105 protein-coding genes (1 of these 105 running past the window's edge) are annotated in these 115343 nt (G+C 68.4%); 68 read left to right on the forward strand and 37 right to left on the reverse strand.

The window, feature by feature from the left end; translation table 11 throughout:
- The first annotated feature begins 825 nt into the window (after nucleotides 1-825).
- The 14 genes from secY to PUT80_RS09425 all read left to right on the forward strand — a co-directional run bounded on the left by secY (nucleotide 826) and on the right by PUT80_RS09425 (nucleotide 9248).
- Nucleotides 826-2133, forward strand: a complete 1308-nt coding sequence (gene secY, locus PUT80_RS09360) for a preprotein translocase subunit SecY (RefSeq protein ID WP_037816259.1) — start codon at nucleotides 826-828, stop codon at nucleotides 2131-2133.
- Nucleotides 2130-2684: an adenylate kinase gene (locus PUT80_RS09365; protein WP_037816258.1), complete on the forward strand. Its 555-nt coding sequence runs from the start codon at nucleotides 2130-2132 to the stop codon at nucleotides 2682-2684. The genes secY and PUT80_RS09365 overlap by 4 nt, the downstream gene beginning before the upstream one ends.
- 44 nt (nucleotides 2685-2728) lie before the next feature.
- Complete coding sequence (gene map / locus PUT80_RS09370; RefSeq protein WP_043835297.1) at nucleotides 2729-3505, forward strand: type I methionyl aminopeptidase; 777 nt, start codon at nucleotides 2729-2731, stop codon at nucleotides 3503-3505.
- A 229-nt stretch (nucleotides 3506-3734) separates the two neighbouring features.
- Nucleotides 3735-3956, forward strand: coding sequence for a translation initiation factor IF-1 (gene infA, locus PUT80_RS09375; RefSeq protein WP_004558881.1), 222 nt, complete (start codon nucleotides 3735-3737; stop codon nucleotides 3954-3956).
- A gap of 37 nt (nucleotides 3957-3993) precedes the next feature.
- Entirely contained in the window at nucleotides 3994-4107 is a 114-nt protein-coding gene (gene rpmJ / locus PUT80_RS09380; RefSeq protein WP_004558882.1) for a 50S ribosomal protein L36, read from the forward strand.
- A gap of 198 nt (nucleotides 4108-4305) precedes the next feature.
- Complete coding sequence (gene rpsM, locus PUT80_RS09385; protein WP_009072337.1) at nucleotides 4306-4686, forward strand: 30S ribosomal protein S13; 381 nt, start codon at nucleotides 4306-4308, stop codon at nucleotides 4684-4686.
- On the forward strand, nucleotides 4683-4868 hold the full coding sequence (locus PUT80_RS09390) for a hypothetical protein (RefSeq protein WP_009072338.1): 186 nt from the start codon (nucleotides 4683-4685) through the stop codon (nucleotides 4866-4868). Before rpsM ends, PUT80_RS09390 begins: the two co-directional genes overlap by 4 nt.
- A gap of 18 nt (nucleotides 4869-4886) precedes the next feature.
- Nucleotides 4887-5291: a 30S ribosomal protein S11 gene (gene rpsK / locus PUT80_RS09395; protein ID WP_009072340.1), complete on the forward strand. Its 405-nt coding sequence runs from the start codon at nucleotides 4887-4889 to the stop codon at nucleotides 5289-5291.
- A 23-nt stretch (nucleotides 5292-5314) separates the two neighbouring features.
- Nucleotides 5315-5920, forward strand: a complete 606-nt coding sequence (gene rpsD, locus PUT80_RS09400) for a 30S ribosomal protein S4 (RefSeq protein WP_037816256.1) — start codon at nucleotides 5315-5317, stop codon at nucleotides 5918-5920.
- A 105-nt stretch (nucleotides 5921-6025) separates the two neighbouring features.
- Nucleotides 6026-7099, forward strand: a complete 1074-nt coding sequence (locus tag PUT80_RS09405; RefSeq protein ID WP_009072342.1) for a DNA-directed RNA polymerase subunit alpha — start codon at nucleotides 6026-6028, stop codon at nucleotides 7097-7099.
- Between the two features lie 42 nt (nucleotides 7100-7141).
- Nucleotides 7142-7690 carry a 50S ribosomal protein L17 gene (rplQ, locus tag PUT80_RS09410; RefSeq protein ID WP_275291631.1) on the forward strand — a complete coding sequence of 183 codons (549 nt, stop codon included), beginning with the start codon at nucleotides 7142-7144 and terminating at the stop codon, nucleotides 7688-7690.
- A gap of 72 nt (nucleotides 7691-7762) precedes the next feature.
- On the forward strand, nucleotides 7763-8599 hold the full coding sequence (gene truA, locus PUT80_RS09415) for a tRNA pseudouridine(38-40) synthase TruA (RefSeq protein ID WP_107051119.1): 837 nt from the start codon (nucleotides 7763-7765) through the stop codon (nucleotides 8597-8599).
- Nucleotides 8600-8658: 59 nt separating this feature from the next.
- Nucleotides 8659-8862 carry a CopG family transcriptional regulator gene (locus PUT80_RS09420; protein WP_067587897.1) on the forward strand — a complete coding sequence of 68 codons (204 nt, stop codon included), beginning with the start codon at nucleotides 8659-8661 and terminating at the stop codon, nucleotides 8860-8862.
- A complete protein-coding gene (locus tag PUT80_RS09425) occupies nucleotides 8859-9248 on the forward strand; it encodes a type II toxin-antitoxin system death-on-curing family toxin (protein ID WP_134663745.1) in 390 nt (129 codons plus the stop codon). The genes PUT80_RS09420 and PUT80_RS09425 overlap by 4 nt, the downstream gene beginning before the upstream one ends.
- 61 nt (nucleotides 9249-9309) lie before the next feature.
- Here the strand turns inward: PUT80_RS09425 and PUT80_RS09430 are convergent, their stop codons facing one another.
- The gene (locus PUT80_RS09430; RefSeq protein ID WP_037816254.1) at nucleotides 9310-10029 is read right to left on the reverse strand and encodes a hypothetical protein; all 720 of its coding nucleotides are present in this window, start codon (nucleotides 10027-10029) and stop codon (nucleotides 9310-9312) included.
- Entirely contained in the window at nucleotides 10026-11258 is a 1233-nt protein-coding gene (eccE, locus tag PUT80_RS09435) for a type VII secretion protein EccE (protein ID WP_037816253.1), read from the reverse strand. Before eccE ends, PUT80_RS09430 begins: the two co-directional genes overlap by 4 nt.
- A gap of 801 nt (nucleotides 11259-12059) precedes the next feature.
- Here eccE and eccB point away from each other — a divergent pair.
- From eccB to PUT80_RS09450, 3 genes are read left to right on the forward strand one after another with little or no spacing between them, the layout of a single operon-like run.
- Nucleotides 12060-13688, forward strand: coding sequence for a type VII secretion protein EccB (gene eccB, locus PUT80_RS09440; RefSeq protein ID WP_134663746.1), 1629 nt, complete (start codon nucleotides 12060-12062; stop codon nucleotides 13686-13688).
- Nucleotides 13689-13742: 54 nt separating this feature from the next.
- Nucleotides 13743-14087: a hypothetical protein gene (locus PUT80_RS09445; RefSeq protein ID WP_275291633.1), complete on the forward strand. Its 345-nt coding sequence runs from the start codon at nucleotides 13743-13745 to the stop codon at nucleotides 14085-14087.
- The gene (locus PUT80_RS09450) at nucleotides 14084-15109 is read left to right on the forward strand and encodes a WXG100 family type VII secretion target (protein WP_275291635.1); all 1026 of its coding nucleotides are present in this window, start codon (nucleotides 14084-14086) and stop codon (nucleotides 15107-15109) included. Before PUT80_RS09445 ends, PUT80_RS09450 begins: the two co-directional genes overlap by 4 nt.
- 132 nt (nucleotides 15110-15241) lie before the next feature.
- Here the strand turns inward: PUT80_RS09450 and PUT80_RS09455 are convergent, their stop codons facing one another.
- Together PUT80_RS09455 and eccD are read right to left on the reverse strand one after the other, a co-directional pair.
- Nucleotides 15242-16900, reverse strand: a complete 1659-nt coding sequence (locus PUT80_RS09455) for a S8 family serine peptidase (RefSeq protein ID WP_275291636.1) — start codon at nucleotides 16898-16900, stop codon at nucleotides 15242-15244.
- An 8-nt stretch (nucleotides 16901-16908) separates the two neighbouring features.
- Nucleotides 16909-18309: a type VII secretion integral membrane protein EccD gene (eccD, locus tag PUT80_RS09460; RefSeq protein ID WP_037816249.1), complete on the reverse strand. Its 1401-nt coding sequence runs from the start codon at nucleotides 18307-18309 to the stop codon at nucleotides 16909-16911.
- A gap of 328 nt (nucleotides 18310-18637) precedes the next feature.
- Between eccD and eccCa the strand changes: the two genes are divergently transcribed.
- The 5 genes from eccCa (at nucleotide 18638) to PUT80_RS09485 (ending at nucleotide 26018) form a co-directional block, all read left to right on the forward strand.
- Nucleotides 18638-22654: a type VII secretion protein EccCa gene (gene eccCa, locus PUT80_RS09465; protein ID WP_275291637.1), complete on the forward strand. Its 4017-nt coding sequence runs from the start codon at nucleotides 18638-18640 to the stop codon at nucleotides 22652-22654.
- A gap of 40 nt (nucleotides 22655-22694) precedes the next feature.
- Nucleotides 22695-24728 (forward strand): type VII secretion-associated protein, encoded by a 2034-nt coding sequence (locus tag PUT80_RS09470; protein ID WP_275291638.1) that lies wholly within the window; start codon nucleotides 22695-22697, stop codon nucleotides 24726-24728.
- Nucleotides 24729-24738: 10 nt separating this feature from the next.
- On the forward strand, nucleotides 24739-25098 hold the full coding sequence (locus PUT80_RS09475) for a hypothetical protein (protein WP_275291639.1): 360 nt from the start codon (nucleotides 24739-24741) through the stop codon (nucleotides 25096-25098).
- Between the two features lie 241 nt (nucleotides 25099-25339).
- Nucleotides 25340-25663 carry a WXG100 family type VII secretion target gene (locus tag PUT80_RS09480; RefSeq protein WP_009072357.1) on the forward strand — a complete coding sequence of 108 codons (324 nt, stop codon included), beginning with the start codon at nucleotides 25340-25342 and terminating at the stop codon, nucleotides 25661-25663.
- Between the two features lie 64 nt (nucleotides 25664-25727).
- Nucleotides 25728-26018 carry a WXG100 family type VII secretion target gene (locus tag PUT80_RS09485; RefSeq protein WP_037816245.1) on the forward strand — a complete coding sequence of 97 codons (291 nt, stop codon included), beginning with the start codon at nucleotides 25728-25730 and terminating at the stop codon, nucleotides 26016-26018.
- Nucleotides 26019-26177: 159 nt separating this feature from the next.
- Here the strand turns inward: PUT80_RS09485 and PUT80_RS09490 are convergent, their stop codons facing one another.
- The gene (locus tag PUT80_RS09490) at nucleotides 26178-26825 is read right to left on the reverse strand and encodes a DUF4333 domain-containing protein (protein ID WP_275291640.1); all 648 of its coding nucleotides are present in this window, start codon (nucleotides 26823-26825) and stop codon (nucleotides 26178-26180) included.
- A 40-nt stretch (nucleotides 26826-26865) separates the two neighbouring features.
- Complete coding sequence (locus tag PUT80_RS09495) at nucleotides 26866-27714, reverse strand: hypothetical protein (RefSeq protein ID WP_275291641.1); 849 nt, start codon at nucleotides 27712-27714, stop codon at nucleotides 26866-26868.
- Nucleotides 27715-28023: 309 nt separating this feature from the next.
- On the opposite strand from PUT80_RS09495, the gene rplM reads away from it, so the two are divergent.
- The 6 genes from rplM (at nucleotide 28024) to PUT80_RS09525 (ending at nucleotide 34124) form a co-directional block, all read left to right on the forward strand.
- The gene (gene rplM / locus PUT80_RS09500) at nucleotides 28024-28476 is read left to right on the forward strand and encodes a 50S ribosomal protein L13 (RefSeq protein WP_009072361.1); all 453 of its coding nucleotides are present in this window, start codon (nucleotides 28024-28026) and stop codon (nucleotides 28474-28476) included.
- Nucleotides 28477-28487: 11 nt separating this feature from the next.
- On the forward strand, nucleotides 28488-28976 hold the full coding sequence (rpsI, locus tag PUT80_RS09505; protein WP_037816243.1) for a 30S ribosomal protein S9: 489 nt from the start codon (nucleotides 28488-28490) through the stop codon (nucleotides 28974-28976).
- Nucleotides 28977-29220: 244 nt separating this feature from the next.
- On the forward strand, nucleotides 29221-30558 hold the full coding sequence (glmM, locus tag PUT80_RS09510; RefSeq protein ID WP_037816242.1) for a phosphoglucosamine mutase: 1338 nt from the start codon (nucleotides 29221-29223) through the stop codon (nucleotides 30556-30558).
- A gap of 128 nt (nucleotides 30559-30686) precedes the next feature.
- Nucleotides 30687-31001, forward strand: a complete 315-nt coding sequence (locus tag PUT80_RS09515; protein ID WP_235146890.1) for a hypothetical protein — start codon at nucleotides 30687-30689, stop codon at nucleotides 30999-31001.
- Nucleotides 31001-33658, forward strand: a complete 2658-nt coding sequence (locus PUT80_RS09520; protein WP_275291642.1) for a hypothetical protein — start codon at nucleotides 31001-31003, stop codon at nucleotides 33656-33658. Before PUT80_RS09515 ends, PUT80_RS09520 begins: the two co-directional genes overlap by 1 nt.
- 16 nt (nucleotides 33659-33674) lie before the next feature.
- Nucleotides 33675-34124, forward strand: coding sequence for a hypothetical protein (locus tag PUT80_RS09525; protein WP_275291643.1), 450 nt, complete (start codon nucleotides 33675-33677; stop codon nucleotides 34122-34124).
- On the opposite strand, the gene PUT80_RS09530 is transcribed toward PUT80_RS09525, so the two are convergent.
- Complete coding sequence (locus PUT80_RS09530; protein ID WP_275291644.1) at nucleotides 34125-34961, reverse strand: alpha/beta hydrolase; 837 nt, start codon at nucleotides 34959-34961, stop codon at nucleotides 34125-34127.
- Nucleotides 34962-35155: 194 nt separating this feature from the next.
- On the opposite strand from PUT80_RS09530, the gene glmS reads away from it, so the two are divergent.
- From glmS to tsaE, 8 genes are all read left to right on the forward strand, one after another.
- Nucleotides 35156-37018, forward strand: a complete 1863-nt coding sequence (glmS, locus tag PUT80_RS09535) for a glutamine--fructose-6-phosphate transaminase (isomerizing) (protein ID WP_037816238.1) — start codon at nucleotides 35156-35158, stop codon at nucleotides 37016-37018.
- Nucleotides 37019-37030: 12 nt separating this feature from the next.
- On the forward strand, nucleotides 37031-38476 hold the full coding sequence (locus PUT80_RS09540; RefSeq protein ID WP_275291646.1) for an NAD(P)H-hydrate dehydratase: 1446 nt from the start codon (nucleotides 37031-37033) through the stop codon (nucleotides 38474-38476).
- A 343-nt stretch (nucleotides 38477-38819) separates the two neighbouring features.
- Entirely contained in the window at nucleotides 38820-39644 is an 825-nt protein-coding gene (locus PUT80_RS09545) for a DeoR/GlpR family DNA-binding transcription regulator (protein WP_275291647.1), read from the forward strand.
- Nucleotides 39634-41067 (forward strand): xylulokinase, encoded by a 1434-nt coding sequence (gene xylB / locus PUT80_RS09550; protein WP_043835269.1) that lies wholly within the window; start codon nucleotides 39634-39636, stop codon nucleotides 41065-41067. The genes PUT80_RS09545 and xylB overlap by 11 nt, the downstream gene beginning before the upstream one ends.
- A gap of 3 nt (nucleotides 41068-41070) precedes the next feature.
- On the forward strand, nucleotides 41071-42171 hold the full coding sequence (gene ugpC, locus PUT80_RS09555; RefSeq protein ID WP_037816234.1) for a sn-glycerol-3-phosphate ABC transporter ATP-binding protein UgpC: 1101 nt from the start codon (nucleotides 41071-41073) through the stop codon (nucleotides 42169-42171).
- Nucleotides 42172-42200: 29 nt separating this feature from the next.
- Nucleotides 42201-43322, forward strand: coding sequence for an alanine racemase (gene alr, locus PUT80_RS09560; protein ID WP_134731500.1), 1122 nt, complete (start codon nucleotides 42201-42203; stop codon nucleotides 43320-43322).
- Nucleotides 43319-44407: an alpha/beta hydrolase gene (locus PUT80_RS09565; RefSeq protein ID WP_037816232.1), complete on the forward strand. Its 1089-nt coding sequence runs from the start codon at nucleotides 43319-43321 to the stop codon at nucleotides 44405-44407. The genes alr and PUT80_RS09565 overlap by 4 nt, the downstream gene beginning before the upstream one ends.
- Nucleotides 44404-44859: a tRNA (adenosine(37)-N6)-threonylcarbamoyltransferase complex ATPase subunit type 1 TsaE gene (gene tsaE, locus PUT80_RS09570; protein WP_275291651.1), complete on the forward strand. Its 456-nt coding sequence runs from the start codon at nucleotides 44404-44406 to the stop codon at nucleotides 44857-44859. The genes PUT80_RS09565 and tsaE overlap by 4 nt, the downstream gene beginning before the upstream one ends.
- A gap of 21 nt (nucleotides 44860-44880) precedes the next feature.
- Here the strand turns inward: tsaE and PUT80_RS09575 are convergent, their stop codons facing one another.
- Nucleotides 44881-46539: a DUF2207 domain-containing protein gene (locus PUT80_RS09575; RefSeq protein ID WP_275291652.1), complete on the reverse strand. Its 1659-nt coding sequence runs from the start codon at nucleotides 46537-46539 to the stop codon at nucleotides 44881-44883.
- Nucleotides 46540-46630: 91 nt separating this feature from the next.
- Between PUT80_RS09575 and PUT80_RS09580 the strand changes: the two genes are divergently transcribed.
- The gene (locus tag PUT80_RS09580; protein WP_275291653.1) at nucleotides 46631-48004 is read left to right on the forward strand and encodes a neutral zinc metallopeptidase; all 1374 of its coding nucleotides are present in this window, start codon (nucleotides 46631-46633) and stop codon (nucleotides 48002-48004) included.
- 82 nt (nucleotides 48005-48086) lie between these two features.
- Here PUT80_RS09580 and PUT80_RS09585 read toward each other — a convergent pair whose 3' ends face one another.
- The 8 genes from PUT80_RS09585 to PUT80_RS09620 all read right to left on the reverse strand — a co-directional run bounded on the left by PUT80_RS09585 (nucleotide 48087) and on the right by PUT80_RS09620 (nucleotide 56507).
- Nucleotides 48087-49496 carry an MFS transporter gene (locus tag PUT80_RS09585; protein WP_275291654.1) on the reverse strand — a complete coding sequence of 470 codons (1410 nt, stop codon included), beginning with the start codon at nucleotides 49494-49496 and terminating at the stop codon, nucleotides 48087-48089.
- Nucleotides 49497-49861: 365 nt separating this feature from the next.
- Nucleotides 49862-51178 (reverse strand): carboxyl transferase domain-containing protein, encoded by a 1317-nt coding sequence (locus PUT80_RS09590; protein WP_275291655.1) that lies wholly within the window; start codon nucleotides 51176-51178, stop codon nucleotides 49862-49864.
- Nucleotides 51175-52596: an acyl-CoA synthetase gene (locus tag PUT80_RS09595; protein WP_275291656.1), complete on the reverse strand. Its 1422-nt coding sequence runs from the start codon at nucleotides 52594-52596 to the stop codon at nucleotides 51175-51177. The genes PUT80_RS09590 and PUT80_RS09595 overlap by 4 nt, the downstream gene beginning before the upstream one ends.
- A 109-nt stretch (nucleotides 52597-52705) precedes the next feature.
- Nucleotides 52706-53452 (reverse strand): ESX secretion-associated protein EspG, encoded by a 747-nt coding sequence (locus PUT80_RS09600; RefSeq protein ID WP_037816227.1) that lies wholly within the window; start codon nucleotides 53450-53452, stop codon nucleotides 52706-52708.
- Between the two features lie 2 nt (nucleotides 53453-53454).
- A complete protein-coding gene (locus PUT80_RS09605) occupies nucleotides 53455-54750 on the reverse strand; it encodes a hypothetical protein (RefSeq protein WP_275291657.1) in 1296 nt (431 codons plus the stop codon).
- Nucleotides 54750-55352: a DUF3558 domain-containing protein gene (locus PUT80_RS09610; RefSeq protein ID WP_275291658.1), complete on the reverse strand. Its 603-nt coding sequence runs from the start codon at nucleotides 55350-55352 to the stop codon at nucleotides 54750-54752. Before PUT80_RS09610 ends, PUT80_RS09605 begins: the two co-directional genes overlap by 1 nt.
- Nucleotides 55349-55840 (reverse strand): hypothetical protein, encoded by a 492-nt coding sequence (locus PUT80_RS09615; protein ID WP_275291659.1) that lies wholly within the window; start codon nucleotides 55838-55840, stop codon nucleotides 55349-55351. The genes PUT80_RS09610 and PUT80_RS09615 overlap by 4 nt, the downstream gene beginning before the upstream one ends.
- A 112-nt stretch (nucleotides 55841-55952) precedes the next feature.
- Nucleotides 55953-56507 carry a DUF3558 domain-containing protein gene (locus PUT80_RS09620; protein WP_275291660.1) on the reverse strand — a complete coding sequence of 185 codons (555 nt, stop codon included), beginning with the start codon at nucleotides 56505-56507 and terminating at the stop codon, nucleotides 55953-55955.
- 70 nt (nucleotides 56508-56577) lie between these two features.
- Here PUT80_RS09620 and tsaB point away from each other — a divergent pair, with 70 nt between their 5' ends.
- The 3 genes from tsaB to tsaD are packed head-to-tail and all read left to right on the forward strand — an operon-like array spanning nucleotide 56578 to nucleotide 58768.
- The gene (gene tsaB, locus PUT80_RS09625) at nucleotides 56578-57243 is read left to right on the forward strand and encodes a tRNA (adenosine(37)-N6)-threonylcarbamoyltransferase complex dimerization subunit type 1 TsaB (protein WP_134731479.1); all 666 of its coding nucleotides are present in this window, start codon (nucleotides 56578-56580) and stop codon (nucleotides 57241-57243) included.
- A complete protein-coding gene (rimI, locus tag PUT80_RS09630; protein WP_037816223.1) occupies nucleotides 57240-57722 on the forward strand; it encodes a ribosomal protein S18-alanine N-acetyltransferase in 483 nt (160 codons plus the stop codon). Before tsaB ends, rimI begins: the two co-directional genes overlap by 4 nt.
- The gene (tsaD, locus tag PUT80_RS09635; protein WP_043835247.1) at nucleotides 57722-58768 is read left to right on the forward strand and encodes a tRNA (adenosine(37)-N6)-threonylcarbamoyltransferase complex transferase subunit TsaD; all 1047 of its coding nucleotides are present in this window, start codon (nucleotides 57722-57724) and stop codon (nucleotides 58766-58768) included. The genes rimI and tsaD overlap by 1 nt, the downstream gene beginning before the upstream one ends.
- Here the strand turns inward: tsaD and wecB are convergent.
- From wecB to PUT80_RS09650, 3 genes are all read right to left on the reverse strand, one after another.
- On the reverse strand, nucleotides 58749-59912 hold the full coding sequence (wecB, locus tag PUT80_RS09640; protein WP_275291738.1) for a UDP-N-acetylglucosamine 2-epimerase (non-hydrolyzing): 1164 nt from the start codon (nucleotides 59910-59912) through the stop codon (nucleotides 58749-58751). The genes tsaD and wecB overlap by 20 nt on opposite strands.
- A gap of 69 nt (nucleotides 59913-59981) precedes the next feature.
- Nucleotides 59982-60161: an LPXTG cell wall anchor domain-containing protein gene (locus PUT80_RS09645; RefSeq protein ID WP_037816221.1), complete on the reverse strand. Its 180-nt coding sequence runs from the start codon at nucleotides 60159-60161 to the stop codon at nucleotides 59982-59984.
- A 20-nt stretch (nucleotides 60162-60181) separates the two neighbouring features.
- Nucleotides 60182-60949: a choice-of-anchor P family protein gene (locus tag PUT80_RS09650; RefSeq protein WP_275291661.1), complete on the reverse strand. Its 768-nt coding sequence runs from the start codon at nucleotides 60947-60949 to the stop codon at nucleotides 60182-60184.
- Nucleotides 60950-61325: 376 nt separating this feature from the next.
- Here PUT80_RS09650 and xrtP point away from each other — a divergent pair, with 376 nt between their 5' ends.
- Together xrtP and PUT80_RS09660 are read left to right on the forward strand one after the other, a co-directional pair.
- Entirely contained in the window at nucleotides 61326-61832 is a 507-nt protein-coding gene (gene xrtP, locus PUT80_RS09655) for an exosortase P (RefSeq protein WP_037816219.1), read from the forward strand.
- 53 nt (nucleotides 61833-61885) lie between these two features.
- Entirely contained in the window at nucleotides 61886-63214 is a 1329-nt protein-coding gene (locus PUT80_RS09660; RefSeq protein WP_275291739.1) for a glycosyltransferase, read from the forward strand.
- A gap of 45 nt (nucleotides 63215-63259) precedes the next feature.
- Here the strand turns inward: PUT80_RS09660 and PUT80_RS09665 are convergent, their stop codons facing one another.
- Complete coding sequence (locus tag PUT80_RS09665; protein ID WP_275291662.1) at nucleotides 63260-65176, reverse strand: peptidoglycan recognition family protein; 1917 nt, start codon at nucleotides 65174-65176, stop codon at nucleotides 63260-63262.
- Nucleotides 65177-65487: 311 nt separating this feature from the next.
- On the opposite strand from PUT80_RS09665, the gene groES reads away from it, so the two are divergent.
- On the forward strand, nucleotides 65488-65817 hold the full coding sequence (gene groES / locus PUT80_RS09670) for a co-chaperone GroES (RefSeq protein ID WP_020662728.1): 330 nt from the start codon (nucleotides 65488-65490) through the stop codon (nucleotides 65815-65817).
- 98 nt (nucleotides 65818-65915) lie between these two features.
- A complete protein-coding gene (groL, locus tag PUT80_RS09675; protein WP_037816216.1) occupies nucleotides 65916-67529 on the forward strand; it encodes a chaperonin GroEL in 1614 nt (537 codons plus the stop codon).
- Between the two features lie 137 nt (nucleotides 67530-67666).
- Here the strand turns inward: groL and PUT80_RS09680 are convergent, their stop codons facing one another.
- On the reverse strand, nucleotides 67667-68407 hold the full coding sequence (locus PUT80_RS09680; RefSeq protein WP_275291663.1) for an SDR family oxidoreductase: 741 nt from the start codon (nucleotides 68405-68407) through the stop codon (nucleotides 67667-67669).
- A gap of 93 nt (nucleotides 68408-68500) precedes the next feature.
- Here PUT80_RS09680 and PUT80_RS09685 point away from each other — a divergent pair, with 93 nt between their 5' ends.
- Complete coding sequence (locus PUT80_RS09685; RefSeq protein WP_275291664.1) at nucleotides 68501-69142, forward strand: TetR/AcrR family transcriptional regulator; 642 nt, start codon at nucleotides 68501-68503, stop codon at nucleotides 69140-69142.
- A 6-nt stretch (nucleotides 69143-69148) separates the two neighbouring features.
- On the opposite strand, the gene PUT80_RS09690 is transcribed toward PUT80_RS09685, so the two are convergent.
- Nucleotides 69149-69451: a WhiB family transcriptional regulator gene (locus tag PUT80_RS09690; protein WP_037816439.1), complete on the reverse strand. Its 303-nt coding sequence runs from the start codon at nucleotides 69449-69451 to the stop codon at nucleotides 69149-69151.
- A gap of 247 nt (nucleotides 69452-69698) precedes the next feature.
- Between PUT80_RS09690 and PUT80_RS09695 the strand changes: the two genes are divergently transcribed.
- The 6 genes from PUT80_RS09695 to PUT80_RS09720 all read left to right on the forward strand — a co-directional run bounded on the left by PUT80_RS09695 (nucleotide 69699) and on the right by PUT80_RS09720 (nucleotide 74507).
- Entirely contained in the window at nucleotides 69699-70604 is a 906-nt protein-coding gene (locus PUT80_RS09695) for a MerR family transcriptional regulator (RefSeq protein WP_200864397.1), read from the forward strand.
- 9 nt (nucleotides 70605-70613) lie between these two features.
- Nucleotides 70614-71588 carry a hypothetical protein gene (locus PUT80_RS09700; protein WP_275291665.1) on the forward strand — a complete coding sequence of 325 codons (975 nt, stop codon included), beginning with the start codon at nucleotides 70614-70616 and terminating at the stop codon, nucleotides 71586-71588.
- A gap of 131 nt (nucleotides 71589-71719) precedes the next feature.
- Nucleotides 71720-72316 carry a response regulator transcription factor gene (locus tag PUT80_RS09705; RefSeq protein WP_020662719.1) on the forward strand — a complete coding sequence of 199 codons (597 nt, stop codon included), beginning with the start codon at nucleotides 71720-71722 and terminating at the stop codon, nucleotides 72314-72316.
- A gap of 323 nt (nucleotides 72317-72639) precedes the next feature.
- Nucleotides 72640-73212: a sigma-70 family RNA polymerase sigma factor gene (locus PUT80_RS09710; RefSeq protein WP_037816212.1), complete on the forward strand. Its 573-nt coding sequence runs from the start codon at nucleotides 72640-72642 to the stop codon at nucleotides 73210-73212.
- On the forward strand, nucleotides 73213-74151 hold the full coding sequence (locus PUT80_RS09715; RefSeq protein ID WP_275291669.1) for an anti-sigma-D factor RsdA: 939 nt from the start codon (nucleotides 73213-73215) through the stop codon (nucleotides 74149-74151). It abuts the gene before it with no gap.
- 62 nt (nucleotides 74152-74213) lie between these two features.
- Nucleotides 74214-74507 (forward strand): hypothetical protein, encoded by a 294-nt coding sequence (locus PUT80_RS09720; RefSeq protein ID WP_275291670.1) that lies wholly within the window; start codon nucleotides 74214-74216, stop codon nucleotides 74505-74507.
- 118 nt (nucleotides 74508-74625) lie between these two features.
- Here PUT80_RS09720 and PUT80_RS09725 read toward each other — a convergent pair whose 3' ends face one another.
- Complete coding sequence (locus PUT80_RS09725) at nucleotides 74626-75021, reverse strand: DUF5319 domain-containing protein (RefSeq protein ID WP_009072430.1); 396 nt, start codon at nucleotides 75019-75021, stop codon at nucleotides 74626-74628.
- 139 nt (nucleotides 75022-75160) lie between these two features.
- Between PUT80_RS09725 and guaB the strand changes: the two genes are divergently transcribed.
- Nucleotides 75161-76672: an IMP dehydrogenase gene (gene guaB, locus PUT80_RS09730; protein WP_037816209.1), complete on the forward strand. Its 1512-nt coding sequence runs from the start codon at nucleotides 75161-75163 to the stop codon at nucleotides 76670-76672.
- Between the two features lie 68 nt (nucleotides 76673-76740).
- Nucleotides 76741-77160 (forward strand): DUF3574 domain-containing protein, encoded by a 420-nt coding sequence (locus tag PUT80_RS09735; protein ID WP_275291671.1) that lies wholly within the window; start codon nucleotides 76741-76743, stop codon nucleotides 77158-77160.
- On the opposite strand, the gene PUT80_RS09740 is transcribed toward PUT80_RS09735, so the two are convergent.
- Complete coding sequence (locus PUT80_RS09740) at nucleotides 77112-78347, reverse strand: MFS transporter (RefSeq protein ID WP_275291672.1); 1236 nt, start codon at nucleotides 78345-78347, stop codon at nucleotides 77112-77114. The genes PUT80_RS09735 and PUT80_RS09740 overlap by 49 nt on opposite strands.
- Nucleotides 78348-78518: 171 nt before the next feature.
- Here PUT80_RS09740 and PUT80_RS09745 point away from each other — a divergent pair, with 171 nt between their 5' ends.
- From PUT80_RS09745 to PUT80_RS09765, 5 genes are all read left to right on the forward strand, one after another.
- Nucleotides 78519-79658 (forward strand): GuaB3 family IMP dehydrogenase-related protein, encoded by a 1140-nt coding sequence (locus tag PUT80_RS09745; protein WP_043835321.1) that lies wholly within the window; start codon nucleotides 78519-78521, stop codon nucleotides 79656-79658.
- Nucleotides 79659-80034: 376 nt separating this feature from the next.
- Nucleotides 80035-84699: a DEAD/DEAH box helicase gene (locus tag PUT80_RS09750; RefSeq protein WP_275291673.1), complete on the forward strand. Its 4665-nt coding sequence runs from the start codon at nucleotides 80035-80037 to the stop codon at nucleotides 84697-84699.
- Nucleotides 84696-86537 (forward strand): UvrD-helicase domain-containing protein, encoded by a 1842-nt coding sequence (locus PUT80_RS09755; protein ID WP_275291675.1) that lies wholly within the window; start codon nucleotides 84696-84698, stop codon nucleotides 86535-86537. Before PUT80_RS09750 ends, PUT80_RS09755 begins: the two co-directional genes overlap by 4 nt.
- Nucleotides 86537-89701: a helicase-related protein gene (locus PUT80_RS09760; protein WP_275291677.1), complete on the forward strand. Its 3165-nt coding sequence runs from the start codon at nucleotides 86537-86539 to the stop codon at nucleotides 89699-89701. Before PUT80_RS09755 ends, PUT80_RS09760 begins: the two co-directional genes overlap by 1 nt.
- Before the next feature lie 2 nt (nucleotides 89702-89703).
- Entirely contained in the window at nucleotides 89704-91572 is a 1869-nt protein-coding gene (locus PUT80_RS09765; RefSeq protein ID WP_275291679.1) for a DUF1998 domain-containing protein, read from the forward strand.
- 23 nt (nucleotides 91573-91595) lie between these two features.
- Here PUT80_RS09765 and PUT80_RS09770 read toward each other — a convergent pair whose 3' ends face one another.
- Together PUT80_RS09770 and PUT80_RS09775 are read right to left on the reverse strand one after the other, a co-directional pair.
- Nucleotides 91596-91889, reverse strand: a complete 294-nt coding sequence (locus PUT80_RS09770; RefSeq protein ID WP_275291681.1) for a hypothetical protein — start codon at nucleotides 91887-91889, stop codon at nucleotides 91596-91598.
- An 89-nt stretch (nucleotides 91890-91978) separates the two neighbouring features.
- A complete protein-coding gene (locus tag PUT80_RS09775) occupies nucleotides 91979-94498 on the reverse strand; it encodes an AAA family ATPase (RefSeq protein ID WP_275291683.1) in 2520 nt (839 codons plus the stop codon).
- 128 nt (nucleotides 94499-94626) lie between these two features.
- Here PUT80_RS09775 and PUT80_RS09780 point away from each other — a divergent pair, with 128 nt between their 5' ends.
- The 3 genes from PUT80_RS09780 (at nucleotide 94627) to PUT80_RS09790 (ending at nucleotide 99284) form a co-directional block, all read left to right on the forward strand.
- Nucleotides 94627-96783 carry a UvrD-helicase domain-containing protein gene (locus tag PUT80_RS09780; RefSeq protein ID WP_275291685.1) on the forward strand — a complete coding sequence of 719 codons (2157 nt, stop codon included), beginning with the start codon at nucleotides 94627-94629 and terminating at the stop codon, nucleotides 96781-96783.
- 90 nt (nucleotides 96784-96873) lie between these two features.
- Nucleotides 96874-98580, forward strand: coding sequence for a GMC family oxidoreductase (locus tag PUT80_RS09785; protein WP_275291687.1), 1707 nt, complete (start codon nucleotides 96874-96876; stop codon nucleotides 98578-98580).
- Nucleotides 98581-98594: 14 nt separating this feature from the next.
- Nucleotides 98595-99284, forward strand: a complete 690-nt coding sequence (locus PUT80_RS09790; protein ID WP_275291689.1) for a maleylpyruvate isomerase family mycothiol-dependent enzyme — start codon at nucleotides 98595-98597, stop codon at nucleotides 99282-99284.
- A 1-nt stretch (nucleotide 99285) separates the two neighbouring features.
- On the opposite strand, the gene PUT80_RS09795 is transcribed toward PUT80_RS09790, so the two are convergent.
- Nucleotides 99286-99732 carry an ester cyclase gene (locus tag PUT80_RS09795; RefSeq protein WP_275291690.1) on the reverse strand — a complete coding sequence of 149 codons (447 nt, stop codon included), beginning with the start codon at nucleotides 99730-99732 and terminating at the stop codon, nucleotides 99286-99288.
- Nucleotides 99733-99806: 74 nt separating this feature from the next.
- On the opposite strand from PUT80_RS09795, the gene PUT80_RS09800 reads away from it, so the two are divergent.
- Nucleotides 99807-100451, forward strand: coding sequence for a TetR/AcrR family transcriptional regulator C-terminal domain-containing protein (locus tag PUT80_RS09800; protein WP_037816204.1), 645 nt, complete (start codon nucleotides 99807-99809; stop codon nucleotides 100449-100451).
- Entirely contained in the window at nucleotides 100448-101911 is a 1464-nt protein-coding gene (locus tag PUT80_RS09805; RefSeq protein WP_275291691.1) for an FAD-binding oxidoreductase, read from the forward strand. The genes PUT80_RS09800 and PUT80_RS09805 overlap by 4 nt, the downstream gene beginning before the upstream one ends.
- On the opposite strand, the gene PUT80_RS09810 is transcribed toward PUT80_RS09805, so the two are convergent.
- Together PUT80_RS09810 and PUT80_RS09815 are read right to left on the reverse strand one after the other, a co-directional pair.
- Entirely contained in the window at nucleotides 101899-102351 is a 453-nt protein-coding gene (locus PUT80_RS09810) for a GNAT family N-acetyltransferase (RefSeq protein ID WP_275291692.1), read from the reverse strand. The genes PUT80_RS09805 and PUT80_RS09810 overlap by 13 nt on opposite strands.
- A gap of 5 nt (nucleotides 102352-102356) precedes the next feature.
- Nucleotides 102357-103802: an aldehyde dehydrogenase family protein gene (locus PUT80_RS09815; RefSeq protein WP_275291693.1), complete on the reverse strand. Its 1446-nt coding sequence runs from the start codon at nucleotides 103800-103802 to the stop codon at nucleotides 102357-102359.
- 129 nt (nucleotides 103803-103931) lie between these two features.
- Between PUT80_RS09815 and PUT80_RS09820 the strand changes: the two genes are divergently transcribed.
- Complete coding sequence (locus tag PUT80_RS09820; RefSeq protein WP_275291694.1) at nucleotides 103932-104579, forward strand: rhomboid family intramembrane serine protease; 648 nt, start codon at nucleotides 103932-103934, stop codon at nucleotides 104577-104579.
- On the opposite strand, the gene PUT80_RS09825 is transcribed toward PUT80_RS09820, so the two are convergent.
- Nucleotides 104512-105057 carry a DinB family protein gene (locus tag PUT80_RS09825; protein WP_037816199.1) on the reverse strand — a complete coding sequence of 182 codons (546 nt, stop codon included), beginning with the start codon at nucleotides 105055-105057 and terminating at the stop codon, nucleotides 104512-104514. The genes PUT80_RS09820 and PUT80_RS09825 overlap by 68 nt on opposite strands.
- 117 nt (nucleotides 105058-105174) lie before the next feature.
- Between PUT80_RS09825 and guaA the strand changes: the two genes are divergently transcribed.
- Nucleotides 105175-106731 carry a glutamine-hydrolyzing GMP synthase gene (gene guaA, locus PUT80_RS09830; protein ID WP_275291695.1) on the forward strand — a complete coding sequence of 519 codons (1557 nt, stop codon included), beginning with the start codon at nucleotides 105175-105177 and terminating at the stop codon, nucleotides 106729-106731.
- Nucleotides 106732-106777: 46 nt separating this feature from the next.
- On the opposite strand, the gene PUT80_RS09835 is transcribed toward guaA, so the two are convergent.
- The 5 genes from PUT80_RS09835 to PUT80_RS09855 all read right to left on the reverse strand — a co-directional run bounded on the left by PUT80_RS09835 (nucleotide 106778) and on the right by PUT80_RS09855 (nucleotide 111123).
- Nucleotides 106778-107008, reverse strand: a complete 231-nt coding sequence (locus PUT80_RS09835) for a hypothetical protein (RefSeq protein WP_037816197.1) — start codon at nucleotides 107006-107008, stop codon at nucleotides 106778-106780.
- Entirely contained in the window at nucleotides 107001-108290 is a 1290-nt protein-coding gene (locus PUT80_RS09840; RefSeq protein WP_275291696.1) for a PspC domain-containing protein, read from the reverse strand. The genes PUT80_RS09835 and PUT80_RS09840 overlap by 8 nt, the downstream gene beginning before the upstream one ends.
- A 251-nt stretch (nucleotides 108291-108541) precedes the next feature.
- A complete protein-coding gene (locus PUT80_RS09845) occupies nucleotides 108542-109108 on the reverse strand; it encodes a DUF3558 family protein (RefSeq protein WP_275291697.1) in 567 nt (188 codons plus the stop codon).
- Nucleotides 109105-109602 (reverse strand): hypothetical protein, encoded by a 498-nt coding sequence (locus PUT80_RS09850; RefSeq protein WP_275291698.1) that lies wholly within the window; start codon nucleotides 109600-109602, stop codon nucleotides 109105-109107. The genes PUT80_RS09845 and PUT80_RS09850 overlap by 4 nt, the downstream gene beginning before the upstream one ends.
- A gap of 66 nt (nucleotides 109603-109668) precedes the next feature.
- Nucleotides 109669-111123 (reverse strand): hypothetical protein, encoded by a 1455-nt coding sequence (locus PUT80_RS09855; protein WP_275291699.1) that lies wholly within the window; start codon nucleotides 111121-111123, stop codon nucleotides 109669-109671.
- A 239-nt stretch (nucleotides 111124-111362) separates the two neighbouring features.
- On the opposite strand from PUT80_RS09855, the gene PUT80_RS09860 reads away from it, so the two are divergent.
- A complete protein-coding gene (locus PUT80_RS09860) occupies nucleotides 111363-112637 on the forward strand; it encodes an ATP-binding protein (protein WP_043835317.1) in 1275 nt (424 codons plus the stop codon).
- A 44-nt stretch (nucleotides 112638-112681) separates the two neighbouring features.
- Nucleotides 112682-113350 carry a response regulator transcription factor gene (locus tag PUT80_RS09865; RefSeq protein ID WP_009072456.1) on the forward strand — a complete coding sequence of 223 codons (669 nt, stop codon included), beginning with the start codon at nucleotides 112682-112684 and terminating at the stop codon, nucleotides 113348-113350.
- On the opposite strand, the gene PUT80_RS09870 is transcribed toward PUT80_RS09865, so the two are convergent.
- The gene (locus tag PUT80_RS09870; protein ID WP_037816193.1) at nucleotides 113347-114255 is read right to left on the reverse strand and encodes a DMT family transporter; all 909 of its coding nucleotides are present in this window, start codon (nucleotides 114253-114255) and stop codon (nucleotides 113347-113349) included. The genes PUT80_RS09865 and PUT80_RS09870 overlap by 4 nt on opposite strands.
- 104 nt (nucleotides 114256-114359) lie before the next feature.
- On the opposite strand from PUT80_RS09870, the gene PUT80_RS09875 reads away from it, so the two are divergent.
- Nucleotides 114360-115262 carry a LysR family transcriptional regulator gene (locus PUT80_RS09875; protein ID WP_037816192.1) on the forward strand — a complete coding sequence of 301 codons (903 nt, stop codon included), beginning with the start codon at nucleotides 114360-114362 and terminating at the stop codon, nucleotides 115260-115262.
- Between the two features lie 7 nt (nucleotides 115263-115269).
- Here PUT80_RS09875 and PUT80_RS09880 read toward each other — a convergent pair whose 3' ends face one another.
- Nucleotides 115270-115343: the 3' portion of a serine/threonine-protein kinase gene (locus PUT80_RS09880; RefSeq protein WP_134667623.1), read on the reverse strand. 1060 nt of this gene lie beyond the right edge of the window; the window shows 74 of its 1134 coding nt (coding positions 1061-1134); its start codon lies off the right edge, out of view; its stop codon occupies nucleotides 115270-115272.

The following is a 115343-nucleotide window of genomic DNA, read 5'->3' on the forward strand; positions in this document are numbered from 1 at the left end:
GCCTGGTGGTTGCGTGGGGCACCCCGAAGCTTGATTGTGCTGACGGTTCGGGGGTGCTTGTCAAGGCGGGAAAGATGCCTTGACAAGCACCCCCGAACCGCAGGGAGGCTTCGTATCGGGGTGCGGGGGAGGTGTGGGTGCCTCGCTCGTTGGGTGCATTGGCTGCGGGGGAGGGGCTGGGTGCCTCGCTCGTTGGGTGCATCGGCTGCGGTTGGGGCCTCGATGCGGTCGGGTGCGTCGGCTGCGGTTTGCCGGTGGTGGGGGTTAGCGCCCCAATGTGGCATTGGGTGCGTTGGATGCACCCAATGTGGCGTTCGGTGCGTCCTATGCACCCAATGCCACATTGGGGCGGCATCCCGGCCGGCGGTTGCGGCTGGCGGCGGGGGCGGTCCGTGAAGGGCTCCTTGAGGGAATCTGGGTCCGTGAAGGAGCCCCTCACGATCGGTGGTGGGTCGTGAGGGGAACCCTGAGGGAATCAGAGTCAAGGAGGGTGGCCCTCACGTACGGCGGCCGGGGGTTGGCGGTGCTGTTTTCCGTGCTGCTGTGGGAAAGCCCGCCGAATGGTGCGGGCCGAACAGGTGATCATCTGTGGTCCGACCGGCCCTACCTGCGGCTCTTCTGCGGCGAAGCGGCCCGGGGTGAGACGTAAAACGCACACGCGCTGCGGGCGGCCCATGCGAAGCTGTTAGAGTCGGCGGCACGCTTCCGGGCCTGTTTGCCCTGAAGCGTTCCTGGCTTGCCAGTGAGTCAGACATCCCGCCGGTCTCGTACCGGCCAAGCCGATCGTCGGTTGGGACGACCGACGACGCCGAGGAGGTCCCCCGCGTGCTCAGCGCATTCCGCTCGGCTCTCGCGACGCCGGATCTACGCAAGAAGATCCTGTTCACGCTAGCCATCGTCGCGGTCTACCGGATCGGTGCAACCATCCCGGCTCCGGGGGTCTCGTTCGCCGCCGTGCAGGCCTGTACCGCACAGGCCGACCAGCAGGGCGTGTACCAGCTGCTCAACCTCTTCAGCGGCGGTGCGCTGCTGCAGTTGTCGCTGTTCGCGACGGGCATCATGCCCTACATCACCGCGAGCATCATCGTCCAGCTGCTCACCGTGGTCATCCCGCGGTTCGAGGAGCTGAAGAAGGAAGGCCAGTCCGGCCAGAACAAGCTGACCCAGTACACCCGGTACCTCACGATCGCGCTGGCGATCCTGCAGGCCACCGGCGTGGTCGCACTGGCTGACCGCGGCACCCTGTTCCAGGGCTGCTCGCAGCCGATCATCCCGGACAACAGCATCTACTCGCTGACGCTGATCGTGGTCACCATGACCGCGGGCACCGCGGTGATGATGTGGCTGGGCGAGCTCATCACCGAGCGCGGCGTCGGCAACGGCATGTCGGTGCTGATCTTCCTGAACATCGCGGCCCGCATCCCGGCCGAGGGCGCCAACATCATCAGCAACGGCGGCGGCGTCGCGCTGGCCGTGGTGTGCGCGTTCGGTCTGGTGATCATCGCCAGCGTCATCTTCGTCGAACAGGGCCAGCGCCGGATCCCGGTGCAGTACGCCAAGCGCATGGTCGGCCGCCGGATGTACGGCGGCACCTCGACCTACCTGCCGATCAAGGTGAACCAGGCCGGTGTCATCCCGGTCATTTTCGCCTCGTCGCTGCTGTACCTGCCGCAGCTGCTCAGCCAGCTGATCGGCGACCCGAACAGCAACGCGGGCTGGCAGTCGTTCATTCAGAACTACCTGGTCAACCAGAGCAGCTGGGTGCACATCCTGCTCTACTTCCTGTTGATCATCTTCTTCACCTACTTCTACATCACGATCACGTTCAACGTGGACGAGCGTGCGGAAGAGATGAAGAAGTTCGGCGGCTTCATCCCGGGCATCCGGCCCGGCCGTCCCACCGCCGAGTACCTCAGCTTCGTGCTGGGCCGGATCACTCTTCCCGGCTCGCTGTACCTGGGCATCATCGCGATCCTCCCGAACTTCTTCCTGTCCCTCACCGGCAGCGGGAACAACCAGAACTTCCCGTTCGGTGGCACGGCTGTGCTGATCATGGTCGGGGTTGGCCTCGACACCGTGAAGCAGATCGAAAGCCAGCTGATGCAGCGCAACTACGAAGGGTTCTTGAAGTGACGCGACTGGTTCTCGTCGGACCGCCCGGCGCGGGCAAAGGCACGCAGGCGGTTGCCCTGTCCGAGCAGCTGCGGATCCCGCACATCTCGACGGGCGACCTCTTCCGGGCGCACGTCGGCCAGGAGACTCCGCTCGGCCAGGAGGCCAAGCGGTACCTGGACTCGGGCGAGCTCGTGCCGGACTCGGTGACCAACGAAATGGTCCGCGAGCGGCTGGCCGAACCGGACGCGAAGGCGGGCTTCCTGCTCGACGGGTTCCCGCGCAACACCAAGCAGGCCGAGGTCCTCGGCGAAATGCTGAGCGAGGCCGACACCAAGCTCGACGCGGTCATCCAGCTCGACGTGGCCGAGGACGTCGTCGTCGGGCGGCTCATGTCGCGCGGCCGCTCGGACGACACCGAGGACGTCATCCGCCGTCGCCAGCAGGTGTACGTGTCGGAGACCGCGCCGCTGCTGGAGTACTACTCCGACATCCTGGTGAAGGTCGACGGCGTCGGCGAAGTGCAGGAGATCTCGGACCGCGTGCTGAAAGCGCTGCGCGACCGCACGTGAATCTCGGAGGATTGCGTGTTCTGCAAGTGCTCCGCCGCGGGCGCATGATCGAGGTCAAGACGCGCGGCGAGCTGGAGGCCATGCGGGCGGCCGGTCTCGTCGTCGCCCGCACCCTGGCCGCCGTGCGCGAACTCGCCCGGCCCGGGGTCAGCACGGCCGACCTCGACGAGCTGGCCGAGCAGACGATCCGGGACGCCGGCGCGGTGCCCTCGTTCAAGGGCTACCACGGGTTCCCGGCGTCGATCTGCGCGTCGGTGAACGAGCAGATCGTGCACGGCATCCCGTCGGCCAAGCAGGTGCTCGCCGAGGGCGACCTGATCTCGGTCGACTGCGGCGCGATCCTCGAAGGCTGGCACGGCGACTCCGCGGTGACGCTGGAGATCGGCGAGGTCAGCGAGAAGGACCGCCAGCTGTCGGCCGCCACCGAGCGCGCCATGTGGGCGGGCATCGAGGCCGTCCGCGCGGGCTCCCGGCTCACCGACATCTCGTTCGCCGTGCAGACCGCCGCCCGCCAAGCCGGCGAGGACGACGGCCGCGAGTACGGCGAGATCCTCGAGTACGGCGGCCACGGCATCGGCCGGCAGATGCACATGGAGCCGTTCCTGCCGAACGTCGGCAAACCCGGCAAGGGCCCCCGGCTCAAACCCGGCATGGCGCTCGCGGTCGAACCCATGCTGACCGGCGGCAGCGGCGAAACCCTCGAACTGGACGACGGCTGGACGGTCGTCACCGTCGACGGTTCGCGCGCCGCGCACTGGGAGCACACCGTCGCCATCACCGAGGACGGTCCCTGGGTGCTCACCCTGCCCGAAGAGTCCTGAGCGACCACTCACACGGGTCTACTTACACCCCGGTCGACGGGGTACTGCACGGGTTGCGTACACTGTCAAGTCGGCGCGCTCATGCGCCGGTTCCAGCATGCTCGTGAATTCTCGCGAACCTCATGGACCCGGGGCCGAGTGTGGCCGAGCACCACCCAGTAAGCAAGGACTCGAGCTCAAAGCCGATCACGCTGTGCACATCAAGCGTGCATCAGGGATTGCGGAGGACATGGCTAAGAAAGACGGGGCCATCGAGGTCGAAGGCCGCGTGGTCGAGCCGCTCCCCAACGCGATGTTCCGTGTCGAGTTGGAGAACGGCCACAAGGTCCTGGCACACATCAGCGGCAAGATGCGGCAGCACTACATCCGCATCCTGCCCGAAGACAGGGTTGTCGTGGAGCTTTCGCCCTACGACCTCTCCCGTGGTCGCATCGTCTACCGCTACAAGTGATCACGCCAGAGCCGAGCAGAGCAGGAAGCAGGAAGACGTGAAGGTCCAGCCGAGCGTCAAGAAGATCTGCGACAAGTGCAAGGTGATCCGCCGTCACGGCCGGATCATGGTGATCTGCGAGAACCTGCGTCACAAGCAGCGTCAGGGCTGAGAACCGCACTGCAGCAGGCCGCTTGACGGCTAACCCACCCTCCCCGTACCTGCCGGGCCGCGCGAGCGGTCCGGTGCACCCCCGGACTTCAGGCCGGGGCCGGGACACCCGGGGCGCAAGCCACGGGCACGACAGGCGAGTCGGTTCCGGAACCGGACGGGGAGCAGACCTGAAGACAAACTCGATAAAGGAGCACCAGTGGCACGACTCGCTGGCGTCGACCTTCCCCGCGAGAAGCGGTTGGAGATCGCGCTGACTTACATCTACGGGATCGGCCGTACCCGCTCGAAGCAGATGATCGCTGCTGCCGAGCTGAACGCCGACACCCGCGTCAAGGACCTCAGCGACGAGGATCTCGTCAAGCTGAAGGACTACATCGACGAAAACTTCAAGGTCGAGGGTGACCTTCGCCGTGAGGTGAACGCCGACATCCGGCGCAAGATCGAGATCGGGACCTACCAGGGTCTGCGCTGGCGTCGCGGTCTGCCGGTGCGCGGTCAGCGCACCAAGACCAACGCCCGCACCCGCAAGGGCCCGAAGAAGACGGTCGCCGGCAAGAAGAAGGCTGGCAAGAAGTGAGCACCCAGGGCAAGAAGGTCGTTCGCATGGGCGGTTCCGTCCGTCGCTCCACGGCTTGTGTCTCGCCCAAGGCGCTCTACGCCCGCCCGATGGCGCTGCGGAACCTCTACACCGACGCCGGATCCATCATCCGCCGCGGGCAGCAGGAAGCCGTCGCCGCTCACCAAGAGAACGCGCGTTAACAGGAGAACCCTCAGACAATGCCACCCAAGTCCCGCACCGCGGGGGCCAAGAAGGTCCGCCGCAAGGAAAAGAAGAATGTCGCGCACGGTCACGCGCACATCAAGAGCACCTTCAACAACACCATCGTCTCGATCACGGACCCGACCGGCGCCGTGATCGCGTGGGCGTCGAGCGGCCACGTGGGCTTCAAGGGCTCGCGCAAGTCGACTCCGTTCGCCGCGCAGATGGCCGCCGAGAACGCCGCCCGCAAGGCTGCCGAGCACGGCATGAAGAAGGTCGACGTTTTCGTGAAGGGCCCGGGTTCGGGCCGCGAGACGGCGATCCGCTCGCTGCAGGCGGCCGGCCTCGAGGTCGGCACCATCCAGGACGTGACCCCGCAGCCTCACAACGGCTGCCGCCCGCCCAAGCGGCGCCGGGTCTGAGGAACGGGGAGGAGTACTAAGAAATGGCTCGTTACACCGGCCCCGCGACGCGTATTTCGCGTCGCCTCAAGGTTGACCTCATCGGCGGCGACCAGGCGTTCGAACGTCGCCCCTACCCGCCGGGCCAGCACGGCCGCGGGCGCATCAAGGAGTCCGAGTACCTCCTGCAGTCGCAGGAGAAGCAGAAGGCTCGCTACACCTACGGCGTTCTCGAGCGCCAGTTCGTCCGGTACTACAAGGAAGCCGTGCGGCGTCCTGGCAAGACCGGTGAGAACCTGCTGCAGATCCTCGAGTCCCGGCTGGACAACGTGATCTACCGCGCCGGCATCGCCCGCACCCGCCGTCAGGCGCGGCAGCTCGTGAGCCACGGCCACTTCCTGGTCAACGGCGTCAAGGTCAACGTGCCGTCCTACCAGGTCACCAAGTGGGACATCATCGACGTCAAGCCGAAGTCGGCGGGCACGCTCCCGTTCGTCGCGGCGAAGGAAGCCTTCGGCGAGCGCCCGGTTCCGGCGTGGCTGCAGGTCGTCCCGTCGAACCTCCGCGTGCTGGTCCACCAGCTGCCGGAGCGCGCGCAGATCGACGTTCCGGTTCAGGAACAGCTGATCGTCGAGCTTTACTCGAAGTAACCGGTCTCTGCGACTGGTTACGGGGCGGCGGCGCCCACAGTGCGCCGCCGTCACGCCATCCCTTCGACGTCATATGGCGGGCGTCGTCTGGAAAGGAACTAAGAAATGCTGATTTCCCAGCGGCCGGCTCTCGGCGAAGAGACGGTCAACGAGACCCGCTCCCGGTTCACCATCGAACCGCTGGAGCCCGGCTTCGGCTACACGCTCGGCAACTCGCTGCGGCGCACGCTGCTGTCGTCCATCCCGGGCGCGGCCGTGACGAGCATCCGCATCGACGGCGTGCTGCACGAATTCACCACCGTTCCCGGGGTGAAGGAAGACGTCACCGACATCATCCTGAACCTGAAGGAACTGGTCGTGTCCTCGGAAGAGGACGAGCCGGTCACCATGTACCTGCGCAAGCAGGGCCCCGGTGAGGTCACGGCTGCCGACATCGTGCCGCCCGCGGGCGTCACCGTGCACAACCCGGATCTGCACATCGCGTCGCTGAACGGCAAGGGCAAGCTCGAGATCGAGCTCGTCGTCGAGCGCGGCCGCGGTTACGTTCCGGCCCTGCAGAACAAGCAGGCGGGCGCGGAGATCGGCCGGATCCCGGTCGACTCGATCTACTCGCCGGTGCTGAAGGTGACCTACAAGGTCGAGGCCACCCGTGTCGAGCAGCGCACCGACTTCGACAAGCTGATCCTGGACGTCGAGACCAAGCCGTCGATCACCGCGCGCGACGCGGTGGCCTCGGCGGGCAAGACGCTGGTGGAGCTGTTCGGTCTCGCTCGCGAGCTGAACGTCGACGCCGAGGGCATCGAGATCGGCCCGTCGCCGCAGGAGGCGGACACCATCGCCGCCTACGCGATGCCGATCGAGGACCTGGACCTCACCGTCCGGTCGTACAACTGCCTGAAGCGCGAAGGCATCCACACCGTTGGCGAGCTGGTCTCGCGCAGCGAGGCGGACCTTCTCGACATCCGCAACTTCGGCGCCAAGTCGATCGACGAGGTCAAGCTGAAGCTCGTCGGCCTCGGCCTCGCGCTGAAGGACAGCCCGCCCGGGTTCGACCCGTCCGCGGCTGCCACCAGCTACGACGGCGAGGGCTGGTCGGAAGGTGTCGCCGGCATCGGCGGCGGGATTTCGGACGACGGCCACGACGATGGCCAGGACTACGCAGAGACCGAGCAGCTCTGAGGCCTCGTGCCCGGACGCTGTGAGCTGAACTAGGAGAAAGTCATGCCCACCCCTACCAAGGGAGCCCGGCTCGGCGGGTCTGCCGCGCACGAGCGGCTGATCCTGGCCAACCTGGCCACTCAGCTGTTCGAGCACGGCAAGATCACGACGACCGAGGCCAAGGCCAAGCGGGTCCGCCCGCTGGCCGAGAAGCTGATCACCAAGGCGAAGCGGGGCGACCTGCACAACCGTCGCCTGGTGCAGAAGGTCGTCCGGGACAAGGACGTCGTGCACAAGCTGTTCGCCGAGATCGGCCCGCACTTCGCTGAGCGCGCCGGCGGCTACACCCGCATCACCAAGACGATGCCGCGCAAGGGCGACAACGCCGCCATGGCCGTCATCGAACTGGTCGCGGAGAAGACCGTGACGTCCGAGGCCGAGCGGGCCCGCAAGACCAAGTTCGCCAAGGACGAGGTCGCCGCCGCTCCGGTCGCCGAGGAAGCCGCTGAGGCTCCCGCCGCGACCGAAGAGGCCCCGGCTGCCGAAGAGGCTCCGGCCGCTGACGAGGCCGCTGCCTCCGACGACGCCGACGCCGACGCCAAGAAGGACTGAGTCCTGCCGGCACTGTCTACACCGGACGAGCCCGCCGCTCCCCACGGGGAGGGCGGGCTCGTTCGTCTGCGCTTGGACGTGAGCTACGACGGCACGGACTTCTCCGGCTGGGCCCGCCAGCCCGGCCGCCGCACCGTGCAGGCCGAACTGGAGCAGGCGCTGCAGCGTCAGCCGCCGGGGGAGTCGGTGCCGAAGTCCGTGGTCGTCGCGGGCCGCACGGACGCCGGGGTGCACGCGACGGGCCAGGTCGTGCACGTCGACGTCGTCCCGTTCGCGCCCGGTGCGCCGGGCCGGATTCCCGTGGATGACCAGGGAATCCCAGACCTGACGCGCATGCGCGGCCGCTGGAACAAACTCTTGCCCGCCGATGCGCGGGTTCTGCAGGCGCGCGTGGCCCCTTCGGGTTTCGATGCCCGGTTCTCCGCCATCCGTCGGCACTACCGTTATCGCGTCTCAGACGCTCCGTGGGGCGTCGATCCGTTGCGCCGCAACGACACCCTGGCTTGGGGCCGTCCACTCTCGACAGAGCGGATGAACGCCGCTGCTCGGGAACTCCTTGGCCTGCAAGACTTCGCGGCGTACTGCAAACAGCGCGAGGGCGGCACGACGATCCGTGAGCTGCAGCGTCTGGAGTGGACTCGGATCGACGAGCACCTGCTGGAAGTCCAGGTGAGCGCGGACGCGTTCTGTCATTCGATGGTCCGCAGCCTGGTCGGTGTCTTGCTGCTCGTGGGGGACGGCCGCCGCGGAACCGGTTGGCCCGGCGAGGTTTTGGCGAGCGGAACGCGGGACAGCGCGGTCGCCCCGGCACACGGGCTGACGCTGACGGCGGTGGATTACCCGCCGGACGAGCTGCTGGCGGCGAGGGCGGAACAGACTCGGAACGTGCGGTCGTCGACCGAGCTCTAGGCCAGGGACGGCCGAAAAGAGCAGGCCAGAGATGATACCACTCTGGTATCATCGGCGTCATGGCGATGACTCTGCGGTTGAACGACGAGGTGGAGCGTGCGCTCGCGCTGCTGTCTGAGGCGGACGGGGTGAGCAAGCACGAAGCGGTGGTGCGGGCGATCACGGACGCCGCGGCCCGCCGGGTCCGGGACGACCGGGTGCACGAGCTTTCCCTCGAAGGCCGCTCCCGCTACGCCGCCCTGCTCGATCGCCTGGCGCAGTGAAAATCGAGTACCTGACGCTGGACGACCTGCTACTGCTGTCGGCTGACCTCCGCGTGCCCGGGGTGCGCGACCTGGGCCTGCTCGACGCGGCGGCGCACCGGCCGCAGTCCTCGCTGATGGGGCAGGACGCTTATCCGGACCTGCACGAGAAAGCCGCGGTGCTGCTGGAATCCATCGTCCGGAATCACCCGCTGATCGACGGGAACAAACGGCTCGGCTGGATGTCGATGTACGTGTTCTACGGGCTCAACGGCTTCGACCTGGACGCGCCGGAGGACGAGGCGTACGACCTGGTGATCGCGACCGCGACCGGGACGTTGCCGTATCAGTCGGTGGCCGAGCGGCTGGCGGAATGGGCTCGCGCCCTGGACACCGCCGATCGCTGAAAACGACGAAGGCCTCCTTGCCGGAATCCCGCAAGGAGGCCTTCACCATTTCTCATCGCTTTTAGTCGCCTCGGCGAACCGGCCCGAGCAGCTGCTGTTCCTTCTGAGTCGTGACCAGCCGCAGCGGACGCCACAGGTTCGTGCCCAGCGCTACGACCTGGTCGTCCTTCAGCGTGGTCAGCTGGCGCATCATCTGCGGCGGCAGCCGCCAGATCCGGGCCGCCAGCTCGGCCTGCCCGGCGGGTAGCCGCTGCATCAGGACGAGGTCCGCGGCGTTCGCCGTCGTGCCCGCCTGCGGGTGCAGGTACGGCAGCACGTACACCGTGGTCTGCCAGGGCGACCGGGGCGGGAACAGGTCCTGCGGGGTCGGCCCGCCGTCGGTCACGACGAGCAGCGGGGCGTCCTCGGACGGGCGCGGCAGTTCGACCGGCGAGAGCCGGCGGATCTGCACCAGCGGCGACGGGCGTCCGTCGCGGCTTCCGGCGGCCTGCTGCAGCACCTGCCACGCCGCGGGGCGTCCGGTGGCCACGACCACCCACGCACCCGTCGCCATGGCGCGCATCGCGACCTGGCGGGCCAGGTAGAGCCCGCCGACGAGCACGATGCGGGTCGGCTGCGAGCGCAGCGCGGAGACGGTCAGCGGTTCGCCCTTGAGGCCGGAGCCGAGGACGACACCGCCGCGGTCGCCGGACGGGCTGATCGCGTCGAGCATGGCCGGGTCGACCGTGAACTCCGGGGCGATGCCGGGGTTTTGCCCGGCATCGCGGACTCGAGTGCTCATGCTGTGCCTCCGATCGGCAGCGTCGCGGAGAACGCCGAGATCTGCATGCCCTTCATCGGGGTCAGGTCGACGTCCAGCCGCTCCGCGATGCTCTGCAGCCGCTGGTCGGCAGCGTCCAGCTCGCGCGGGTTGCGGGCGCTCAGCCGCACCACGCCGCGCAGGCCGATGCGACCCTCGTCCGCCGACGGCGAGATCGCCATGGCGACCGTCGCGGACAGTGCGCGCACGCTGGTCAGCCCGTTGAGGCTGCCGCTGATCTTGCCCTTGGGCCAGCCGGTGATCGCGTAGCTGGAGTGGCCGATGCCCGCCGCGGTGACGCCGGTCCAGCTTTCCTGCAGGCTGACCTTCTCGTTCGAACCGGCGACCGCGGTGAGCTCAGCCGCCGAGATGCTGGCGCGCAGCAGCTCGTCCGGGTCCAGCGGCCGGGTCGGCACGCCCTGGGACTCCAGTGCGTTGCGCACCCGCGACAGCGCACCGATCATCGCGCGGTGCGCGCCGACGACGCCGCCGCCGCGTTCCCGGATCGCCTCCGGGCAGCGCCGCGGGTCGAGCCGGACCGCGATCCACGTGGTCCGCCGAGCGGCCGCGGGCAGCGGGCCGAGCACTTCGAGATACGAGCTGAGCGCCGGGGCGTCCGCGGGCATCGCGGCCGAACCCGGGTAGCTGTGCCAGATCATCTGGATGGAGTCCAGCAGCACGCCGCGGTCTTCCAGGCACGGCGCGAGCGCGGACAGCGGAAGGCTGGGCGCGCCGCCTGCCTGGGAGATCATCGCCGGCATCGGCTCGACGAGCAGGACCGCGGTCCACGTCCCGTCGTTCCAGGCGATGCCGACCTCCTGCCGTTCGTGGTCGACGGCGTGCGCCACCACGAGGTCCGGCACGGCCAGCCGCAGCAGGCTGACGCGCGCGTCCTCCGGGCCGGTGACCGCGCTTTCCTCGGCGAGTTCCTCGATGCTGGTCGGCGGCGGAGGGGTCGCCACACGGCCGTGCGAGCGGAACCGGTACCGCAGCGTCAGCGCGAGCCACTGGGTGAACCAGCGCCCGCCCACGCGCAGGAAGGCGAGGATCAGGCCGAGCGCCGCGACGCCGATCGCGACGTACTTGAGCTGCATGTTGATCGCCAGCAGCACGAGTCCGATCGCGACGCCGACTTCCAGCACGACCAGGTTGACCACCGGCAGCGGGCCGAGCGAGATGCCGCCGGAGCGCCGCCGCGAGGGCGGGGCCATCCGGAGCGCGGTCGCGGTACCGCCGCCCGTCGGTGCGGGTTCGCTGTTTTCCGGGCCGCCGCCGCTGGGCCCGCCGGGGCCGCCAGGTCCACCGGGGCCACCGGGGCCACCGCCGCCGGGACCACCCGGACCGCCGGGGCCACCGCCGCCAGGTCCGCCCGGGCCTCCAGGGCCACCAGGTCCGCCGGGACCTCCGGGACCGCCAGGGCGCGGGCCGTTAGGACCGCCGCCGCCAGGACGTCCCGTCCGAGGGCCAGTGGGACCGCCAGGCCCGCCGGGTCCGCCCGGACCGCCAGGCCCACCAGGACCGCCGGGCTTGGGTCCGCCCGGACCAGGCTTGGGTCCGCCGGGACCACCGGGTCCGCCAGGCTTGGGCCCGCCCGGGCCAGGAGCGCCAGGAACCCCGGGCTTGGGAACGCCGGGCCCGGGAGTGACCGGTCCGCCGGGGCGTCCGGGTCCACCAGGTCCGCCGGGACCGCCCGGGACGCCGGGAGGGGGAGTGCGCGGGGGCATTCCGGGTCCGCCGGGAGCAGCGCCGGGTCCGCCGGTTCTTCCGGGCCGCTGCGGCGGACCCGGGGGACGTCCCCCGGGAGGCGGTGGCGGTCCCTGCGGACCAGGCGGACGTGGAGGCGTGCTGACGGACATCCGCGCGTTCTCTTCCCCTCGTGAGTGCTGCGTACCCGGAAAGCCGGTCCCGGGATGCCTGACCCTAACCGGAGTTGGTAGAAACCCCACACCAGACGGTCCCCGTACGGCTATCCTGCGGAACCGTACCGCGACGGGGAGGACTGTAGGTCGAGAATGCCATCAACACCCACGACTAAGTCTCAGGTTCAGGCATACAAGTTCGTCCTGCGCCGGATGCAGTCCGCGCTGGTCCGCCGTGACGCGGTGATGTTGCACGACCCGATGCGCTCCCACGGGCGCGCGACCGCGGTCGGCGTGATCCTCGGCGTGCTGGGCGCCGTCGTCTTCGTGCTGTGGGGCCTGTTGAGCCCCGCGCCGTCGGTGCCCGCGTCGGACAACATCGTGATCGGCGAGCAGTCCGGCACCGTGTATGTCGTCACGGGGAATCCGGCGCGGCTGATCCCGACGTTCAACCTCGCGTCGGCGCGGCTGATCCTCATGGCGCAGAAGCAGCAGGGCGCACCGGGGCAGCAGGGCGGCGGCCAAGGCGGCCAGCAGGCGGCGGAGGTGAAGAACCCGACCGTCGTCTCGGATGAACAGTTGAAGAACATGCCGCGCGAGAAGCTCACCGGCATCCCGGACGGCCCGCAGCTGCTCCCGTCGATGGACCAGCGGACCACCCCCAACTGGGCGGTGTGCGACGAGGTCGTGCTCGACCAGTCGCTGCCGCAGCCGGACTCGGTCAACAAGACCAACACCGACGTGATCGCCGGCATCGACAAGCTCGGCACCGAGCTGCAGGAGAACCAGGCGCTGCTCGGCGACACGGGCAACGGCAAGACCTACCTCATCTACCGGCTGGCCGCGACGCAGAGCCACCCGAACGCGAACACCGTGCGCGCCGAGGTGCCGTCCGGCAGCGCCGACCCGGTGCGGGCCGCGCTGCATCTGCCGACGAAGGCACGCAAGGTGTCGCAGGCTCTCCTCAACGCGATCCCCGAGGTCACCAAGCTGGTCCCGCCGCTGGTGGCGGGCGAGGGCACGGCGCCGTCGAGCAACTTCGACGGGCTGACCGTCGGCAGCGTCTTCTCGACCCAGCCCTCCGGCGGTGCGCTGGAGTTCTGGCTCATCGCCAAGAGCGGCATCCAGAAGGTGTCGCCCGCCGTCGCGGACATCGTGCGCACGGCCAAGAGCGGCGGTTCGGCCATCACGCCGACCCTGACCCTCGACAAGATCAACAACGTCAAGGTGCTGCAGAACGGCGACCCGGACTACGTGGACGTCGACACCTACCCGAAGGTCGTCCCGACCGTCCTCGACGCCGTGCCGAACCCGGTGGCGTGCCTCGGCTGGTCGCTCAACGCCGGGGGCACCCAGGCGCACACCTCGGTCTACATCAACAAGCAGGTCCCGGTCGAGAAGAACGCCGACGGCAGCTCGAAGATCATCAGCGTCAGCAACACCGGCCCGAACGGCGTGCCGATCACCGGCTTCTACATGCCGACCGGCTACGGCGCGGTGGTGCAGTCGGCCACCGAATCGGAGAAGACCTTCGGCAAGGGCCCGATCCAGCTGATCTCCGACCGCGGCATCCGCTACGGCGTCCCGGACGCGGCGACCGCGGACGGGCTGGGGCTGAACAACCGGCTGCCCGCGCCGGAGTCGATCATCGGGCTCCTGCCGACCGGTGCGTCGCTGAACGTGCAGAACGTGATGAAGCAGTTCGACTCGGTGCCGATCGACCCGAACGCCGGCTCGTACAAGCAGCAGGCGGCCGGACAGCAGCAACCTGCCGGGAACTGACGGCGGGTTCCGTCCGTCACACTCGGACATAGCCGGGTGAGCGGAGGGTTGAACGTGGCAGCGCCGGGAAGCAGTCCGGGAACGAGCGCCGTGCGGATCGACGGCGCGGTCGTCGGCGGCTACGCGGCGAAAGTCGCGCGGGCGGCCGACGAACTGGAGGCCGTCGCGGGCGAGGTGGGCACGAGAGCGACCACCGCCGACGCGTACGGCGAGGTGGCCGGGCAGCTGGGCGTGCCGGAGTCGTACGCACAGGCCTCGCAGGCGTTGCGCGGCCAGCTCACCGCCGGGGTGGCCGCGCTGCGGTCGGTCACCGCGGCGCTGGAGCAGCTCACCACCGGCCACGCCGAGCGGGACGCCGACGCCGCCGAGCGGATCGAGCGCGCCGGGAGGATCTCGTGACGGAGCCGTCTCTGGCGTACGTGACCGAGCTCGCTCGCGAGCTGGGCGTGACCGATCCGGTCGCCGCGTACTACCGGCCGCTCACCGGCCGCTGGGAGGAACTGGACGCGGAGGCCGAGAGCCTGCGCGCCGCGGCCCGCACGGCGGCAAGGGTGTCCACGGACCTCGCGGACGATCTCGGCCGGATCGACGCGTCGTGGTCCGGTCCCGACGCGGACGCGTTTGTCGCCTACCTGGGTGAAATCCGCGCCGCGAGCGAGGGTGCGGAGGACGCGCTCGACGCGCTCGCGGACTCGATCGACCAGCTCACCGAATCGCTGCGCAAGATCACCGGTGCGGCGGAAGAGGTGCTGGTCGACGCGGCTGATCTGCTGTCCGAGTCCGCGATGCTGCCCAAGGGCGGCGCTTCCCGGGCGCGGTCGCAGATGCGGGAGACCGAGCAGTCGCTGAAGTCCTTGCACGAGGCCGCGGAGGACGTCCTGCGCGAGTTCGGCCGGTTGTGCGCCGGAGTGGACGCGCCTGCCGGGAGCCCGTCGAGCATCGAACTGCGGCACCACTATCCGGCGCAGCAGTTCCGGCTGCACGACGCCGACGCGCCCGCGGGAACGTCTCCGGCTTCCGCCGGAGAGTCCACAGTGGCCTCTTCAGCGTCCTCTTCGGACGATTCGGTGAGCCCGTCCGCCGCGGAGAATTCCCACCAGGGCAAGGAAACCGCCGCCGACCCGCGGCTGGAGCAGGGCCAGGCGGGCCTCCCTCCGGTCGAGCCGGTCGCCCCGGCCCCGCAGCCCGCGTCGGCGAACCAGGGCTCGGGCATGTCGATGATGCCGATGATGGGCTTCGCCGGAATGGGCGGCGGAGGCGGTGGCGGCGGCAGTTCGCAGCACAAGCCGCGGCAGCGCACAGCGGCGAAGACGTCCGAGATCTTCGGCGAGCCCGCGCAGGTGACTCCGCCGGTGATCGGCCAGGACCCGCCCGCGCGGCGGCCGGAGAAGGACGGCAAGCCGCCGAAACCCGGAAAGTGACCAGGAAGGCCGCCGCCGCGACATCCGCGGCGAGCGGCCTTTTCCGTGTCCGGAACCGGGTCGCTTCTGACAGCAAAAGCAAAAAGGGCCGCTCCCCGCTGCGATCGCGGAGAAGCGGCCCTTTTCTGATGCCTATTTCGTCGGCGGCGACGACCTGGAGCGGTTCCGCCGGATCGTGTGCACCACGAACAGCGTGATCAGCAGCGCCGCCACCCCGCCGCCGGTGCCGGCGAGCGCGACGATCATCGGGGTCGAGCTGATCCCGTCGGCAGGCGGCAGCTTGGCCTCCTGCACCACCGGCTTCGGCAGCGCGAGGTTGCCGGTGTCGCCCGGCAGGTTCGCGGTGAGCGCGGCCACCGGGTCGATCACGCCGTAGCCGACGAAGTTGTCGCGCCCGCCAGGAGCGGCCGGGTGCTGCGCGGTCGCCTTGAGCCGCTTCACCACGTCGCGCGCCTTCATGTCCGGGAACATCGAGCGGACCAGCGCGGCCACGCCCGCCACGTACGGGGCGGCGAAGCTGGTGCCCTGGATCGGCGACGGGTTGCCGTTCGCGATGGTGAGGTTCGCGAGTCCGGTCGAATGCTCCGCCGGGTCGAGCGACACGATCTTGGTGCCCGGCGCGGCGACGCCGACCCACGGGCCGTGCACGCTGAACGGCGCGACGCCGCCGTCTTCCTGGATGGCCCCGACGGACAGCACGTCGTCGGAGAACCAGGGCGGGGTGACGATCGACTTCGGCTTGTTCGGGTCGGCCTGGTCGTTCTGCGGGCAGTTTTCCGAGACGTTGCCCGCGGCCGCGATGACCACGATGTTGTTGTCGGCCGCGTAACGCACCGCGGCCTGGACCTGGCGCTCGCCGGTCTGGATGTCGCCCGGCGCGGTGCCGGCGCGGCAGTGGTCGACCGACATGTTGATCACGCCGGCGCTGTGGGTGTCGGCGATGCTGCGGATGATCTGCGCGAGCGTGTTCAGCGTGCCCGCGGTGCCTTGCTTCGCCAGATCCCGGTTGTCGCCCTTGTTGTCCTGCTGGGGCGCGGTGCCGCTGCCGCTGCCGGTGCCGCCGCCCGAGGACGGGGGCAGCTGGCTGTTGCTGCTGCCCGCCGGGGGCTGCTGGCTCTCGCCGCCCGAGGGCGGTGCGCCGGTCCCGCCGGACGGGGGAGCCGAGGGCTGCTGCGGGCTGTCGTCCTTGGCGTAGTTCTCGCTCAGCTGCCGGTAGGACACGATGTGCGCGTCCGGGGCCACGCCGATGAAGCCGACCTGCGGATCCTGCGGGTTGCCCGCGATGATCCCGGCGACCTCGGTGCCGTGGCCGTCACAGTCCTGCAGCCCCGGCTGCGCTCCGTTGTCCGGGGTGGCGACGTAGTCCCCGCCGCTCTCCACGCGGCCCTGGAACCACGGATGCGGCGTGACGCCGGTGTCGATCACCGCGACCTTCTGGTTGCCGCCGACCGATCCGGTCGCCGCGCGGACGATCTGCTGCGCCCGGTCCAGCTGCAGGTAGTCCTGGCCCCACGGGCGGAAGTTGATCTTGACGTCCTGCCCGAGACTGCGCTGGACGCATTCGTTCTTCTTCTTGTACGTGGTGTCCGGGTGGCCGGTGGCCGCGGGCGGCGCGTCGCCCGGGCCCAGCGGCGGCGGGGTGGCCCAGGTGCCCGCGGGCGCGTCCGCCGTCTGCGCCGACGCCGGAGCGGCGGCGAACGGCGACATCAGCCCGAGGCCGGCGGCGAACAACGCCACCCCGGTCCGGCCGGGAAGGCCGAGCCTGCGGGGGAAGGAACGTCGGGAGCCCATCGCGCGGCTCACTTGAGGTTGAGGTGGCGCAGCGTCGAGTAGAGGTCCATCACGCCGAGGGCGAGCGGCAGCACCACGGCGATGCAGATCGCCTCGATGATTTCCACGGTGCGCCGCAGCGGCGGCGAGAAGCGCTGGTCCGGGAAGATCACGCCGACCACGAGAGCGGCCGCGGCGATCAGGATCAGCGCGCCGAAGACGTACAGCAGCCGCTGCTCCGCGGTGGCGGAGAAGAACAGCCAGCCGAGCAGGATGCCCGCCGCGGCGACCATGCCGGTGGTGAGCAGCGCGATGGCCTGCGCGCCGTTGGCGTAGGCGCGGGCGCGCAGCAGCAGGACCAGCGTGGCGATGATGCCGAGGATGATGCCGAAGGCGTTCGGCGCGGTGGCCGCGAGGACCGCCGCGACGGCCGTGGTCGCGCCGCAGCCGATCATCAGGCCGGTCATGTAGTCGTGCGCGACCGCGGTGCGCTGCTCGATCGCCTTGTAGTCCGGGAAGCCGGAGTCTTCCTTGAGTTCCTCGGCGGTGCTCGGCACGTACGGCAGCGGCAGCTTGGCGAGCCAGATGGTGGCGCGCGGCAGGAACGAGATGCAGCCCAACGCGACGGCGACCGTGCCCGCCGCGACCGCCGCGGTGTCGGCGCTGGTCACGAGGGTCGCGACGAGGAAGGCGAGCGCGCCGAACACGCCCGCGGTGGCGGTGGCGATGAAGACCCGGATGCCCGCGCCGACGACGAGGATGCAGACCGCCGAGACGATCAGCACCAGCACCGCGCCGAGCAGCAGGTTCGCCCGGACCGACAGGCCGGGCACGATGTAGAACCCGCTCACGAAGGCCAGCGGGAGGCCGCCCGCGGAGGCGATCAGCACGCCGGTGGCCTCGGCCTGGTAGGCCTTGGTGAGCGTGGCGCCGATCGCGACGCAGGCGATCGCGCCGAGTCCGCCCGCGATCGCCGGGCCGAGCGCGGAACCGCCGTAGAGGGAACCGCTGAAGAACAGGGCCAGCGCGGAGAAGAACAGGGCGAGCCCGCCCGCGGTGTGGCCGAACCGGCGCGCGGTTTCCTTCGTCCACGGACGGAAGGTGTCCGGGTCGGCCTCCGCGATGGCGTCGACCACGTCGTCGTACATCGGCGGCGGCGGGTTCTCGTTGCGCTTGCGCAGCTGCAGCAGCTCGCCGTCGACCACGCCGAGGGACGCGAGCGTCCGGCTCGGGTCGAGCGGGGCGTCGCCGAGCTTGGCCAGCGCCCAGCCGCCGTGCCGGGCCCCGCCGTCCGGAGTGACCTCCTTGGCCATCTCCAGAAGCATGGGCAGCAGGTCGGCCACCGCCACGTCGGCCGGAAGCGCGACGTCGATGCGTGTCGTCGGTGCGACCACCGTGACCCTGCTGAATACCGTCGTGCCCGTTGCCACTAGATCCCCCGCTCTGAAGAGTCAGCTCCCGGGGGAACTTATACCGAACCTGGTGACAGGTTTCAGCGCGTCTCCGCAAATCATCGGCGAAAGTACCCGTCCAGGCCTGGTTGGGCCATACCGACCAGCGGGTTCGTCCGCCTGGTCCGATAACTGTCGGTGGCGGTCCTTACACTCGGGCGCACTGGGAGGACGGGTCCCGCCGGGGCCCGAGGAGGGGGTGTGAGATGCCGATCCTGGAGTTGGCCGGATTTCCGGGGCGACGTTCGATAGGTTGTCCCGCGCACCCGGGTGCAGGCGTCGAGCAGGAATAGAGGGGTCCTTCGAGATGAGCACGCTGCAGTTCAAGAAGTCGCCGCGGCTGGCCGCGCCGCGCCCGCCCGGCGGCGAGGTGCATCTCGAGCCGCCGCCCGAGGTGCCCCGGACGATCCCGGGAAGCATCGTCGCCAAGGCGATTCCGGGCGTGATGATCTTCGCGTCGCTCGGGATGATGGTTTTCATGTTCACGGCGGGCGGCGCGAAAAACCCGACCACGATCATGATGAGCGGCATGATGCTGATGGGCACCGTCGGCATGCTCGCGGGCGGCGGCGGCAAGGGCGGCGGCCAGAAGAAAGCCGAGATGGACGAGGACCGCAAGGACTACCTGCGGTATCTCGGCCAGATGCGCGATCGCGCCCGCGAGGCGATGGTCGACCAGCGCGCCGCGCTCGAATGGGTGCACCCGGACCCGCAGTCGCTGTGGTCGCTCGCGGCCAGCCGCCGGATGTGGGAGCGCAGGCAGAACGACCAGGACTTCCTGCACCTGCGCGTCGGCCGGAGCTCGCACCGCCTCGCCACCCGGCTGGTCCCGCCCCAGACCGGCCCGGTGGACGAACTGGAGCCGATCGCCACCCTCGCGCTGCGCCGGTTCGTGCGCGCGCACTCGATCGTGCCGGACCTGCCCACCCAGATCACCCTCCGCGGGTTCGCGGCGGTCAGCATGCAGGGCGAGCGGCACCGCACCCGTGCGCTGACCCGCGCGATGCTGGCCCAGCTGGTCGCTTTCCACAGCCCGGACGACGTCATGATCGCGGTCGCCACCGCGGGCCGGGCGAAGGAAGAGTGGGAGTGGGCGAAGTGGCTCCCGCACGCACAGCACCCCACGCTGTCCGACGGCATCGGCCAGCTGCGCATGATGGCGGGCTCGCTCAAGCAGATCGAAGACTGGCTGGACGAGGAGCTGCGCGACCGGCAGCGGTTCTCCCGCAACGCGACGCCCGCGCCGGACCAGCCGCACGTCGTGATCATCATCGACGACGCCGAGGTCACCCGCGAGGAGCAGATCATCCTCGAGGAGGGCCTGGTCGGCGTCACCCTGGTCGACCTTTCCGACTCGATCGGCAACCTCGCCGCGCGGCGCGGCCTGCGGCTCGTGGTCGAGGAGGAGCGGCTCGGTGCGCGCAGCGCGGGCGGGGTCGAGTGGTTCGGCCGTCCGGACAGCCTCAGCGTGGTCGAGGTCGAGGCGCTGGCCCGGCTCATCGCGCCGTACCGCGTCGGCGGGGGCGGCGGAGCGGACGTCAGCGAGGAAGAGCCGCTGCTGTCCAACCCGTCGCTGCTGGAACTGCTCGGCATTCCGGGCGACCCGATGACGTTCGACGTCCAGCAGGCGTGGCGGCCCCGGCCGATCCGCGACCGCTACCGCGTCCCGTTCGGCGTCGGCGAGTACGGCCAGCCGGTGGAACTGGACATCAAGGAAGCCGCGGCCGAGGGCATGGGCCCGCACGGCCTGTGCATCGGGGCGACCGGTTCCGGTAAGTCGGAGTTCCTCCGCACCCTGGTGCTGGGCATGCTGGCCACGCACTCGTCGAGCACGCTGAACTTCGTCCTCGTCGACTTCAAGGGTGGCGCGACGTTCCTGGGCCTGGACAAGGCCCCGCACGTGTCCGCGGTCATCACCAACCTCGCGGACGAGGTCACGCTGGTCGACCGCATGAAGGACGCGCTGGCGGGCGAGATGAACCGCCGCCAGGAAGCGCTGAAGAACGGCGGCAACTTCAAGAACGTCTGGGAGTACGAGAAGGCCCGCGAGAACGGAGCCGACCTCGACCCGCTGCCCGCGCTGTTCATCGTCTGTGACGAGTTCTCCGAACTGCTGGCGGCGAAGCCGGACTTCATCGACCTGTTCGTCGCCATCGGCCGGCTGGGCCGGTCGCTGCAGATGCACATGCTTCTCGCGTCGCAGCGGCTGGAAGAGGGCAAGCTGCGCGGTCTCGACTCGCACCTGTCCTACCGGATCGGCCTGAAGACGTTCTCCGCGGCGGAATCCCGCGCGGCGATCGGCGTGCCGGACGCGTTCGAGCTGCCGTCGGTCCCCGGTGGCGGTTACCTGAAGTACGACACCTCGACGCTGGTGCGGTTCAAGGCTTCCTACGTCTCGGGCCCGTACCGGCCCGCGGGCATCAAGGCGGCCGGCCCGGCCGCCACGGTGGTGCGCGCGGACAAGCGGCCGCAGCTGTTCGTGCCGGACTTCGTGGAACTGCCGAAGGAACCCGAGCCGGAACCGGTCGTCGAGGAAGAGGCTCCGAAGAAGCAGGAGTCCGAAGAGGCTGTCGAGCCCAGCGAACTGGACGTCATCGTCAGCCGCCTGATCGGGCAGGGCCCGCCGGCGCACGAGGTGTGGCTGCCGCCGCTGAACGAGCCGAACTCGCTCGACACGATGCTGCCGAACCTCAACCCCACCGACGACCGCGGTCTGTCCCCGGTCGGGTTCTTCGGCAACGGCAGGCTGCAGGTGCCGATGGGCATCGTCGACCGGCCGTACGAGCAGCGGCGCGACCTGCTGTGGGCGGACTTCTCCGGTGCGCAGGGCCACGGCGTCATCGCGGGCGGACCGCAGTCGGGCAAGTCGACCATGCTCCGGACGCTGATCATGTCGATGGCGCTCACCCACACCCCCGAGGAAGCGCAGTTCTACTGCCTCGACCTCGGTGGCGGCACCCTCGCCGGCCTCGCGGACCTTCCGCACGTCGGCGGGGTTGCGGTGGCCCGGCGCGAGCCGGACAAGGCGCGCCGGATCGTGGCCGAGCTGACCACGCTGCTGACCGAGCGCGAAGGCCGGTTCGGCGCGCTGGGCGTCGACTCGATGACGGAGTTCCGCAACCGGAAGCGCCGCGGCGAGATCACGCCGGAGCAGGACGCGTTCGGCGACGCGTTCCTGATCGTGGACAACTGGCGGGCGCTGCGCGACGACTTCGAGGAGCTCGAGACGTCGATCACCCGGCTGGCCACGCAGGGTCTGGCCTACGGCGTCCACGTGATCATCTCGGCGAACCGGTGGGCCGACCTCCGGCCCGCGATCAAGGACATGCTCGGCACCCGGTTCGAGCTGCGCCTCGGTGACCCGACCGAGTCCGAAATGGACCGCCGGATCGCGGTCAACGTCCCGGCCGGGCGGCCGGGACGCGGGCTCACCCGCGACAAGCTGCACCTGCTCACCGGCCTGCCGCGGATCGACGGGTCGAGCGATCCGGAGACGGTCGCGGCGGGCGTCGCGGACGCGGTCGCGAAGATCCGCGGGGCGTGGCGCGGCCGGGTGGCTCCGCAGGTGCGCCTGCTGCCGGAGATGATCACCTACGAAGAGGTCCTGCGGATCGACCAGAAGCGGGACACGAAGCTCGTCCCGATCGGCGTCAACGAGGAAGACCTGCAGCCGATCTACCTGGACTTCGACGCGGACCCGCACTTCTTCGCGTTCGCCGACGGCGAGTCCGGCAAGACGAACCTGCTGCGGCAGATCGCGCGCGGCATCACCGAGCGCTACACGCCGCAGGAGGCCGTGATCCTGCTGGTCGACTACCGGCGCACGATGCTCGGGTTCCTCGAGGGCGATTCGCTGCTCGGCTACGCGGTTTCGTCGGCGCAGCTGGACAGCATGGTCCAGGACGTGCACGGGTCGATGACGCGGCGGCTGCCGGGTCCGGACGTCACCCAGGAGCAGCTGAAGACCCGGTCCTGGTGGACCGGTCCGGAGCTGTTCGTCCTGGTCGACGACTACGACCTGGTGGCGACGCAGTCCACCAACCCGCTCAAGCCGCTGTCGGAGTTCCTCGCCCAGGCGAAGGACGTCGGCCTGCACTTGATCGTGGTCCGGCGCACCGGTGGCGCGTCGCGGGCGGCGTACGACCCGGTCATCGGCAAGCTCAAGGAGCTCGCGGCCACCGGCATGGTGATGAACGGTTCCCGCGACGAGGGCAACCTGATCGGCAACATCCGGCCGAGCGCCATGCCGCCGGGCCGGGGCAACATGCTGAGCCGCAAGAACGGGAAGCAGCTCGTGCAGGTGTCGTGGATCCAGCCCGACTGACCGACCGGGGAGCCGTCGCGGTTGACGGAAGGGGTGCCCGGTGACGGTGCGGGTCGCGGTCGACTTCGGGACCTCGAGCACCTGCGTCGTCGTGTCGGTCAACGGCCGCGAGCCGCAGGTCGTGGTGATCGACGGGCAGCCGCTGATGTCCTCGGCGGTGTACGCGGCGTCCGACGGCACCCTGTTCGTCGGCCAGGAGGCCGAGCGGCAGGCGGCCGTCGACCCGTCGCGGTACGAGCCGAATCCGAAGCGGCGGATCGACGAGGGCGATCTGCTGCTCGGCGATTCGGTGCTGCGGGTCATCGACGTCGTGCACGCGGTGCTGGACCGGGCGGTCGCCGAGGCGCGGCGCGTCGCGGGCGACGTCGAGGTGGATCTGCTGGTGCTCACCCACCCGGCGGACTGGGGCGCGATCCGCACCCGGCTGCTGCGCCAGGCCGCGGGCAGGCTGGCGCGCGAGGTGGCGCTGGTGCCGGAACCGGTGGCCGCGGCGGTGTACCACGCGGCCACCTTCGCCCCGGAGGCTTCGCCGGGCGGTCGGACGGTCGAGTTCTCCGGCCGTCCTGGCGACGCGCTGGCGGTGCTCGACCTCGGCGGCGGCACGGTCGACGTCAGCGTCGTCCAGCGGTCGCCGGAGGCCGCGCGCGCGGCCCGGGTGCCGGGTGCGCCGCCGCAGCGGGGCGGGTTCCAGGTGCTGGCCACGCGAGGCGATCCGAGCTTCGGCGGGGCCGACATCGACCAGGCGTTGCTGGAGCACGTCGGGTCGCTGGTGTCCGGCACGGATCCGCAGGCGTGGCAGCAACTCGTCGAAGGCCGCGAGCTGGCTGAGCGCCGGCGGCGCCGGGTGCTGCGCCAGGACGTCCGTGGCGCGAAAGAAACGCTGTCGCGGCACACGTACACCGATGTGCCGTTGCCGCCGCCGTTCGCGGACGCGCACGTGACGCGGGTGGACCTGGAACGGCTGATCGCGGCTCCGCTCGGCCGGGTGGTCGAGCTGACCAGTGCCGCGATCGCGGACTCCGGCCTGCGTCCCAAACAGCTCGCGGCGATCTTCCTCGTCGGCGGTTCGAGCCGGATCCCGATGATCTCCCGGCTCGTGCACGAGCGCACCGGCGTGGTGCCGACGAGTCTGGACCAGCCCGAGACGGTCGTGGCACGCGGCGCGCTCCGGGCGGTGCTGCTGGAACCGGACCGCACCGGCGTGCTGCCCGGTTCGTCGATCCCGGGGCACTCCGAGCACCGCACCGAGATCGTCCGGGGAGACGCGCCGATCCGCCGTGGTCCGCCGCCGGCGCCGAACGCACTGAACGCGCCGCCGCGGAGCGCTCCGGCGCAGCCGTTGCCGCCGCGCGGGTTCTCGCCCGCCGATGCGGCCAGGGGACCGCAAAGCGCGCCGTTCGGCGTCGCGGTGCCCGCCGGTCCGAGTCCATTGCAGACTGGACCGGGCAAGAACTCGTTGGGACAGAACAGTTCCGCGAACGGCGGGTTCACCGCTCCCGGCGCGGACGCCGCGGGCGACTCCGGCGAAAAGGCGAAGAAACGCCGTCGGCTGTGGTTGATCACCGCGGCGGTGGCGGTCGTGGCGCTGATCGCAGGCGGAGTCGTCTACTTCGTCAGCAGCGGAGACAGCTCCGATCAAGGCCGTTCGTTCTCCCAGTACGACTTCAGCCTCGTCGCGCCCAACGACTGGATCCAGACCACCGACGAGGTCGCCGACCGGCAGGTCATCCTGCACCCGCAGGACGCCGCCAAAGGCAACGATCTCGTGCTCGCGCAGGAGTTCGTGATGGACTACGACGCGACGGCCGACCGGCAGAAACTCGTCGACGCCTTGCGGTCCGGGGTCAGCGGAAACGCGAACTACACTGCGTTCCAGCCTGATCTGACTTACGGTGGCCGGAACGTGATCGGCTACGTCGAGAGCAAACCGGAACGGATTACCGTCCGCTGGTATGTGCTCGTGCAGGGCCGGATCCGCGTGCACGTCGGCTGCCAGTACCAATCACCCGCGGTGCAGCAGCGCGTCGACGCCGCGTGCGAGCAAGTCGTGCGCACGCTGAAGATCACCAGCTGAAGGAGCGCACGTGGCCTCCGTTCCGGAATCCGCGCCGGCGGCCTTCACCCGAGCCGGACAGGACGCCGTCACCTTCTCGCGCCGCGTCGCGGGCACCGCGCTCGCGCGCAGCGAACGGCACCGCAATGAGAACCGGGAATTGCTGAAGGAGTTCGGCAGGCGGCGGCTTTCCGGCGCCGCGGAACCCGCGCCGTCCGCGTTGCGCGGGGCGGCCCGCCGGTTCCGCGCGGCCCGCGGATTGCCGATGCCGGCCGAGCCCGTCGCGCCCGAGCCGGTTCCCCTTCGTCCGGAGATTCCGCCCGAACAGACACGGACGAGTGAAGAGGACGAGGACTTTTCGCAGTCGCGAATCATGAGCCGGGACTCCTGAAAGTTTCCGGGAACCGGCTGTGCGTGTGCTAACCACGCTGGTGGACAAGGTTTTTTCGGGGTCGCCGGCACGCCGTTCACCCGGCCGTTGCCGACCGGTTCCCTGATGGCGCGTTCACGCAAGCAACTACTTGCGAAGAAGTCGCGACAAGTGTGAACCGAACTGGCAATGTCTTCGTCGTAGGTGCAGTGCCGGAAACACCAGCCGGCGCGCACAACCACTGACGAAGGGGGTAGCTCCCATGGCTGCTGGCGGTTTCACTGGGGATCCGAAGGAATTCACCGCGGCGGAAGGGCGCGTCGTCGACGCGACCAGCCGGATGAACAAGAACCTGAGCGACCTGCGCTCCAACATCGAAGCGACCCGCGCGGGCTGGGAAGGCGACGCCCAGCGTGCCTTCGACAACGTCATGCGCCGCTTTGACGACTGCGGTCGCGGCCTGAACGACGCGCTGCACCGCATCGGTGAGCTGCTCCAGGAAGCGGGATCCACCTACGCCAAGAGCGAAGCGGCTCAGCACGAGCACATCAACTCGCTCAACAAGGGCTTCGGCGTTCTCGGCTGATCCAGTTCTTTTCCGTTCCAGATTCGCCTCCATCTTTCATTCTTTCTTCTGACAGGAGTTCGACATGCCTGACGGCCGCATTGTTGTTGATCCGGGTACCATCCACCGCGCCGCTGAGGACTGCACCGCCACCGGTGGCGAGCTGCGCACCCTCTTCGACAACCTGCAGAGCGACCTCGCTCCGCTGACCAACAGCTGGACCGGTGAAGCGAAGGACCAGTACCACCAGGCCCAGAACGAGTGGAACCAGAAGTTCGAGGAGTTCGGTCAGCTTCTCGCGCAGATCGCCGCTGTGCTGCCGCAGATCGCGGACGGCTACACGGCGACGGACCGCTCGGTGCAGAACCTGTTCTGAGCCACGCTCCGAAACCACGGCGGGCCAGGCACCTTCGGGTGTCGGCCCGCCGTTTTCGTTTTCGGGAAAGGCTTTCGCCGGGGGGCGATGGAATATTCTGCCCGCCGTCGAGTGCGCTGCCCGGGCTGAAAGCTCCGGTTCCGGAACGACTCTCGCCGCTCAGTGCGGAGCGCCGACGGAATATTCTGGCTTGTCGTTAAGCACGCGCACGGTGACCTTCTTCGGCTGTCCGCCGACCTGCACCGTGCAGTCGAAAGTGGTGCCGTTCTCGATCGTCTGGCCGGAGGGACAAGCGACGTTCTTCACGTCCGGCTCGCCGTAGCTCTCGTTGAGAACTCGGGAAACGCCTTCCTGCAACGACTTCTGGTCAAGGGTGTCCCCGCGGAACACTCCGGTCGCCCACGCGATCCCGCCCGCCGCGGCGAGCACCACGACGACCGCTCCGGCGATCAGGAACGGTTTCTTCGACCGCGGTTTTCCCGGCTTGGCAGCGGAAAACGCGCCGAGCCCGCCGTATTCGGACGGCTGGAACCCGCCGCCGTAAGGGTTTCCTCCCGGCGGCTGCTGCGCCGGGGTCGACTGGCTCTGCGGCTGACCGTAGGGCTGGGCCGGATAACCCTGCTGCGGATACTGTCCCGGCGGGTACTGCCCCTGCGGAAACTGTTGCTGCGCCGGAGGTTGCGCCCACTGCCCTTGCTGGCCGGAACTGTCCACTCCGGACGGATAACCCGGCTGCTGCGGCGCGTTCGTCCCCGGCTGCCACCACTGCGGCTGCCCCTGCGGGTACTGGTCGGGAGGCTGGGTCATCAGTGCTCACCTCGGAGATCGATCGGCGGAAGGGCGCGCATCAGCGACCCTGCAGTTCGCCGAGCCTGCGGTAGAAGTCCTGTTTGGCCGCGTCGTCCGCGAGGACGGTGACCTGCGAGGCGTCCGGCACCGTCGGCAGGTCCGAGGAGGTGGCCTCTCCGGTGAACTTGAACTCGTAGCGCAGTTCGACCTTGTGCCCGTCGCCCTCGAACTTGGCTCCCATGGTGAACGCGGCGAGCGAGCCGTCCGGCTTGAGCGTGATCGTGCTCGGCACGACGGCCTTGCGCAGTTCCGGCCCGACCTGGTTGAGCACCTTGTCCGGGAGCAGTTCGACGCGCCGGTCGAGGAAGATCGGGAACGGCACGTTCACGGTCAGCTGCTCGGTGCCGTCCGCGGAGCTCTTGGCGCCGCGCAGCGCTTTCTTGTCCGCCTTGTACGCGCTGTCGACCGCGTCGCCCATCTTGCACGCGATCTGCACCCCGCCCCACGCGCACGGCTGGACGAGCCCGGCCTCCGGCTTGGGCATCGACACCCACGGTGTCGGCGCGAGCGTTTTGTAGGCCGGGCCGAGGTAGAGGTACTCGACGGCGCCGTCGGCCGGGGTGAACGAGTCGAGGAACTCGTTGGGGTTCTTCTGCGACCGGTTGTGCACGATCCGGCTCTCCGGGCTGCCGGTGCGCGCGGAGGTGACGATGTTGTGCAGGTACTTGTCGTCGAACTTGAAGTACCGGTCCGCGGAGTTGGTCACATTGCGCGGCTCGACGATCGTGTCCGCGAGCTTCGACATGGCCTTCTCGAACTTCGCGCCGACGTACGCGGCGGCCTGGTCGCCGTCGGGCAGCGCGGTGCCGGCGCGGGCCTGCCCGCACGCGGCCGCGAGAGCCAGCACGGCGGCGACGGCTCCCGCTGTCCGTGCGGCTCGGATCGTCCTCGCTCGTGTCTTCAACTGCTGTCCCCAGGTGCTCGTCGTGCTCGCGCGTCCGCGCGTCGGAATCGTCTCATCCTGGTTCGACCCGCGCGGCGGCGTGGTGGTTCCGGGAACCGGTCGGGTACGCTGTGACCGGCCGACGAGGCGCCTTCGCACCCCCGCTGCACAAGAGGCGGGACCACAGGGGTATCTTCATATGTCGTTGTGCGTTGCGGCGCGTCAGCGCTCGGCCCGCACATTACCCACACGCAATGACGACGAGGTAGACCCTTGCCCACGTACAGCCCCAAGCCCGGCGACGTCACTCGTGCCTGGCACGTGATCGACGCCGAGGATGTCGTGCTCGGACGGCTCGCGACCGAGGTCGCCACGCTGCTGCGCGGCAAGCACAAGCCGACCTACGCCCCGCACGTGGACACCGGTGACTTCGTCATCATCGTCAACGCCGAGAAGGTCGCTCTCACCGGTAACAAGCGCGAGCAGAAGTTCGCGTACCGGCACAGCGGTTACCCCGGCGGTCTGCGGAAGCGCTCCTTCGGCGAGCTGCTCGACACCAAGCCTGAGCACCTCGTTGAGAAGGTGGTCAAGGGCATGCTGCCGAAGAACAAGCTCGGCCGCGCCATGGCCAAGAAGCTGAAGGTGTACGCCGGCCCGCAGCACCCGCACGCCGCGCAGCAGCCGCAGGCGCGCGAGATCACCAAGATCGCGCAGGTCGCGCAGTGAGTGAGGAACAGTTGACCAGCACCGAGACCGAGGTCGTCGCTTCGACCGAGACCCCCGCCGAGGCCGTGGCGACCAGCGAGTCCGCCGCCGCCCCGCGCCCGTCGCGTGCCGCCGGTGGCAACGCGCAGACGGTCGGCCGCCGCAAGGAGGCCGTGGTCCGCGTCCGCGTCGTGCCGGGTACCGGTGAGTTCAAGCTCAACGGCAAGTCGCTCGAGCAGTACTTCCCGAACAAGGTGCACCAGCAGCTCATCAAGGAGCCGCTCGTCACCGTCGAGAAGCCGGACTCCTTCGACATCTTCGCCAACCTCAAGGGCGGCGGGATCTCGGGCCAGGCGGGCGCGCTGCGTCTCGCCATCGCCCGTGCGCTGGTCGAGGTCGACGCCGACGACCGCCCGGCCCTGAAGAAGGCCGGCTTCCTGACCCGTGACGCGCGCGCCACGGAGCGGAAGAAGTACGGCCTCAAGAAGGCCCGCAAGGCCCCGCAGTACTCCAAGCGCTGATGCTTCGTTCGTGGGCGAACCCTGCTCGCGCCTGACGGCGCTTCGCCGGGCTCGCTCCGCGATCACATTGGGGGTCGAACCCCCAAGCCCCCGCCAGGGGCAAGCCCCTGGACCCCGGCGGCGCACGTAGGTCTCACCTCGTGTGCCGCCGGTTGCGTTTTCTGCCCCGTCACCCCTGTCTTCAGCTGGGCGGTCGCGTCTCGGGGCTAGACTTCCGGTCTTGCAGTTCGAGGAGAGGGATCAGATGGCTCGACTGTTCGGCACCGACGGGGTACGCGGTCTGGCCAATGCCGACCTGTCCCCGGAGCTGGCCCTGTCGGTCGCGGCGAGCGCCGCCCGAGTGCTGGCGGCGCACGACCGTTCGCACCGTCCGGTGGCCGTGGTCGGCCGCGACCCGCGCGCCAGCGGCGAGATGCTGGAGGCCGCCGTGGTGGCGGGCCTCGCGTCGGCCGGTGCGGACGTCCTGCGGCTCGGCGTGCTGCCGACGCCCGCCGTCGCGTACCTCGTCGGTGCGCTGGAAGCGGACCTCGGCGTGATGATCTCCGCCTCGCACAACCCCATGCCGGACAACGGCATCAAGCTCTTCGCCGCCGGCGGGCACAAACTGCCGGACAGCATCGAGGACGAGATCGAATCCGGCCTCGACGCGACCGGCGTCACCCGCCCGACCGGCGACGGGGTCGGCCGCGTCACCGACGTCCCGGACGCGCTCGACAAGTACATCGAGCACCTGGTCGCCGCGACGCCGCATCCGCTGGCCGGCCTGAAGGTCGTGGTGGACTGCGCGAACGGCGCGTCGTCCGCGGCCGCCCCGGAGGCGTACCGCCGGGCAGGCGCCGAGGTCGTGGCCCTGCACGCGGAGCCGGACGGCATCAACATCAACGACAGCTGTGGCTCAAACCACCCTGACCTGCTGCGCGCGGCAGTCGTCGAACACGGTGCCGACCTCGGGATCGGCCACGACGGAGACGCCGACCGCTGCGTGGCGGTCGACGCCGCGGGCGAACTGGTGGACGGCGACCAGATCATGGCCGTCCTGGCGCTGGCGCTGGCCGAAGAGGGTGCGCTGGTGAAGGACACCCTGGTCGCGACTGTGATGAGCAACCTCGGCCTGCACCTGGCGATGAAGGCACACGGCATCACGGTCGTCACGACCGCGGTGGGTGACCGCTACGTGCTGGAGGAACTGCGCGCCTCGGGCCTGGCCCTCGGCGGCGAACAGTCCGGCCACGTGGTCCTCCCCGCCCACGCCACCACCGGCGACGGCCTCCTGACCGCGATGCGCCTGATGGCCCGGATGGCCGCGACGGGCAAACCGCTCGCAGAACTGGCCGCGGTGATGAACCGGCTGCCGCAGGTCCTGGTCAACGTCCCGGTCGCGGACAAAGCGGCGGTGGCAGGCTCCGCCGAGGTCCGCGACGCGGTCGGCGAGGTCGAAGCGGAACTCGGCGAGGAGGGGCGGGTTCTGCTGCGCCCGTCGGGAACCGAACAGCTGGTGCGGGTCATGGTCGAAGCCCCGGCCCACGCCACGGCCCAGGCCGCGGCGGACCGGCTGGCTGGGGTCGTGTCCGCGGTCTCCTGACCGAACTGCCCGAATCGCTGCGCCCCTCGTCACTCTCCGGGTACATTCCGTAGACGAGTGTCCGGCACCGCCGACGGCTTCCGTGCGTCCAAGGTCCGGAAGAACTCGGCAGTCGAGGAGGGGCGAGCGTGGGGAACCGACAGAACGTCGATCCGCAGATGCTGGAAACGGCGGGCGGATTTGTCCGGGACGCGGCGAAGGACCGTCTGCAGACGACGCTGCCCGCGTTGAAGCAGATGCAGATCACCGAGGCGGACTTCGGGCGCAAGCACCACGGCTCGTTCCAGCTGTACAAGACCGGCATCGAAGCGGTCGGCAAATGCGTCGACAGCTACGTGAAGGCGTCTGAGGACTTCGGGAACAACCTCGGGTCGGCGAGCAAGAAGTACACCGCCAACGAGGCGAGCAGCTCGGACTCCATCACGAAGAGCGGCAAACGCTGATGGCCGAGCGCAACGGGACTATCCCGTCCTTCCAAGAGTTCCAGCAGTTGATGAACGACCCCAGCGTTCCCGATAACACCAAACGGGGTCTGGCGCTTCGCTACTTCGACTACGTCGAGGACGAAGAAGAAGAGGGCGACGCGCAGAGTTACGGCTTCCAAGGGGACGAGGACCGCAACCACTGGCGGGACTTCTACAAGAAACGGTTCAACATCTCCGAAGGGGATATGGACTGGGAGACGTCGAGCGCTGGCGACGTCGACAAGTGGTACAGCATGGCGAAGGGCGACGCCGACAAAGGCGCGAAGGCGGCGCAGGACAAGCAGCAGCAGGCGGTCGACGGCGACAAGCAGAAGCTGAAGGACCAAGGGGCTAAGAACACTGACACCGACCCGGGTGTCGCGAACTCCAACGAGATCCTCGACCTCGGCGTCTCGGGTCTGCAGCCGTTCCGGAACCTGCTGCCGCTCTACAACCGCGCCCGCGGTCTCGTCGCGCAGAACCTGCCGGAGCACCCGTTCCAGCCGCACGTCGGCGACCCGTTCGACGAGCAGCGGGACATCCCGTTCGACAAATTCAAGGCCGCTGCCAAGGAATTGACGGATGTCAACGCGTCCATTGTGGACGCCGCAGCCGACCAGGACAACCGGATGGCGACCGTGTTCGCCAACTGGTCGGGCAACGCGCGGGATTCGGCTCAGCAGTCCTGGAAGGGGATCACCGACGGCACCAAGGCCGTCGAGCAGACCCTGAAGGACGGGGCGGGCCTGATCGACCGCAGCATCGCCTCGATCGCGAAGCTGATCCGGGCGAAATGCCAGTGGCTGCAGGAGTACTACATCACCGAGTACCCCACCAAGGGGCAGTTCTCGCCCGGCGACATCGATCGGTTGATCCGGGTCGCCGAGATGGGCCGCAACGCGAGCGACGACGACTTCAAGCACTTCGTCCGGTTCATGCCCGAAGACTTGAAGAACACCGTCAACGGAGACAAGTGCGACCTCGGCGACGACACCAAGGACGCCGGGCAGGAGTGGGCCAAGAAGTGGCTCGCCGGGTTCTGCGGGTTCATGGACAAGCACGTCACGAACTGGCAGCAGGTCTGCGAGCACACGCGCACGAGCGTCGACCAGGTGTGGAACGAGCTGGGCGCTTCGCTGGGCAAGGCTCGCGAGGATCTCTTCACCACGTCGTCGAAGCCCGCTGACCAGGGCGGCGGCAAGCAGTCCGACGGGGGCGGCCAGCAGACCACGCCGTCGTCCTCCGGCGGCGGTGGCAAGGACTCGGGAATGCCGAGCACCGGCGGCTCCGGGCCGACCCCGGCCGCAGCGCAGACGCCCAAGATGCCGGAGACTCCGCAAACCCAGCCGCAGTCTGCGGAGGGGCTCAACCCGGTCACTCACCAGCCGCTCGAGGTCGATCCGAAGACCGGGCAGCCGTATCCGATCGATCCGAAGACGGGCGCGGCGCTCAAGCCCGAAGAGCCCGAGACGATGACCGTCGAGCACGACGGGCACAAGATCTCCATGTCCGAACCCGGCAAGGACGGGCACATGGGGATCAGCGTCGACGACGGCACGGGCAAGCAGAAGACCTACGACCTCGACTTCGGCGACCAGGCAAAGCCGGACGCGACGCAGCCGCCGGGGACTCCGGTGCCCGGGCAGCAGCACCCGGACCCGGCGACCGGGTTCGGACCGCAGGGCCACGACGGTGCGCAAAGCCACGACGGTGCGCAAGGGACCGGCCAGGGCCACGACGGAGCCCCGGGCCAGGACGCCGCGAAGAACCAGGACGGCGCGCAGAAGTACCAGCCGGGTCCGGACGGCAAGATCCACATCCAGGACGGCAAGCTGTCGATCGTGGCCGAACGGCCGTCTGGAGCCGACGGCCCGACGGTCGTGACGATCGACGACGGCTCGGGCCATCCCACGAAGTACACCCTCGGTGACGACGGTGCGCTCAACCCCAGCGGCCACACCGCCGGCGGTGGAGCCGCGGTCGGGGGGCAGGCCACGCCGGGCGGACCGACGCCTCCCGGAACGCCGGTGCCGGACGCAGCGGCAGCAGCGGGCCAGCCGGTCGCCGCTGCCGCGAACCAGGCTGTCCCGGACCAGGTCGCCGCACAGGGCCACCAGGTCGTTCCCGAGCAGCCCGCTGCGCAGAGCCACCAGGCTGCTCCTGACCAGCCCGCTGCGCAGGAGCACCGGATCGTCCCGGGCGAGCCGCCGTCGCACGAACTGCCGGTGACTCACGAGCCAGCGAGCGCGCCCGCCGCGGCGGCGTCGGGACCGGACGAGTCGACTACCGCCCAATCGGTGCTCGACCCGTTCTCCTCCGACCCCGGCATCGGCACCGTTCCGCACGACGGCCTCGGCGACACCGCCGACCCGATGGCCGCTTCGGCAGGCGACGCTCCGCCGACCGACACCTCGCAGCTCGGCACCGCGCCGGTGCACCACGACGCGACCGGTTCCGGAACTCCGGCCATGATGGGCGGGGGCATGATGGGCGGGCTCGGCAACGCGCCGGGCGGCGGGCAGGAGCAGGAACGTTCGTCGAGCGCGTACCGGGTCGACGGCGGTCTTTTCGGTTCGCAGTCCAACTCGAACCGGATCAGCGGGTCGTTGCTCGACGACGATCAGCCTGGCCGTTAGGACGGGGGAGGACGCGGTGAGCAGCGAAGACCTGGGGGCGGGATTCCGCCACAAGATGGCTCAGATCGAACGCGAGGCGGAGGAACGGCTCGCGTTGATCGGCAGCCGGGTCCGCAAAGACCTCAAGGAAAGCAAAGAGGCCAGCGACAAGCAGTTGCGCACCGTCGGCCAGGTGATCGTCCGCGTGCAGGAGAGCGCTCGTCGCGCGGCGAAGGCCGGCGGTTGGGTGATGGAGTCGACGGTCGGCGACAAGGCCAAGGGCGAGGTCAGCTTCGGTTTCGAAGACGACGAAGCGGAGAAGGAACGTCGCGTGGACTACCCGGCGGCCGAGCCTGCTCCGCAGCGGCCGAGCACGCCTCCGCCGGCTCCCGTTCCGGCGCCGCCCGCGGCTCCGTCGGGGCGGCATCGTCGCGGCGTGCACCACGACGAGGACGACTTCACGAACACCGACTGGTTGGCTACCTGATCAGGCAGCCGGTTCCTCGTCCTCCGGAACCTCGATCGGCGCTCGCTTCACATCCGCGTCCAGCAGCGGCAGGTACTTGTCCGTCCCGGTCAAATGCGTGAGAAAGAACGCAGTGAACAGCGCCTTCGTCAGCTGCTGAGTCGCCCGCTGCGGTTTGCCTTGCAGCAGCAGCTGGCTCCAGTGCCGACCCTCGGTCACCGCGAGGTGGGAGGACTTCGCCAGCGTCCGCAGTTGCACCGGACCGGCCCACGCCTGGGCGATCGCGTCCGCGTGGCCGACTGCCGGGGCGACCAGGTCGCCGTCCACGGCCAGGTGCAGGCCGGGGGCGCTGATCAGCTTCGCGGCATCCGTCGCGGGCGGGAAGGTCTGTGCCGCGGCTACCGTCGCCACTGCGCGGACCTTCGGGCGGGCGTCGTCGCCTGCTCCGGCGGACTGGGCGGCTGCCAGCACTGCCGAACCGCCGCCGGTGGAGTGGCCTGCCAGGCCCAGTTTCTCCGGGTCGACGCTGATGCCGTCCGGGCCGAGGCGGACCGTGGTGACGATGTCGAGCGTCGTCAGCAGGTCGCCGGCCAGCAGGCGGTGCGACGGGAGCGGGCCGAGCTGGGTGGCGGGGGCCGCGGCGACCACGCCCCAGCTCGCGAGGTGGTGCAGGAGTTGCCGGTAGCGGGTGGTCGGCTGCATCCAGCCGTGCCCGAACGCGATGGCGGGCAGGCCAAGGCCTTGGCGCGGGGTGAACACGACGCCGGGCAGTCCGACCAGGGCGAGGTTGCCGCGCACAACCTCGTGGGGTCCCGGGTGGGACAGCTCCGTGAGCAGCTGCTTGGGCTTGCTGGCCATGCGCGTGACCTTACTGCCCGTGCCCCTCCCCGGCCCGGTGCGCCACCCCGATCGGTTTAGGGGTCGGCCGCCACACTGCGCGAAGACCCGGTCAACGGTTGTCCGGGATGTCGCCCGCCCAGCTCAGCGGCATTGAAAACCCCGCTCTAGGGACCGGAGTAGGGGACTGGACTTGTCTCGTTACGCTAGTTCGCGTGTGTGGAATCGTGGGATACGTCGGACACCGCCCGGCTCTGGACGTCGTGCTCGGTGGGCTCCGCCGCATGGAATACCGGGGTTACGACTCGGCGGGCGTGGCGGTGCTGGACGGTGCCGGCGCGCTGACCGTCGAGCGCAAGGCCGGCCGGCTGGCCAACCTGGAGGCCCGGCTCGACGAGGTCGGCCGCGACGCGTTCGAGGGCACCGCGGGCATGGGCCACACCCGCTGGGCCACGCACGGGGCTCCGATCGACCGCAACTCGCATCCGCACCGGGACACCACCGGCCGCGTCGCGGTGGTGCACAACGGGATCATCGAGAACTTCGCCGCGTTGCGCGCCGAGCTCGAGGCCGCGGGCATCGAGATGGCCAGCGACACCGACACCGAAACCGCCGCGCACCTGGTTTCCCTCGCCTACGCGGAGGGCGACACCAAGGGCGACCTGCCGGCCAGCGTCGCCGCGGTGTGCCGACGGCTGGAGGGCGCGTTCACCCTCGTCGTGACGCACGCGGACGAGCCGGACACGATCGTCGCCGCGCGCCGGTCGTCGCCGCTGGTGGTCGGGGTCGGCGAGGGCGAGCACTTCGTCGCGTCCGACGTCGCGGCGTTCATCGAGCACACCCGCGAGGCCGTCGAACTGGGGCAGGACCAGCTGGTCGTCATCACCCGCGACGGCTACCAGGTCACCGACTTCCACGGCGACGCCGCGCAGGCCAAGCCGTTCACCGTCGACTGGGACCTGTCGGCCGCCGAGAAGGGCGGCCACGAGTACTTCATGCTCAAGGAGATCGAGGAGCAGCCGGAGGCGCTGGCGAACACGCTGCGCGGGCACTTCGAGGCCGGCCGGATCATCCTCGACGAGCAGCGCATTTCCGACCAGGACCTGCGCGACGTCGACAAGGTCTTCGTCATCGCCTGCGGTTCGGCGTATCACTCCGGGCTCGTCGCGAAGTACGCCATCGAGCACTGGTGCCGGCTGCCGGTCGAGGTGGAGCTGGCCTCGGAGTTCCGCTACCGCGACCCGGTTCTCGACCGCGACACGCTCGTCGTCGCCGTCTCCCAGTCCGGCGAGACCGCGGACACCCTCGAAGCCGTGCGGCACGCGCGCGAGCAGAAGGCCCGCGTGCTCGCGGTCTGCAACACCAACGGCGCGCAGATTCCGCGCGAGTCCGACGCCGTGCTGTACACGCACGCCGGGCCGGAGATCGGGGTCGCGTCGACCAAGGCGTTCCTCGCGCAGATCGCCGCGAACTACCTCGTCGGCCTCGCGCTGGCGCAGGCACGCGGCACGAAGTACCCGGACGAGGTCGCCCGCGAGTTCGCCGAGCTGGAAGCGATGCCGGCCGCGGTGCAGAAGGTGCTGTCCACTGTGGAGCCGACGCGCGAGATCGCGCGGCGCATCTCCGACTCGCGCGCGGTGCTGTTCCTCGGCCGCCACGTCGGGTTCCCGGTGGCGCTGGAAGGCGCGTTGAAGCTGAAGGAACTCGCGTACATGCACGCGGAGGGTTTCGCGGCGGGCGAGCTGAAGCACGGTCCGATCGCGCTGATCGAGGAGGGCCTGCCGGTCGTCGTCGTGATGCCGTCGCCGAAGGGCCGCGCGGTGCTGCACTCGAAGCTGGTGTCGAACATCAGCGAGATCCAGGCGCGGGGTGCGCGCACGATCGTGATCGCCGAGGAGGGCGACGAGACCGTGCGCCCGTTCGCCGACGAACTCATCGAGGTGCCCGCGGTGCCGACGCTGCTGCAGCCGCTGGTTTCCACCGTTCCGCTGCAGGTGCTGGCCGCGGAGATCGCGAGTTCGCGCGGGTACGACATCGACAAGCCGCGTAACCTGGCGAAGTCCGTCACCGTGGAGTAGGGAGCCGCCGCCGTGCAGGGAATCTGGACTACAGAACGGATTCGCGCGGCGGAGGACCTGCTGCTCGCGCGCACTCCGGACGGCGAGCTGATGCGTCGCGCCTCCTTCGGCCTCGCTGCCGAGGTGGCCGGGTTGCTGGCCGAGGACACCGGCGGTGTCTCCGGTCGGCGGGTGGTGCTGCTGGTCGGCTCGGGCAACAATGGCGGCGATGCGTTGTGGGCTGGCGCTTTCCTGCGTCGGCGCGGGGTTGCGGTGGCCGCGGTATTGCTGAAGCCGGAGAAGGCTCATCCGGCGGGATTGGCCGCGCTGCGGCGATCCGGCGGTCGGGTGGTGTCCATAGCGGACAGTCCACAGTGGATCGAACGGGCGGACGTCGTCGTGGACGGCATCGTCGGCATTTCGGCTCGCGGCCCGTTGCGTCCGGAAGCGGCCGAGCTGGTCGCGCGGATCGAAGCGCCGGTGGTGGCGGTGGATCTGCCGAGCGGCGTCGATCCGGACACCGGTGCGGTCGACGGTCCACACGTCACCGCCGCGCGCACGGTCACTTTCGGGGCGCTCAAGCCCGCGCACGTGCTGGCCCCGGAGGAATGCGGCGAGGTCGTGCTGGTGGACATCGGCCTGCGGCCCTGGCTGGACGAGCCGGATCTGCAGCGCCTTGACCTGGCCGACGTCGCCGAGGCGTGGCCGATCCCCGGTCCGGAGGACGACAAATACACCCAGGGCGTAGTCGGGATCGCGGCCGGATCGGCGACCTACCCCGGCGCGGCGGTGCTCGCGTCCGGTTCCGCGGTGCGCGCGACGGCGGGCATGGTCCGCTACGCCGGACACGCCGCGGACGTCGTGCGCTCGCGCTGGCCGGAGATCGTCGCGACCGGCTCTGTCACCGACGCTGGCCGGGTGCAGGCGTGGGTGGTCGGCCCGGGCATCGGCACCGGCGGCGAGGGTCGCGAGATCCTGCGGCACATCCTCGGCCAGGGCGTCCCGGTTTGTGCGGACGCCGACGCCACCACGATCATCGCGAACACCCCCGAAGTCCTCGACGCCCGCGACCCGGACACTCCGCTCGTGCTCACCCCGCACGCCGGCGAGTACGAACGCCTGATGGGCCGCCGCCCGGGCGCGGATCGGGTCGCCGCGGCGCGGGAAGCGGCGAAGAAGTACGACGCGGTTGTGCTGTTGAAAGGCCACTGCACGGTCGTCGCCGCTCCGAACGGCCGCGTCGCGGTGAACACCCCACGCGGGTCGTGGCTGGCCACCGCTGGTTCCGGCGACGTGCTGACCGGCCTGGTCGGGTCGCTGCTGGCCGCCGGGCTCGATCCGTGGCTGGCCGCCGCGGCCGCCGCGCAGGTGCATTCGCTGGCCGGGGCGCTCGCCGCCGATGACGTGCCGACGTCGGCGTCCGGTCTGGTCGATGCCATTCCCGCCGCGCTGCGGTTGGTTCGCGCGACCGCCCGCTGACCAAAGCTTCCCCCAATGTGGCATTGGGGTCTTCTCAGTAGTGCGGTGTGGTGGCGGGTTCGCGGCAGCGTTGCTGGCCAGGGGATGCGGTGCATCGCCTGGTGAGACAAGCTGCGTGGCTCGGTGCCCGCGAAAGGTACGTGAGGGGAACCCTGAGGGAATCTGATTCCCTCAGGGTTCCCCTCACGTACCTCGACCTCCGCGACCAGCGCGCGCCAGACCTGTCAACGAGGGCGAGCACCCCGCACGCAGCTGAGAAGACCCATGGGGGCGCCGCGAAGGTGACCCAGGAGTTATCGAGTTACGTGTTAACTCGGCTCGCGATATCTGGTAAGAACAAGATGTGAGTCGAGACACGCCAGGACGGCCGAAGACGCGCCCGTCCGACGCCGCGGTGGAGCAGCGGCGCCAGGAGATCCTCGACTACGTCATTGACCAGGGCGAAGTCCGCATCGACGACCTCACCGCGCGGTTCGGCGTGAGCCTCATGACGATGCACCGCGACCTGGACGAGCTCGCCGCCAAGCGGTTGCTCCGGAAGCTGCGCGGCAAGGTCGAGGCGTATCCCGCGCTCACCATGGAGACCGCCAGCCGGTTCACGCTGCACTCGGCCGAGAAGGAAGCCCTCGCGGATCTCGCGATCCAGCAGGTCGAGCCCGGCCAGGCGGTGTTCGTCGACGACTCCACCACGCTGTTTCCGCTGGTCGAGCGGCTGGCCCGGATCGAGCGCCTCACCGTCATCACCAACTCGCTGCAGGCCGCGCGGCTGCTGGGCACCGGCGTCGACGTGGTCCTCGCCGGCGGGCATTACCACCCCGAGTACGACTCCTGCTCCGGTCCCGACGTGCTCGCGCTGCTCGAGCGCATTCGCGTGGACATCGCGTTCGTCTCGGTGAGCGCGGTCGCGGTGGGCAGGCTGTTCCACCCGGTCCGCGACTACGCCGAGCTGAAGAAGGCCGTGCTGCGCGCCGCGAACCGCAATGTGCTGGTGCTCGACCACTCGAAGTTCGGCCGCACCGCGACGTACGCGCACGGCACTGTCGGCGATTACGACCTCCTGATCACCAGCGAAGCCACTCCCACCGAGGAGATCGAGGCGGCGCTGAACGAAGGCACGGCGGTCGAGGCCGCGGAGTACGTCGAGGAGGGGCAGCCCTATGACAGCTGAGCTGGTGGCCGGGGTCGATTCGTCGACCCAGTCGACCAAGGTCGTGGTCTGCGACGCACGCACCGGCGAGGTCGTGCGTACGGGCCGCGCACCGCATCCGGACGGCACCGAGGTCGACCCCGCAGCGTGGGCGCAAGCGTTTGCGGACGCCACTCGCGACGTCCTCGACGGGGTCAAGGCAATCGGCGTCGGCGGGCAGCAGCACGGCATGGTCACGCTCGACGAGGCCGGCGAGGTCGTCCGGCCCGCGTTGCTGTGGAACGACACCCGCTCCGCGCAGGCGGCCAAAGACCTCACCGACGAACTGGGCGGACCCGGTGTCTGGGCGAAGTCGGTCGGGCTGGTGCCGGTCGCGAGCTTCACCGTCACCAAGCTCCGCTGGCTCGCCGAGCACGAACCGGAGAACGCCGACCGCGTCGCGCGCGTCCTGCTGCCGCACGACTGGCTGACCTGGCGGCTGCTCGGTCGCCCGGAAACCGCGGTGACCGACCGCGGCGACGCCTCCGGCACCGGGTATTTCTCGCCGACGGACAACACTTACCGGCACGACGTCCTCGCGCACGCGTTCGGCGGCCGCACCCCGGATCTGCCGACGGTGCTCGGCCCGTCCGACGTCGCCGGGCACACCAGCGACGGCATGCTCGTCTCCGCGGGCACCGGCGACAACATGGCCGCCGCCCTCGCGCTCGAACTGGCTCCGGGCGACGCGGTGATCTCGATCGGCACCAGCGGCACGGTTTTCGGCGTCACCGAGACCGGCGCGGCGGACGCGAGCGGCCTGGTCGCCGGATTCGCCGACGCCACCGGCCGGTTCCTCCCGCTGACCGCCGCCCTCAACGCCGCGCGCGTGCTCACCGCGGGCGCGGCGATGCTCGGCGTCGACCTGGCCGAATTCGACCGGCTCGCGCTGTCCGCCGAACCGGGTGCGGGCGGGCTCACGCTGCTGCCGTACCTCGACGGCGAGCGCACCCCGAACCTGCCCGGCGCGACCGGTTCGCTGCACGGTCTGACCAGGGCGAACATGACGCCGGAGAACGTCGCGCGGGCCACTGTCGAGGGCATGGTCTGCGGGTTGGCCGCCGGGCTCGACGCGGTGCGCGCGCAGGGCATGGCGGTGAAGCGCGTGCTGCTCATCGGCGGCGGCGCGCAGTCCGCCGCGGTGCGGGCGATCGCGCCGATCGTGCTCGGCCTGCCCGTCGTGATCCCCGAGGTCGGCGAGTACGTCGCGCTCGGCGCCGCGCGGCAGGCCGCCTGGGCGCTCGCGGGCACCGCTGAGCCGCCGACCTGGCACGGAACCGAAAACCGGCTCGAACTGGGCGAGCCGACCGGGGCACTACGCGCCGCGGGCATCGAGATCCAGCAACGCCACCTCGAGGCGCGCGAGGCCGCGCACGGGGTTTCCGCGAAATTGGGAGAGGACTGACCGATGGCCAGCATCACCTACGACAAGGCGACCCGGCGCTACTCCGGGACCGAGCGTCCCGCGGTCGACGCGCTGGACCTGGAGATCGCCGACGGCGAGTTCCTCGTGCTGGTCGGGCCGTCGGGCTCGGGCAAGTCCACCGCGCTGCGGATGCTCGCGGGCCTGGAGGACATCGACGACGGCGCGGTCTGGATCGGCGACCGCGACGTCACCCAGCTGCCGCCGCGTTCGCGCGACATCGCGATGGTGTTCCAGAACTACGCGCTGTACCCGCACATGACGGTCGCGCAGAACATGGGCTTCGCGCTGAAGATCGCCGGGCGGCCCGCGTCGGAGATCAAGCAGAAGGTGCTCGACGCGGCGAAGCTGCTGGACATCGAGCAGTACCTGGACCGCAAGCCGAAGGCGCTGTCCGGCGGTCAGCGCCAGCGCGTCGCGATGGGCCGCGCGATCGTGCGCGAGCCGCAGGTCTTCCTCATGGACGAGCCGCTGTCGAACCTCGACGCGAAGCTGCGCGTTTCGACCCGTACGCAGATCGCCGCGCTGCAGCGCCGGCTCGGCGTCACCACCGTGTACGTGACCCACGACCAGGTCGAGGCCATGACGATGGGTGACCGCGTCGCGGTGCTGTCGGACGGTCTGCTGCAGCAGTGCGACACCCCGCGCGCCCTGTACGACCGGCCCGCAAACGTTTTCGTCGCGGGCTTCATCGGCTCCCCGGCGATGAACCTGGTCGCCGCGAAGCTCACCGCGGACGGCGCCGAGGTCGGCGGCGTGCAGGTGCCGCTCAAGCCCGAGGTCCGGTCCGCGGCCGACGGCGACACGGTCACCATCGGTTTCCGCCCGGAGTCGCTGGAGGTCACCACCGACACCGCCGGCTCGCTGCCGATCAAGGTCGAACTGGTCGAGGAGCTGGGCTCGGACGCCTACGTCTACGGCAAGCTCGGCGCCGGCGTCGAGGAGAGCGCCGAGGGTTCGTCACGCAACGTGGTCGCCCGCGTCGACCCGCGTACGCCCCCCGGCATGGGCGACACCCTGCACCTGCGAATCCGTCCGGACGAGCTGCACGTGTTCTCCGGCACGTCCGGGCAGCGTCTCTCCTGAGCCGATAGCGTGGGAAACTGGCAGTCGTTATGACTGCCAGTTCTCCGCACGCCGAGACCGTGGTCGATCTCGGCGCAGTGCGCCACAACGTTTCCTTGCTGGCCGCCCGGGCCCCCGGCGCGGCCGTGATGTGCGTGGTCAAGGCCGACGGGTACGGCCACGGCGCGGTCCCCGTCGGCCGCGCCGCGGTCGAGGCCGGGGCGAGCTGGCTCGGCACCTGCTCGCTGCGCGAAGCCCTCGACCTGCGCGCCGCGGGTCTGTCCGTGCGGCTGTTCAGCTGGCTGGACGTGCCGGAGCTGGATTTCACGCCCGGCATCGAGGCGGACATCGACCTCGGCGTCAGCTCCCTCGGCGAGCTGGCCAGGGTCGACGCCGCCGCGGAGCGGGCCGGGAAGCGCGCCCGCGTGCACCTCAAGATCGACACCGGGCTGAGCCGCAACGGCTGCCCGCCCGCTGCCTGGCCTGAGCTGGTCGAAGCCGCGGCCAAGGCGCGCGGCGTCGAGGTCGTGGCCATCTGGTCGCATCTGGCCTGCGCTGACGAGCTGGGGCACGCGTCGATCGACGCCCAGGCGAAGCTGTTCGCCGAGGCTTACGACGCGGCCCGCGCCGCCGGTCTTGACCCGATCCGGCACCTGGCGAACTCCGCCGCCACGCTCACGAGGCCGGACCTGCACTTCGAAATGGTCCGCCCGGGCATCGCGATGTACGGCCTCAACCCGGTGCCCACCGACGACGACCTGCGTCCGGTGATGACCTTCCGGTCGACCGTGGTGCTCACCAAGCCGCTGGCGGCAGGCGAATCCGTCTCCTACGGACACACCTGGACCGCGCACGAGGACACCACGCTCGCGCTCGTGCCCGCCGGATACGCCGACGGGGTGCCGCGCACGCTGTCCGGCCGGATGGACGTCTGGCTCGGCGGGAAGCGACGGCCGGTCGTCGGGCGGGTCTGCATGGACCAGCTCGTGGTCAACGTCGGCAACGAGGACGTGCCCGCTGTGGGCGACGAGGTCGTGCTGTTCGGACCGGGCCGTTCGGGAGAGCCGACCGCGCGCGAATGGGCGGACAAGATCGGCACCATCGACTACGAAATCGTCACCTCGATGTACCGGCCACGCGTACACCGCCGGTACGTGGGGGAGCGGGCGTGACTCCTTCGGCGCGACTGTGGGCGATCGTCGGCGGAGTCGGAGCGGTAGTGACGGGTGCGGCAGCGGCAGTTGTCGCGTCGCAGCAACGCAAACCGACCGAGGACCCGTTCGCCGACGAGCCGCTAGGCGAGTTGAAGCCGGACCGGACGTCCACTGTCGCGGCTGAAGACGGTACGCCGCTGTCGGTCGAGGAGATCGATCCTGAGGACGGCGAGCAGCCGGAGCTGACTCTCGTCGGCGTACACGGCTTCGCGCTTTCGCGGCGCTCGTGGCACTTCCAACGCCGCGACGTCGCCTCGCTGCGGCTGCCGCGCGTACGGCAGGTCTACTTCGACCATCGCGGTCACGGTCTGTCCGGTGAAGCGTCCACGGAGACCTCGACGATCGAACAGCTCGCGCACGACCTCGACAGCGTGCTGCGCGCGATGGTGCCCGAAGGGCCGATCGTCCTCATGGGACATTCCATGGGCGGCATGGTGATCATGGAGCTGGCGGCGCAACGGCCAGACCTCTTCGAGGACCGCGTATGCGGCGTCGCCTTCATCGCGACCGCGGCGGGCGAAGTCGGCGCGCGCGGGTTGCCGAGGCCGTTGCTGTCCAAGTACAACCCGCTTACGCGCGGCGTCGGCGAGCTGGCTGGATGGCAACCCGGGTTGGTGGAGTTCGTTCGCGCGGCGGGCGGTCAGCTGACCCGGCAGGCAGTGCGCCGCCTCGCGTTCGGCAGCCGCGACGTCTCGCCGCGCCTGGTCGACTTCATGCTCGAAATGCTCGCGGTGACGCCGGTGCGCGGTCTGATCAACTTCGTGGACACCCTCGGCAGCCACAACCGCTACGCGGTGCTGGCCGGGCTGAACCACGCGCAAGTGCTGGTCATCGGCGGCGATTCGGACCGCTTCACGCCGTTCGCGCACGCCGAGCGCATCGCCGCCGAGCTGCCGGACGCCGAGCTGGTGCGCGTGCGCGGAGCCGGGCACATGGTGCAGCTCGAACAGCCCGAGCTCGTGAACAGCCATCTCATCGACCTGCTGCAGCGCTGTGGTGGCAGCGCCGCGCCGAACCGGCGAAACTGGTGGTGGACAAAGTGATTCTGGAAACCCCCGAGGACACGATGGCCTTCGGGCGGACGCTGGGCGCGGCCCTGCGCGCGGGCGACGTGGTGTTGCTGGACGGTCCGCTCGGGGCCGGGAAAACGACACTGACCCGAGGGATCGCGGACGGTCTCGGGGTCGGCGGACGAGTCAGCTCGCCGACCTTCGTGCTGGCGCGGGTGCACGCCGCCGGGGCGGCCGGGGTACCGCTGATCCACGTGGACGCGTACCGGCTCGGCGGCGATCTGTCCCAATTGGACGACCTCGATCTGGACACCGACCTGGAATCGTCCGCCGTGGTCGTCGAATGGGGCGAGGGCAGCGCGGAGCGGCTGTCGGAGGACCACCTGGTCGTCCGCCTGACCCGGCACGACGACGACACCCGGACCGTCGTGCTGGAACCGCACGGCTCCTGGACCACCCGGGTCGACGAGCTGCAAGCCGCCTAGCGCTTCCCGTCCGGCACTCCGCTACGACCCGGTTTTCGACGGTTCCTTCGTCAGCGCGTGGTTGAGCGCGGCCAGGAAGGCCAGCAGCCGGGGGCCGAAGCGACGCAGGTCGTCGTCCTGTTCGACGCCGCCGTACCAGGAGAGGCCGGCTTGGCCGTCGGCGTCCGGGTCCAAGTCGGCGAACGCGCCGAGCCAGCGTTCGGTGTCGCCGAGCACCACCGCGTACGGCAGAGAACGGGAGAACACCATCTCGCGGTCCGCTGGGCGTTCGATGTCTTCCGCGCGCACCCGGTGCAGGTAGCGCAACAGCCCGCGGATCTGGCCGGCGACCGCGCGGCCGCGGGCGGTGCGGGACGGCAGCAGCGCGCGAGCCGCGGCGACACCCAGGCCGGCGAGCGCGACCGCGACGCCCAGCAGCGCGTGCCCGACGGTGAACGAAAGCACCGCCGTCGCGACCAAGCCGAGCACGAACAGCAGGATGCCGGGCAGTGCCAGCACCCCGCGCGAGGTGTCCGGACGACGCGAGAACCATTGGCTGGCAACGACGTCCCGGTACATGGAGTCCTGGATCGGCGCCGCGTCGAGTTCGCTCAGCCGGGACAGCAGGACGGTGTCGGTTCCTTCCGGCAGCAGCGTTTCGTAGACCACCCGCTCGAAATCGCGCAGGTGCTCGTCCGGCGGGTTCCGCCGGGAGATCTGCCAGTCCGGACCGGGAAGCTCGGCCAGCCACAGGTAATTCCGCACCGCCAGATCGACGACGGTGGCCGCGATGTCCACCGGGTCCACCGACTCGTCCATCACGGTGCCGATCTGCCCGGGAAGCACCCCGTCCGGAGAAGCGAACCAAGTTCGGCCGTTTTCCCGCAACAGGACTTCAATTGTGGTATCGCCGGTGCTGGTCGCGAGTTCGTCCTGCTTTCGGCGCCGCCATACGAATAGCGCGGCGGCAATCAGCAAAACGGCAACCACGGCGAAGCCGATGACGGATGGCAAGGTGAGCGAGAATGCCGCCGCCAATGCGCTGGCCGGCACGAAATCGGCATTCGCCGGTGCGGTTCCCGGCGGCAGTCCGACCGACAGTTCCATCCGCGCGCCCGGCGGCAAATCGTTCTGCTGCAGCCGCAGCACGCCGGTGTGGTCGACCTCGGCCAGCGTGCACGGCTGGTTCGCGCCGATCGAACAGGTCACCGGCGCCATCTGCCGGGCAGGGGCGAGGAAGGACGCTTTGATTTCCTTCACCGGCTGGTCGAAGCCGCCCGCGACGAGCGCGTGCACCTGCTGGCCGCCGCCCTGGTCGGCGAGAGCGCCGGCGAGGGTGTAGACGACGGTGGATTCGCCCGCGCCGAAGGTGAGCGTGAGCTGGTCGTCGGCCTGCGCGACGGCGCCGCCGCCGGTGGCCTTCGCGTCCCGCACCGTGTAGCGGAGGTCCTGGCCGTCGTCGGCGGGCAGCCGCAACGGCAAGGTGGACACCAACCGCTGTCCGCCGGGGACAGTCACCTTCTCGGTGACCTGGAAGCCGCCGTCGCGCAACAGTTTAAGTGCGATTTCCGCAGTCGCTTCGGGGGACGCTTGCGCATTCTCGGAATGCCGCCCGGTTCCGGAGAAGGCCGCCGCCGGACTCGCGCTGGATAGCACCGCCAATGCCGCGATCGCCGCCGCGGAAACCCATTTCCTCGCCACGGCAGCAGAGCCTAGAGCACACCGGCTAGGCTGGGTGCCCCGGCAGTGAAAAAAGCCGGATTACGCGAATCACGCAATCGCAGGGGGAACGATGACCTGGCCACCGCAAGGCGGTCCTTATCCGGTGCCGCCGGGAGCCGCCCCGCTCCCGCCGCCGCGGCCGCTGCCGCCCGGGATGCCGCCGGGCGCCGGGATGCCAGGCGGCGGAACGGCGGGACCGGGGATGCCGCCGGGACAGCAGTTTCCGGGCGGGCCGCCGGTTCCGCCGGCACCGCAGTTCCCTCCCGGACCGCCGTTTCCCGCTGCCGGACCGGCAGTTCCGTTGCCGCCGCCTGCCGCGCCGTTGCCGCCGCCGCAGGTCGCTCCGGCGCCGGGGCCCTTCGCCGCGTCCCCTGGTGTGCCCGCGCCGGCATTCGGTGCGGGCGCCCGGCTCGACGGCTACCGCGCTGGGCGACCGCCGAAGAAATCGCACGCCGGGGTGATCGTGCTGGTCTCGGTGCTCGGCGCGATCGTGCTGGTCGTCGGGGGACTGGCAGCGCTCGGTGCGGCCGTGCACAAAGACAAGCGCGTCGACGCGGCGAGCACCCCGCCGCCGACGTATTCCCCGGTCTCCAGGGAAACGTCGCCCACCCGGTACACCACCGAAAGCAGCACTTCGGCCACCACCGCCTCGACAACCAGGGAAACCCGCGAAACCACCAGCGACTCGGAACCGGCGTCCGAGGCCCCGCCGGCGCCCCGCGGCCCGCAACCGGTGAAGGAGACCGCGCGGAACCCGCTGTTCGCCAGCGCCGACGCCGGATTGCAGAACGTGGCGTGCACGCTCAGCCGATGGAGTTCGGACCGGGCAGGCGCGGAACGGTTCTTCCAGTCCGGCATCCGCTGCCTGAACACGGTGTGGGCGCCGGTGCTCGGCGACGCGGGCCTTCCGTTCGAGGGTCCGAACCTGGTGGTCGCGCAGTCCGGCCAGATGCAAAGCCCGTGCACTTCGTCCGGCGACAATTTCGCCGCCTACTACTGCCCGACGAACGAGACCATCTACATGCCGATGGACAAGCTCCAGATCGAGCAGTACGGCGCGCATCCCGGCATCTACCTCGCGGTGCTGGCCCACGAATACGGGCACCACGTGCAGAACCTGTCCGGCGTCGAGGATGCGATGAGCGAACAGCGGTACGACGCGGGCGCCGACTCCGCCGCCGGGCTGGAGCTGTCCCGCCGGCTGGAACTGCAGGCGCAGTGCTTCTCCGGCATGTTCCTCGGTGCGTCGTCGAGCGCGGGCGGGTCGATCGACCGCAACATCTACAACGAGGCCTGGGACTCCGAGGACCGCGGGGACCACGGCGACGGTCCTCGCGACCACGGCACCGACGAGCACTCCATCGCCTGGTGGCGCCAGGGCGCGACGAAGAACCGCACCCAGCAGTGCAACACCTGGACGGCGAACTCCTCCGACGTGGCCTGACCCGCCACGACGAGCTGCAAGCGGCCTGAACGCCAAGAAGGGCCCCTCGAACGCGAGGGGCCCTTCTCAGCTCGTCAGGCGGTTACTGGCCGGCCCTGGCCGCCGCGTCCTCCGAAGCGGACAACGACGGAGAAGACCCCGGCAACGGCTTCTTCGCGGTCTCCTTCAGCTTCAGCAGCGTGATCACACCGACCACGCCGGCGATCATCAGGTAGTACCCGGGCCACTTGAGATCCCCGGTCGCGAGCACCAGCGCGCTCATCACCAGCGACACCGTCCCGGCGAACGCGGACACGAAGATGTTGAACGAGATCGACAGCCCGCCGTAGCGGACCTCGGTCGGGAACAACGCGGGCAGCGTCGACGGGCAGGTCGAGGAGAAGCAGATCAGCAGCAGTCCCATCAGGACCAGGCCGAGCAGCACCGAGATCAGCGACCCGCTCTTGAGCAGCAGCACCATCGGAAGGCCGAGCACGATCAGCCCGCCCGCGCCGACCCACAGGATCGGCTTGCGGCCGACCTTGTCGCTGAGCCTGCCGAGCAGCGGGATGAGCAGCACGCCCAGCCACAGCACGCCGATCTGCAGCCATTCCGCCGCGGTCGCCGAGATCGCCTGCCCGCCGTTCGCGGACATCGTGCGGTCGTCCTTCAGATAGGTCGGCATGTAGCTGGTGAGCATGTAGTTGGTGACGTTCCAGGTCACCACGAGCCCGCCGGCCAGCAGCATCGTCGGCCAGTACTTCGCGAAGATCGTGCGGACCACGTGCTTGGCTTCGGCGTCCTCGCGCTTGCCCGACTCGTCGAGCAGCTGCTGGAAGGCGGGCGTCTCCTCGAGCTTCGTCCGCAGGTAGACCCCGACGATGCCGAGCGGAAGCGCCACCATGAACGGGATCCGCCAGCCCCAGGTGTCCATGAAGGCCGGCGTCGAAACCAGCGGCAGCACCGACGAGACGGTCGCGCCCAGCGCGTACCCGATGAAGGTGCCGAACTCCAGGAAGCTGCCGAAGTAGCCGCGGCGGCGGTCCGGGCTGTACTCGGCGATGAACGTCATCGCGCCGGCGTACTCGCCGCCGGTGGAGAAGCCCTGCAGGACCCGCGCGCACACCAGCAGGATCGGCGCGGCCAGCCCGATCGAGGAGTACGACGGGATCAGTCCGATGAGGAACGTGCCGGTCGCCATCAGGATGACCGTCACCGCGAGCACCTTGGTCCGGCCGATCTTGTCGCCGAGCGGGCCGAAGAACAGGCCGCCGAGCGGACGCACCAGGAACGCCACCGCGAAGGTCGCGAACGTCGCGAGCTGGGCCAGCGCGGGATTGCCGGGCGGGAAGAACTGTGCCTCGATGGTCGTGGAGAGGTAGCCGTAGACCCCGAAATCGAACCACTCGGTGATGTTGCCGACCGCGGCCGCGCCGACCGCCCGGCGCATTGTCGCGTCGTCCGTGACGGTGGCGCCGCCCGACGGCCCCCTCCCGTCTGCTGCCTCTGTCACATCGCTCCCTTCGCGTTTTCGGGACTCACTGCGCAGAGCCCCCGACATCACCTACCGCGAGCGGTCCAAAGCCTAACGTGACACGTCTCACTCCCGCTCGGGGGTAGCGCAGGTAACGCAGACCGGGGAGCATGCGTTATAGCAGGTAGATACCTGTAAAACCCCATCAACTCGCACGCGTCGGCCAGCGGATCATCCGGATTCGCCGACGGCATTTGACGCGCGCAACCCGTGAGGAGGAGCCGCAATGACGGCAGTATTCGTGGCCATCGCAAGCTGTGCAACCGCGGGAGTCGCTGTAGCGGCCACCCTCGCGTCCTACGCGCAGCGCAAGTGGCGGGTCCGCGCCGTCGAGGCGTGACCCGTTAGGACTCGACGATCCCGACTGCCAGGCCGAGGCCGACCAGGTCCTGCGGACGCAACCGCAGCTGGTCGGCCACGGCAGGCACGTCGGTCATCGGGCGTTTCAGGATCGCCGCCGCGGCCTCCGGGGAAGTGACCGAGAAGTAGGCGTCCGGGGCGATCCACGTCGTGCCTTCAGCGGCGAAAGCCAGCGCGCCACCGGAACCGCCCTCGCCGATCACCAGCGTCGTGACCGGCACTGCGGCGGTGGCGATCGCCTCGAACAGCTCCGCGATCGCTGGCCCGATCCCGCCTTCTTCCGCTTCCGCGTCGTTCGCCGCGCCGGGAGTGTCCACCAGAGTCAGCACCGGAATCCCTAGCCGGGACGCCAGCCGCACGAGTCGTGCCGCAGTGCGGAAACCTGCCGGGCGCGTCGCGGTGCCGCACTGTGCTGCGTACGCGATCGCGCGGCCGTCTCGCCAGCCGAAGCCACATTGGACGCCTTCGTCCACGTGACCGGCACGGTCGCCTTGTACGTTCTCTCGCCAGTCGAAGTACGCGTCGAGGTACTCGGGTGCGCGCGCTCGCGAAGAGGCGCGCGCCGCTCGTACAGCGTCCCAGCCGGTTTCGGGCAGCGCGGCGTTGCGAAGGGCTTTTGGCGGGGGAGCGGGCTCTGTCGACGGAGAAGCCAACAGCCGTAGCCATCGCGCGAGTACGTCGCCCAGTTCATCTGTCTCAACGAGACGGTCGACCTGGCCCCACTCAAGCTTCGCTTCGACGGTGTACGCCTCTGCGGGCGACGTCGCAGGCCGTACGCGCGAGCCAGCGAAGCCCACTTGGGCGTCTGGCAGTCCCAACACGACATCGGAACCGGCACCGAGCGTCGCCCAGCCGCCGCCGGTGGACGGATCGCGGAGAACGGAAATCTGCGGGACGCCCGCCGCGCGTGCTTCCGCGGCGGCGCGCGCGATTCGCTGGAGCTGGGAAAGCGCGCGCATGCCGTGCTGCATCCGGCTGCCGCCCGTCGCGACCAGCGAAACCACGGGCAGTCCACGCTCTTTCGCGTGCGCGAAGGCGGTTTCGACGCGGTCGCCGGTCTGCTGTCCGATCGAACCGCCGAGGAAGCCGAACTCCCAGGCGATCAGCACCGTGGGCACGTCGCCGACGCGGGCTTCCCCGACGACCACCGATTCGGTTTCGCCCGTGCGCGCGGCGGCTGCGGCCCGAGCTTCCGGATACCCCGGCCAGCCGAGCGGATCGTCCGCCGGAGTGTCCGCGACGGGCAGATCGGTGAACCCGGTGGAAAGACCGGCCAGCAGCTCGCGCGCGGAGGTACTCATCCCAGCGCTCGCTTCATGACCTTGCCCATGTCGTTGCGCGGCAACGCATCCAGGTATCGCACGACGCGCGGCCGCTTGTGCGGGGCGAGCAGCTTCGACACGTGGTCGGCGAGTTGCTCGACCGTCGGGCGTTCGCCGTCCGGCACGACCCACGCGACGATCCGCTCGCCGAGGTCGTCGTCCGGTTCGCCGGTCACCGCGACCTCGGCGACGTTCGGGTGTTCCAGCAGCGCGTTCTCGATCTCGCCCGCGCCGATCTTGTAGCCGCCGCTCTTGATCAGGTCGGTGGCCTTGCGTCCGACGATCCGGACGTAGCCGTCGGGGTCGAGGGTGGCCATGTCGCCGGTGCGGAACCAGCCGCCGTCGAGCGCGGCGGCGGTCGCGTCCGGGCGGTTGAGGTACTCGGTGAACAGATTCGGCCCGCGGACCTGGATCTCGCCGACCGCGTCGGGCTCCTCGACCGCGGCCCCGGACTCGTCGACCAGCCGCAGGTCGACCCCGGCCAGCGGGACGCCGACCGAACCCGGCTTGCGCTCGCCGTCGGCGCGGACGCTGGTGTTCATCAGGGTTTCGGTCATGCCGTAGCGCTCCACGACCTGTTGTCCGGTCGCGGCGGTGATCCGCTGGTGGTCGTGCACCGGCAGCGCGGCCGAGCCGGAGACCAGCAGCCGCGCGGACTTGAGCGCGTCGGCGAGGGCTTCGTCGGTCGCGACCGCTTCGGCGATCCGGTGGTACATCGTCGGGACGCCGAACAGCATCGTCGCGCCGTTCGCTAGTTCCCCGGTGACGCCTTCGAGGGAGAACCGGCCGAGGTGGCGGACCGAGCCGCCGCGCCGCAGCGGACCGAGGATTCCGAGGATCAGGCCGTGGACGTGGAACAGCGGGAGGCCGTGGACGAGCACGTCGTCGGCCGTCCATTGCCAGGCGTCCTCGAGCGCGTCGAGCGTGGTCGCGATCGCGCGGCGGGGGAGTACGACACCCTTGGGCGGACCGGTCGTGCCGGAGGTGTAGACGATGAACGCGGGCGCTTCGGCATCCGGCTCGCCGGCCGGCGGCTTCCCGTCGCCCTCCAGCGGAGTGTCGCGCCGCGGCAGGTCGAGCGCGGCGGGCAGTTCGACGCCGGGCTCGGCGAGCACCAGCGCGGGCTCGCTGTCGGCGAGGATGTGGCCGAGTTCGCGTTCGCCGATCTTGGGGTTGAGCGGCACCACCGGAACCCCGGCGAGCAACGCGGCGACCACCGCGACGCTGGTGTGCAGCGTCGGCGTCGCCCACACCGCGACCCGGCGGTCTCGCGGCAGCTCGGCGGCCAGCGCCCCGGCGACCGCGCCGAGTTCGGCGTAGGTGAGTTTTCGGTCGCCGAAGCGCAGCGCTTCCTTGCCGGATCCGGCGGCGACTGCGGGGAACAGCGGATCGGGCACTTTCGCGGACCTCCTGCGTCACCGGCACCTGGAACCGCACCGTACCGCCTTGTGGCGCTCGCCACCTGCGACGCGATTCACAGATCCTGATTGTCAGGGGTACCCAGGTTCAGGCGAGATTATCGAGCAGCGCGCGCACCCGCTCGACCATCGTTTCGTACCGGGCCGGCGCGACGTTCACGTACCGCTCGCCGCCGTCGGTTTCGGAGAACGAGAACAGGTAGCGCCCGTGCTCGGTGTCGTAATACGTGCAGATGTCGCGCCCGCTGATCCGCCGCCCGCCGAGCCCGTCGCGAACCGCCGCGGTGATCTGCCCGCCGCCTGCCCTCGGCAACGCGGCGACGTCGAGCAGATGCCGGACGTCCTGCCGCGCCGGACCGCCGTCAATCGCCAGGTTCAACGCCGATTCCGGCACCGACACCGCCTGCCCCTGCGCGGGCTGGACGCGCGGCAACTCCCGGATCAAGTCCTCGGCCAGCGCCTCGGCTCGCGCTGGTCGCAACACCACGGTGCTGGTGGACGGCATGTGGCAGGCGAGCACCGCGTCCTTGTCCGAGGCCGCGACGACCAGCCGGTACCGCCGGTCCCGCCCGCTCTCGACGGTCGCCGACAGTTCGCTGGCCCCACGGCACAACACGGTCATGGTCCGGACGAACGTCTCGTCCAGACCGCCGCGCCCCCACACGCCTTGGTCGGCCATCGCGCTTACCGCGGCTTCGCGGTACGCGCGCATCTCCTCGGGGTCGCGCCAAAGCGGATCGGGCGCGAGCGCCGCCGGGAGCGAAACCCCCGCCAGTTCCGCCGCGAGGGGCAGGCAGTCGGCAGGGAGCACCACCTCGCGGGCGAGCACGAGCATCGTCAGAGCCCGATCACCGGCGGAACCGCCTTCGGAAGGTCCCCGATGAGGGCGGCGTCCGGGTCCTGCTCGACCAGGTAGTCGGCGGTCTCGTGGACGAGGTCTTCTTCGCCTTCGCCCTTCTGACCGCGGCCCATCGCACCCGCGCCCATGCCGGGTGCCCCCGCGCGCCCGTTGGCACCCGCCGCTGCTCCGCCTCGCCCGGCGGCTTCGGCGTTGCCGAACGGTCCTGTGCCGGTTCCCGCACCTCGGCCGACGCTGTTGCCGTTGCCCGTGTTGCCTGTGTTCCCGAGGCTGCCCGCGTTGCCGCCGCCGGTTCCGGGGAGCCCCGGCGTGAACAGACCGCTGCCGCCCCCGCCGGTGGTGTTGGGGTTGCTGCTGTTGACCGACCAGGAGTTGGGATTGCCGGTGCTGGTGGGGTTGTTGACGCTCGTCAGGTCCGGCGGAACGTAACTGGACGTCCGGGTGTCGTCCGGCAGGTTGTTGTGCGGGGGAACGTATTTGCCCGGCGTCTCCGTCGGGTTGGTGTGCGGCGGAGGCCCCGGATCCCACCGATGGGTCTCCGAAGGAGGCAAGGTCCCCGGCGGCCCAGTGCGATCGTTGGTGTGGTCGCGGTGGCTGGTGCCGCTGTCGGTGCCGCCCGTGCTGCCGGTGGTGCCGCCGACGTAGCCGCCCTCGGTGTAGGTCCCAGCGGTGCCGCCGGGGCCACCCGGGGTGTAGTGCGTCGGCAGATGCGCGGTGCCGGTGCCGCCGGGCTGGGTGATGGTGAAATCACCGCCTGCGGAGGGGAGGGCCAGCTCGCCGTATTGCGACGGGTCCGCCCATCGAGCGGAGTTCTCGGTCGATTCCCCGTGATAGGACTCGTAACTGCTGACGACTTCTTGCGCTTTCTTGTTCCACGCGTCGATTTCGTCGGCACGGTTGGAGAGGAAGGACAACGGAGTGTCGCTGACCCAGTCGTCCGACGGTTTGTCCCCGAGATCGCCGACCGACGCGATTTTGTCGCGCAGCCCCTCGAAGGAACCGCCCTGGCCGGAGTAGAGCGCCTCCGCCTGCGCGAGGTGCTGGCCACTGGTCTGGGAAGCCTGGACCAGCGGCCCGGCCCCGACGTAGGCCCGCCCGGCGGCGTCGCCCTTCCAGTACTCGTCCATCGCGCTCTGGAGCTGCCGCATTTCGTTGGCGATGTCCTCGTGCTGAGCGGAGAGCGCCGCCGACTGGTCGGAACCGTGGAACATGCCACCGGAACCCTTGCCGGATTTGACCAGGCGAACGATTTCCTGCGGGGAGAGGTTGCCCATCAAGCACCTGCCTTGAGAGTGGTGACGGCAGCGGCGGCGGTTTTCGCAGCCAATGCGCACGGGTCGGCATAGCCGGGGAACGATTTGTCGAGCAGCACGGACGCGGTGAAGGTCTCGTCGTCCTTGATCCCGACGGCGATTTGGCAGCCGCCGCGTTTCCGGTCGTCGGTGGTGCCCGCGAAGACGGCGGGGTAGCCGTTGACGTCGGGGGCGGCTTCGAAGTAGCCGGAGTCGCTGTCGGCGTTGGTGTAGGCGCCTGCCAGCCCGCCTTGTCCGGGGAGCAGCCCGAGGCCGACGCTGTTGTCCCTGTCGTCGTACCAGCTGCACAGCGGTGCGACGAGGCCTTTGCCCTGCCGGTGGCGAACGGCGTTGATGACCTCGGTCGCCTGGGCTTGGCTGAGCAGGGCGCAGGGGTTCTGCTCGTACTTGGTGGCGTCGAGGGGGTTGCTCACTTTAGGCACGCTGCGCGTGGTGCTCGTCGGTGTGGAAGACGACTCGGGTGTCGCCGGAACCGGAGTGCCGGGGTTTGACGAACAAGCGGTGACCGTGAGAAGGAGGAGGCAACTTGTCGTGGCGAGAGTGATGGGCTTCACGCGGATCATCCTTGCTTGCGCAGGCTGCTGGTGTTGGCGTGGTCCTGCCCTTCGTACTTGGCGATCGCGTCCTTCAGCTTGAGCGCGTAGCCCTTCGCGTACTCCCACTGCTGCTGCAAGCTCGCCACGTAGGCATCGGCATGGCCGTCGGCGGCCTTCTTTTGGAGCTTGCTGGCCGGGTCCTCGGCTGGCGGAGGCACGATTTTCAACTGACCGCCTGCTCGTACCATGTCGCTGAGCTTGTCCGCGATCCCCTGCCACTTGGGCTGCAGCTTCCGCATCGCGTCGACGTCCATGTTGAACCCGCCGCCAGCCGCGGCGGCGTTTACCTTCGCGTCCTCTGCCGCGCGCTGCTGGTAGACGCGTACGCCGTTGGAGTTCATCGCTTCGCCGAACTGCTTGTCCTGGCGGTCGCGTTTGGCCTGCTCTTCCGGGTCGACGTACCCCGCGCGACCGTCCACCGGCTGGCTGTTGCTGGACGACTGCCCATTGCCCACGACGACGCTCCCCCTCGCTCCCGGCGGCACTGTCTGCGACTGCCGATGCTCTGACTGAGCTTAATCGGTCGAGGTTCCCTGTGTGGACAAAATCCCCCAAGCCGGGCAGGCGTCAGGAACCTGTTCGGAGGGTGGCGACGACCGCCGTAGCTGCTTTGAGTGCGACTGCGCAGGGGTCGGCGTAGGAGGGAGACCGTGGGAAGAGGATGACTGAGCTGGTGAACGTCTCGTCGGAGCGGACGCCGACCGCGACTTGGCATCCGCCGTCTGAACGGTTGTCCAGGACGTTGGTGTAGACAGCCGGGTAGCCGTCGATGGAGGGGGCCGGTTCGAAGTAGCCGGTGCTGCTCCGGTTTCCGTAGACGGTGGCGAGGCCGCCCTGCCCAGGGACGAGACCGACGGCCAGCGAGCTGTTTTCGCGGTCGTTCCAGCTGCAGACCGGGGCTACGTTGCCGGTGATCTTGCGGTTGCGGACCGCGCCGAAGACCTCCGCTGCCTGCGGGAGCAGAGCGCACGGGTCCTGTTCGTATTTCCGCACGTTGAGCGGATGGGGCACCTGCGGCACCTCGGGCGGCGCGGACGACTCCGAGAGAGGGGCCGGGGCGGCCGAACAACCGGCCAGAACCAGCACGCTGCCGAGCAAGGCCGCGATAGACAGCTTGGTCACGGAACGTATCCTCCCGCACCCCCAAACCCGCCCCCTCGTCCCCTTCGGACCAGAGCTATCCTGGGAAATCGTGCTGGTATTGGCGATCGACACGGCTACTCCGGCGGTAACGGCGGGCATCGTTGCCGTCGACGAGGCTGAGCTTGTCACCCGGGCGGACCGCGTCACGGTGGATCCTCGGGCGCACGGCGAGCTGATCGCCCCGCATGCGCTGGCGGCCGCGGAGGAGGCTGGCGTCACGCTCCGCGAGCTGGACGCGATCGTGTGCGGCGTCGGGCCGGGTCCGTTCACCGGGTTGCGGGCTGGCATGGCCACGGCGGCTGCGTACGCGCACGCGCTCGGCATCCCGGCGTACCCGGTGTGCAGTCTCGACGCGATCGCGTCTGATGTCGTACGCACGGAGAAGCCGTTTCTCGTCTTCACGGACGCGCGGCGTCGCGAGGTCTACTGGGCTGCGTACGACGCTTCGGGCGCGCGCACCGACGGTCCCCACGTACAGCGGCCCGCGGACATTGAGACTGACATTCGCGTAGCGGCGGGCGACGGTGCGTTGCAGTACGCGGCATCGGTGGGCGTGGTGCCGATCGAGCCGCGGTTTCCGTCGCCGGCTGGGTTGGTGCGCGTGGCGCGTACGGCGCTTCTCGAGCGCGCGGAGCCGGAGCCGTTGACGCCGCTGTACCTGCGTCGTCCGGACGCTGTCGAGCCTGCGGCGCGCAAGAGGGTGACTGCGCTGTGAAGCTCGACCAGCTGCGCCGCGCTGACGTCGGGAAGTGCGCGGAGATCGAGAAGATCCTCTTTCCCGGCGATGATCCGTGGAGTGCGCGCGCCTTCCACTCCGAGCTTGACCAGGGGCATTACTACCTCGCAGCGCGGTCGGACGACGGGGAGACGCTGCTCGGGTACGCGGGGCTTGCGGTGGTCGGGCGGCGCGGTGACTACGAAGCGAGCGTCCACACCATCGGGGTGGTGCCGGAGGCGCAAGGGCAGGGCATCGGCAAGGCGCTCCTTCGCGCGTTGCTGACGCGCGCGGACGAGCTGCACGCGGCGGTCTTCCTCGAGGTGCGCACGGACAACGACCCCGCCGTGAACCTGTATGAGGCGCACGGCTTCCAAAAACTTGGCATCCGGCGGCGCTACTACCAGCCCTCCGGTGCGGACGCGTTCACTATGGCCCGCCCCGCGCAGGCCCCGGCACGAGACGAGGTGGCCGGCTGATGGCGCGCGTCATCATGGGCATCGAAAGCTCCTGCGACGAGACCGGGGTCGGCCTCGTCCGGCTGCACGACGACGGCACGGTGGAACTGCTCGCCGACGAGGTCGCGTCCAGTGTGGACCAGCACGCTCGCTTCGGCGGGGTCGTGCCGGAGGTTGCCAGTCGTGCGCATCTCGAAGCGATGGTGCCGACGGCGGAGCGTGCGTTCGCCACCGCCGGGCTGAAACTGTCCGATGTGGACGCGATCGCGGTGACGGCCGGGCCCGGTCTCGCTGGCGCGTTGCTGGTGGGCGTTTCGGCGGCCAAGGCGTATGCGACCGCGTTGGATGTGCCGCTGTACGGCGTGAATCACCTTGCCGGGCACATCGCGGTGGACACGTTGCAGCACGGCCCGTTGCCGACGCCGGTGTTGGCGTTGCTCGTTTCCGGCGGCCACACGCAACTGTTGCGAGTGGACGACATCGCGTCGAGCATCACCGAACTCGGGTCCACTGTGGACGACGCGGCGGGCGAGGCGTACGACAAGGTCGCGCGGGTGCTGGAGCTGCCGTACCCGGGCGGGCCGCCGATCGACAAGGCGGCCAAGCAGGGCAACCCGAAGGCGATCGCGTTCCCGCGCGGGATGACCGGCCCGCGCGACGCGAAGTTCGACTTTTCCTTCTCCGGCTTGAAAACGGCGGTGGCCCGCTGGGTGGAGAACGCCGAGCGCGCTGGCGATCAGGTGCCGGTGAACGACGTCGCGGCGTCCTTTCAGGAAGCGGTCGCGGACGTGCTCACCGCGAAGGCGATCCGTGCCGCGCGTGAACAAAACATCGGCACGTTGGTGATTTCCGGTGGCGTGGCAGCGAATTCGCGGCTTTCCGAACTGGCCGCGGAGCGATGCGCGGAGGCTGGCATTGAGCTGCGCGTGCCGCGGCCGCGCTTGTGCACGGACAACGGCGCGATGATCGCGGCGTTGGGTGCGCACGTGGTGGCGGCTGGTCGATCCGTGGCACCGCTGGACTTTTCGGCGAACCCGGGCCTGCCGGTCAATGTTGTGTCCCTTTAGGACTCACCAGGGCAGCGGCATCAAGCGACACCCCCAGCAGCGCCTCGATCGCCAACGCTGACCGTGCGGCCGCGGAACCGTTTCCGTACGGATTCGCTGATGCGGCAGCGCTGATCTCCCCGCGGAGAATGCGCGCGGCGGTGTCGGTGATCAGTTCGGTGTCGGTGCCGACCAGCCAAGCGCAACCGGCTTCGACGGCCTCCGGGCGTTCCGTAGTGTCACGCAATACCAGCACCGGCGTACCGAACGTCGGCGCTTCTTCTTGAATACCACCGGAATCCGTCAGCACGAGCGATGCCAACCGCAGCGCGCGCACGAGATCCGGGTACTCCAACGGCTCGGTGACGGTCACCCGCGCGACCCCGCCCAGCACTTCCTCGACCTGTTCCCGCACAGCCGGATTCGGATGCACCGGGAACAGCACCTGCACGCGCGGATGGGCATCGACGATCTGGCGCACGGCAGTCAGCGTGCGCGTCAACGGTTCGCCCCACGACTCGCGGCGGTGCGACGTCACCAGCACCAGTTGCTCGCTCGCTTCGGCAATTCCCATCTCCAGCAAGGCAAGCGCCGGATCGCGGGCGGGCAAATCGCGCGCCGCCACCGCGAGCACCGCGTCGACGACAGTGTTGCCAGTACGCGTGATCCGCTCCGGAGGCACGCCCTCCGCCCGCAGCGCCGCGCCCGCGGCCGCCGTCGGGACCAGGTGCAGCGCGGCGATCCGCGAGATCATCTGCCGCGTTCCCTCCTCGGGGAACGGCGACGCCAGGTCGTGCGTACGCAGCCCGGCTTCGAGGTGCACCACCGGAATGCCGAGCCAGAACGCGGCGAGCGCGCCGGCCAGTCCGGTGGTGGTGTCGCCTTGCACGACGACCGCCGACGGCTGGTACCGGCGCAGCGCGGCGTCGAGCGCGGGCAGCAGGCCGGACACCAGTTCCGCCTGCGTGCCGGACACCCGCGGCGGCACGTCGAGCCACGCGTCGATCCCGACCTCGAACGGGGCCAGTGCCTGTTCGACCATGCCCTGGTGCTGACCGCTGTGCACGACCAGCGGCCGCAGCCCGGGCCGGGCGTCCAGGGCCAGCGCGAGCGGCGCGAGCTTCACCGCCTCCGGGCGCGTCCCGGCCAGCAGCATCACGTCCAACGTTTTCACCCTTTCGAGTGTCCCGGAAAACCGGGCTGCCGGCGGGATCACGCCGGCAGCCCGGATTCTTCAGCCGTCCAGGCGGGCGAACCGCCGATTCCGGCGGCGGACGGCGATCAGCGCGACGATCCCGAGGATCACCAGCGCCACCCCGACCGCGAGCCACCAGCCGACGTCGGCGCCGGTGGCGGCGAGGGTGCCCACCCCGCCACCGGCGACGCCGACCCCGGCGCCAGGCATCTTGTACATCGATCCATCACCTCACCGGGTCAGGCAGCCGAACGACGCCGGGAGAAACGCAGGCCGACCGGCACCGCGATCGCGGCGACCACGCCGAACCCGATCCACATGCCTGCGCCCGACGCGAGCGGCATCGGCGGAGCGGCCGGGCCGCAGGTCGCCGACGACAGGATCACGTCGCCCGAGCCGAGCGCGCCCAGCGCGTCGCCGCCGAGCAGCTTCAGGTGCAGCGCGTTGACGGTGAGGCTGCCGTCGTTGTTCTTGATCTGCTCGTTCAGGATCAGCGTCGCCACGTGCAGCGGGCCGACCTGGACCTTCAGCTGGGTGTTCGCCGCCGGGGTGGCGTCGACCTTGCCGAGGGTGCCGAGGTTCGCGCCGACCAGCGTGGTGCTGCCCTTGACGCCTTCCTGGGTCGCGGTGCAGACGGCTTCGACCGCCTTCACGCCGACATCGCCGGCGGCGGCCTTGAGCAGCGGCAGCCCGACGTCGGCGACGGACGCCTTCGCCGTGACCGCGCCGGAGTTGTCGTCGCGCACGGCGGACGTCTTGATCACGCCGGTGGTCAGCACGCCGGGCACGTTCGCGGAGACCGCGGTGCTTTCCGTCGGGCCGTTGGTGTTCGCGGCCGCGAGCGGGCCGAGATGCACCGCGGGCTGGCCGAGCAGCGTCACGTCGACGTTGACGCCGTAGGCCGACCCGTCGCCGGGAGCGGCGCTGGCCGGAACAGCTCCGGCCAGGGCGATGCTCGCCACGACAGCGGCGAGCAGGCCGCCTCGTCGCACGAGGTGTCTCTTCACTGGTCCTCCGATTTTTCTCAGGGCGAGCCGCTGCGCGGACTAAACCCGCTGAGCAAGAGTCGGCACGCGGATCGGTTATCGGCTGAGGTTTCCGAAATGGCACAGTTTTTTGCCCTCAATCACCACATCGGGTGATAAGAATTCGCTTTTCCCCAGGTTGCGTGAAGCATCACTCTAACGGAGTAGCAAGAGTGCGTAAGAATATGCCGAAAGCTGCTCGGGTGTCCCCGGAATGGGGCTGCCCGGCGCAGGGCGGGAGCCGTCGCGGACACGACCGTGGCCGGGTCCGCCCGGTTCCGCTGGGTTTCTTCTCGAGAGGGTCGTCGTGACAGCAGTCAACGCGCCGGTGTCAGGCGCATCCCGGTTTCCGCTGCGTATGGCAGTGGTCGGGGTGCTCGCCGCGGGGGTGGTGCTGGTGCTCGTGGAACGCGGGTACCGGGAGCTGGAGGTGCGACTGGCCGGGGTCATCCTCCGGATTGTCACCTCATCGGGGGTCTATGTGGCCGGAAACCGGGAATCGGTCTACTTCGGGTTGTCTGGCGATACTCCATTCGGGTTGCGGATGACTCCGGAATGCTCGTCGGTATTCCTTCTGCTGCCGTTGCTATTAGTGACCGCCGCACTTCTGTGGTTCCGGCCACAGAATGCCCGCAGGCTCTTTTTCTCGCTGGGAATTTCCGCGATCACGGTGATCTTGGTTAATCAGTTACGCATTCTCACCATCGTCGGGCTGGTCAACGGGCTCGGCACCGACGAGGGCTACTACTGGGGCCACACGCTGCTCGGCTCGCTGGTCAGCGTCATCGGCGGCGCGATCTCGCTGGTGCTGTTCGTGTGGCTGGCGACGCGGAAGACGAAGGCCGAGAAACGGGCCGCGGCGTGAGCGGTTCCGGCCTGAAGATCCTGCTGTCGGTCACGCAGGCGTTCGCGCTGACCATGAGCGTCGCGTTCCTCGTGTACGTCGTGGTGATCGTCGTGCCGTACCTGCGCCGCAAGCCCGCTCCGGTCGGCGATCCGGCCGACTTCTCCTGGCACTTCTTCGTCCCCTGCCGCGACGAGGAGGTGGTGATCCGCGAGACGGTGAAGTACCTGCGCGGCACCTTCCGCCGCGCGCACGTGTGGGTCGTGGACGACGACTCCGACGACCGCACCGCCCGCGTCGTGCGCTCGGTGTGGCGGCGCAACGGCGGCTACGACCCGAATCTGCACCTCGTCGCCCGTCAGCGCCCGGAAGCGCGTACGGGCAAGGGAGACGCGCTCAACGCCGCCTATCGCGAACTGGACGACTGGCTCGGTCCCGACGCGGACCGGGACCAGGTCGTGGTCGTGGTGGTCGACGCGGACGGCCGTCCCGCGCCGAACTGTCTCGAAGTGTGCGCCGCGGACCACCTGTTCGGCGACGAAACCGTTGGCGCCGTTCAACTCGACGTCCGGATGAGCAACTTCCGCAGCCGTCCGCCCGGCCGCACGTGGTTCTCCCGCGCCTTCGGCCTCAAACTCGCCCAGTTGCAGGACCTGGAGTTCCGCACCGCGATCGCGGCGATCCAGACCTCCCGCGGCTTCACCGGCACGATCTCCATGGGCGGCAACGGGCAGTTCACCCGGCTGTCCGCATTGGACTCGATCGCGGGCGACGAACTGGCCCCGTGGCGCGGTTCGCTGCTGGAGGACTTCGAACTCGGCGTGCACCTGCTCACCGCGGGCTGGCGAACCGGGTTCACGCCGGATTCGCATGTGGCGCAAGAAGGTCTGTACAGCCTCCGCCGGTTCCTGGTGCAGCGCACGCGCTGGGGTCAGGGAACCATGCAGTGCATGCGGTACCTGCGCCGGATCTGGGACTCGCCGCACGTGTCCACTTTGGGCGCCGCGGAGATGATGTATTACCTGGCGCAGCCGTGGATGCAGCTGCTCGGCTCCCTGCTGTACCCGGTGCCGTTCATCCTGCTTCTCGTGAGCACGGCGGGCGATCCCGGTCAGGTGTGGACGTGGTTCACCGGCGGCGCTTGGATCCTGTTCGCGATCTACGGTTCGTTCGGGTTGCTGCCGTTCGTCGTGTGGGGCCCGATCTACCAGATGAAATGCTTGCGCAGCAAGAACATCTTCCGCGGCATCGGCATGGGCCTGTTGTACGCGGCCTACATCTACACCTTCTACATCACGTCCTGGCGCGCGCTGTTCCGCTTGGTGCGCGGACGCAACGGCTGGGCCAAGACCCGGCGCAACACCGAGGCCAGCACGGGCGTGAAAGTGGCGCTGGACGCGTGAATGCCCGGACCGGAAGTTCCGGCCCGGGCATGCAGCGAGCTGCGGTCAGGACGCCGGTTCGAGGTCGACGTCGTCGCGCCTGACGTACGCCACGCGGTGGCCGAGCTGGATTTCCACGTACCTGGACTTGCCCTTCACGACCTTGTTCGTCGCGACGTCGAAGGACGCCGAGTAGTACTCCGAACCGGTCAGCCCGCCCACGGAGTACTTCTGACCCGCGCCGAGCTGATACGGCAGCGGCTTGAGCTCCTGCACCGGAATGTCCTTCGGATACGCACTGGCCTCCGGGTACGCGCTCCCGTAGACGGGCACGGTTGCCTTGCCCGCCTTGGGAATCGCGACGAATCCGTCCGCCGGATACGCGGTGGGCGCGTCGTTCGGGTTGCGGAACCAGCCCTTCTGGCCGAGGTACCAGATCGCGGTCCAGTCGCCGCGGGTATCCGCGACGGCGTACTTCTGGCCGGTGGCCACGCGGCTGCCGATGTCCGAGACGTCCATTGTGGACGGGTCGGGCCCGTGCATGCCCACATCGGACAGCAGCGGTGCGGACTCGCTCGGCTCGGTGTGCAGCACGACCGACCCGGAACTCCGCTCGGGGCACGGGTTTCCGGACCCGATCTTGTCGCATCCGGTGAACGCCGGACGGTTGGCGGAGAACTCCGGATCGATCATGACCAGACCGGAATCCGGTTCGCCGTCGTGCTCCAGCGGAGCGCCGAGCAGATCGAAGTAGTGCGCCCAATCCCAGTACGGACCCGGGTCCCAGTGCATGCTCTTGATCTTGTCCGCGTTCGGGCCGGGCACGTTGTCGTGGCCGAGGATGTGCGCCCGGTCCAGCGGAACGCCGAAGCGGTGCGCGAGGTAACGCACGAGCTTCGCGGACTGCCGGTACATCGCCTCGGTGAACCAGGTGCCCTGCGCGGCGAAGCCCTCGTGCTCGACGCCGAGGGATTTCTCGTTCAGGTACCAGTTCCCGGCGTGCCAGCCGACGTCCTTGGTCGGCACGTGCTGGGCGATCTGGCCGTCCGAGGAGCGGACCGTGTAGTGCCACGCGGTCTGACCGGGGGTTTGCGCCTGCTTCATCACCGAGTCCCACGTGCCCTCGGTGTCGTGGATGACGATGTAGTCAATCTTCTGGTCGCGCGGCCGGTCGGCCTTGTCGTAGTTGCCGTAGCTGTCGCCGATCTTCTGGAACGGCGCGGGCACCGATTCGCAGGACATCGACCGCGGGCACTCCGTGGCCGGCGGCTTTCCGGCCCGCAGACCGAGCCGATCCGCCTGGGCACGGTCCGGGGTGACGCCGGACGTCGCGGCGAGTTTGACGGCCTGGCCGTCGTCGGTCGTGCGCGCGATGCCGCTGTTGATGGTGGCGAAGACCTCGTCGGCGAAGGTGCGCGCGCCAGTGACGTCCTCGGAGCCGCTGTATCGCGCGACAGCTCCGTACCAGTCCTTCGCGCTGTCGCTCTTGACGCCCAGCTCTCGCTGGTACTCGGCCAGCAGCGCCGCGCCGCCGCGGATGTTCGCTACGGCGTCCGTACGGAGCTTCGCCGCGTCGGTGTGCAGCAGTGCGGCGGCCTGGTCGATGGTCTGGCTGCCGGACGGGGGAGCCGGGGCTTCCAGCGGACGCAGACGCAGGGCCGGGCGAGAGTCGTCGCCTCGGGGGTCTTCGTCGGGATTGTCGAATTCGCTGGTCCGCAGCCCGGCGGTGCGGACGTCAGTGAGATGCATCGGGCCGTACCCGGCGGCGGTGCTGGGCGCGCCGGAATGAGTGTCCCAGCGGGACTCCAGGTACGAGACGGCCAGCAGGACGTCCGCCGGGACGCCGAATTCGGAGGCTGCGTCGGCGAAGGCGCGCTGGCGGGCTGCGTTAGCGGGATGGGCGGAGGCGGGCATGGCGACCGCGGCCACTGCCAGCAGCCCGGTGTTGGCAGCGGCCAGGCGCCACGGGAGTGAGCGGGGCATAGAGGGCTCCAGGGGTGAGATGCCTGTCTGTGCGGATCCAACCAGGAGCCGGGGGATTTGGTGAGCTTTATCCACCGGATGCGGCCGAACGGGCACGCGGCGGTGCCCGGGCCGTCCGCCGCCTGGTGGAGGGCCCTCGCGCGCCGCCCGGAGCAAACGGGCCGGTCAGCGGCCTCCGCCTGGGGTTTCACCAGGTCCGGCGGACCCTCCTTGCGAAGCTGGCACTCACATGGCTAGAGTGCTAATCGAACGGCCCGGACACGCCCCGGCACCCGCGACGGCGGGGGTGGTATGAGCCGTAACCAGTCATCATGCCGACGCTTTCGACGACCGTGGAGGTCAACCCGGTGAGCGTGAACATCAAGCCGCTCGAGGACAAGATCGTTGTCCAGACGAGCGAGGCCGAGGAGACGACCGCTTCCGGCCTCGTCATCCCCGACACCGCCAAGGAGAAGCCCCAGGAGGGCAAGGTTCTGGCCGTGGGCCCGGGCCGCATCGACGACAAGGGCAACCGCGTTCCGCTGGACGTGGCTGTCGGCGACGTCGTCATCTACTCCAAGTACGGCGGCACCGAGGTCAAGTACAACGGCGAGGACTACCTGATCCTCTCCGCCCGCGACGTGCTGGCCGTCATCAACTGACGCGTCACTCGCAGCGCAAGGACGCCCCGGGCCCCGCTCATGCCGGGGTGCGGGGCGTTTTGCGTCGCACGACAACCGAAAGGTAAGCGGAAAGCGTTATGCCCAAGCAGATCAGTTTCGACGAGGACGCTCGTCGCGCGCTCGAGCGCGGGGTGAACAAGCTCGCCGACGCGGTCAAGGTCACCCTCGGCCCGCGCGGTCGCCACGTCGTCCTCGACAAGAAGTTCGGCGGCCCGACGATCACCCTCGACGGCGTCACCGTCGCTCGCGAGATCGAGCTCGACGACCCGTTCGAGAACCTCGGCGCGCAGCTCGCGAAGAGCGTCGCCACCAAGACCAACGACGTCGCGGGCGACGGAACCACCACCGCCACGGTGCTGGCCCAGTCGCTGGTGAAGCACGGCCTGCGCAACGTCGCCGCCGGCGCCAACCCGACCGCGGTCGGCAAGGGCATCGAGGCGGCCGCGGAGAAGGTCGTCGAGGTCCTCAAGGCCAAGGCCACCCCGGTCAAGGGCCGCGACAACATCGCCCAGGTCGGCACCGTCACCTCGCGTGACGCGACGATCGGCGCGCTGCTCGGCGAGGCCGTCGAGCGCGTGGGCGAGGACGGCGTGATCACCATCGAGGAGTCGTCCACGCTGGCGACCGACCTCGTGATCACCGAGGGCGTCCAGTTCGACAAGGGCTTCCTGTCGGCGCACTTCGCGACCAACCCGGAGGACCAGAAGGCGACCCTCGAGGACGCCTACATCCTGCTGCACCGCGAGAAGATCTCGGCGCTGGCCGACCTGCTCCCGGTGCTGGAGAAGGTCGTCGAGGCGAAGAAGCCGCTGCTCATCATCGCCGAGGACGTCGACGGCGAGGCGCTGTCCACCCTCGTGGTGAACTCGCTGCGCAAGACGATCACCGCGGTCGCGGTCAAGGCCCCGTTCTTCGGCGACCGCCGCAAGGCGTTCCTGGACGACCTTGCCGTCGTGACCGGCGGCGAGGTGATCTCCGCGGAGATCGGCCGCAAGCTGTCCGAGGTCGACCTCAGCTCGCTGGGCAAGGCCCGCCGGGTCGTCGTCACCAAGGACGACACGACGATCGTCGACGGCGCGGGCACGAAGGACGACATCGCCGCCCGGACCGCGCAGATCCGCAAGGAGATCGAGACCACCGACTCCGACTGGGACCGCGAAAAGCTGCAGGAGCGGCTCGCGAAGCTCGGCGGCGGCGTGGCCGTGATCAAGGTCGGCGCGGCCACCGAGACCGAGCTGAACGAGCGCAAGCACCGCATCGAGGACGCCGTGGCTTCCACCAAGGCGGCCGTCGAGGAGGGCATCCTGCCCGGCGGCGGTTCGGCGCTGGTGCACGCGGTCAAGGAACTCGAGGGCAACCTCGGCCTGACCGGCGACGAGGCGACCGGTGTCGCCATCGTCCGCGACGCGCTCACCGCCCCGCTGTTCTGGATCGCGACGAACGCGGGCCACGAGGGCGCGGTCATCGTGAACAAGGTCCAGGAGCAGGGCTGGGGCCAGGGCTTCAACGCCGCCACCGGCGAACTGACCGACCTGATCGCGGGCGGCATCGTCGACCCGGTCAAGGTGACCCGCTCGGCCGTCGCGAACGCGGCGTCCATCGCCCGGCTGGTGCTCACCACGGAAAGCTCCGTGGTCGAGAAGCCGGTCGAAGAGGAGCCGGAGGCCGCTGGCCACGGTCACTCGCACTGACGCGGTTCAGCCTTTGCGTTATAGCGGGGCGGCATTCCCTTCGGGGAGTGCCGCCCCGCTTTTTGTGGTGCGGGGGTTTGGGCGCAGCTGTTTCCGCATGATCGGGTGGTGCCCATTCGACCGGCGCCCAACGCTGATCAAGCAGTAAACCCGCCATCCACCGTGATCGACGTCCCGGTCAGATACCGCCCGTCCGGACCAGCCAGGTAAGCCACCGCGGCCGCGATGTCCGTCGGATTTCCGTAGTGCCCCAACGCGATGTGCGCCAACTGGTCGCCGGAATGCGGGCCGTCCGCCGGGTTCATTTCGGTGTCCGTCGAGCCGGGGTGGACGACCATCGCCGTGATTCCGCGCGGTCCCAGGTCACGCGCCAGGCCCTTGGTCATCCCCACCAGCGCGGACTTGCTCGCCGAGTACAGGCTCAATCCGACGAACGGCGCGCGCTCCGCCAAATCGCTGCCGATCGACACGATCCGCCCGCCCTGCTTCATGTGTCGGACCGCGGCTCGGGCGGCTACCAGCGGGGCCTTCACGTGGATCGCCAGCGTGCGGTCGATCGTTTCCGTGGTCAGGTCTTCGACCGGTGCCGCCGGGAACACGCCGGCGTTGTTCACCAGCACGTCCAGTCCGCCCAGTTCGGCGGCGGTCTGGTCGACCGCGCTGGTCACCGCGTCCGCGTCCGCGGCGTCTGCCTGCAGAGCGAGGCCTCGCCTGCCGAATTTCTCGATGGACGCGACCACTTCCGCCGCCCGGTCCGCGGCGCGTTCGTAGGTGATCGCGACGTCCGCGCCGTCCTCGGCCAGCCGGAGTGCGATCGCCGCGCCGATTCCGCGGCTTCCGCCGGTGACCAGCGCGACCTTGCCGTCCAGGGTTCCCATGTCCCACCTCTTTCTGTAGCGATAACTACATAAATAGCCGCGTACGATGGGTCGGGTCAAGACTTCTGTATCGCTCACTAAAGAAGGTGGTCCATGTCACCCCGCGGCCGCCCGCGCGCGTTCGACCGCGAGCACGCGCTCAACCAGGCGATGCTGGTGTTCTGGGAGCGTGGCTACGACGGTGCGTCGCTGTCCGAGCTGACCGAGGCGATGGGCATCAAGCCGCCGAGCCTGTACGCGGCCTTCGGCGACAAGGAAGCACTGTTCCGCGAAGCGATCGAGCATTACCAATCCGCGTACGGACGGCACACGATGCGCGCGCTGACCGAAGAGCCGACGGCGCGCGCGGCGGTTGAAGCGATGCTTCGCGACAACGCCTGCGCGTACGTGGAACCGGGGCATCCCAAAGGCTGCATGGTCGTTCTGGCGGCTACCAACTGCACGCCGGCCAATGCGTCCGTGTGGAAGTTTCTCGCTGCTTCGCGGGACGAAGTGCGACGGCAGCTTCACGAGCGCCTTCGTCGCGGAGTGGAAGAAGGCGACCTCGCGGCCACTGTGGACATTGACGCGCTCAGTGCGTTGTACGCGACTGTCTTTTATGGACTGACCATGCAGGCGCGCGACGGCGTCAGCCTCGACTCGCTGATGACCGTCATCGACCTCGCCCTCTCGATGTGGCCCGGAAACGGCGGAGGGACGGCGTCCACTGTGGACACCGCCCCTTCCGCGCCGTGATGAAAGTCAGATGTGCGCCATGGTCAGCGCGCGTTTGTCCTGTTTGATGATGTGGTCGCGCTCCGATTCGGACAGCCCGCCCCAGATGCCGTAGGGCTCGTGCACGGCGAGCGCGTGCTTGCGGCACATCTCCAGCACCGGGCACGACAGGCAGATCGCCTTGGCCCTGGCCTCGCGTCGCGCCCTCGCCGGTCCCCGCTCTCCGTCCGGGTGGAAGAAGGATCCGCTGTCCATCCCCCGGCACGACCCCTCCAGCTGCCAGTCCCACATGTCTGCGTTGGGGCCGGGGAGCCTGCGCGTGTCTGCCATCCTGACCGCCTCCGTCATCCGGTCGATGCCATTAGCTGCTCTGCTGTGGTGCCGATACTCCATTCGGTGCAACGGCGGTAACGTTAGAAGCGCGCCAATAGTTGTTCAATAGATCGGCGGCGATTCAGCCGTTAGGCATCCCCCAGATGTGTGAGCAGGGCTTTTGGCTCGGGTTGCCGGGACCGCGAACGGGCTGGATATTGACCGGGTGGGATCCGGATCAGGCGATGGAGAACCCACCCTGCCGGTGGCCTCGGTCGCCCGCCGGCTCGGTGTCGCGCCGTCCACCCTGCGTACTTGGGACCGCCGCTACGGTCTCGGTCCCAGTCGCCACACCGACGGCAGACATCGCCGCTACGGCAGCTCTGACATCGGCCGTCTCGAACTTATGCAGCGCGCGCTCCTTCGCGGCGCTTCAACGGCGGAGGCCGCGCAGTACGCGTTAGAGCAGATGCCGCGCGCGGACTTCGTGCCAGCGCCTGCCGAGCCCGCGGAAGCGACAGAGACGAAAGCAGCGGCTGACGACTTCGAAGTCCCTTCGCGGCTCGCGCGTCGCTTGAGCACTGCTGCGTTGGCGATGGACGTCGGCGCGGTACAGCGCATGCTCGTTGACGCCATTAGCGAGCTAGGTGTGCTTCAGGCGTGGTCGGGCGTTATCGACCCGGTCCTGACTGCGCTCGGCGCGCGGTGGCGCGGGGTGCACGCGGGTGCCGAAGTGGAGTACCTGCTCGCTGAGTGCGTGTACGCGGCACTAGTGCGCGCGACGCCGGTCCTCGACGAGCCTCGCAACCAACGGCCGGTCCTTCTCGCGTGCGTGCCCGACGAACGGGACAACATGCCGGTGTACGCGCTCGCGGCGGCTCTCGCGGGGCGAAGGATCGGCGCGCAGCTCTTCGGCATTGCGCTGCCACAAGAAGTGCTGGCGGTAGCAGTGCGGCGAAGCGCGCCCGCTGCGGTGGTGCTGTGGGCGAATCGGGCGAACGCGGACCCTCGGCTCTTCGCGCGCGTGTCTCGCGGACGGCAGCGGACCCGGTTGTTCGCCTGCGGCCCCGGCTGGGATCCGGCGCTGTTGCCGCCGAAAGTCGAGTTGCTGGCGGATCTTTCCGCGGCCGCCGACCGCGTGGAGCACGTTCTTGTCGGTGCTCCGCGATAGAAAGGTCGAGTGGACGAAGAAGCGCTGACGGCCCTCGCGTTCGGCCCGGACGCCAGGTCGGCAGACCCGATACCTCGCGACGGCTCGCCAAGGCAACGCCTCCTGGCGGCAATCGTGCTGGGCGCCCGCGGCCGATATGCGGCAGCCGCGGACTTGCTCGACCCGCTCCGGCGCGGCAGTGATCCGCTGACGGCCTCGCTGGCGGCGAGCACGCTGGCGTCGCATCGGCGGCAGTTGGGTGCGCACGTGCTGGCGCGGAAGCTGGATGGGGAGGCGCTGCTGGCGGTCGGGCTGCGCTCGGCCACAGTGCAGTCGGGTTCGATGGCAGCCAGTTCGCAGCCCGCAGCGTCATCTCTCGACGCGCCGAGTCCAGACGCCTCGCGCGGCCGAGATCTTCAGGCCAATGAGCTTCTTGACCCAGGCGGCCTCGTCGAGCCCACCGAAGACCCCCACGGGCTGGACCTCCAAGGCGCCCGAGCCGACGCCCTCCTCGGCCTGGCCGCCGACAACCTCGCCCTCGGCCGCATCGCCGCCGCCCGTCGCCTGGCCGTCCGTGCCGCCCAAGCCGACCGGCGCTGGCGCGCGACCATCCGCGGCGGCTGGGTGGGCGCCGAGATTGAACTCGCCGACGGACAGCCCGAAGCGGCCGTCGCCCCGGCTCGCCTCGCCTACGAGACCGCCGTCGCCCGGTACGCTCGGCGACACATCGTGAAGTCCGGCATCGTCCTCGGCGTCGCGCTGCTCTCCGCAGGGCAGGACGGGGCTCGGGAACTCGTCGTCGCAGCCGCCGCGGACGCCGAAAAATATGAACTCGATTCACTTAGCTGGGTGGCAGACCGCGTCGCCGCTGACTTGGACCACGACCGGGCCGAGGAGTATCGATTCAGGAGTCGTCAGGTGTTGCACGCAGTGTTACGGCACGCGGATCCTGGCGTGATGCGTATCGCACACGAATCGCCGTGGGTGCCCGTCGGACCCGGGTAGGCCTGCGGGAACGGGCGTTCCGGCATCCGGGCTAAGAAACTTCAAAAAAAGCCACCGGATCGTGTCAAGGTTCGGGCTAAAGCGTCCGATAGGGGAAGTGGAATGTCACCCGGCTGCAGGAAGGAAACCCCGTGACGACGGTCTTGATCTGCGACGACCGACGCAGTGTCCGCGAAGGGCTCACCCGTGTGATGTCCGCGGTGCCTGGGGTCAGTCGCATCGACTGCGTAGCGCACGGTGACGAGCTGCTGGCCCGGTACACCCGTCAGCCGGTCGATGTCGTGCTGGTCGGAACGCAACGCGCGGTCCCGACGGGCGTCGAGGCCACGCGCCGGCTCGTCTCCGCGAACCCCCAGGCGAACGTCATCGTCTTCGGAGCCCCGGACGACGCGGGCAGCATCGCGGCCGCCATCGCCGGCGGAGCGCGCGGCTACCTGCGCTGGGACGCTTCGCGGCCCGAACTGGTCGCCGCGCTGGCGCACACCCTGGCCAGCACCTCGGTGCCCGCGCCGCGGCAGCCGTCCGACCCGGGCGTGCAGCTCACCGAGCGCGAGCTGCAGGTGCTGCGCGGCATGAGCCAGGGCAAGAGCAACGGCCAGATCGGTCGTGAGCTGTACCTCTCCGAGGACACGGTCAAAACGCACGCGCGGCGGCTGTTCCGCAAGCTCGGCGTCCGCGACCGCGCGCAGGCCGTGGCGCACGGCTTCCGCCGCGGCCTCGTGTCCTGACCGAGGCGGGGCAAGCCAAAACGGGACTTCCGATCCGATTCCCGCGGTGACGAACGGGCCAGGGCAGCCAAGCCCTGGCCCGTACCTGTTGTCCTGGCCCCCGCACTCGTGCCACGCCCGCGTCCCCACCGCGTGACGGCACTGCCCCAGCCCGTCTGCCTGCGACAATCGCCGTCCGGCCGCGCCCGGCGCGCCGGTCACCACCTCTGGCGGTTGTCTGGCAGGACTCCGACGGTACGGTAGCTGTGACCGGCGCTGGACGGGGACGACCACGCGCCGGATTCTTTGCACGCCTACACGTAACGCTGGGACTGTTGTCTGCGATGGCCACTGTGGGGGATGGACTGGACGAGCCGGTCGCCGCCGCTGTCGAGGGAGACCCTCAGGCAGTGGAGCGGTTGCTGGCCGCCATTCGTCCCCTTGTGGTGCGGTATTGCCGTGCCCGGGTTGGCAGGCAGGAGCGTTCGTTCGCTTCGGCAGACGACGTTGCGCAGGAGGTGTGTCTCGCGGTGCTTACGGCCTTGCCCTCGTACCGTGATCAGGGCCGCCCCTTTCTGGCATTCGTCTACGGCATCGCCCAGCACAAGGTCGCCGACGCGCACCGCGCCGCGGCGCGCAACCGGGCGGAGCCGGTCGCCGAGATCCCCGACGAGATCGAGGTCGGCGTCGGCCCGGAGCAACGTGCTCTCCAGGGTGAGCTGAACGAGCGGATGGCGCAGTTGCTGCAGGTGCTGCCGGACAAACAACGGGAAATCGTCGTTTTGCGGGTCGTGGTCGGGCTGTCGGCGGAGGAGACGGCGGACGCCGTCGGTTCCACGCCGGGCGCCGTCCGCGTCGCCCAGCACCGGGCGCTCGCCCGGCTGCGCAAGGTGCTTGCCGCCGAGGAGGTGATCTGAGTGACCGATCGCGAAGACCGGGACAGAGACCTGTCACCTTCCGCCCAGGCCAGCGGCCTGACCGGGTACGAAGCGGAAGCCGACGGCGACCTCACGGCCATCCAGGCCGACGACGCGCTCCTCGACGCGCTCGGCGGGACCGATCCGGCTGTCGCCGACGGGCTCGGAGACCAGGAACTGAACGCGCTGCTGCTCGCTTGGCGCCGCGACATCGACAGCGAACCGCTCGCCGAGCTGGTCGACGTCGACACCGCGGTCACCACGGTGAAGACCGCCACGCTGGCGCGCAAATACCAAAGCCGCGGCCGGCGCCGCCGCTATCTCGTGCCGGTGGCCGCCGCGTGCGCCGCCGCCGCGATCGCCTTCACTGGCACCGGGCTCGCCGCCCGGGACGCCCAGCCCGGCGACACGCTGTGGGGCCTCACGAAGGTGCTGTACGCCGACCACGCCCGCTCCGTCGAGGCCGCCGCCGCGGCGAAGCTCGACCTGGAGAAGGCGAACCTGGCGCTGGCCGACAACCGGCTCGCGGACGCCCGGCGCGCGCTCGCCGACGCGCAGGCCGCGCTCACCCAGGTCACCGACGCGGACAACCGCAACCAGCTGATGCAGCAGCACCGCGAGCTGGCCGCTCAGCTCGGTCAGCCGACGGCCCCGCCCACGGGCAAGACGACGTCGTCGTCGCCCGCTGTTCCGCCGGGACACGATCCGGTCAGCAGCGCGGCGCAGCCGCCCGGCCAGGCGACCTCGCTGCCGGGCACCGGCCACACCGACAACCCGCCGCCGGTCACCTCGGTGACGCCGCTGCCGCCGGTGACGTCGACGCCGAGCTCGCCGCCGCCGTCGCCGAGCGCCACGCCGAACGATCCGGGCACGGGCAGCAGTCCGCGCAACGAGTCGTCGCAAGGGGCTCAGGCCCCGAACGGCACCAGCGGCTCCTAGGTTTTCCGAAGGTCCCGGCACGAACAGTGCCGGGACCTTTTTCGTATCGGCGGGGAGGCGCGATGCTGGTTTTCGGAGAGCCCTACGAGACCGCGAGCGGAACGGTGCTGGTCACCGTCACGCGGGAGGGCCGTCGAGGCGGGCCGGGGCGTGCGGTCGGGCTGTACACGATCAACGCGGACGGCGTGACGTGGACGCCCGCGACGGATCAGGGCCGGATCGCACTGATCGGTGCGTGCACGGGTTTCGTGGCGGCGGCGTTCGCGACGCTGGCCGTGGTGCGCCGTCCGCCGTGGCCGAACCTGACCGAGCGGGCGATGATCGCCCAGGCGGAAAGCGTGATGCGCCGACGCTGACCCTGGGTTGTCCACAAGTCGACACAGCTGTGGACAACCCCTGTGGACAACTTGTCCGCGCGCACGAAGAAGGTCCTGGTGGCCAAGCTCACCAGGACCTTTTCGGACGATCTAAAACTCAGTACGCGCTCTCGTTCGCGGTGACCCCGTCCGCGAAACCGCGGCAGTAGTCCCAGCTCACGTAGTCGGTCGGGTTCGGGTCGAACGCCGGCTCGTGCGGGCGCATCCGGCCGTCGGACAGCAGCTGCTCCAGGCTCGCGCGCAGCAGCGTCCAGTCGTGGTAGTGGGGTTCGTCGCACTCACCGCAGTCGACCACGATGCCGCGAACCCCGCGAGGCTCCAGCAGAGCCTGGTACACGGCGAGGTCGGACAGGTCGGCCAGCAGCTCGGTGCGCTCGTCCGCGCTGATCGGCTCTTCGAGGTGGTCGTCGGGGTCGGGGATGGCCCGGGCCGGATCGTCCGGGTCGTCCGCGAACGGATCGGGGGGCAACACATCGTGCGGCACGGCCTGCACGCTACCCGCCGGGCCACCCGCCCGGGCCAGGGCCCCGGCCCGGATATCATGAGGGGAAGGCCCGACCACCCTCGGCCCACGCCAGGCACCGCTGCCCGCGACTCCAGCCCACTCCCGCCAGGAAGGCCCTTCGCCCCTCATGACCAGCGAAAGCATCACCCCCGCAGTGCCCAGCAAGTTCGCGATGCTCGGCTTGACCTTCGACGACGTGCTGCTGCTGCCCGCGGAATCGGACGTGGTGCCCAGCGCGGTGGACACGAGCACGCAGCTCACCCGCAACATCAAGCTCAACGTTCCGCTGGTCTCCGCCGCGATGGACACGGTCACCGAGGCGCGGATGGCGATCGCCATGGCGCGGCAGGGCGGCATCGGCGTGCTGCAGCGCAACCTGCCGATCGAGGAGCAGGCGGCGGCGGTCGAGGTCGTGAAGCGGTCCGAGGCGGGCATGGTCACCGACCCGGTCACCTGTTCCCCGGACGACACCCTCGCCGAGGTCGACGCGCTGTGCGCGCGGTTCCGGATCTCCGGCGTCCCGGTCACCGACGCCTCCGGCGCGCTCGTGGGCATCATCACCAACCGCGACATGCGGTTCGAGGTCGACCACACCCGCCTGGTGAGCGAGGTCATGACCCGGACGCCGCTGGTGACGGCGCAGGTCGGCGTCACCGCAGAGGCCGCGCTGGGGCTGCTGCGCAGGCACAAGATCGAGAAGCTGCCGATCGTCGACGGCGCGGGCAAGCTGCGCGGCCTGATCACGGTCAAGGACTTCGTGAAGACCGACCAGTACCCGAAGGCGTCGAAGGACCCGGACGGCCGTCTCATCGTCGGTGCCGCGGTCGGCGTGGGCGCCGATGGCCACAAGCGCGCGATGGCGCTGGCCGAAGCGGGCGTCGACGTCCTCATGGTCGACACGGCACACGGGCACTCGCGGGCGGTCATCGACGCGGTGCGGCTGCTGAAGAAGGAACTGGGCGAGACCGTCGACATCGTCGGCGGAAACGTCGCGACGCGGGCTGGTGCGCAGGCGCTGGTCGATGCCGGTGCGGACGGGGTGAAGGTCGGCGTCGGACCCGGCTCGATCTGCACCACGCGCGTCGTCGCGGGGGTCGGCGTGCCGCAGATCTCCGCGATCTACGAAGCCGATCTGGCCTGCCGTCCGGCGGGCGTCCCGGTGATCGGCGACGGCGGCATCCAGTACTCGGGCGACATCGCGAAGGCCATCGCGGCCGGTGCGTCTACCGTGATGCTGGGCAGCCTGCTCGCGGGCACCGCGGAATCGCCGGGCGACCTGATCCTGGTCAACGGCAAGCAGTTCAAGGTCTACCGGGGCATGGGCTCGCTCGGAGCCATGCAGTCGCGCGGCGAGGCGAAGTCCTACTCCAAGGACCGCTACGCCCAGGACGACGTGCTCTCCGACGACAAGCTGGTGCCGGAAGGCATCGAGGGCCGGATCCCGTTCCGCGGGCCGCTGTCGAACGTGGTCCACCAGCTGATCGGCGGCCTGCGCTCGGGCATGGGCTTCACCGGATCGACCACGATCGCGGCACTGCAGGAGCGGCAGCTGGTCCGGATCACCGCGGCCGGGCTGAAGGAAAGCCACCCGCACGACATCACGATGACGGTCGAGGCCCCGAACTACACGACCCGCTGATCGCGCTGTTCGCCCGCTCCGCCGCCCGCCACACTGGATCTTCAGGTGACGGCGAGGGGAGCGGGCGAATGCGGTTTTCCCGGAGGTTCGTGCTGACGGCGGCGGCCGCGATGGTGCTCGGGGGAGGGGCGGCTTCGGCGGCCGCGGCGGATGCGCCGGACAGTTCGTTGTGGAAGCGCACCGAGCTGTACTTCGGCACCTCGAAGCCTGGCGGCGGCGAGGTGAGCGAGAAGGAGTTCGCGGACTTCTCGGCCAAGGACATCACGCCGCGTTTCCCGGACGGCTTCACCCAGCTCGAGGGCACCGGTCAGTGGCGGTCCGGCGGCGGCGCGGTCGTCCGGGAGCATTCGATCGTGCTCGTCGTGCTGTATCCGCCGACGAATCAGCACGCGAACGGCGACCTCGAACAGATCCGCACCGACTACAAGCACCTGTTCGATCAGGAATCCGTGCTGCGGACCGATTCCACCGCGCGCGTCTCGTTCTGAGCGCGGTTCCACCCGAGCAGCAGCAACGGCGTCGCCAGCATCAACGCGCCCGCCAGCCCGAGTGCGCCGCGCGTGCCCAGCCACGTCGCGACCAAGCCCCACAGCAGCGTCAGGCCGGCGGTGCTGGCGCTGCCGCTGATCCGCCACGCGGACAACATCCGGCTCACGTACCCGTCTTCGGTTTCCTCGAGCCGGTACGTCGCGAGGACCGTGTTGTACGCCGCCGCGCAGATGATCAGGCCGAACTCCACCGCCATCACCCAGAACAGCCCGCCGATCCCGGGCGGCACGAACGCCAGCAGCACGACCCAGCACGTCCGGACCGTGGCGAGGATCGGCAGCAGCCGCACCCGGCCGTAGCGGGGGACCAGGCGGCGGGCGAGCCGGGAGCCGACCAGGCCGCCGAGGCAGGGGACGCCGAACGCGAGCCCGTACTGCCAGGTCGGCAGGCCGAGTTCGCCGAGCAGCAGCACCGCCAGCACTGGCGAAGTGGCCATGATCAGGCCGTTGACCAGGCAGGAGTTGAGGAACAGCATCCGCAGCCGGGCGTGCCGGAAGAGGTAGCGCCAGCCTTCGACGAGGTCCGCGGCGCGGAAGGCGGCGGGGCGGGCTGGTTTGGGCTCGCGGGTGCGGATCGTCGAGAGGGAGAACGCGGACAGCAGGTAGCTGAACGCGTCGAGAAGCACAGTGGCCAGCGGGCCGAAGAATCCGATCGCCGCACCGCCCGCGGGCGGGCCGAGAGCGGTCGCGGTCCAGAGCGTGGTCTCGAACCGGCCGTTGGCGACGAGCAGGTCTGGACCACGCGCGAGTGATTTCAGATACGCCCCGCTCGCCGAGGTGAACGCGATGTTCGCCGCGGCCACGAGCACCGAGACCGCCACGAGCTGGGCGAACGTCAGCAGGTCCAGCAGGTACGCGGGCAGCAGCGTGAGCAGGGCAGCGAACCGGACGAGGTCCATCGCGATCAGCACGGGTCGTTTTCGCCGGAATTCGACCCACGGACCGAGCGGGAGCGCGGCCAGCGAACCCGCCGCGAGCCCGGCTCCGGCCAGCAGCGACACCTGTCCGGCACTGCTGTGCAGCACCCGGACCGCGATGATCGAGAAGGCGTCGAGGGCGAAGTAGGTGCCCGCGATGCTGACCGCGTACGCCAGCCACAGCCGGTGAAAGTCCTTGCCCAGCGCCAAATCCGTCCCCCTCGTTCAGCCGGGCAGCCAACCATCCGCCCGCGCCGGTGGCAAACAACCGCGCGCACAACCGGTGGTTGTCGCCACCGCAACGGTCCCCCGCGCGCAGGTCACCCGTGCCGACTCGCGACAATGGACCGCGAAGGCGTCAGGCGCGAGAAGGGACATCACGTGCGGGATCTGGTCGAGATCGGCATGGGCCGCACGGCGCGGCGGGCGTATGACCTCGATGACGTGGAGATCGTGCCGTCGCGGCGGACGCGGTCGTCGTCGGTGGTGTCCACCGCGTGGCAAATCGACGCGTACCGGTTCGACCTGCCGCTGGTCACCCACCCGACGGACGCGATCGTGTCGCCGGGGACCGCGGTGGCGATCGGCGAGCTGGGCGGCCTCGGCGTGCTGAACGCCGAAGGGCTGTGGGCCCGGCACGCGAACGTCGAGGAGGCGATCTTCCGCCTCGTCCGCGCCGCCGAGGACAGCGAAGACCCGGCCGCGGTCGTGCGCGAGCTGCAGGAGCTGCACTCCGCGCCGATCCGGCTCGACCTGCTGACCGAGGCGATCAAGACGGTCCGCGAATCCGGTGTGACGGTCGCCGCGCGGGTGAGCCCGCAGCACGCCGCCGAGCTGACCCCGGACCTGATCGCCGCGGGCGTCGAGATCCTGGTCGTGCAGGGCACGATCATCTCCGCCGAGCACGTGCAGCGCGACGCGGAACCGCTCAACCTCAAGGAGTTCATCGGCCGCCTCGACGTGCCGGTGATCGCGGGCGGCGTGAGCGACTACCGCACCGCCATGCACCTGATGCGCACCGGCGCGGCGGGCGTCATCGTCGGCCACGGCTACACCGAGGGCGTCACCAGCACCGACCGCGTGCTCGGCATCGGCACCCCGATGGCGACGGCGATCGTGGACGCGGCCGCCGCGCGCCGCGACTACCTGGACGAGACCGGCGGCCGTTACGTGCACGTCCTCGCCGACGGCGGCATCACGACGTCCGGCGACATCGCGAAGGCGATCGCCTGCGGCGCGGACGCGGTCATGCTCGGCGCCCCGCTGGCGACCGCCTCGGACGCCCCGGGCCAGGGCCTGTACTGGACCGCCGCGGCCGCGCACCCGTCGCTGCCGCGCTCTCGCGTGGTGGCCGGCCCGGACTCGGACTACGCGGTGGACCTGAAGACGCTGCTGTTCGGCCCGTCCTCGGACGCGGAGGGCGTGGTGAACCTGTTCGGCGCGCTGCGCCGCGCGATGGCCAAGACGGGGTACTCGGACCTGAAGGAGTTCCAGCGCGTCGGGCTGACCGTGCGCGGCTGAAGGGGCTGAACAGTCGCTTGTTGGGTGAGATCTCCGTTACACGGGGTGGCAGCATTGACTGCCACCCCGTGCTTCATTTCGGCCGGCCGCAGGTCGGAGCGACTCTTTGAGTGGTTTAGGCACCTGCCCTGTTGCCCGGTGATTGCAGTTGCAGACATGGGTATATAACGGTCAGGGAACTGTGTTCGCTCGCTGTAACAGGCGTGCGGTTGCTCGCGAACTCCTGGGGAGGGGTGATCGAGAGTGAGTGCGGAGACAACTGTGGCAATCGAGCCCACAATGTCTGTCAACTTCGGGATTGACACTTCTTAGACTCAGACGTAGTCTAGATAGTTCTGCTCTTCTCGGGTCGAAGACTTCTGGAGTTGATCTACCGGTGAATTTCGCCGATTCGTCAGTCCTTCGCGTGGTGACGGAGCAGTCGGAGCGAGTCCTCAAGACATACTCGATCGACCGAGGCCTCATTCGCGAGCATGCAAATGCTGAACTGCGCATCACCCAAGGCGGGTACGGCGACCGGCAGATCTACGAGCTTGTGCAAAACGGTGCCGATGAGCTGCGAGAGCACCCAGGCGGCGAGATCAGCGTAGTTCTCACCGGCATGTATCTGTACTGCGCCAACGAGGGCGCGCCGATCACTCCGCAAGGCGCGGACACGATCCTGCGGATGAGCTCCTCGCACAAACGCGGAGGACAGATCGGTCGTTTCGGTGTCGGAGTGAAGTCTGTCCTCAGTGTCTCCGACTCGCCGGAGTTCTACAGCTCGACCGGTTGTTTCGGATTCGACAAAGACTGGTCTGCCGCTCGGATCCATGCGCTTCACCCGGACGTCGTCGACATCCCGGTGCTGCGGATGGCAAAGCCGATCGATCGCGAGCGTGCCGAGGCGTCCGATCCGATCCTTGCCGAGCTTCTGTCCTGGGCGACGACTGTGGTCAGGCTGCCCTTGCACACCTCCGCAGTGCTGGGTCTCGGCCGTGACCTGGACTCGTTTCCCGCTGAGTTCCTACTGTTCTCGCCGCATGTGGGCACTGTGACGTTGGAGAACCGCATCCGGGCGAAGACTGAAAAACGCCAGATCTTTCAACGCGTCTATGGTGACCGTCGGACGATTCAGAAAGAGTCAGCGTCGGGTTCCAGCTCGACGGTTGATTGGCGGGTCTTCACCCGAGTGCACCGTCCTAGTGAAAGGGCGTTGCTGGCTGCAGGCGAGCTGCACGATCGTCCTGAGCTTGACATCTCCTGGGCAGTTCCGGCACGTCCGGGCCGCGATACGCGGCTGGGCGAATTTTGGGCGTACTTTCCCACGAAATACAAAACCACTCTGCGCGGCATCGTGAACGCGCCGTGGAAGACGAGCGAGGACCGACAGAACCTCTACGGCGGCAATGCGTTCAACACCGAGCTGATCGAAGCGGTCGCCGACCTCGTCGTCGACTCGTTTCCTCTCCTGGCGAGGCCCGACGATCCGGCTGCATATCTCGATGCTGCGCCCGCTCGAGGCCGGGAAGAACCTCAGTGGGCGTCAGATGCCCTGGTCAGCGCAATCTGGCAGGGAGCCTCTCGAAAACCGGCAGTGCCCGACCAGAAAGGCGAGCTGGTCAAGCCCTCGTCTGTGCATCTGCACCCCGACGCGCTGCGCCCGGAATGGCTCGAGGCTTGGCGAACCTATGGAGGCAGCCCTGTCGATTGGGCTCACCACTCGATAGAGCACGCGCGGCCTCGTCGAAGGGCCAGCGCTGAACTGATCTATTCGACGGCGGAGATTCCCGCGGCGTCCGTGCGAGAGTGGCTGGAGGCGCTCGTCGTGGACGGGGCGCCGGAAGCTTCGGGCACTGCTATCCGGATCGCCGCCGAGATGCTGCGCACCGGGCACGCCCTAGCTGACCAAGCATTGAAGGCGAAGATCGTCCTGACCGAGTCGCACGGCATGGTCGCCCCCTCTCTTGGGAACATCTTTCGGAGGGTGTCGACCGATTCGCTTGTAGACACGAACTCCTACGTCGACGAGCGAGTTGTCGCGCAGTTCGGGATGGTGAGTGCGCTCGACGAGCTCGGGATTCACGAAGCCGATGCGGCGGGCCGGTTTGTGTCGATCGTCGAAGCCGGATTCCACGGCTACGACGACGTCCGGTGGAGCGAGTTCTGGGCATCGGCCAGGCTGGCAGGCGCGGGCCTGGTAGTCGCGCAACTGAAGGAATCGGCCTGTGACGTCGAGAACGTGGTGCACGTGCGGACGGTGTCGGGTGCGTTTCGAACGGTCGCTGACTGTCTCTTGCCCGGACCGGTGGTGCCGGGAGACGGCAGCCGTGATGGCGGGATCGCAGTCGACGTCGACTTCCACTCGCCGGACTTGAAGGTTCTTCGCGACCTGGGTATGCGCGAGGTGCCGCGCGCCGACGTCAATCCCCGATCAGAGCCGTGGTTCGACGAGTACCGAGAGTTTTGCTGGCGTCAGTATGTGGCGAAACTCCCTCTCGATGCGCCCCGTCCACAGCAGAAGCGTCTTCGCGTCGACGGCCCGGCAGTGGCGGGCCCCTTACACCTGCTGGAGGAAATGTCCGACGAAGGGCGGGCCGCTTTCGTTAGCGCAGCGCCGCGTTCTGGAACTCCGGCAACCTGGGCCATGCGTGTCCCTGGCTCGCAGGCGGTCAATCGCGATGTGATCTCTCCGTTCGTCTGGATGGCGCGCAGGTATGGACGGGTCTGGACAGGGAAGGGGATTCGCACGGTCTCCGCCAGCGTTGGGCCCCGGCTACGGAACCACGGCGATCTCTTCGCCGTGGCTGACGTATCGGAGGACCTCGCAGAGGTGCTCCGCCTGCCAAGCGATATCAGGAACCTTCCGCCCCGGTTGTGGAAAACACTGCTCGAAGAAGTCAACACGAGCGACGACGACGAGTTGCCCGGCAAGGTCTACGCCCTCATGTTCGAGACCGCCGCGGAGTTCCCTGACGGCGAATGGATGACGCGGTGCCGAGTGGGAGAAAAGCGGACCAGCGACCTACCTGATGACCAGATCGTCGTGACCGCATCGCGCGCGGACTACCACATCCTCGTTGCGGAGTCTGTTCCGGCGCTGCTCGTCCCTGACCACGACACAGCTGAGGCTCTGATCGATGGGTGGGGGATGCGGAACGCGGCTGAGGTGATCGAACGTGAGATCCGATACGTCGCGCAGGGCGAGTCGATGCTGCTCGTCGATGAGTTTCCGCCCCTTCGGCAGCTGCCGAAGGATAAAATCGAGGGTCGTCGCCTCGTCCGGTGCAGCGAACTCGAACAGATCACCCACACTCCGAACGGAGAACGGGGCGAGCAACTTCGCGTGATGTTGAACGAAAAGGACGTCCTGGTCCTCAACCCGGCCGATGATCTCTCGGCTCTTCGCGCGGTAGATGACAAGTTGAAGCTGGGTCTCGGCATCGACGGTTGTGGATCGATCCTCGAACGTCGCCGCCGCCAGCAGGAGGGTGAGCAGCTCAAAAAGATCCGGGCAGCCGCAACGCTTCAGGAGAAAGCGTTGCAGTTGATCGGTCCGGAGGCGCTCAAGCGCAAATTGCCCGAAGGGCTCCTGGAAAGCGACAAGATCGATACCGGGCGTGTTCCGGACGAGATGCGGATCGCCCAGCTTGCCCTCGACGCGCACGGGGAGGGGCTGCTCCGCCACCATGCGAGAGACATCGAGGCGCGGCTCCCGGAAGCCGCGCGATCGTTCCGTGGCGACAGTTCGTCCCGGCAGCTGGTCAACGATCTGCAGTTGCCGGAATCCTTCGCCGGAATCAGGGCGCAGCAGACGAGAGAAGCGGTGCTGTTTGTTGAGGGGCCGAGCCAGTACCCGCGGTTGCACGATTACCAGGAGAAGCTTGCGGAGAAGATGTTCGAGCTTCTCATGAGGCGGGATGCCGGCCGCGGGATGCTGTGCTTGCCCACTGGCGCAGGCAAGACGCGAATCGCCGCGGAGGCCGTTATCCGGGTGATCAAGGCGGCTGGCTTGAGGGGGCGGCCGGTGCTGTGGATCGCGCAGACGGACGAACTGTGCGAGCAGGCAGTCCAGAGCTGGAGCTTTGTCTGGTCCAAAGTCGGTCCCGGCGACCGTCTCACGATCAGTCGGCTGTGGTCAGGAAACAGTGCTGCCGCAGTGCGCGAAACGGCGCACCTCGTGGTTGCGACGGATGCAAAACTGCTGCAGTGCCTCGAAAAACCTGCATATGAATGGCTGCGTGACGCGGCATTGGTGGTAGTGGACGAGGCGCACGCCTCTATCACCCCCGGCTATACCCAGCTGTTCAAAGCACTCGGGATCACGTACGCCAAAACGGAGCGTCCGCTGGTGGGGCTGACTGCAACCCCGTTCCGTGGGTTTAACGACGCGGAGACAAAGCGACTGGTCGACCGTTACGGCGGAGAGCGTCTTGACCAGGGAGTTTTCGAGGGGGACCCATACCCGGAGCTGCAAGAACTCGGAGTGCTGGCGAAGGTGCAGCACCGCGAGTTGGCCGGGGCGACGATGCCGCTGACCGACAAAGAACTCGCAGACGCGGCACCCTTCTCGGGATACCTGCCTTCTACCGCCGAAAAGCGGCTCGGACAGGACGACGAGCGCAACCGCATGCTGCTCACCGAGATCGAAAGTTTGCCGAAGGACTGGCCGGTGCTGGTCTTCGCGACGTCGGTTGCGCACGCCAAGCTGATGGCGGCGAGACTGACTGGCAAGGGAGTTGCTGCACGAGCCATCGACTCGGCAATGTCCATGGCAGAGCGTCGAAGGATCGTCGAGGAATACCGGCAGCGGCGGATCCGTGTGATCACTAACTACGGCGTGCTTGCACAGGGGTTCGACGCGCCCGCTACTCGGGTCGTCGTTGTTGCGCGCCCCACGTACAGCCCCAACGTGTACACCCAGATGATCGGCCGAGGGCTTCGCGGCCCGAAGAATGGCGGGGAAGAGACCTGCCTCATCCTCGACGTCAACGACAACATTACCAACTACCAGAAGGAACTGGCCTTCACGGGGCTCGAACACCTCTGGGAGAAGAATTGACCATCGTCGATGCGCTCACTGAAGAGCAGCGAGCAGTCGTAGAGCAGCCAGCTGATGCCCTGGTTCTCGTCACGGCTGGACCAGGCACCGGGAAGACCCACACACTCGTACGTCGCCTCGAATACCTGCTCGCACAGAACGACGTCGCTGCGGGCGAAGTCTTGGTGCTCACGTTTTCCAGGGCAGCAGTCCGCGAATTGCAGGTCCGACTGTCTGCGGTGGCAGGTGCAGCACGGCACTGTCGGGCGCGGACGTTCGACTCATGGGCGCTTGAACTGCTGACCGCAGTGGATCCAGACGGGGAATGGCGGTCCAGATCGTTCGACGAGCGAGTTCGCGCGGCGACGAGAGCCGTGCAAGAGGGACTGGTCGACGCGTTCTGCGAAGATCTCACGCATGTTGTGATCGACGAGATCCAAGATCTGGTCAGCGATCGACGCGTCCTGGTGGAGTCTGTCCTGGAGCGTTTCCTGTGCGGCTTTACCGTGGTAGGGGATCCAGCCCAAGCGATTTATGGCTTCCAAGTGACCGATCCGGAGAAACGAAATTTTGAGACCAACCGGTTCTTCACCCGGATGCGCGAGTTGTTCGCCGAAGAACTGGTCGAGCTGTCCCTGAGCGAGAACTTTCGAGTCCGAGACAGCTCCGCTGAAGTCGCTTTGCGCTTTGGTGGCGTGCTCCAGAACGCTCTTGCTGATCCAGTCGAGGTATGCGCGGAAGTCCGCGGTGCTCTGTTGGACGTCGAGCCTTTCGGTAATCTCTACGATGATTTCGCCCGGACAGCTTTGTCGCGTTCGGACATCACTACTGCGGTGTTGTGTCGCACGAACGGCGAGTCGATGCTTGTATCTGAGGAGCTCCACCGCGCGGGTGTGGTGCATCGCCTCCAACGGTCTGCCCGTGATCGGGTGGTGCCCAAGTGGATCGGGCGGCTTTTCACGTGTGCGGAAGGACTGATGCTGACACGGTCGACCTTCGACGCTTTGGTACCCGTCTCCGTTCTCGGACCGAACAACGATCCAGATCGGGCGTGGACGTCGTCGCTGCGCGCATCGTCGCGCGGGACCATCGACCGAAGCGTCGATCTCGCGAATTTGCGTGCGGCGCTCGCATCGGGACGGTTGCCTGACGAGCTTTCCGAACAGCTGGCCAGTTCACTCACCGTGTCGTCCTTCCATCGGGCGAAGGGCCTTGAGTTCGATCGAGTGATCATCTCGGATCCCGGCACCAGAGGAAGTCTTGTCGAGGATTCCGGCGAAGAAGCACGGATGTTGTATGTCGCGATGACCCGGGCTAGAGACGACGTGCTGCGCATCGACAGCCACCTCAACTCGGGAGTCCGGAAGGACAGGTCGTCCGACCGCTGGGCAAGGTACGGCTGGAAGAATCAGCGGCTGGGGTTGGAGGTATCCGCCGGCGATGTGTTACCTGATGTGCCAGCCGGTATGCGGGCCTTTATCGCCGATCCGGTCGAGCTGCAGGAGTATTTGTCTGATGCGGTTCGGCCTGCTGACGAGGTCGTCCTCGAACTGGCAGGCGATGTTAGCTCCGGGCCGAACGAGAGCCCGGAGTACGTAGTGCTTCATGACGAGCGGCCGATCGGCACCGTTTCCCGGCGGTTCCGCACAGACCTCATGCGGTTCCTGGGTTGGGGAGGCCGGGCGACTTGGCCTTCGCGCATCATTCGTCTTCGCATCGACGCAGTCGAGACTGTCGTCGGCAGCGCTGCAGCAGCCGCGGGAGCAGGTCTCGGGTCGCATGGAGTGTGGTTGGCCCCTCGCGTTTCGGGGCTCGGGGTTTTCCTGTACGGCGGAGCAACCGGACCTGAGGAAATGTAATGTCCGAATACGACGAGCACTACCGATTCCGCGACGAGATGCTCGACGGCCTGCGTCGCGACATGATTGGCCCCAAGGACGGGACTGAGCACGAGATCCTTATTGACCCGCCGATCACGACCTATGTGGCGGGGATTCTGTTTCCGCGCATGGAAGAGAGCGTCAACCAGGTCGCGGATGTTGATCTGACTTCGGCGGGGAAGGTCGACGATGATCCGCCGGATACCGGAGTCGCGATGGCCAACGTCCAGTCGCCTTCGTCCATGGGGCTGACCTTTGCGGTCGATCACACGTCCTCGGCGACCGCTCGGATAGTTGTTCGCGCAGCGGTCTACGACCCAGTGGACCTCGCCGGTCGCCCGGCCGAAGCGAAGCGGTCGGAACGGCGCAGCACTGAAGACCAGGGCGTCCGGTGGAAGCGCAGGCCACTTCCTGAGTTCGCCTGTTCGATCGACGCAATAAAAGCCGGGCAACTTGAGTGGTCGGTTGCCGACAATTTGCAGTTGAGGGTGAGGATCAGGCCACCGCGGAGCGGTGCGATATCGGTTACGGCAACCCTGGTCAACATTAGCCGGATCCCATTGGGAGAGCTGCGGGACACTCACTGCTTCTTCCAGCCGGAGATCGAAGTGTTCGGCACTCTTGTCGAACGACGTGGGCCTGGCGGCGGTGATGAGGAGGAGGTGCGGGGGAATCGTCTTTTGTACAGATTCGCTCCAACTTTCGCCGCAGGCCACGGATGTTCGGTCGACTGGTGGTGGAAACCGCCCGGTCCTCGGGCCATGATGGAAAATTCGGATGAGCAGGCGACTGTCGACAAGCTGCGCACCACCTTTGTCCCGGCTCACGAAGTCCTGCTGACCGATTCCAACGATGCGATCGGTAAGTTAAGGATGCAGCAACTCGCGACGATGGATGACGAAGCACTTTTCCGCAGCTTGCGTGAACTCGTGAACGGCTACGCCGGGTGGATATCCGAGCGAGAGGTTGAGGCTGAAACCATTCGCGCTGACGACCTGCGTGAAGTGGCGAGAAGCCACTTGGGACACTGCGCCGCCGCGCGGTTGCGAATGGAGAGCGGGGTCAGGCTGCTGGAGCGGAATACCGAGGTTCTCCGGGCGTTCAGGTTGGCGAACGAGGCCATGGCCCTGCAACGCGGTCGAGCGTCGTGGATCAAGCGCGGCTGTGTAGGCGATGTGAAAATGGACGGTGAATGGCGTCCTTTCCAAATCGCCTTTCTTCTCCAGTGTTTGGACGGAATGGCTGATCCGGAGCATGACGACCGGGACGTTGCCGACCTGCTCTGGTTCCCGACTGGCGGTGGCAAGACCGAGGCGTACCTCGGGCTGATCGCATTCGCGACCTTCCTCCGAAGGATACGAAAGGGAGAAGCCGGGCGGGGTGTCACCGCGATCATGCGGTACACGTTGCGGCTATTGACGTTGCAGCAGTTTGAACGGGCAGCTGCCCTCATCTGCGCCATGGATGTCCTTCGGCAGTCGAAACCGCACGAGCTTGGCACAGCAGAGATCTCTCTTGGCATGTGGGTTGGTCGCGCTGCCACTCCGAACACACTTGAGGAGGCCGAGGAATCGCTGAAGCGGCTGCGGAATCAGGAACAGCTGCAGACGAAAAACCCTGTCCAGCTTCGGAACTGCCCCTGGTGCGGGCACGCGCTCGATGCCAATAACTACCAGGTGGATCTCGAAGAGAAGGACATGAAGATCCTCTGCGGCAACGTCGATTGCCGGTTTCGGGACGGGATCCCCTGTTACGTGGTCGACGACATGATCTACAAGGCTCACCCGACCCTGCTGATTGCTACGGTCGACAAGTTCGCCCGCATGCCGTGGCGCGAGGATGTCGTTGCGCTCTTCAACGGTGACGCGGAAAGCGCGGGTGTGGCACCCCCTGAGCTGATCGTGCAGGACGAGCTCCATCTCATCTCCGGTCCGCTCGGAAGCCTTGCAGGTCTCTACGAGACAGTTGTGGATGAGGCCGCAGAGCGGCCGAAAGTCGTCGCTTCCACTGCGACGATCCGTCGTGCCCAGATGCAAGCCAGGAACCTGTTCAACCGTGAGGTAAGCCAGTTTCCCCCGCCAGGACTCGACGCGCGCGATTCCTGGTTTTCCGTCGAGGTGCCACGGGAGGACAAGGCAAGTCGTCTGTATGTCGGATTGATCACGCCGAACACGAGTCAAGCGACCCTTCTGGTTCGCGCCTATGCTGAGTTGCTGCACTGTGCTGGGCAAACCGAGGGTGACGCCGAGGTACGAGACGCGTACTGGACGTTGGTGGGCTACTTCAACAGCCTTCGGCTGCTCGCTGCTGCCGAGCTTCAAGTCCGAGACGATGTCCGAGACCGGCTCGTGCTTCTGAATGATCACGAGAAAATGGCGGGCCGGGCTGTTGACGTCGTGTCCGAGCTGACCAGCCGGATCGTGTCCAGCGACATTCCAGCGAGGTTGAAAGGCCTCGAGATCGCCCATCCGAAAGCCGAAGCGATGGATGTCGTGCTGGCGACAAACATGATCTCCGTAGGCGTCGACATCGACCGGCTAGGGCTCATGGCGATCATGGGCCAACCGCAAACCACGGCGGAGTACATCCAGGCCAGCAGCCGGGTCGGACGGAGCAAGCCCGGCATGGTGGTCACTCTTTTCAATGCCGCTCGGTCTCGGGACCGTTCACACTACGAGAATTTTCGGTCGTACCACTCAGCTCTGTACCGCCAAGTTGAGTCGACCAGCGTAACTCCGTACTCCGCTCGTGCCCGGGACCGTGCGCTCCATGCGGTCTTCGTCGGGTTGGCCCGTATGATGGTTCCTCAGTTGCGACCCAACACCGCGGCAGCAGCGGTGTCCAGGCACCTGCCTCGGCTTGAGGAGCTGAAGGCACTTATCTTGGCGCGCGCGAACTCGGTTGCCCCGCACGAAGTGGACGGCACGAGGGCCGACCTCGAGGAAATCATCGATCATTGGGTGCAACTTGCGGCGGCCAATTCCCAACTCGTGTACGAAGCACCGAAGCGGCGAGGTGCCGACCGGGACGCTGACGCGGCCCTTCTTCGGACGTTCACCGATAAAGATCTCGACCAAGCGATCGACACTTTGTGGAGCCTTCGAGATGTCGACTCGGAGTCTCACCTGTACTTGGAGCGGTAACCATGGCTCTGCGCAATCCCGGCCGAAGCGGGCGGAAGGCTGTCCCGGGCGGACCTGTTTCGAAGACGCCGCTCGGCGGCGTCCGGAGTGCTCAAATGATCACGACGTACGGCGTAGGCGCGATGGTTGCCGTCGAAGACAGCTCGTATGTGGTCAGCGGTTTGGATACCTGGAGTCCCAATGAAAAAGACACGCTCTACGAACCTCGTTTGCAGAAATGGCTGCACGTAGGAAAATTCTACGGCCCGCCGGCGAACGACCCGCCTAGTGGCGACGGCGTTCGAGTCCGTCGATTCCCTGAATGGTACTCCTGCTCAAAATGTCATGAGCTGAAGCCGTTTAAGCGCTTCGGTACTTCTTCAGCGACTGCCGCAAAGTGTGCTGTGTGCGAAATCTCGATTGTTCCATCTCGTTTTGTGATGGCTTGTGAGAACGGGCATCTCGACGACTTCCCATACTGGGCGTGGGTTCACAAGAAGAATCGTCCCGCCGACGACTACGCAGGCAATCACGAGCTTGAGCTGCACAGCGACGGGAGGACCGCGTCGCTGCGCTCGGTTGTGATCTCCTGTTCGTGCGGTTTGGAGTCGTCGATGGAGGGTGCGTTCGGGCGCAGGGCACTTGAGCTGTTAGGGGTGCAATGCCGCGGACGGCGGCCTTGGCTCGGGGCGGGCTCGGAAGAACCGGGTTGCGATGCTCAGCCGCGGACGTTGCAGCGCGGTGCTTCGGCAGCTTGGTTTGCCGTCAACCGGTCCTCGTTGTCGATCCCGCCGTGGTCGGACGTATTGCAGAAGGCGGTCGACAAGCACTACGCCACGTTGGCAGCAGTGGCAGGCCAGCCGAATGAGTCGGCCGTCATCGAGTCGCTCGACTGGGTTCGAGCGAACCAGTTCACCGTCGACGATGTTGTCAAGGCAGTGCGACAGCATCAACGGCTCTTGGCAGAAGAAGTCGAGGACGAGCCGACCAGGGGACTTGAGGCGACCGAGTCCTTTCGGTTGCAGGAGTACGACCCGCTCTACTACGGGCAAAAGCCGATCCGCCAGGGCGACGACTTTGAATGCGTGCGTCCGGACGATCACGAGGATGTCGCGCTGCCGTACCGCATCGGTCGAAGCATGCTCGTCAAGCGACTCAGGGAGGTCCGCGCGCTAGAGTCGTTCACCAGGGTCGAGGCACCCGATCAACTCAGCGATCGCAAACGATACGCCGCGCTGTCACGCGGACGCGTCGACTGGCTCCCTGCGATCGAGGTCAGCGGTGAGGGGGTCTTCCTCACCCTTGACCCGGATGCACTGAGCGCGTGGGAGGCATCGGCTGGACCTGCTGCCCGAGGTGCTTCGATTCGGGCGAGTCACGCTGGGGTGCTGGCAGAGCGGGTGAAACGCCGAGGTGGAGCTACCACGGCTGGTGCGTTCAAGTCGGTTATCTCCCCTCGGTACGTACTGCTGCACACACTTGCGCACGCATTGATTAATGAGTGGAGTCTGGACGCTGGCTATCCGGCGGCCTCTCTGCGGGAGCGCCTGTACGTTTCGGATTGGTGCGCAGGTCTGCTGATCTACACTGCAACCAGCGACTCGGCGGGAAGCTTGGGCGGCGTAGTTGCGCAGGGGAATCACGCTCGCCTCCAAGAGACGCTCTATTCAGCGATCAACCGGGTGGCGTGGTGCTCACAGGATCCGCCGTGCATGGAGACTGAAGCAAGTGGCGTCGACAGTCTAAATCTAGCAGCTTGCTATGCCTGTGTAATGCTTCCGGAGAGCAGCTGTGAAACGAACAATACATTTTTGGACCGGGCTCTTCTCATCGGTACACCGGACGACGGTCAGACGGGCTTCTTTCACCGCCTTCTCAGCGACGGTGCCTAGATTCCACGAGAATCGGAGAAAGTTCAGTTTGGCGGTGCCATCAGGTGTTGCACCGCTGTTTCTAGGGAAGCTATGTCTTCCTGCCAGATCATGAGCTCGGTCGGCGGCGGAACCAGGCCGGCGCGCCGACTGTGGAGGTATTCGCTCGTGAGGCTGTAGACGCGTTGTGCCCGCAGGACATGTTTGCGCAAGATTGGCATCTCGTCGGTTTCTGCCAAGGCGACTATGCCCCATAGTCGAAGCGCGATCTTTCCTTGGCGGGACGAAGTGCCGAACACTTGGTCTGGCAATTGGCGAACTAACTGCTCGATGCGCATGCGAAGGATCAGGACTTCGCACCGGCCGCGGAGGACCAGGTGCAGTGCCGAGTCAGCGAGTTCTTCCTCTCCGGCAGTCGGATCCCACCTCATGCGGTTGTCCGCAGAAGGTCTGCGCAGAACCGTGCGGTTTCCCGCACCCGAAGTCGCAAATGCTCAGGTGTCGTTATGCAGGAGTCCGGATCCCCGTGGGATCCGGCATTGAGATCTTTCAAGAATGCTTGATGAGACAGGAGCGCGTCGATCACGGCATGAGCTGCGTGCTCGCGAGCCACCGTTTTCTGCGTGGTCTCCAGCGCTCGCCTGGTTGTGAATGCTTGGTCCAACCTCGCGATGGATTTTTTGCCCGCTTCGGGCGTTAACGCCACCTCTACGACGAACTCGCGAAGGACTGCATCGATCGCTTGACGGCAGAACGAGAGCACAAGCACACCTGTCGTAGCAGCGGATAGTTCCTTCGCCTGGCCGTCCTTGTCCGTGTTCGAATGCAAGATCCGGGTGGCGTCCTCGATCAGTGGTTGCCAAGGGTGCGTAGCATCGAGGCTAAGCACGTTTCCGTGCTCGTCGCGGCTCAGCTTCACGACGTTCAAATCTGTGACGTGCTGACGCAGCACGTCGACCAGGTGTTGATCATGAGTGAGCAGCACCACTTGCTCGCCGTCCACTGCGCGGGCTGCGATGAGTTCTGCGAACTTGTCTGTGCGGAAGTCGTCCATCGCGTGCACCGGATCGTCGAGTACCACGAACCGTAGCGGTCCTTGCCCGACAGAGCTAAGCAATAGTGCTAAAACCAATGCATTGTACTGACCGGCGGAAAGACTTCCTGGTGAGGTTTCCACTCCTTGGGCGAAAAGCCGGAGAGTGGTTGTTTCGTTCAGCCCCTGTTGATTCGAGCGAGGTACGTCAAGAACCAGTTCGTCGATACCGGCATCGCCTAGCAGTCTGCGAAGGGGGCCCGCAGCCAGTTCTGCGATGATAGTTCGGCGTGCTTGATGTGCGTGGTCGAAGGCCTCGCCGAGGCGCTTCAGCGCAGCGGCAGTTTCTGGAGCTTTGGCCGCAGCCTTGCCGAAGGACCGATGAACAGCCATGAACTGACTGCAGCAGTCCCGTCGAGCGGACTGCCAGACGTCGGGTATGTCCACGGTCGTCCACAAAGTGTCCACCACTGTCGCCACATCGGCGGCGAACATATCGGACTCCACGATCTTCGTTGCGGCTCGCCACCCGTCTTCCCGCTCCGAGCGAGGGGTCGTTTCGACGAGCGGATCGATTGCGGAGCGGAGTCGTTGGGCGGCGGCTGACGCGTTCGGCGAGCCCTTTGCGATCTTCAACAACGGGAGAAGCTGCTCGAGAAGCAAGTCTCGCAGTTCGGAGTAGCGTGCCTGCGCAAGATTGAACTCTTCGCGAACTTCTTGCGAGTTCTGCAGCACTCGACGAGCATGGTCGATCCAGCCCGGCTGTCCCCCCGCGAGGGTCGGGTCACTGCCAGGGCAGTTCGAGGTCAGATGTTCGAAGAGGTCCTGCAGAACTTGAAGCTCATCCCCTTCCAGCGAACTGCCCTGCTTTTCCTTGGCCCTCCGGTAACTCTCGAGAGCGGTGCGGGCCTCGTCCCGGGCATCGAGAATGGCGTTCGTCATATGGGGGTCGATGTCACCGGGCACCTGTGTAGTTGTTGTCGTAGCAGAAAAAGTACGGCTGAACCAGGCCTCTGCATCGATTCCCGGGCTCTCGGGCAGGTGGACCTTAGGGGGCATCGAGGTGTACGGGTGGCGGAGGGCAAGTCGCTCGTCGACCTGATCGAGCGCTGCCGCTGCCTCCTCCCGTGCTTGGTTCCACACCGCCAGAGCGTCGGCGGATTGCGAGTGTTCTCGTTGCAGTACATGCCAGAGGTCCCACCAAACTGGTCCGAGCCGCAGGCGGTCGTGCACGAAGGTAGTCAGATGGCCGACCCTGAGACGATGGGTCCAGTGGTCGTAGCCGACGATTGAATGACAGGACGCAATCGCTTGCGCCCAGGTTGGTCCAGGTCGGGCCGTCATCGGGTCGGAAGAGTCCGCGGGCAACCAGGCGACTTCGGCTCTCTCGGAAACTCCGTCGCTCCACGACAACCGGAGCCAGTCGCCATGGTCGTTTTCGAGGGTGACCACGATGTCAGATCGTTGGGCCCCCGCGTGTCGGGTAACAGGTTGTTGGAGGGCGGACGGAGTGAACGCTGTGGCAGGCCCGGTGCCGCCGACGAGTGCGACCTCGAGGGCGTCGGTGATGGTCGACTTCCCGGTGCCGTTCGCTCCTTGGAGCACGAAGACTCGTGCCGATCGCGGAAACTCTTGCACGAACGGGTCATTGTGGGCTCCCGGCTTCCCAGTGCCATTCGCGACGCCGCGAAACCCGCTCAACTCTATGGACCGCAGCTCCCACGGGCCTGTTGCGAGTACGTCTTCCAGCTCGTCTTCGGCAGTGTCGATTCGGGAACGACACTCTGCCAGCGCATCCGCGAGAACCCGATCACCTGTGTCCCGCGGAGCTCGGGGCAGCAAGACCTTTTCAAGATCAGCGACCGACATCATGCGGCCGAGAGCTTTTTGGTGGTCGATCGTCTTTTTCCGCAAGTTCAGTCTCCCGGTCGTCACCAGCCGACGAGACTTTACCGGAAAACGCGCTAGCTCCTGCACAGGTGGTGGTCGAGTGGCGCGGTATGGTCGATGCGCTGGCGGGACAGAGTCGGAGGGGGTCGTTGATGGCGACTGTGGTGTTCGCCAAGGAGTTCCAGAAGAACTTGAAGGTTGACGGTTCGTTGAAGCCGCGTGCCTGGGACTTGCTGGCCAAGCTGAGCGCGGATCAGGACCTGACCGGGTTGGACCTGAAGATGCCGAAAGGCGCAAGGGATTCTCGGGTCCGCACCGCGCGTGTCACTGACAACCACCGAGCCGTTCTGTTTGCAGCGGGAACGGCTGACGACAAGTACTACGTACTGGTGGCGATCCGGCCGCACGATGATGCGTATGAATTCGCGGCCAAGGCAACTATGCGGGCCAACCCTGCAAACGGGGTATTCGAGGTTCTGCACGACCAGGAGCTGCCCAAGCTTCCGATGTCCGAAGAACATCGGGAAAGTGCCTCCGGCCGTCCCCCGCTCGTGCCGTACCGCGCCGAAGAGCTTGAGGCGATCGGCATTTTGCCGGAGCTTGCCCGGCGGGCAGTGGTGCTCACCGACGACAGGGAGCTGACGGATCTTTGCATCGCCGCACCGGAATGGCAGGCGACTGCGCTGTTGGACTTGGCTTGCGACGTTCCTCTCGACCTGGTCACAGAACGGTATGGGCGGGACCGTTCGGAGCCGGGAACCTCGTCGATGCCAGCCGATTTCAACGATCCGACGCAGTTGCGGGAATCTCTGTCGCGCTCGGCTTCCCGGATGGAATTCGTTGTAGTAGAAGGCGATGAACATTTGCGCCGAATGCTCGACGGGGACTTCATGGCATGGCGGACGTTCTTGCACCCAGATCAGCGGCAATTGGTTGAGAGCGGGCGGAAGGGGTCGTTCCGTGTCACGGGAGGCGCCGGCACTGGCAAGACAGTCGTGGCAATGCATCGGGCGGTCGCGCTGGCGGCCCGTAATCCCGAGGCTCGGATCCTGTTGACCACCTATACGAAGAACCTTGCGAATCAGTTGAAATCAGACCTGCGCGGGCTTGCTGCGCCGTCAGTGCTTGAGCGGATCGACGTGTCCGGGGTCGACCAACTTGCGCGCACCATTGTTGCCAGGGCCGGCGGCGCACGCGCGCGGATCATGCAGGACCAGGATCAGCTTCGGCTTTGGGGCCGAGCTGTGGAGGGCACGCCTGATCTCGCTGCAGGTGACGATGCATGGTCCACGTCGCACTTCTTGAAGGCCGAGTACGAGCAAGTGATACTCGGCATGGAAACACAGTCGGCCAACGCATACTTGGACGAAAAGCGCCGCGGGCGTCCTAGGCTGACTCGAATTCAGAAGACCCGCCTGTGGCGAGTAGTCGAGAAGTTCCGAGAGTTGCTTGCCGAGCACGAGAAGACGACCTACCTCGATATCGCCGTCCAAGCGGTGGGCATTGCTCGCGGCTCCGGCCTGCCGGTGCGCAACCGGTATGACCACGTGGTAGTCGATGAGGGGCAGGACTTGGCGGCTGCTCACTGGCGACTTCTCCGCGCGGTTGTGCCAGCAGGTCCGGACGACCTCTTCATCTGCGAAGACGCACACCAGCGTCTCTATGGTGACCGTCTGGTCATCAGTCGGTACGGCATCGAGACCCGCGGGCGTTCGCAACGGCTCACCTTGAACTACCGGACTACGCGGCAGGTACTCGGTTACGCGACCCGCCTGCTCGCCGGCATCCACTACATTGACCTGGCCGACGAGGACGATTCGACGGAATTCTACCGTTCGCTGCTCATCGGTCCGGAACCGGTCACCCACGCATCCCCGACGTGGCAGGAAGAGAAGGACTTCATTGTCGAGACGGTGCGCCGCTGGCTCGACGAACACCAGAACCAATCGCCCGGAGCGTTCGGTGTCCTTGTTCACCAGGTTGCCCTGCGTGACGAGCTGGTTCGGGAACTGCGGTCGGCGGGGATCCCTGCCGCGATCTTGGAGCCGGACGGAACCGTCGAGGCGTCCGGCGTCCAGGTGGCGACCATGCACCGGGCCAAAGGAACTGAGTTCGCTCGTTGCGTCGTCGCGGGGGTCTCGGAGCAACTGTTGCCTCCACGATGGCGTTTGGAGGAAGCGGGCGAGGAGCAACGTGATGAAATCAGTGCACGCGACCGCAACCTTCTGTACGTCGCCTGCACCCGGCCGAGGGACCAGCTTGTCATCACTTGGACGGGACGGCGTTCGACCTTGTTGCCGCCAGAGTAGTCGAGTCATTTCTATCTGTAACCGCGAGATAGTAACCCGTCAGTAACTTAACTCTGGTCAGCTGGACTTCTGGGGGTTACCCTCTTTCCTGTGACTGCCAGTAACACCACCACCGCGCGGCAAGAACCCGACTACGACGTCCTCGTGGTCGGTTCCGGGTTCGGCGGCAGCGTCGCGGCGTTGCGGCTGACCGAGAAGGGCTACCGCGTCGCGGTGGTCGAGGCGGGACGGCGCTTCGCCGACGACGAGTTCGCCAAGACGTCCTGGGATCTCAAGCGCTACCTCTGGGCCCCGCAGCTCGGCTGTTACGGGATCCAGCGCATCCACATGCTCAACGACGTGATGGTGCTGGCCGGCGCGGGCGTCGGCGGCGGTTCGCTGGTCTACGCGAACACGCTGTACCGCCCGCTCAAGCCGTTCTACCAAGACCGGCAATGGGCGCACATCACCGACTGGGAAAGCGAACTCGCGCCGCACTACGACCAGGCCAGCCGCATGCTCGGCGTCGTCACGAACCCGACGATCACGCCGTCCGACGTGGTGATGCGGGACGTCGCGAAGGAGATGGGCGTCGAGGATTCGTTCCACGCCACGCCGGTCGGGGTGTATTTCGGCAAGCCGGGCGAGACGGTGAAGGATCCGTTCTTCGGCGGCGCCGGGCCGGACCGGGTCGGGTGCACCGAATGCGGTTCGTGCATGACCGGCTGCCGCGTCGGCGCGAAGAACACGCTGGTGAAGAACTACCTGTACCTCGCGGAAAAGGACGGCGCGCAGGTCATTCCGCTGACCACGGTGACGTCGGTGCGCCCGCGCGGCGACGGTTACGAGATCACGCTGCAGAAGACCGGCACGCGTTCGCGGCGGTTCCGGACCACTGTCACCGCGGCGCAGGTGGTGTTCGCCGCGGGCACCTGGGGAACGCAGAACCTGTTGCACCGCATGAAGGACACAGCCGCGCTGCCGAAACTGTCCGCCAAGCTCGGCGAGCTGACCCGGACGAACTCCGAGGCGATCATCGGCGCGGCGCGGACCACTGTGGACCCCGAACGGGACTTCAGCCGCGGCGTCGCGATCACGTCGTCGATCCATCCGGACGAGAACACGCACATCGAGCCGGTGCGGTACGGCAAGGGCAGCAACGCGATGAGCCTGCTGCAAACCGTTGCCACCGACGGGTCTTCGCGCGTTCCGCGCTGGCGGCAGGCGGTCACGTTCCTCGTCAAGCACCCGGTGCAGTCGGCGAAACTGCTGAACGCGTACCGGTGGAGCGAGCGCACGGTGATCCTGCTGGTGATGCAGAGTCTCGACAATTCCATCACCACCTACACCCGGCGCGGTCTGTTCGGACGGCGGAAGTACACGTCGAAACAGGGCCACGGCGAGCCGAACCCGAGCTTCATCCCAGCCGGGCACGAAGCGAACGTCCTTACCGCGGAACGGATCGGCGGCATGCCGGGCGGCACCTGGGGCGAGGTTTTCGACATCCCGCTCACCGCGCACTTCATCGGCGGCGTGCCGATCGGCGACAGCGCCGACACCGGCGTCATCGACCCGTACCACCGGGTTTACGGCTATCCCGGACTGTCCGTTGTGGACGGTTCGGCGATCACCGCGAACCTCGGGGTGAACCCGTCGCTCACCATCGCCGCGCAGGCCGAGCGGGCGTTCTCGTTCTGGCCCAACAAGGGCGAGGCCGACGAGCGGCCGGAGCAGAGCAGCGGGTACGCCCGGGTGGAGCCGGTCGCGCCGAAGAACCCGGCGGTTCCGGCGAACGCGCCCGCGGCACTGCGCCGCTGACCTAAGATCGTCCGGTGACCACTGCGGCGCTGGACCGGATCCGGGAACTGCACGACGAATGGGCACGAGTCGCCGAGGCGATGCGTGCCTCGGCGTTCGGCGAGCCGAGCGCGCTGCCGGGTTGGACGCGCGCGCATCTGCTCACCCACCTCGCGCGTAACGCTGATGCCCTCGGCAACCTGCTGACCTGGGCGGAAACCGGGGTCGAGCGGTCGATGTACGGACCGGGCAACGCGCGGGACGACGACATCGAGGCTGGCGCTGGCCGTGCTCCGGCGGAAATCGTGGCCGACCTGGTGGCGGCTGGGAAGCGCCTGACCGACCACGCCGCGCGGCTGTCGGACGAGGTGTGGGCAGCGCCGGTCCGGCACCGGCACGGCGGCGAGCTGACCGGCGCGGACGTGCTCACGCTGCGGCTTTCCGAGACCACGATCCACCTCGCGGACCTCGACGCCGGCCACGATTTCGACAGCGCCACCGCGTTGCTCGGCGAGCATCTCGAAGCGGTGATCGGGACGCTGATCCGGATGTGCCCGCGTCCGCTGCCCTCGTTCCGGATCACCGACGGCGTCCGCACCTGGACCCTCGGCGAAGGCGGCGACCTCGTCACCGGAACGCCGGGCGCGGTGCTGGCTTGGCTGACCGGTCGCGGCGACCGTTCCGCGCTTTCCGGGCCGGTGCCGGAGATGGCCCCGCTGATCTGACTCAGCTCGGCTGGCGGGCGGCGGCGAGTTCGTCGTCGTCGCCGACGATGCCCAGTTGCTGCAGGATGGCGAGCCGGTCGGTCTGGATGTCGAGTTCGGCGATCCGCCCGTCGGTCACCCGCGCCAGGACGAAACCGCGCCACGTTCCGTTTTTGCCGGTCGCGAAGCCTCTGCGGTAGTAGCCGGTGTTGGTCGCGGTGAGCGTCACCGTGGCCGCGACCCGGTCGTCTTCGGCGAGCAGTGAATCGACGTCGACGCGCAGGTCCGGGAACGCGGTCAGCATTTGCGTCCAGCCGGTGCGGAAGGCGGCGAGCCCGCCGGTCGGCGCGTCGACCACGACCGGACCGGATTCGATGACGTCCTCGGCCACGACGGTGTCCAGTTCGGCGAGGTCGTGGCTGTTGACGATGGCGAGAAAACGGCGCAGGACGGTCTTGGGGTCGGTCATGGCTCCTCGATTCTTACGCTGTAAGAGACGAGCACAGTGGTACCTTACGGCGTAAGAAACGTCAAGGGGGACCAGTGTCCGATCGGAGGGCCCGGCCGCGTGCCGGGCTGACCCGGGAGCGGGTCGTGGACGCCGCGCTCGCGTTCGTGGACGAGCACGGCATCGCCGCGCTGTCGATGCGCAAGCTCGGCGCGGAACTCGGCGTGGAGGCGATGACCCTCTACCACTACGTGCCGAACAAGGAAGCGCTGTTCGACGCACTGGTCGACCGGCTCGTCTCGGCGCTGGCCGGGATCGAGCCGGAGCCGGGGGAGTCCGGCCAGCAGTGGCTCGGCCGGGTCGCCCGCGCGTACCGGGAGCAGTTGCTCGCGCATCCGGGCGTGCTGCCGCTCGCCGCGACCCGCCCCGCGGTCAGCCCGGAGTCGTTGCAGGTGATCGAAACCGCATTGCGGTTGTTGGAGTTGCCGCCGGCGCGCGGACTCGACATGGTGAACGCCGTGATGACCTTCGTCCTCGGCCACACGCTCGCCGAGGCAGGCCGTACGCCCGGCGCGAAGTCCGATGTGGACAGTCTCGCGCACCTTGACGAGGACCGCTTTCCGCTGCTCGCGCAAGCCCTGCGAGACGGGGCCCGGCACGCCGAGCGGTTCGAATTCGCCCTTCGGGCATTACTCGCTGGACTTTTCGCAACCCATTCACGGTCTGAGGCGTCTGAATGAACATGACACTGGGGAGAAGGACGTTCCTGCGCGCCGCCGGGTTGACGGCGGTGGGCGCGGTGGCCGCGGCCTGCACAGCGAAACCGGGACCGTCGGTGCCGCAGACCAGCCCGACGACGAGAACGTCCGTACCGCCGAGCACCAGCTCGAAGCCGTCCGGGCCGCCGGACTGGAACGCGTTGCGCGGCAAACTTTCCGGCGACCTCGTGCTTCCTTCCGACGACGGATTCGCCACCGCGAAGCGGGCGTTCAATCCGCTTTTCGACGGACACAATCCCGCTGCGGTAGCGAAATGCGCGAAGCCGGAGGACGTGCAGGCGTGCGTCGAAGCGGCCGGCGGGCGGGTTCCGCTCGCCGCACGCAGCGGCGGGCACAGTTATGCCGGGTACTCCGCGCCGGACGGCGGGCTGGTGCTCGACGTCGGCGGCATGGCCGGCGTCGACGTGCAGGGCGACCAGGTGGTGATCGGCGCGGGCGCGAAACTCGGCGACGTCTACTCGGCGCTCGCGAAGGCCGGTCGTTGCCTGCCCGCGGGTTCGTGCCCGACCGTCGGCATTGCCGGGCTCGCGCTCGGCGGCGGAATCGGCGTGCTGACCCGCAAATACGGCCTGACCTGCGACCGGCTGCAGTCCGCGCAGATCGTCACGCCGGACGGCAAACTGCGCACGGTGAGCGCGCAAGCGGACGACGACCTGTTCTGGGCACTGCGCGGCGGCGGGGGCGGAAACTTCGGCGTGGTCACGTCGTTCACCTTCACCACGGTGGAAGCGCCGACCGTCACGGTGTTTTCGCTGAAATTCCCGTCCGGTTCGGCGAGCGACGTGGTCGACGCGTGGCAGCGCTGGTTGCCGAGCGCCCCGCCCGAACTGTGGTCGAACTGCGTGGTTTCCGGCGGCCCGAGCGGAGCCTGCCGGGTCGGCGGGGCGTTCGTGGGCAGTTCGGCGGGCCTGACGTCGGCGCTCAGCGGATTCTCGGTGACGCCGTCCAGCCGCACGATGAAAACCCTCAGCTACGGCGCGGCGATGAACTACTTCTCCGGCAGTTCCGAACGGCAGACCTTCGTGGCGTCGTCACGCATCATCACCGATCCGGTCGACGGCGGGAAGATCGCCGACCTCGCTTCCGGGCACAAGGGAATGGACCTGCTCATCGACGGCCTCGGCGGCGCGGTCGGCGACATCGCGCCCACCGCAACGGCATTCCCGCACCGGAAAGCGCTGGCCAGCATTCAGGTCTACGCCCCGGCGACGGCGAGCAGCCAGGACGCCGCCCGCAAGTCTGTGTCCACTGTGGTCGGTGGACTGGCGGACGCGGGCGCGCGCGGCGGCTACGTGAACTACATCGACCCGGACCTGCCGGACTGGAAGTCGGCCTACTACGGCGACAACGCGGCCCGGCTGGACCAGGTGGCGAAGAAGTACGACCCCAACGGGGTTTTCAATTTCGCTCAGTCTGCTTGAGGCGGGGGCCAGGCGTAACGCACGTCTGGCTCACCCTCTTCATTTCGCTGCCCGTCGGTGTATTCGACGGCGACGAAACCGTGGCGGCGGTAAAACCGTTGTGCTGGCTCGTTGACCTGGAACGTCCACAGGGTCAACCCGCCGGGGCGGAGCTGTTTGGCCAAGTCGACCAACTGGTCGCCGATTCCGCGGCCGCGCCACGGAGGGTCGAGATAGAGCTGCGCCAGTTCCGCGCCGTCGAGCACGAGCAGTCCGGCCACAGTGGACTCGGCGACCGCGACCCAGGTTTCCTGCTGCGGCACCACGACATTCGCGAACCACCAGCGCACGGCGTCGTCATCGTGGGCGCGGCGAACTGTCGGCAATGCGGCGGAGAACGACCGCAGCCACACGTCGGCGATGTCGCGTGCGTCAGCGGCCGTTGCCCGTCGCAGGTCCACTGTGGTCAGAGGTCGACCCCGGTGAAAACCGTGACCCGTTCCTCGGTCAGGTCGTTCATCGCCGACAGCACGCCCTCGCGGCCGATGCCCGATCCCTTCACACCGCCGTACGGCATCTGGTCCGCGCGGTACGACGGCACGTCACCGATGATCACGCCGCCGACCTCCAATTCCGCCGATGCGTGGAAGGCCAGCTGCACGTCACTGGTGAAAACCCCAGCCTGCAGTCCGTACGCGGACGCGTTCACCGAAGCGAAAGCCTCGTCCACACCATCCACAATGGACACCGCGAGCACGGGCCCGAAGATTTCCTCCGACCAGGCCTTGGCATCCGCGGGCACGTCGGTCAGCAGAGTCGGCGCAACCGTTGCGCCCGAACGGGTTCCGCCGGTCAGCACTCGGGCACCACCGGCCACGGCTTCCTCGACCCACTCGATGATCCGTTCCGCGGCCGCCTCGTCGACGACCGGGCCGACGTCGGTGTTGCGGTCGTACGGATCGCCGGTCTGCTGCGCTTCGACGGCCTCGGTCAGCGCGGGCACGAACTCCTCCGCGATCGCCGCGTCCACGATCACCCGCTGCACCGCGATGCACGACTGGCCCGCCTGATAGTTCCCGAATGTCGCGATCCGCTGCGCGGCACCCTCGACATCCGGCCAGTCGCGCAGCACAACCGCCGCGGCGTTGCCGCCCAGTTCGAGCACCACGTGCTTGCGCGCCGCCGCGTCCGCGATCGACCAGCCGACCGGGCCCGAACCGGTGAACGAAACCACCGGCAGCCGCGGGTCGGCGACGAGCGCTTGCGTTTCCTCGTTTCCCAGCGGCAGCACGGAAAACGCGCCTTCCGGCAGGTCGGTCTCGGCAAGCAGTTCGCCGAGGATCAGCGAGGACAACGGCGTACGCGGGGCAGGCTTGATGATGATCGGCGCGCCGACCGCGAGCGCGGGCGCGACCTTGTGCGCCACCAGGTTCAGCGGGAAGTTGAACGGCGCGATCCCGAGCACCGGTCCGCGTGGCACCCGGCGGGTCAGCGCGAGCCGGGCATCACCGGACGGATCGGCGTCGAGCCGTTGCATTTCGCCGCTGAACCGGCGCGCCTCCTCGGCCGCGATCCGGAACACCGACACCGCGCGCTTCACTTCGGCCTCGGCCCACTTCAGCGGCTTGCCGTTCTCGGCCGTGATCACCTCGGCGAGTTCGTCGGCCCGCATCGCGATCCCGCGCGAAACCTGCTCCAGCGCGGCCGCGCGCTGATGGGCGGGCGTGCGCCGGAACTCCTTCGCGACCGAGGCCGCCGCGGCCACCGCCCGTTCGACCTGGTCAGCGCCGGGCACCGCGACCGTCGCCACTTCGCTGCCGTCGAACGGGTGGTGCACCACGAGGGTGCTCGCGCCCTGCTCAGCCTGACCGGCGATCCACGCGGCCCGCGGCTGTGGGGTGATCGTGTCCATGGGCTCAAGGTATTAGGGAGCGCCAGGCCCGGCACGCCGGACTCGGTCCTTCGATTGTGGCTTCTGTCCTGGCGTCGAGATGACATTTGTCGGGGGTCCCCGGCACCCGCCCGGCATATCGTTCGGCCCATGACGAACTCGGTGGCCTCTCGTTGGACCGAAAGCCCGTCGCGGGCCTTCTTCGCGCGGGTCGGAACACCGCGCCGTCCGGTGCTGACCGGCGCGGTGTTTCTTGTGACCGCAGTAGTGCTCGTTGCCCAGTTGGCGGATCCGGCGCTCTTCGACCGCTTCAAGCGCGACGCCACCGCGATCGACGCCGGAGAGTGGTGGCGGCTGCTGACCGGCATGTTCTTCCAAGACGGCAAGATTTTCGGCGGGATTTTCAACCTGCTCGCCCTCGCCGCGGTCGGCACCTTCGCGGAATGGTGCCTCGGCCGGGTGTCCTGGTTCGTCCTGTACTTCGGCTGCGGACTGTTCGGCCAGTACCTCAGCTACGTCTGGCTGAACCCGGTCGGAGCGGGCAACTCGATGTGCGTCGCCGGGCTGCTCGGCGCGCTCGCGGTCGTGGTGTGGCGGGCGCGCGACGCCGAGCCGCCGCAAGCGCTCTACCGCGCCGCGCTGCTGATCGTGCCGCTGGCTGTGCTCGACACGGTGCTGCACGACAACCACGGCATGCCCGCGCTGCTCGGCATCGCGCTGGGGCTGCTGGTCACCGGTTTCGGTAAAGGTCGCGCAGCAGCAGGATCTCCGCGCAGTGATGGATCATCTCTCGGTTGATGTGCAGGACGAGCGCGGCCATCGAGAGCTCCGCGTACGGACCTTCAGCGGGACCGCAAGGGCGCGCCAACGCTTCGGCGTCGAGGCTGCGTACGCCGGCGATCCAGGTCGCGTACGCGTCGTCGAGCTGCTTCAGCGCTTCGTCGGCAGTGCCCGCGTACGGGAAGTCCTGATAGGACATCGGCGGTCCGCCGAAGTGCGATGCGGAGCGCATGCCCAGCACGCCGGGGATGATGTGGGCCAGCCGCCACGCGATGGTGGTCACCGGCGGCGGAGTCGGCTCCGGGAACGAGAAATCGACCGTGAAGTCGCCGGTGCCCGGGTCGTTCTCGCTCGTGCGGGGGTGCACCGTCCAGCAGTCCGCGACCGGCTGCCAGAAGTACTCGTCGTCGGTCAGTCCCTCCAGCTTCGGGCGCACGTGGTGCTGCCAGTGCCAGTCGAGTTGCTCGGTCAGTTCGTTGGTCCAGTCGTTGGTCATGCGGGAACGGTAAGCCGGTTCGCGGACAGCGGCTGTCCTCATTACGGGGCCATTGCCGACGTGACGGGGCCCACCTGGGACGATGGTGGCAAAAGCGCTGATACCTGGAGGTCTTGGGTGGCCACTCCCACCGGTCCGGTACTCGTCATGGACTTCGGGGCGCAGTACGCGCAGCTGATCGCCCGTCGCGTGCGCGAGGCGCAGATCTTCTCCGAGGTCGTGCCGTCCAGCGCGACCGTGGAGGAGCTGCTCGCCAAGAACCCGTCCGCGATCATCCTGTCCGGCGGCCCGTCGAGCGTGTACGCCGAGGGCGCCCCGGCGATGGACCCGAAGCTGGTCGAGGCCGGCGTGCCGATCCTCGGCATCTGCTACGGCCACCAGCTGCTCGCCCGCGCGCTCGGCGGCGTCGTCGAGCCGACCGGCGTGCGCGAGTTCGGCCGCACCGACGTGCGGATCGTCGGCGAGGGCGGCGTCCTGCACACCGGGCTGCCCGATCACCAGACGGCGTGGATGAGCCACAACGACAGCGTCACCAAGGCCCCCGAGGGCTCGGTCGTCACGGCCAGCTCCGACGGTGCCGAGGTCGCTGGCTTCGAGGACGTCGAGCGGCGCTTCGCGGGCGTGCAGTACCACCCGGAGGTGGCGCACTCGCCGCACGGCCAGGAGGTGCTGCGCCGGTTCCTGTACGAGATCGTCGGCGTGCGGCCCGGCTGGACCACTTCGTCCATTGTGGACGAGCAGGTCGCCGCGGTCGCCGCGCAGATCGGCGAGGGACGGGCCATCTGCGGCCTGTCCGGCGGCGTTGACTCCGCGGTCGCCGCGGCCCTCGTCCAGCGTGCCATCGGCGACCGGCTGACCTGCGTGTTCGTCGACCACGGCCTGCTGCGCGCGGGGGAGCGCACCCAGGTCGAGCGCGATTTCGTGGCCGCGACCGGGGTCAACCTGGTCACCGTGGACGCGCGCGAGCGGTTCCTGAACGCGCTGGCCGGCGTCACCGACCCGGAGCAGAAGCGCAAGATCATCGGTCGCGAGTTCATCCGCGTGTTCGAGCAGGCCGAGCGCGACCTCAAGGCGCAGGGCGACTACCGGTTCCTCGTGCAGGGCACGCTGTACCCGGACGTCGTCGAATCCGGCGGCGGCGAGGGCACCGCGAACATCAAGAGCCACCACAACGTCGGCGGCCTGCCTGACGACCTGCAGTTCGAGCTGGTCGAACCGCTGCGGCTGCTGTTCAAGGACGAGGTCCGCCGGGTCGGGCTCGAACTGGGGCTGCCGGAGACGATCGTGCAGCGCCAGCCGTTCCCCGGGCCGGGCCTCGGCATCCGGATCATCGGCGAGGTGACCGCGGACCGGCTGGAGACCCTGCGCGAGGCGGACGCGATCGCCCGCGAGGAACTCACCGCGGCCGGGTTGGACCAGGAGATCTGGCAGTGCCCGGTGGTGCTGCTCGCGGACGTCCGCAGCGTCGGCGTCCAGGGCGACGGCCGGACGTACGGCCACCCGATCGTGCTGCGCCCGGTGTCGTCGGAGGACGCGATGACCGCCGACTGGACGCGGCTGCCGTACGAGGTGCTGGAGCGGATCTCGACCCGGATCACGAACGAGGTGTCCGAGGTCAACCGCGTGGTGCTGGACGTGACGAGCAAGCCGCCGGGCACCATCGAGTGGGAATGACGTGAAAAACGGGGCCCGGAAATGTCCGGGCCCCGTTTTTTGTGTCTCAGGGCCGTCGTTTGCGGAACGACGCGCCGAGCATCAGGATCCCGCAGAACACCGCGCCGCCCGCGATGATCCAGCGGAAGTCGAAGGTCGGCAGCCAGCTCGAGCCGTCGGTGAGGACGTAGCCGGACACGAGCAGCGTCGCGACCCCGACGACCAGCGTGATCCAGTCGACCCCGCGGCGGCGCGCCGGGGCTTCGGGCTCGTCGTAGGAGTAAGGGTTCTCAGCCACGGCGCACCTCCACCTGGCCCACGCCGTTGGTGACGTGGAGCGTGATCTTCTGTCCGCCGACGTTGTCGTCGCCGTTGTCGGTCCCGGTGACGGCAGGCTGGCCGACGCCGTTGGACGTGCGGTTCAGGCAGTCGACCTCACCGGCGCTGTTCTCGCAGGTGAACGTCACGTCCGCGGTGCGGGGCACGATGACCTCGGTGTTTCCGGCGCCGTTGGAGACCGTGGTGGTGATCGGCTCGCTCGCGGCCAGCTGGGTCAGGTCGATCTTCATGTTGCCCGCGGTGTGCCGGTAGACCGGCTGCAGTTCGGCCACCGTACGCGGAGTGGCGGACAGGTCGCCGACGCCGCCGCGCACGTCGAGGTTGTCGAACGTGCTGGTCGTGAGCACCATCCCGGCGACCGACAGCGGAATCGCGAGCCCGATCAGACCGCGTGCGCCGCGAGCGAACGCCCCCGCCACGAGCCCGACCCCCAGCACGGCGAGCGTCATGCCGATGATGTGCCGCAGCGAGAACCAGTCGAACCCGTTCAGCGCGAGCGCGACGCCAACGCCGGCCACGATCACCGCGACCCCGAACGTGGCAGCCCCGATCTTGGACCGTCGCCCGCAGGGCTTAGGGGAGTCGTTGTAGTCGCCGGTCGGAGGCGGCGGGGGCGCCGGCGCCGCTGGATCGGGCAAATCCCAGCCCGCCGGGTCGGCGGCCAGCGGATCCCAGCCCGGTGCCGCCGCCGCGGGAGTCGGGGTGTCGCTGTTCATCGTGAAAGCTCCGGTTCCGGAAGCGGTTCCGTCCGCCGCGAACGCGACGACCGGCGCCGGTCGGTTGTCCTGCCCGCGGGTGCGATGCAGGAGATAAAGGCACGTGGCGAGCAACGCGAACCCGATCAGGCCGCCGCCGTCGAACCAGCCGCCGCCGAACGTCCACCCGACAACCGGAATCACCGCGACCGTGAGCACGGCCGCGAAGGCCTTCGTCATGCTCGACTGCCCGCGCCCGATCAACGCCTCGAAGCCGGAAACCTCGTCGCCCTCGGAGGGGAAGAACAACCAGCCGAGCAGGTAAAGCACCAGCCCGAACCCCCCGAAAACGGTCGCCGCCGCCAACGCGACCCGAATCACCACCGGGTCAATCCCGTAGCGATCCCCCAGCCCAGCCGCGACCCCAGCAACCTTCCGACCCGAGTGCGGCCGCCGAGGCCTGCTGGCCCAGAAGTCCTTGACGGTCTCCTCGAACCCGTTCAGGGGGTTCGTACGGGGAGGCCGCACGTCGTTCGCACCACTCATGCTTCACAGCATGGTCGATGGAGTGGGGCGGCACATCGGGGAAGGTCCCTGAGGTTATCCCCGAGATACGGCCCTGGTGGAGGGCTTTGGGCCGGCCGGGGGCCAGCCTTGGGGGCGAAGGGGTCAACTTCTTGGCGAGGTCAGCTGCCGTGCCGCAGGATGCGCACGAGCGAAGTTCGAACAACGCCATGCCGCTGAGAATCCGGCCCGGCGCGTTCTATGGCATTAATGCACGCGGTTATGGGTATTTTTCAGCCGCGCGGAAGTCGCTTGTCTAGAGCGGTGGCGACATCTTCGGCTTTTTTGCAGGCGGCCTGGGTATCGTCACTGATCAGGACGATCACCAGGGCACGGGCGTTGGGCCCGACCTCCATTCCTACCTGGCACCCGCCCGGAGAGCCCAGCAGGTCGCGTTGTTCGATCAGCTTTCGGCCGTCGATATTCCCATTGTGTGCGGAACTGGGGTTCTGAATGTTGTCCGTGTACTTCTGGCCATTTTGAAGCGCGATCCCGACTTCGGCAGCTGGGTCCGTCGCGGCGTTTTGGGATTTTTTCGCTGATCGGCAGCTTCGGTTGGAGTCCGCGACGGAGGGTTGCGCCGGCGGGAACCCCTGGCCGGCCAGGATTTGATCGAGCAGCTGGCATTGGTCCAGTGAAGCGAACGGGTTGCCGGAAATGGAAGCGGGACTGCTGGCTGCCGCGGGGGCGGATGTGGTCGGCGTTGCCGCGCCGTCGACGGGGTTGCTGCAGGCTGCTGCACCAACCAGGGCCAACGTGGTGACACCGAGTGCCCCGATGGTTCGGCGAGTCTTCGTCACGAATTTTCCAGCTTCTTGTTAAGTTCGGCAAACGATGTAGTGTTATCTGATTCGTTCTTCTGGTAATTTTCGCGTGCGATGGTCAAGGCTTCGAGAGCGGCCTTGACGCCGTTGTGCATCAGGTCCAAGTTGGGGATCATCGCGTCGGTGTCGCCCCCGGCGACTTTGGTGTTGAATTCCGCCACTTTTTCGGCGTAGCCGAAGCTGCCCATTTGCGCGGCCTGAGTCAAGAGATTCAGGTCGTAGCGCATGTCCCGGTAGCCGTCCAGGAAGAAGTTGCACGCTTTCAAGTAAGCGTCGAACCCGGCCTCGTTGACCGCGAACGCCCCGTTCTGCGCCAACGTCTTCAGCGTGTTTCCGGCATCGCGCATTTTTACCGCGGCTTCGTGGCTGCCGGGGCCCTCGGTAAGACCCGCCAGAAAGGCATTGCCCGCTGTGTCGGCGGCGGACGAGTTGGCGGAGATCGGTTCCGGATTTACTTCGATTCCTGGCATCGGCTGCTCCTGTGTCTGCGCTTGAGGTGCGACGGCTACGGGGCTTGTAGAAGTGCCCTGCGCGGCTCAGCCGCCGAGAACCGGGGGAGTGATCTTCTCCCCGTCCGGTCCTCGTTCCGGCTTGACCTCGAAGACCTCGTCCGGATCGACCTGTGTCGGGATCTTGTTCTTGTGTTCCTTGTCCTCTTCCTTCTTCTTCCCGGCTCCCGCCGCGCCAGCACCCGCGGCACCAGGCTTCCCGCCCTTCCCGGCGTTCGCGGCAGCAGTAGCCCCGCGCTCAAGCCGTTCGGCCGCACCCTTGCCACCGGACTCGCCCGGCTTCCCGGAGCCACCCGAACCAGCACCGCCAGTCACCCGACCACCAGCACCACCCCGGCCAGCGCCGCCCGACCGGCTGCGCGGCGTGTCCTCGCCGGAGCCGGAGTTCCCGACACCGCCCCCGCCCAAAGCGAGGCCCTCCGGAGAAAGACGGCCGCCGATGCCCGGAGTGGTCCGGAGGTTGTTCCCTCCCCCTGACATCGCAGGGTTGCTGAGTGGCCCAGTACCGGTGTTGATCCCCGGCCCAGGGCTGTAAGGAACGCCTGGAGGATTCCCGCTTCCCCCGGACGGGAAGGAGGTGACCGGAGCAGGACCGCCAAGCGGCGGGTTCGTGCCCGTGAACCCGTTCCCCGGCCCGCCAGTCACCGGACCGGACCCGCCAGGACCGACATAAGGCCCGCTAGAAGTCCCACCGGACACGGTCACCGGCGAGGCGCTGCTCGCGTGCGTGCTGTCGTTGTTCATCTGCGGCGGCGGCGAATAAACCGGCTGCGTAGTCGACGTCTCGTGATACGTCGTGTCCAGCCCGTGCATCACCTGGACAGCCTGCTGATGCGCCGCGTCGGCCTGCTGCTGCTTGGCCGCCATGTCGCCCATCGCGATCACGCCCTGCAACGGGTTGCCGTTCTGGAACTGCTCGGTCGCCTTGGCCATCTCGGCCTTCTGGTCGAACCCGGTCGGCTCCGGCATGTTCTTGTGCGCGTAGTCGGCCGCCGCGGACTGCTGGGAGTAGCGGTTCGACACCAGTTGCATCGCGCTGCCGGTTTTTTCCGTGTGGTCCGCCGTGCTCTGGAAGAACGAATGCGCTTGCGTCGCGGCCGTGCCCTGCCATTCGGCACCCGCGGTGTCGGCCGCGTTGCGGAACTCGTTGGACGCGTCCGCGAGCCAGTTGCCATAGAAGTTCGTCACGCGGCTGCGTTCGTTGATGCCCTTGAAGTTCAAGCCCTCGTTGACCATTTTGTGCAGGTCTTCGTGGCTGTACGACGCATAATTCGCGTCCGGCGCGGGCGCGTCGCCCCTGGTCTGCTGGCCCTGGAGAAGCTGCTGGCCCTGCTGGACCGAGTACTGCGAGGCGTCCCGTTCAGTCGCGCTGCGCGTCTCCGGCGAGTCCTCGCCGGCTGCGAAGATCTGGTTCACGTTCTGCGTCCGGGCGTAGTAATCGCCTGCGGACTCGACGTGTTCCGCGCGATGCTGCTCGGTCATCCGGCCTCCCCGCCCCGTGTACGCACTGTGATCGCTCGCCCCCTGCATCGTACCGAGTCCCGGCGGGCGGCAGGGAGGTTCGCGGAATTTCCTCACCGGCGGCCATCTGGGGGAGTGGATCAGGGCCTTCCCCGATGTCCGGGCCGCTCCCGCGTGTGACGATGGGACTCGTGCAGGACTTTCTCGACATCAGTGCCCCGGGGCGGGTTTCCTCGACCGCCGAGGAGCCCTCGGCACTCATGTCCGCCCAGGCGATGGAGGTCGCCGAACCCGAATCGCGGCCCAAGATGTACCGGCGGCGCTCCGGGCGGGCCGTCGCGGGCGTCGCGAGCGGGCTCGCCGATCACCTCGGGGTTCCGGTCGTCTGGGTCCGCGTCGTGTTCGCGTTGCTGGCCGCGCTCAACGGGGCCGGCCTGCTCGCTTACGGCCTGCTCTGGGTGTTCGTCCCGCAGAGTGCCGAGGAAACCGAAACCGCGCCCAAGGCCCGCGACCGCCAGCAGGCGTACGGGCTGATCGCGCTCGGCATCGGGCTCGCGATCGCCAGCAGCACGCTGACCGGCGCCATCCGCGGCTGGGTCGCCGTGCCGCTCGCGCTCGCCGCGCTCGGTGCGGCGGTCGTCTGGCGGGAGGCGGACGAATCGCAGCGGCGGCGCTGGCGCGTCGGTGCCCGCGACGGGCTGGTCGGCGAGGGCGGCAGGCTCGCCGCGTTCGTCCGGATCCTCGCCGGGGTCGCGCTGGTCGCCACCGGCATCGGCTTCGTCGTGTTCGCCAGCGGCGACTTCGACCAGGTCAAATTCGCCCTGATCGCGGTGCTCGCGACGCTGATCGGCGTCGCCGTGCTCACCGTCCCGTTCTGGCTGCGGCTGGTCCGCGACCTCGGCGAGGAACGCCAGGCCCGCATCCGCACCGACGAACGCGCCGAAATCGCCGCGCACCTGCACGACTCAGTCCTGCAGACCCTCGCGCTGATCCAGCGCCAGGCCGACCAGCCCGCCGAGGTCGCGCGCCTCGCCCGCGGCCAGGAACGCGAGCTGCGCGGCTGGCTGTACGGCCCCGGCGGCTACGGCAAACCCAGCGACAAGCGGACCAAGGAAGAGGAAGAAGGCACCCGCCAGCAGCTGTCCGAGGCGCTGGCTGCGGCGTGCGGCGAGGTCGAGGACCAGTTCGCGATCTCGGTCGGCCAGGTCGTGGTCGGCGACGCCGAGCTGAACCCGCCGCTCACCGCGCTGGTTCAGGCCGCGCGCGAGGCGATCGTCAACGCGGCCAAGCACGCAGGCGTCGCCGAGGTCAGCGTGTTCGCCGAGGTCGAACCCACCGAGGTCACCGTGTTCGTGCGCGACCGCGGCAAAGGCTTCGACCCGGACGTCGTGCCCGCCGACCGGCACGGCCTCGCCGACTCGATCCGCGGCCGGATGGAACGCCACGGCGGCACCTGCAAGCTGCGCACCGCACCCGGCGAAGGCACCGAAGTCCAGCTCGCCATGCCGGTGAAGGCGGCCAAAGGGGTGGCATGACCTCGCTATGCTCGGGGGCAGGCGAAGCGAGGGAGTGGGCAGTCGTGACGGAAAGCCAGCGGGAACCGGTCAAGGTCTTCCTCGTGGACGACCACGCGTTGTTCCGCGCGGGAGTGCGCACGGAACTCGATTCGATCACCGACGAGGTGCAGGTGGTCGGCGAGGCCGGGTCGGTCGCGGAAGCGGTCGCCGGCATCGCGCGCACGCGTCCGCAGGTCGTGCTGCTCGACGTCCACATGCCCGACGGCGGCGGCGCCGAGGTGCTCCGCCGCGTGCGCCCGGAGCTGCCGGACGTCGTGTTCCTCGCGCTGTCGGTCTCCGACGCCGCCGAGGACGTCATCGCGGTGATCCGCGCCGGCGCGCGCGGGTACGTCACCAAGACGATCTCGTCGAAGGAGCTCGTCCGCGCGGTGGTCCGGGTGGCCGACGGCGACGCGGTGTTTTCCCCGCGCCTGGCCGGTTTCGTCCTCGACGCCTTCGCCGACCGTCCCGGGTCCGCGCCGATCAACGACCCCGAACTGGACCTGCTCACCCCGCGCGAGCGCGACGTCCTGCGCCTGCTCGCCCGCGGGTACGCGTACAAGGAAATCGCGTCCGAGCTGTTCATCTCGGTGAAGACGGTCGAGACGCACGTGTCGAGCGTCCTGCGCAAGACCCAGCTGTCGAACCGCTACGAGCTCTCCCGCTGGGCCTCGGACCGCCGTCTCGTCTAGGCCGGAGTCAGTTCTTCTTCCGGGGTCACGGCCGGTTTGCGCTGCAACCGCGTCAACGCGACGCCGAGCAGCACCACGACCATGCCCGCGATCACGCGCAGGTTCAGCTGCTCGTGCAGGAAAACCGCGCCCAGCAGCACCGACACCACCGGCAGCAGATAGCCGACCACCGAAGCGGCCACCGCGCCTTCGCTCGCCAGCAGCTGGTAGTTGAGCGCGAACGCGATCCCGGTCGAACCGAGGCCGAGGATCACCACCGCGATCAGCGCGACCGGGCTCAGGTGCACCGGCGTCAGCCCGCCGAACGGCATGGCCAGCACCAGGAAACCCGTGGCCAGCAGCATCTGCCCGGCCGCGATCGCGTACGGCGAGGAGCCGGTGTTCGACAGGTACCGGCCTTCGTAGACGAACGCGAACCCGTAGCTCGCCGCCGCGGCGAGGCACGCCAGCGCACCCCAGCTGAGCAGTCCGGACGCCTGCCACGGCGCGAAGATCAGCAGGATCCCGCCGAGCCCGATCACCAGACCGGCGATCCGCGTCGCGGTCATCCGGTTCGAGACCCCGAGGAACGGGGCCGCCACGAGCACCCAGAGCGGAGTGGTCGAGTTCAGGACCCCGGTGATGCCGGAGTCCACGGTGGTCTCGCCGACCGCGAAAAGCAGGAACGGCAAGGCATTGTGGAAGAACGCCGCGACGAGCAGATGCCCCCAGGTGCTCCGTCGCGACGGCAGGCTCCGCCGCCCGATCAGGCACAGCGCCAGCAGCACCACGGCGCCCAGCACGAGCCGCGCGAGCACCAGCTGCACCGGGGAAAGCGCTTCAAGCCCGAGCTTGATCCAGAAAAAACTCGATCCCCACATCAACGCGAGCGCCGCGATCCTCAGCAGCGTCTTCGACTCGCCCACCCCAGGTTCCTCCTTTGCCTCGCTAGCCAGCTTCGCCGCAGCAAGGTGTAAGGACAAGCGAAAATAACTGCAGGGACAATTAAGCAAAGCTGTAGGATCGAGCCATGCTCGATGTACGGCGCATGCAGGTGCTGCGCGCGGTGATCACGAGCGGTTCGATCACTGCCGCGGCGAGGAATCTCGGCTACACGCCGTCGGCGATCAGCCAGCAGCTGGCGGTGCTCGAACGCGAAGCGGGCACGCCGTTGCTGGAACGCGTCGGCCGCGGCGTCCAGCCGACCCCGGCCGGGACGTTGCTGTCCGAACACGCCGAGACGCTCAGCGCGGAGCTGGCCCGAGCCGAGGCCGCGCTCACCGAGCTGAAGGAAGGCCGCACCGGCAAGCTCGCCATCCGCTACTTCGCCACCGCGGGCGCGACGATGGTGCCGTACGCGGTGGCCGCGCTGCGCCGCGAACACCCCGGCGTGTGGCTCGATCTCAAGCTCATCGACCCGGGCGATCCGCTCACCGAGGTCGAGGAAGGTCGCGCTGACCTGGCGATCATCGTGTACCCGCGGCCGTCGGAGCCGGGCCGGGGCATCGAGCTGGTGCCGCTGCTGGACGACCCGTACCGCGCGGTCCTGCCGCGGGCGCACCGGCTGGCTCGCAAACGCGTCCTTGACCTCACCGACCTCGCCGAGGAACCGTGGGTCGGCGTCGACCCGATCCCCGGCGCCTGCCGCGCGATCCTGGAAGGCGCCTGCGCGTCGGCCGGGTTCCATCCGAACGTCGTGGTCGAGTCCGAGGACTATCCGTCGGCGCAAGGGTTCATCGCCGCCGGGCTCGGCGTCGGGCTGGTGCCGGAGCTGGGGCTAGGCACTCCGCATCCGGGAGTGGTCGTGCGCCGGGTCCGCAATCCCCAGCCGAGCAGGCACATTCACGCCGCGGTGGCCGCACGGGTCGCGGGCAGCCCGGCCGTGCAGACGTTCCTCGAAGCCATGCAAGAGGCGACCGAGAACGTCGCCTGACATCGGCTCAGACGAACAGCAGCTGCGAAACGCCGATCCCGATCAGGATCGCGCACAGGATCGCCGCGACGGTGAGGATGA

Origin of the sequence: Amycolatopsis sp. La24 (assembly GCF_029087445.1) — a bacterium.
GTDB classification, from domain to species: domain Bacteria; phylum Actinomycetota; class Actinomycetes; order Mycobacteriales; family Pseudonocardiaceae; genus Amycolatopsis; species Amycolatopsis nivea.

Bases quoted from the DNA above. Each gene is read 5' to 3' on its own strand.
- PUT80_RS09420 (WP_067587897.1), top strand. From the start codon at position 8,659: ATGGCGATGACTCTGCGGTTGAACGACGAGGTGGAGCGTGCGCTCGCG.
- PUT80_RS09610 (WP_275291658.1), bottom strand. From the start codon at position 55,352: ATGATCCGCGTGAAGCCCATCACTCTCGCCACGACAAGTTGCCTCCTC.
- PUT80_RS09580 (WP_275291653.1), top strand. From the start codon at position 46,631: ATGACCTGGCCACCGCAAGGCGGTCCTTATCCGGTGCCGCCGGGAGCC.
- PUT80_RS09405 (WP_009072342.1), top strand. From the start codon at position 6,026: ATGCTGATTTCCCAGCGGCCGGCTCTCGGCGAAGAGACGGTCAACGAG.
- groES (WP_020662728.1), top strand. From the start codon at position 65,488: ATGCCGACGCTTTCGACGACCGTGGAGGTCAACCCGGTGAGCGTGAAC.
- rpsK (WP_009072340.1), top strand. From the start codon at position 4,887: ATGCCACCCAAGTCCCGCACCGCGGGGGCCAAGAAGGTCCGCCGCAAG.
- PUT80_RS09770 (WP_275291681.1), bottom strand. From the start codon at position 91,889: ATGCGCATCGAGCAGTTAGTTCGCCAATTGCCAGACCAAGTGTTCGGC.
- PUT80_RS09875 (WP_037816192.1), top strand. From the start codon at position 114,360: ATGCTCGATGTACGGCGCATGCAGGTGCTGCGCGCGGTGATCACGAGC.
- rpsD (WP_037816256.1), top strand. From the start codon at position 5,315: ATGGCTCGTTACACCGGCCCCGCGACGCGTATTTCGCGTCGCCTCAAG.
- glmM (WP_037816242.1), top strand. From the start codon at position 29,221: ATGGCTCGACTGTTCGGCACCGACGGGGTACGCGGTCTGGCCAATGCC.
- PUT80_RS09860 (WP_043835317.1), top strand. From the start codon at position 111,363: ATGTCCGCCCAGGCGATGGAGGTCGCCGAACCCGAATCGCGGCCCAAG.
- xrtP (WP_037816219.1), top strand. From the start codon at position 61,326: ATGGCAGTGGTCGGGGTGCTCGCCGCGGGGGTGGTGCTGGTGCTCGTG.
- PUT80_RS09485 (WP_037816245.1), top strand. From the start codon at position 25,728: ATGCCTGACGGCCGCATTGTTGTTGATCCGGGTACCATCCACCGCGCC.
- PUT80_RS09735 (WP_275291671.1), top strand. From the start codon at position 76,741: ATGCGGTTTTCCCGGAGGTTCGTGCTGACGGCGGCGGCCGCGATGGTG.
- alr (WP_134731500.1), top strand. From the start codon at position 42,201: ATGACTGCCAGTTCTCCGCACGCCGAGACCGTGGTCGATCTCGGCGCA.
- infA (WP_004558881.1), top strand. From the start codon at position 3,735: ATGGCTAAGAAAGACGGGGCCATCGAGGTCGAAGGCCGCGTGGTCGAG.
- PUT80_RS09780 (WP_275291685.1), top strand. From the start codon at position 94,627: ATGGCGACTGTGGTGTTCGCCAAGGAGTTCCAGAAGAACTTGAAGGTT.
- PUT80_RS09490 (WP_275291640.1), bottom strand. From the start codon at position 26,825: ATGACCCAGCCTCCCGACCAGTACCCGCAGGGGCAGCCGCAGTGGTGG.
- PUT80_RS09820 (WP_275291694.1), top strand. From the start codon at position 103,932: ATGACGAACTCGGTGGCCTCTCGTTGGACCGAAAGCCCGTCGCGGGCC.
- PUT80_RS09795 (WP_275291690.1), bottom strand. From the start codon at position 99,732: ATGACCGACCCCAAGACCGTCCTGCGCCGTTTTCTCGCCATCGTCAAC.
- PUT80_RS09480 (WP_009072357.1), top strand. From the start codon at position 25,340: ATGGCTGCTGGCGGTTTCACTGGGGATCCGAAGGAATTCACCGCGGCG.
- tsaD (WP_043835247.1), top strand. From the start codon at position 57,722: ATGGCGCGCGTCATCATGGGCATCGAAAGCTCCTGCGACGAGACCGGG.
- xylB (WP_043835269.1), top strand. From the start codon at position 39,634: ATGACAGCTGAGCTGGTGGCCGGGGTCGATTCGTCGACCCAGTCGACC.
- PUT80_RS09805 (WP_275291691.1), top strand. From the start codon at position 100,448: ATGAACATGACACTGGGGAGAAGGACGTTCCTGCGCGCCGCCGGGTTG.
- PUT80_RS09710 (WP_037816212.1), top strand. From the start codon at position 72,640: ATGGCCACTGTGGGGGATGGACTGGACGAGCCGGTCGCCGCCGCTGTC.
- PUT80_RS09455 (WP_275291636.1), bottom strand. From the start codon at position 16,900: ATGGGCTCCCGACGTTCCTTCCCCCGCAGGCTCGGCCTTCCCGGCCGG.
- eccB (WP_134663746.1), top strand. From the start codon at position 12,060: ATGCCATCAACACCCACGACTAAGTCTCAGGTTCAGGCATACAAGTTC.
- PUT80_RS09590 (WP_275291655.1), bottom strand. From the start codon at position 51,178: ATGAGTACCTCCGCGCGCGAGCTGCTGGCCGGTCTTTCCACCGGGTTC.
- PUT80_RS09855 (WP_275291699.1), bottom strand. From the start codon at position 111,123: ATGACCGAGCAGCATCGCGCGGAACACGTCGAGTCCGCAGGCGATTAC.
- PUT80_RS09660 (WP_275291739.1), top strand. From the start codon at position 61,886: ATGAGCGTCGCGTTCCTCGTGTACGTCGTGGTGATCGTCGTGCCGTAC.
- groL (WP_037816216.1), top strand. From the start codon at position 65,916: ATGCCCAAGCAGATCAGTTTCGACGAGGACGCTCGTCGCGCGCTCGAG.
- PUT80_RS09605 (WP_275291657.1), bottom strand. From the start codon at position 54,750: ATGGGCAACCTCTCCCCGCAGGAAATCGTTCGCCTGGTCAAATCCGGC.
- PUT80_RS09665 (WP_275291662.1), bottom strand. From the start codon at position 65,176: ATGCCCCGCTCACTCCCGTGGCGCCTGGCCGCTGCCAACACCGGGCTG.
- PUT80_RS09530 (WP_275291644.1), bottom strand. From the start codon at position 34,961: ATGGCCAGCAAGCCCAAGCAGCTGCTCACGGAGCTGTCCCACCCGGGA.
- PUT80_RS09680 (WP_275291663.1), bottom strand. From the start codon at position 68,407: ATGGGAACCCTGGACGGCAAGGTCGCGCTGGTCACCGGCGGAAGCCGC.
- map (WP_043835297.1), top strand. From the start codon at position 2,729: ATGATCGAGGTCAAGACGCGCGGCGAGCTGGAGGCCATGCGGGCGGCC.
- PUT80_RS09520 (WP_275291642.1), top strand. From the start codon at position 31,001: ATGGCCGAGCGCAACGGGACTATCCCGTCCTTCCAAGAGTTCCAGCAG.
- ugpC (WP_037816234.1), top strand. From the start codon at position 41,071: ATGGCCAGCATCACCTACGACAAGGCGACCCGGCGCTACTCCGGGACC.
- guaB (WP_037816209.1), top strand. From the start codon at position 75,161: ATGACCAGCGAAAGCATCACCCCCGCAGTGCCCAGCAAGTTCGCGATG.
- PUT80_RS09720 (WP_275291670.1), top strand. From the start codon at position 74,214: ATGCTGGTTTTCGGAGAGCCCTACGAGACCGCGAGCGGAACGGTGCTG.
- eccE (WP_037816253.1), bottom strand. From the start codon at position 11,258: ATGGCCCCGCCCTCGCGGCGGCGCTCCGGCGGCATCTCGCTCGGCCCG.
- PUT80_RS09645 (WP_037816221.1), bottom strand. From the start codon at position 60,161: ATGTACAAGATGCCTGGCGCCGGGGTCGGCGTCGCCGGTGGCGGGGTG.
- PUT80_RS09430 (WP_037816254.1), bottom strand. From the start codon at position 10,029: ATGAGCACTCGAGTCCGCGATGCCGGGCAAAACCCCGGCATCGCCCCG.
- PUT80_RS09690 (WP_037816439.1), bottom strand. From the start codon at position 69,451: ATGGCAGACACGCGCAGGCTCCCCGGCCCCAACGCAGACATGTGGGAC.
- rplQ (WP_275291631.1), top strand. From the start codon at position 7,142: ATGCCCACCCCTACCAAGGGAGCCCGGCTCGGCGGGTCTGCCGCGCAC.
- eccCa (WP_275291637.1), top strand. From the start codon at position 18,638: ATGAGCACGCTGCAGTTCAAGAAGTCGCCGCGGCTGGCCGCGCCGCGC.
- PUT80_RS09685 (WP_275291664.1), top strand. From the start codon at position 68,501: ATGTCACCCCGCGGCCGCCCGCGCGCGTTCGACCGCGAGCACGCGCTC.
- PUT80_RS09840 (WP_275291696.1), bottom strand. From the start codon at position 108,290: ATGAGTGGTGCGAACGACGTGCGGCCTCCCCGTACGAACCCCCTGAAC.
- PUT80_RS09600 (WP_037816227.1), bottom strand. From the start codon at position 53,452: ATGCTCGTGCTCGCCCGCGAGGTGGTGCTCCCTGCCGACTGCCTGCCC.
- PUT80_RS09760 (WP_275291677.1), top strand. From the start codon at position 86,537: ATGTCCGAATACGACGAGCACTACCGATTCCGCGACGAGATGCTCGAC.
- PUT80_RS09815 (WP_275291693.1), bottom strand. From the start codon at position 103,802: ATGGACACGATCACCCCACAGCCGCGGGCCGCGTGGATCGCCGGTCAG.
- PUT80_RS09765 (WP_275291679.1), top strand. From the start codon at position 89,704: ATGGCTCTGCGCAATCCCGGCCGAAGCGGGCGGAAGGCTGTCCCGGGC.
- PUT80_RS09850 (WP_275291698.1), bottom strand. From the start codon at position 109,602: ATGCCAGGAATCGAAGTAAATCCGGAACCGATCTCCGCCAACTCGTCC.
- PUT80_RS09825 (WP_037816199.1), bottom strand. From the start codon at position 105,057: ATGACCAACGACTGGACCAACGAACTGACCGAGCAACTCGACTGGCAC.